Below are 115343 nucleotides of genomic sequence, written 5' to 3'. Positions count from 1 at the left end.
TCTTCGTGCTGAGCGATATCAACGCGATCGTCTCGTTCGGAGAAACGATCTGCATGAACTGCGGATTCGTCTCCAGCGCTTCGAGGCGCGGCTGAATATCGAGTACCGTTCGCCACGCTTCTTGGAGAGTCTCCAGCGCTCGGCTGAATATTTTCTCCATGATGATCGTTTCGATTTCCGTCAAGCTTCCGATTTTACCCGGCGCGCTTCCTCCGCCTCCGAGCATTCTGTCCAACATGGCGAAAGCGACATTGGGATGAACCTCTAGCACCATACGTCCTTCCAGCGGCTCGGCCTCGAAGATGTTCAGAATCGTCATCTTGGGGATCGAGCGAATGAATTCGTCGTAAGGCAATTGCTCGACCTGCACGACGCTTATTTGGACGAACGTTCGTAGCTGCGCGGAGAAATAGGTCGTTAAAAATCGTGCGAAATTCTCGTGAATCCGGGTTAAGCTTCGAATGTGATCCTTCGAAAAACGCGTCGCCCGCTTAAAGTCGTACGCGCGCACCTTTTTCTGCGTATCCTCTTTCTTTAGCTCTTCCGCATCCATTTCTCCCGACGAGAGCGCCGCCAGCAATGCGTCGATCTCATTCTGCGAAAGTACGTCTACCAAATCTCTCACCCCTTTCTAAGGCCATGATAGGGTCGAAGGTTATACGGTCATCATAATGAAATCTTTAATATTGATTTGAAGCAGCTTGCCGTCGGTCATCGCTTTGTTGATCGTGTTGATCAGCCCCGCCGTTAGCTGGTCTTTGCCTTTCGTGCCGTTCATATCGTCCGGAGTCATTACCCACAACGCGCGGTTAATGATCGGTCTGATTTTGTTTTCTTTGATTTTGTCGAACTCTTCTTTCGCCTTCTCGTCGTCGAATTCGAACGAGAAGCTGATTTGGACCACGTAATCCGTGTCCGCCAAGTTGGTTTTGATATCGGTTAATTCGGATGTCACTTTGACCAATTCATCCGCAGATCTCGGCTCAACTTGAACGTTGCTCGTCGCTTCTTTGGCTGCCTGTTCGGGATCCGCGGACTTCTTGTCCCCGAACATGTTGTTCCAGAAGTAGAACGTGACAACGACAATCAACGTGATCGCCAATAAAAGCGAAACGAGCCATGGCAACAATCTTCTCATGACGAAGCTCCCTCCGATTGCGCGTCTGCGGGCCGGGTGACGGCCGCAAGAACGCCGATACTGCGTAAGTAATGCCTGATCGACCGGATTACATCCGAAGAATTTTCGAGTACGATGTATTTCTTTCCTGTCGTAAGCGTAAGGATCGTATCCGGCGTGTCTTCCACCGTCTCGATCAGTAAAGCGTTGACGAAAAATTTGCTGCCGTTCAAACGGGTCACTTGAATCATTGCCTGGACCTCCGGAAGCCGCCGTGGGGAAGGCTATGCAGCCGCCCTCCCCAGGCAGTCATTCAATTACCGTTTCAGGTTAACGACTTCTTGCAGAATTTCGTCGGACGTCGTGATGATTCTCGAGTTCGCCTGGAAACCGCGCTGGGCGACGATCATCTCGGTGAATTCGTTCGTCAGGTCGACGTTCGACATTTCAAGCTGGCCGGACACGATCGGACCCGTGCCGGTCTCTTCGTCCGCGGCTTCGCCGATCGTAAGCTCGCCTTCCGGGTTCGCGTTCGGCGTCATCCGGTACAAGCTTCCTCCGACTTTCTCCAACCCGCCCGGGTTGACGACTTTCGCCACGCCGATTTTGAAATCGGTCGGCGTCGCCAGACCGTCTTGGTCGACGGAGACGATCGTGCCGTCCTGCGAAATCGAGAATGCCGTTATCGTTTCGTCGAGGACGATCGGAGCGCCTTCCGAAGAAAGCACGAACATGCCGTCGGAATTCACGAGTTGGCGGTTGGCGTCGAGCGTGAAATTGCCGGCGCGGGTCAAGTATTGCGGTCCGCCGTCGGCTGGACTAACGACGAAGAATCCGTCGCCGTCGATCCGAAGGTCGGTCGCGACGCTTGTCGTCATCGCGCTGCCCGGCGTGTGGATCGTATCGATCGAAGCGACCGATACGCCGAGTCCGACTTGCTTCGCGTTAACGCCGCCGGATTCTCCTTCGACCGGAGCGGTGACGCCGGACATCGATTGGCTCAAAATGTCCTTGAACATGACGCGTCCGGCTTTGAAGCCGACCGTGTTGACGTTGGCGATGTTATTGCCGATCACGTCGAGCTTCGTTTGAAAACCTCTCATGCCGGAAACGCCGGAGTACATGGAACGCAACATGTATTGCCTACCTCCAATAGTGTTTGGAATAGAGCCGCTTCAATCGGTCCGCGGCTTCGGGCTTCCTTGTGGGACCAGCCCTATTCATGCGATCAACCGACGACGACCGCGCTGTCGATTTGCGTGAAAATATGTTCCTTCATCGAACTGCCGTCCATCGCGGTGACGACGGTGCGGTTCGGCACGCTGACGATCATCGCGATATCCTTGAAGAGAACTAGCGAATCTTTGGCGCCCTTCGCGGCCGCTTGTTCGACGGCGCTCGCAATTCTTTCGACTTGCTCCGGAAGGAGCGTAATGCCTCTTTGCTGCAACCTTTGTTCCGCATGGTGGCTGAACTTCAGTTGCTGCCTGCTGAGGATTTCTCGAAAAGACGTTTGGTCCGCCGCTTGGGACCGATTGCCGACAACCGCTCGGTTGCCTTGTATCGGCGCCGTAATCCCCGTTGCCAGTTGTCCGACGAGCATCCGGTCACTCATCTCCGGACACCTCCGCCTCTTCGTTCCCGGTCGCGTCGGTGATGGACGTGAGTTGATCCATCGGCACTTCCGTATCTCCAGCCTTGACGTATTGAACGCCGTCGCGCCAGAGGATCGTATTGACGATTCCCGTTTTCTCGACCGCATTCTGCGGGTCGGTCGTATCCAACCACGTGATCTGTTTACCGATGAGTCCCGCGGACATGCCGGCGGATTGTCTCATGGACGTGAGTTCCTTGGACATGTTCATCGTCTGCTCGAGCGAGGAGAATTGCGCCATCTGCGCGATGAACTCCTTGTCTTGCATCGGTTGCATCGGGTCCTGGTTGCGAAGCTGCGTAACCAGAATTTGCAGGAATTGATCTTTGCCAAGCTCCTTGACCGGCTTTCTCGCCGCGGCTTGGACGTTCTGCGAAGAATAATAAGGCCATACGTTCGATGTTCCCAGAAGATCGGCCACTCGATTCACCTCCTCCTTATCGGAATTATGCGGTCACGTTGATGGAACCGCCTTGACCGAATTCCCTCATGAAGGACGTGCGTTCCATTTCCGCTGCGAACACCGCTTGATCCTCTGCGGAATCGCCCGAGCCGCTGCGGTTTGAACCGTTTCCGTTGCCGGAATTCGATTGGCGTTGTTGCTGCTGCATGAAGCTTGCTCCCGTGGAGGACGACGATTGTTGAACGACCTCGAGACGTTCGACGTTCAAGCCTTGACCGCTTAGGGAAGCTTTCAACTGCGACATTTGATTCTCGAGCATGTCTTTGGCCATCGCGCTCTCCGTCATGAATTGGGCGGTCACTTGACCGTTATGCATGACGATTCGAATGTCGACTTGTCCGAGATGCTCGGGCGTCAGCGACAACTTCGCTTCGGACGTTCCGTTGCCTTGCGTGAGCTGGAATTGCTTCACGAGGAACTTCTCCATCTGTTCCGCGAATTGCTGGACGGGAACCGATGCCGGCATTGCCGCCTTCTGCGTTGCGTCCGCGCCGGCCAGCGCGTCGTTCCTTAGCAGCGCCCAAGCAGGCTGCGTGTCGGAGGTGGCCGACGCCTCGGATTCGGAGACGGTCGCGACGACCGATGCTTCCCCGCTTTCCGCGTTTTTTTGCTGGTCCGCATCGTTTACGTTGAAGCGCCACACCGGTTCGCGAAGGGCGAGAATCGGCCGGCGTTGGTCGGCGTTCGCCGTAGTCGACGATCCGGCGGTTTCTTGGCCCGATGTTTGTTGCGTCGCGCCTTTATCCGCTTGTTCCTTGTCGGATCCGCGTTTGACCGGGGCGTTCGCATTGGCGGCTTGCGCCGTTGCCGGAGCGACGATCGTGTCGAGCGCTTGCTGAAGCTTGCCCACGAATCCGTTCGTTTGCGGCGGGATTTCCGCTCCGGAAGCGATGGAATCGGATAATGCCTGCAACGCCTCGCGAAGAGAAGCGACGAGTTTCCCCGGAGTCGGCTTCGTTTCTTGAGGCAACGTCGCCGTAACCGAAGTCGCGATCGCCGCTTCGCCGGACGGGCTATCGACCGGTTGCGGATTCGTTTGCCCAAGTAAGTTCTGGAGCGTCGCGAGCAAAGAAGCCAATTGGGCTTGCGCGTCGTCCGGCAACTTATCGGCGCCGTCCTGCTCGAGCTGCTGCAACTGGTCCGCTAGCTTGGCCAGCGCTTCCAACAATTGCTCCGCAGATAGCGTTCCTTCTTCTCCGCCGACCTGCGAGAATAATCCCGCCAATCCGACCGGAAGAGGTAACGTCCCGTTCGTCGGCGCCTGGTTGCCTTTGCCGTCGATCGCTTGAACGAGCGCTCCCGCGAAAGCGTTGCCCGTCGCCGAGCTTGCGGTGCTTGCCGTTCCGCCGGCAGACGATGTTTTGGCCGAAGCGACCGGCATGGAGTTAATCGCCATATTCATTTGTTTTCACCTCCTTTCAATAATAGAGGTAGTTCAAAAAGTCCGATTTTGATCACGAAGTGAATCAGGAAGCGTATTCGACATCGAATCTTGAATTCAGCCGGGACTTCCGGTTCTCACGTAGGTTTGCCTACGCTCCGATCCTCATTCCCTAGCTTCTTTCAACCTTCTCGGTGCTGAAAACCGAACTTTTTGAACACTCACTAATAGGTTATCGATCAGGAAGGAAAGCTTCGCGTCATGGCTTCGCCGGCATGAGCTTGCCGACGAGGAGCGCCGTCGTCTTCTTGTCTTGGTCCGACATCGCGGCCAGTACGCTCGACCTTGGAGAATCGTCCATCGCGCCGAGAATTCTTAATGCTTTGCTTTGGTTGCCCGTCGCCATCTGAAGCAGAAGCTGGGCGGCGCTTGCAGCCTTCATCGTCGAGAACGTGCGGTTCAGTTCGGCCGTATCGAGAAGTTCGGACGGCTGTTCCGTTTTTTGTTCCAGTTCTTTGATTCTCGCTTGCAATGCGGCGATCTCGCGATTGTCTACCGTCTCCGAATCTTTCAATTTCATCGAGACGTCGGCGGCGACTTTCGGATTCATCCGTTCCAGCACTTTGCCTCTCAGCGTTTCGGTCATGGCCCCGAGCACGAGCGCCGATTCTTCGACCGTCATGCTTTCCAAGATCGGCGCCGCTTTGCTCGGCGTCATCTTGCCGTACATGTCCGCGATCGAAGAGATTCTTGCCTTGTAAGCGTCCGTGTCGATCGTCTTCTCCGCGTTCGTTTTCGTGAGCTCGTCGAGCTTCGCCTGCAATTCCTCGAGTTGCTTCTTCTGCTGGGCCGTCAAGTCGGTCGCTTGCTTCAAGGCGGTTTCCCGATCCGTCAGCAACGCGTTTAACTGTTCGACCTTCGTCTTGGCGTTCGATACCGTTAATTCCTCGTCCGATTGCGCCACCGTCTCTGCCGGCTTGTCCGGCGAAGGCAGCATCGACTTGATGACGGGAATCTTGTTGCCGAATTCCAAGGCGGAATTGCGCCAATTCGTATTGAACATCAGTAGCAGCACGCCGAGGAGCACGGCGGTAAACAAGATCGGGGTAACGAAAAAGAGAAAACGCTCGAAGCCGCTGTAACTGCTTTTCTCCACATCCGCACTTGCCACGATCGTCCCTCCTTTCTACGGCGATACGCCGGTCGGCCTAATGCCTGCCTCTTGCCGCCGAAGCGGCTCGCACGATCGCGATTTCATCCAATTCGTTCTGTTCCTTCGCGAGTCTGTCGTTACGGAAACGTTCCAACGCGCGCTCTCTCGAGTTGAGCCATACTTTCTCGTCGACCATTTTGGCCGTCAGCAGCTTTTGGCGTTTCTGGGCAGCGAGTTCAGCCGCCTTGACGTCCTCGTGCTGCTTGCGGATTCGGGAGTCTACGACGTCGATGTACCTTTGCACCGCGATTAATTCGGAGAGAGGAACCGGTTTGGAAGATGTCGATTCCAACGCCGACTCCAGCCGTTCCCTTTCGTCATTTAGCTCGCGAAGCTGCTCTTCTTCCTGCCTGAGTTTGCCCAAGGAAGCCGCGAACGCCCATTCGGCCATCGATTTCTCGCTGCCCTTCAGGTCGACGATCTTCTGTAACGCATACCGGAAACCAGCCATCTCTTATCGGTCATCTCCTGTAGAAATCGATGATCAACCGGTCAATCGCTTCCTTGAGAGTTACTTTCTCGTTCGTTTTCTGCTGGGTAAACGTCTTGATCAAATCGTAAAATTGAATGGCCTTGTCGATTTCCGGGTTGGATCCCCTCTGATAAGCCCCGATATTGATTAAGTCCTCGGAATCCCGGTACACGGCGAGCAGCCTCTTCAGTTGCTCGGCGGCGCCTTGGTGATCCTCGGCCACGATGTCCTTCATGACGCGGCTGACGCTCGATAATACGTCTATCGCCGGAAAATGGCCTTTATTAGCCAAATTCCGATGAAGAACGATGTGCCCGTCCAGGATGCCCCTGACCGCGTCCGCGATCGGCTCGTTCATGTCGTCCCCGTCTACGAGCACCGTATAGAATGCCGTTATGGATCCCGTCGGCCCCGTCCCCGCTCTCTCGAGCAGCTTCGGCAACGCCGCGAATACGGAGGGCGTGTACCCTCTCGTCGCCGGCGGTTCGCCGATCGCGAGTCCGACTTCGCGAAGCGCCATCGCGTATCGGGTAACCGAATCCATCATGAGCATGACGTTCATGCCCCGATCGCGGAAGTATTCGGCGATCGACGTCGCGATCAACGCGCCTTTGATACGGATAAGCGCCGGCTGGTCGGACGTGGCGACGACGACGACCGACCGGGCAAGCCCTTCCGGTCCGAGGTCTTTCTCGATGAACTCGAGTACTTCTCGCCCGCGTTCGCCGACTAGCGCGATGACGTTCACGTCGGCCGACGTATTTCTCGCGATCATGCCGAGCAGCGTGCTCTTCCCGACGCCCGAACCGGCGAATATTCCGACGCGCTGGCCTTGCCCGACCGTCAGCAGCCCGTCAATGGCCCTTACGCCGACGCCTAACGGCGTTTGTACGCGAGGACGAAGCAGCGGGTTGCCCGGTACGTTGTTGGTCGAGTAATGGGGCATGCGCGGGGGAAGTCCGGTACCGTCAAGCGGATTGCCGAGGCCGTCCAGCACTTTACCGAGCAACTCGGAACCGACTTTAACGTTAAGCGGACCGCCGGTGGCGACGACGTCGCATCCCGGCCCGACCGAATGCAATTCGCCGAGCGGCATGAGCAGCACCCGATTGTTCCGGAATCCGACGACTTCCGCGAGCACGGGCTTGCCGCCCTTGTTCGGATAAATCTCGCAGACGTCCCCGATGCTGGCGTCGGGCCCTTCCGACTCGACCGTTAATCCGATGATCTGGATGACTTTGCCGTTCACCCGCACAGGATCCATTCGATCCAACGCTTCCGAGTAACGATTGACGTTAAGGAGCGACATCCCGACTTCCCTCCTCGGCGCTGTGCGCGGCCACTTTCAACAACTGCTCGCGAATCGATTCCAATTGCGTATCGATCGTGGCGTCGATACTGCCGAACGCCGAACGCACGACGCAGCCGCCTTCTCGTACCGAAGGGTCCGGCACGATCCTGAGTTCCGCTTGGGAATCGAGCGAGTTCGCCAGTTCCGACTTCGCCGCTTGAACGAACGGGAAATGGGAAGGAGCGACGCATAAGACGATGACTCCTTGCTCTTTTCTCCTCGCAAGCGCCTTCTCGTAAAGACTCATGGCCATTTCGGGCGCATCGGAAAGCTTCGAGCCGACGATTTTCTCCGCGATCCGGCAGCTCAGCTCGACGAGAAAAGCTTCGCCTTCCGCGATGACCGATTGTTTCGCTTCGTATGCCCGTTCGACGATAGAATGGGCTTGGCTAAGCCTCGAATCCCACTCGGAGGCGACGTCTTGTTCCGCCTTTCTTCTGCCTTCGCCGTATCCGTCTTCATAACCGAGCCGGCTCGCTTCTTCGCGATGCTCGGCGTCTTCGCCGCGACGCGCCTGCCACCAGCCATCCGCCTCCCGTTCGGCGTTCGCCCGAATGTTCGCGGCGTCGGCTTGAGCTTGCCGAAGAATTTCGGCCGCGGTCGCTTCGGCATCGGATATAACGCGCTCTTTCAACGATTGTGTTTCGACGTCGATCGAGCCATTTCCTTCGCCTTCTCCGTCGGCTTTTGAATTATTTCGAGGAACGGACTCGTATTTCCGAATCGCTTCCAACAGCCTTAATTCTTCCAGCGACACGACATGCGAGGATTTGATGAGATTAGACAATAATATCGTCTCCTCCGCCGCGAGCGATGATGATCTCTCCGGCTTCTTCCAATCTGCGGATCGTCGCTACGATGCGGGTTTGAGCCTCCTCCACGTCGCGCAGTCGCACAGGCCCCATGTATTCCATTTCTTCCTTGAACGTCTCCGCCATCCGCTTCGACATGTTCCTGAATATCGATTCGCGCACTTCCTCGCTGGCCACCTTGAGGGCGAGCTGCAAGTCGGCGTTCTCGATGTCTCGTATAATACGCTGAATGGAACGATTGTCCAGATTGACGATGTCCTCGAACACGAACATGCGCTTCTTGATTTCCTCCGCCAGTTCCGGGTCCTGGATTTCCAAGGAGTCGAGGATCGTTCTCTCCGTCCCGCGGTCTACGCCGTTGAGGATCTGCACGATCGCCTCGATGCCGCCTGCATTCGTGTAATCCTGCGTGACCGTCGAACTCAGCTTCTGTTCCAACACCCGCTCGACTTGGGAGATGACTTCCGGGGAAGTACTGTCCATCAAAGCGATTCTACGGGCGACTTCCGCTTGTTTCTCTTGCGGCAAGGAAGAGAGAACGGCCGACGATTGCTCCGGTTGCAGATACGAAAGCACGAGAGCGATCGTCTGAGAGTTTTCGTTCTGGATGAAGTTGAGAATTTGCGACGGTTCCGCCTTGCGGGCGAAGTCGAACGGCCGAACCTGCAACGTCGCCGTCAAGCGGTTAAGGATGTCGTGCGCCTTCTGGGAGCCGAGTGCTTTTTCCAAAATTTCTTTTGCGTAAGTAATGCCACCCTGCGTGATGTACTCCTGCGCAACGCAGATCTGATGAAATTCGCCAAGAATGGATTCCTTCTCGTGCGCGTCGACTTTGCGCACGTTCGCGATTTCGAGCGTCAGTTGCTCGATCTCTTCATCCCTCAGATGCTTGAACACTTGCGCGGACACGTCCGGTCCGAGCGTGATGAGCAGGATGGCAGCTTTCTGCCGTCCGGACAACTGTAACCCTTTTGCCATTACCGCCACCTCTATTCATCCACAAGCCAAGTCCGGAGAAGGTTGACGAACTCTTCCGGCTTGCGCTTGGCCAAGCTTTCCAATTGCTTGCGTACTTGACTCTCGTTCGTGACGTTGTCGAGATCGATCGTCGGCATTTCCGCTTTCGGCATCGCTTCGAGCTCCGCCGCCTCGCGAGCCGCTTTGCGACGGCGATAGACGAGGTACCCTCCTCCGCCCAGAAGAGCGAGCGCCAATAAGCCCGCGCCGGCCAACCAGAAGGATGATGGCGTCGTTCCGCCGCCGGATCCGTCGTCGATCGAGAACGATTGGGACAATACCGACACCCGCTGGGCGAGCGCTTCGTCCGTCAGGTCGAGTCCCGAATCGGCGAGCAGCACTCGCGCGCTGCGCACCAGGACGCCTTGGATTTCCGTCAGTCTTTCCGGCGTCATGTTCGCGGAGTCGAGACCGACGTTTATCGAAATGTCCTTCACTTTATAGGGACCGTAGTCGATATTATTAGTAATGCGGTTCACTTCGTAGTTCACGGTGCTCGATACTTTCTCCGAAGATGACGAACCGGAGGAACCGCTGGCCGGATAGTTGGACACGTCCGTCTCTCCGACGCCGGCTACGCCGCCCGATTGCGCGCCCGAACCCTCGGACGTTTCGCTCTGATTCTGCTCGCTGATCACGATGCCCTTGTTATCGTTGTTGTCAAGCGGCTTGACGATCTGTTCCGTCGACGACTTCTTGTCGAAGTTAAGCGTCGACACGACGCTCACGACCATGTTGTCCATGCCGACGATCGGATTGAGGAAGTTCGTGATGTTCCGCTTCAGCGTGTTCTCGAACTGGCTCTGGATTTCGAATTGGTTCTGATAGACGCCTCCGAGGGAAGACCCGCCCCCTCCGCCGATCGCGTCCGACGGCTGCAAGTCGCCCGTGCTGCTCGTGATCGTGATGTCTTTCACGTCTAGGTTAGGCACCGCGGATTTGACGAGGTTATAGTAGCTATCGATTTCTTCCTGTTTCGGCCTAAAACCCGGTTTAAACGTCATAACGACGGCCGCGTAGGCTTTATCTTTGTCCGAATCGTTCAGGAACACCGACTCTTCCGGCAAAGTGACGATCGCTTTGACTCTGGCGACACCTTGCTTGCTCATGAGCAATTGTTGGACTTCCCCGTTCAAGGCGTTCAAATACTTCACCTTGAACTCGTCCTCCGTCATCCCGAGCGCGGAAGAAGATTCGCTCATTTTGGCGAAGCTTCCGACCGAACCGCTCTGCACGAGCCCTTCCGATCCGATTTCCACTTTGACTTTCGAAGCCACGGCGCTCGGCACGGAAATGCTCGTTCCGGCGTCCCCCAGCTTGTACCCGATTCCGCTTCCGTCCAAATACTCCATGATCGACGCCGCGTCGGCGCTATCCAAATTCGAGAATGCCACTTCGTATTCCGTCCGGGTAAACAAATATGTCAATAAAATAATCGCAAAAAGCAACAAGGCTGCTGTTGAGGCGAGGACCCACTTTTGCGCTTTGCTGTACTGGTTCCAGAAACCTAGCATTTTTTCCCGGACCCTTGCCCACTTCTCGTTCACGATTTCACCTCACCTGCGGTTGGAGCGGAGAACGGGGCGCTTGAACGCCGCCGTTCCTCCACTTGCTTGCGATGTTGCTTTCATCCGTTGCCGTTACACTTGCATGCGCATGATTTCTTGGTATGCCTCGATGACCTTGTTGCGCACTTGAGCGGTCAGATTCAAGCTCAGCTCCGCTTGCGTGGAAGCGATAATGACTTTATTCTCGTCGACTTCGCCGACGAGGAATTTATCGTTAAGGCTATGTACGTTCTGTTGTTGGGCGGCGACGCTGTCGAGCGCGCCTTTCAGGAAGGAGGCGAAGCTTTCCGTCGCTTCCGCCGGAGTCGTCTTCGCTTGCGCGCCTTGCAATTGAGTCAGAAGACCTACAGGCGAGATCGAATTCGTTATCATGTCAACACCCCGCGATTTTTTTGTTTAATAGGCGACTAATGGCCCAGGCCCGTTAGGCTTTAACGTCCCATCTCCAATGCTTTCATGAACATCGATTTCCTGGCGTTGAGCGCCGTGATGTTCGCTTCGTAGGATCGCGATGCCTCGAGAAGATCCACTTGTTCCTTCAGCATGTCGACGTTAGGCATGTACACCATGCCGTTCTCGTCCGCGTCCGGGTGGGAGGGGTTGTATACTTGTTTGAACGGCGACGAATCTTCCTTAATGGCCGTCACTTGAACGCCTTGCGCGGCGTTCCCGTTCAATTTCTGGGCGAACACGTCCTGAAATTTCGGCTGCACGGCTTCCATGACGACCGTCTTGCGGCGGTAAGGGACGAATTTCCCATTGACGTAACCGGCGCGCGTCGTCTCGGCGTTCGCGATGTTGGCCGCGATGACGTCCATTCTCAGACGCTGGGCGGATAACGCCGACGCGCTAATGCTGAACCCTTCGAGCTTCATCCGTTACGCACTCCCCACTATTCCTATTCTCATCATTTTCGCTTCGTGGCTGACTTGTTGACTGAGTAAATTGTACCGGAGCTGGTTTTCCGCGAGCATGGCCATTTCCTTCTCGACGTCGACGTTGTTGGCGTCGTTATTGATCGTCGTCGATGAGTCCGTGACGACCTGGGGCGACGGAGAGGGGTAAGATCCGTTAATCGGAATGTGTCTCGTATCGGTCACCTTGCCCGGCAATGCCCGATTCCCTTGGGATCCGATCGCCTGCGCGAGATACTCTTCGAAAGCGACGTCGGAGCGCTTGAAATAAGGGGTGTTTACGTTCGCGATGTTATTCGACAGCACTTGCTGCCTCATCGTCGCGGCGTTAATCGCGCTTTCCAGGCGTTGAAACGATGCCCCGCCTAATACTTCCATCCGTTTTCCACTCCCCGAAAACTTAAAATTTCGACATAAAACTCGCTTTTTCGATATTTCAATCTCAACTGTATTCCACGTAAAACCGTCATTTTCCTGCTTCATGCGACAGCTAAAACCCTGTTTCTTCTAAATAATTGCAGAATGCGGCATATTAAAATTTTCTAAGAACATCATCACCGACTAGGGGTTCCGTGACAATAAGAAAAAAGCCCTAATCTTCCTTGCGGAAGAATGGGCTTTTCTGCCAATTGCTATTTGCTCTCAACCTCTGCGTTGCTCGAGCTCTTGCAAGAGTTGAACGTTCAAAATACGAATGTACGTGCCTTTCATGCCGAGCGATCGGGTCTCGATCACTCCTGCGCTCTCCAGCTTACGCAAGGCGTTCACGATGACCGATCTCGTGATGCCCGCTTTATCGGCGATCTTGGATGCGACGAGCAAACCCTCTTTGCCTTCTAGCACTTCGAAGATTTGCTCGACGGCCTCCAGTTCGCTGAACGAAAGGGAATTCACGGCAACGCTTACGATCGCCTTGCTTCTCGCTTCCGTCTCCCGTTCTTCCGCCCTTTCCCTCAAGATCTCCATGCCGATAATCGTGGACCCGTACTCGGCCAATATCAAGTCGTCTTCTCCGAAAGAGCGGTTTTCTCTCGATAGGACTAAAGTACCAAGTCTATCGCCGCCGCCGATGATCGGAACGATCGTTACGATCTCTCCGGCGAACGCCGATTCGATCGGGATTAAGATCTCCTCATCCGAAGACACGTTAGAGGCCGTCTCGGCGATGCGAAGAAGCCGGTCGTTCGTCTCCGTCGGAAACCTCGCCCCGTCGCCTTGATCCCTTCTCAACCACTCGTCCGGGAACGCCGAAGCGTGCGCCGATCCGAGTACCTTTCCCTTCCTGCTCAGCACGAACACGTTGCCTTGCATCGTTTCCCTCAGCCTCTCCGCCATTTCGCGGAAATTCAGCGGCTTGCCGGCCGCTTCCTGGAGCAGCTTATTCAGCGTCCGGGTTTTCATCAACAGCGTCATGATTGCTATCCTCCCAATGCGACGAACGACAAGCTTCCTCTTAGAGGTAGTTCAAAAAGTCCGATCGTGATCACGAAGTGGTACTGATCAATCGAACTTTTTGAACTCCATTAAATTATAAAATATACTGGCTCAAATCTTTGTTGCTCGCGATCGACGCGAGCTTCTCGCGCACGTACTCCGGCGTGATCTCCATCGTCTCGAGCTGAAGTTCCGGCGCTTCGAAGCTCAAGTCCTCGAGCAGCTTCTCAAGCAACGTGTGGAGCCTTCTCGCGCCGATGTTCTCGGTATTGTGATTAACGTCCTGAGCCATCCGGGCAAGCTCGGAGATCGCGGCTTCGGTGAACGTCACGGAAATGCCTTCCGTCTCGAGAAGCGCCGTGTATTGTTTCGTCAGGGCATTCTCGGGTTCCGTCAAAATCCGGATGAAATCGTCCGAAGACAAGCTGCTCAGCTCGACGCGGATCGGGAATCGGCCCTGCAGCTCGGGAATGAGATCGGAAGGCTTCGCGATGTGGAACGCCCCCGCGGCGATGAACAGGACGTAGTCCGTCTTGATCGGTCCGTACTTGGTCATGACCGTCGAGCCTTCGACGATCGGCAGAATGTCCCGTTGCACCCCTTCGCGGGAAACGTCCGGTCCTTGACCGCGTCCGCTTCCGGCGATCTTGTCGATCTCGTCGATAAAGATAATGCCCGATTGCTCCGCACGGCGAACCGATTCGGAGATGACGTCGTCCATGTCGATCAGCTTGTTGGCTTCTTCGACGATCAGTACCTTCCGCGCCTCCTTCACCGTCAACCGGCGTTTCTTGCGCCTCTTCGGCAGAAATTGGCCGAGCATTTCCTGCATGTTGCCTAACTGGTCTTGGCCGGGCCCTCCGAGCATGTCGAGCATGTTCGGCGAATTGTCCTCGACTTCGATCTCGATCGTCTCGTTCTCCAATTGCCCGGCGTCCAGCTTCGACTTGGCATCGCGGCGCTTATCCTGCAAGTTCGAATCGACGGGCTCCGGCTCGTCGTTAGGCGTGCCCATCCCTCCGAACAGCATCTCGAGCGGGTTCTTGCCTGTCTTCGGCTTAGACGGCGATGGCACGATCAAAGAGGCGAGCCTCTCGTTGGCGGCCCTCTCCGCCTTATCCTTGACCTTCTCCGTGCGTTCTTCCTTCACCATCCGGATCGCCGTCTCGACGAGATCGCGCACCATCGATTCGACGTCGCGACCGACGTAGCCGACTTCGGTGAATTTCGTCGCTTCCACTTTAATGAAAGGCGCGTGTACGAGCTTCGCTAGCCGTCTGGCGATTTCGGTTTTGCCGACGCCGGTCGGTCCGATCATCAGGATGTTCTTCGGAACGATCTCGTCCCGCACTTCCTCGGGCAGCCTGCTGCGGCGGTAACGGTTGCGAAGGGCGACCGCCACCGATCTCTTGGCCGGCTTCTGCCCGACGATATATTTGTCCAGCTCCGCCACGATCTGGCGGGGCGTCATCGACTCGTTCGCGGTTAATTCGGTTTTTCCTTTGTCCAATCTCATGATCCGATCTCCTCTACGACCAGATTGTTATTGGTGAAGACGCAAATCTCCGCCGCCGTCTCCAGCGCGGCGCGCGCGATCTCCTTCGCGTCCATGCCCGGCGCGTGACGCTTCAACGCCCTGGCAGCCGCAAGCGCGAAGCTGCCCCCGGAACCGATCGCCAGAATGCCGTCATCAGGTTCGATGACTTCTCCGTTGCCGGACAGCAGCAGCATCCCCGTCGCGTCCACGACGATCATCATCGCCTCTAGCCTGCGCAGCACCCTGTCGGAGCGCCAGTCTTTGGCGAGCTCCACCGCGGCGCGTTGAAGATTGCCGTGATGCTCTTCCAGTTTTCCTTCGAATTTCTCGAAAAGCGTGATCGCGTCCGCGACCGACCCGGCGAAGCCGGCAAGCACTTGATTGCGATAAAGCCTGCGCACCTTTTTCGCCGTGTTTTTCATGACCATGCTGTTGCCGAACGTCACTTGGCCGTCGCCCGCGATCGCTCCTTTGCCGTCGTGGCGGACGGCGCATATCGTCGTCGCGTGAAAGCTCATCTCCATCGGAAGTCCCTCCCCGATCTTATAAGTCGTTATAGTGGATAAAGTCGCAAAAGCAGCGGCTTATGTCTTATACGCGGCCGCTGCTAGATAGGTTACAAACCGGAAGTGCTGACAAGCTCCTCTTTGAGCGCTTCGATTCCCTCGAGAGCGCGCTCGGCGATCGCTTCGTTTTTCTCTTTCTTGCTTTTCATCCGCCGTTCGAGCGGCGGGAACAATCCGAAATTCGCGTTCATCGGCTGGAAATGCTTGAAGTCGGCCGTCGTGATGTAATGGGCCATGCTGCCCAGCGTCGTATGCTCCGGCAACGTCAGCGGCTCCAATCCGCGCGCGAGTCGTCCCGCGTTCATGCCGGACACGAGGCCGGACGCCGCGGATTCCACGTAGCCTTCGACGCCGGTCATCTGACCCGCGAAGAACAACGATTCGCGATGGAGAAACTGATAGGTCGGCTTCAGAAGCTTCGGAGAATTGATGAACGTATTGCGGTGCATGACGCCGTACCGGACGAATTCCGCGTTCTCGAGCCCCGGGATCATGGAGAATACCCGTTTCTGCTCTCCCCACTTGAGATGGGTTTGGAACCCGACGATGTTATACAGCGTTCCCGCGGCGTTGTCTTGGCGCAATTGAATGACCGCGTGGGATTTGACCCCCGTGCGCGGGTCTACGAGTCCGACGGGCTTCATCGGCCCGAATAGCATCGTCTGCTTGCCCCGCTTGGCCATGACTTCGATCGGCATGCAGCCTTCGAAATACATTTCCTTCTCGAAGTCTTTAACCGCGGCCGTCTCCGCCGTCACGAGCGCCTCGTAGAAAGCGTCGTATTCGGCTTCCGACATCGGACAATTCAAGTATGCGGCCTCGCCCTTGTCGTAACGGGAAGCGAGGAATACTTTGTCGAGGTCGATCGAATCCTTCTCGACGATCGGAGCCGCCGCGTCGAAGAAGTAGAAATATTCTTCGCCCATGAGCGCCTTGATGTCTTCGGACAATTCCGGCGACGTGAGGGGCCCGGTGGCCACGACGACGATGCCGTCGCGAGGGATGGACGTTACTTCTTCGCTGACGACCGTGATGAGCGGGTGCTCCCGCAATCGCTTCGTCACTTCGGCGGAGAAGCCTTCGCGGTCGACCGCGAGCGCTCCGCCCGCGGGTACCGAATGCTGGTCCGCGCAGGAAAGAATGAGCGAGTCCAGCCGGCGCATCTCTTCTTTCAAGACGCCGACCGCGTTCGCGAGCCCGTTCGCCCTTAAGCTGTTGCTGCAGACGAGTTCCGCGAAGTCTCCCGTATGATGCGCGGGGGTGCGCTTGACCGGGCGCATTTCGTATAAAGTGACGGGAACGCCTTGCTTGGCGATTTGCCAAGCCGCTTCGCTGCCGGCGAGGCCTGCGCCGACGACCGTCACGGAGCTTGCATGCTTCAAAACGTCTTACCTCCTAAGCGATCGGCGCGCTTCGTTCGGCGCGCCGCCTTTATTCCGCCGCTTCTTCGGCTTCTTCGGCTTGCTCCGAATGTCCGCAAACCGTGCAATTGATGTTCGTCTCGCCTTTCGAGCGCTTCTCGACCATCATGCCTCCGCAGCTCGGGCAAGGCTTAGCGACCGGCTTATCCCACGACACGAAGTCGCATTCCGGATACAAATTACAGCCGTAGAAGATGCGCCCCTTCTTGCTTCTTCTTTCCACGACGTGACCTTTAGCGCATTTAGGACATTGCACGCCCGTTTCCTTGACGATCGGCTTCGTGTTTCTGCAGTTCGGGAACCCCGAACAAGCAAGGAACTTGCCGAAGCGTCCCATCTTGTATACCATCTGGCTGCCGCATTTTTCGCAAACTTCGTCGGAAGGCTCGTCTTTGATCTCGATTTCCTTCATTTCGTCCTCCGCGACGTCGAGCCGCTTCTGGAACGATTTGTAGAAATCGCCGATGACGTTGACCCAATCCTGGGTACCTTCCTCCACGTGGTCGAGATCGCCTTCCATGTTGGCCGTGAATTCCGCGTCCAAGATTTCCGGGAAAAACTCCTCCATCAGTTGGATCACGAGGTCGCCGAGTTCCGTCGGAATGAACTTCTTCTCTTCCATCGCGACGTAATTGCGCTTCTGGATCGTCTCCAGCGTCGGCGCGTACGTGCTCGGACGGCCGATGCCGAGTTCCTCGAGCATGCGGACGAGCCTGGCCTCCGTATAACGCGGAGGCGGCTGCGTGAAGTGCTGCTTCGGCTCGATCTGGTCCGAATTCGCCGTATCTCCGGGAACGAGCGCGGGGAGCAGGCGATCTTCGTCCGTCGTTCCGTCGTCGTTGCCTTCGACGTACACTTTCATGAAGCCCGGGAATTTCAATTTCGAGCCGGTCGCGCGGAACGTAACCGGGCCGCCGTTCAGATCGACGGTCATCGTATCGAGCACCGCGGAAGACATTTGGCTCGCTACGAAACGCTCCCAGACGAGCTTATAAAGCCGGAATTGATCTTTGGAAGTGAATGCTTTGACCGACTCCGGATCTCGAAGCGCCGAAGTCGGGCGAATCGCTTCGTGCGCGTCTTGGGCGCCCGCGTTTTTCTTCAAATAAACGCGGGGAGTCTCCGGCATATAAGCTTCGCCGTACTTGCCGACGATATATTCCTTCGCTTCTTCCTGGGCGACGGGCGAGATGCGCGTAGAATCCGTACGCATGTAAGTGATAAGACCGACCGTGCCTTCTTTGCCTAGATCGACGCCTTCGTACAATTGCTGGGCTATCTGCATCGTCTTGGACGCGCGGAAGTTCAGCTTCCGGGCAGCCTCTTGCTGCAACGAACTCGTAATGAACGGAGGGGACGGATTGCGCTGGCGCTCCTTCTCCTTCACTTCGCCTACGATGAACGGGTTCTGCCCCATCAAAGCAAGCATTTCCTTCACGTCGGCTTCGCTTTTCAATTCTTTCTTCTCGCCGCCTACGGAGTGGAACTTCGCTTCGAAAGCCGATTTCCCTTTCGTCAAATGCGCGGTGATCGACCAATATTCTTCCGGGATGAACGCGTTGATCTCGTTCTCGCGGTCGTAGATAAGCTTAACCGCGACCGACTGCACGCGCCCCGCGCTCAGACCCTTTTTGACCTTCTTCCATAATAAAGGGCTGATTTTGTAACCGACGAGCCGGTCGAGAACCCGACGGGCTTGCTGGGCGTTCACGAGATCCATGTCGATCGGGCGGGGATTCTTGAAAGCGTCCTTCACCGCTTGCTTCGTGATTTCGTTGAACACGACCCGGCAATCGTCCTTCTCGTCCAGCTCCAGGTAATGGGCCAGATGCCAGGCGATCGCTTCTCCTTCGCGGTCGGGGTCAGCCGCGAGATACACTTTTTTCACTTTCTTGCTAGCGTCGCGAAGTTCTTTCAAAACGTTTCCTTTGCCGCGGATCGTAATGTATTTCGGTTGGAAGTCGTTCTCCACCTCAACGCCGATCTGGCTCTTGGGCAAATCGCGAATATGCCCCATGGACGCTTTGACGATAAATTTGCTGCCTAAATATTTGCCGATCGTCTTGGCTTTCGCCGGCGACTCGACGATTACGAGCGAATCCGCCACGTCCATTCCTCCTCTCCTACGGCCGACAAGTCCTCGTGCCTGAACTTCCTATGTCATCTTTACAGGACATGATATACGGAACCGGGTTGTTGATGAATCCGTCTTTTTATTAGTAAAGATAGCAGAACGGCGTTTAAATGTCCAAACGTCAACCCGGATTTTACCTTAAGCTCGTCTATAGAACAAGGCTGATCGAGCAAAATTTCATAGATCGAGCGTTCTTCGGGCGTAAGCGGCGGTTCCGATCGTTCGTTTGCGAGAGTGTCGTCTTCCCCGCCGACCGGGGCGGGGGGTTCGGGCAATCGATGGCTATACATTTGGAAAATATCGTTCGCGTCGATCGCCGGATGGGCACCCTTGCGGAAATACTCGAGCGCTCCCAGGCTGCGCGGGGAAGTCGCTTGTCCGGGCACGACGAATACGTCCCTGTCGTAGGCGAGCGCGAGATCGGCGGTGATCAAGGCGCCGCTCTTGCGCGCCGCTTCCACGACGACGACTCCGTACGACAACCCGGCGATGATGCGATTTCGCAACGGGAACAATCCCGGACGGAGAATCGTGTCGGGAGGGCTTTCCGATAGGATGAGGCCGAATTCCGCGATCTCCCGGTATAACGCCTTGTTTTCCGGAGGATAGCAGTAATCGACGCCACCCGCGAGCACCGCGATCGTACCGTGCGCGCCCTTCAGCGCCCCGCCGTGAGCCGCGGCGTCGATTCCCCTCGCCAGCCCGCTGACGACGGTCATGCGCTTAGAGCAGCCGCTGGCGACGTCCTCCGCCATCTTCCTGCCGTACCCCGTCGCGAGCCGTGTGCCGACGATCGCGATACACGGATGATGAACGAGGCTCCAATCGCCTCTATAATAGAGAACCCATGGAGGATCGGAGATGTGCCGGAGCAACTCCGGATATTCGTCTTCCAGGTATGTGACGACCCGCAATCCCTTCGCGGCGTGTTTGGCCAACATGAGCTCGATCGACTCCGGAAGCAGGCTCTCCGCGACCGCTCCCGCCTGTCTCGCCGACAACCCCATGTCCCGCCAATCTTGCTCTCTGTAACGATGAACGCCCGCGAGAGCGTCTTTTCCTTTGGACAAGCCGCGCAAGAACACCGTCGCGATGGAGATTCGTCCGACGCCTTCCGTCTCGTGAAGCGCGATAAGCGCCTCCCTCGTTAATCCCGTCCGTCTGGCTTCTTTTAACGTCACCGCCCTCGTATTCGCCGATTTCTTCCGCTCCTCGTTATCGCTTCCGCCGTATACACCATCGTTCGCCATTTTTACTCCCCCTTCTTCGTATGGAGCGATCCCCGGAAACGCGAAAAAGCCTCCCGCTCCCTCGTCAAAGGGGGCAGAAGGCTTCTTGCCTTGCCGTCGCGCATCGTCGAACGACTCCGCGCGGGTCGAATCTATTAAGCTAAATGTAACATTAGCCTTTGCATTTTTCCAGCATGCCTTTTTCTTCGAGCACGGCGATCAACGTCGCGCCCATGTCGGAAGGCGTCGGAGCGACGCGAATGCCGCAAGCTTCGAGCACGGAAATTTTCTCCGCCGCCGTTCCTTTGCCGCCGGAAATAATCGCGCCCGCATGTCCCATCCGTTTGCCGGCAGGCGCCGTAGCGCCGCCGATGAAGCCGACGACGGGTTTCGTCATGTTCGCTTTTACCCACTCCGCCGCTTCTTCTTCCGCCGTGCCGCCGATTTCGCCGATCATGATCACCGCGTAAGTATCCGGATCTTCGTTGAACAGCTTCAGGATATCGATGAACTCGGAGCCTTTGACCGGGTCGCCGCCGATGCCGACCGCGGACGATTGGCCGATGCCGTTCGTCGTCAATTGGTGAACCGCTTCGTACGTGAGCGTTCCCGAACGGGAAACGACGCCTACGTGGCCTTTTTTGTGGATATAGCCCGGCATGATGCCGATTTTGATCTCTCCCGGCGTGATGACGCCCGGGCAGTTCGGTCCGATCAGACGGGTTTTCTTGCCTTCCATGTAACGCGTGACTTTAACCATGTCGAGCACCGGAATGCCCTCCGTGATGCAGATGACGAGGTCAAGCTCCGCGTCTACCGCTTCCATGATGGAATCGGCCGCGAACGGAGGCGCGACATAAATAACGGATGCCGTAGCGCCCGTAGCCGCTTTCGCTTCTTTCACCGAATTGAAGATCGGCAACGTCACTTTCGAGCCGTTCTCCAAATCGAAATCGATCGTTTGGCCGCCTTTGCCCGGCGTTACGCCGCCGACCATCTGCGTGCCGTATTCCAAAGCACCTTTGGCATGAAACGCTCCCGTCGCGCCCGTAATGCCTTGGGTGATCACCTTGGTGTTCTTATCGATCAAGATACTCATGATTATACACTCCCCGGTAGGTTCTCCCTAGTCATTTCACGAGCGCTACGATTTTTTGAGCGCCGTCGGACATCGAATCGGCGGCCACGATGTTCAGGCCCGATCCGTTTAAGATTTCTTTGCCCAGCTTTACGTTGGTGCCTTCGAGACGTACGACGAGAGGCTTGTCGAGACCGAGCTCGCGAGCCGCCGCGACGACGCCTTCGGCGATGATGTCGCATTTCATGATGCCGCCGAAAATATTAACGAAAATCCCTTTGACGTTCGCGTCGGAAAGGATGATTTTGAACGCTTCGGTGACTTTCTCTTTCGTGGCGCCGCCGCCTACGTCGAGGAAGTTGGCGGGTTCGCCGCCGAAGTATTTGATGATGTCCATCGTCGCCATGGCCAGTCCGGCGCCGTTAACCATGCAACCGATGTTGCCGTCGAGGGCGATGTAGCTCAGGTCGAATTTGGACGCTTGGATTTCTTTCGCGTCTTCTTCGTCCAAGTCGCGGAGTTCGACGATGTCCTTGTGACGGAACAGCGCGTTCGAATCGAAGTTCAACTTCGCGTCTAGCGCCATGACGTCGCCGGAACCGGTCACGACGAGCGGATTGATTTCCGCGATGGAGCAATCTTTGTCTTCGAAAGCCTTGTACAAAGCCAGCATGAATTGTACCGCTTTGCCCACGAGCGGACCCGGAATTTTAATGTCGTTCGCCAGTTGGCGCGCTTGGAAAGGCAGCAAGCCTACGGCAGGATCCACGACGACTTTGATGATTTTCTCCGGAGAGTGCGCGGCGACTTCTTCGATGTCCATGCCGCCTTCTTCCGAACCCATCATGACGACGCGGCCGGTTCCCCGGTCGACGACGACGCCGATGTAGTATTCCTTCTTGATGTCGCAGCCTTCTTCGATCAGGAGGCGTTTGATTTCTTTGCCTTCCGGACCCGTTTGGTGCGTGACCAATACTTTGCCGAGCAATTCTTTCGCGTAGTTCGCGACGTCGTCCAGGCTTTTCGCGATTTTAACGCCCCCCGCTTTGCCGCGGCCGCCCGCGTGAATCTGTGCTTTTACGACGGTAACCGAGCTACCGAGTTCTTTCGCGGCGCTGACGGCTTCGTCGACGGTAAACGCCACTTTGCCGCGCGGCACGTTAACGCCATATTGCCTCAAGACTTCCTTGCCTTGATACTCATGAATGTTCATGACTTTGGCATCCTCCCGTTGTGCGCTTTAATATCGAGTGAGACCGGCCGATCCGGCGTTGCCGCCGTGCGGAGTCTTCACAGGTAAATACGGTTTAGCGATGGATACATCGCCGACGGTCGCCACATCTAATCGATATGTAACAAAACCTTCATCATTGTATCACTATTCTTTTGACGCTTCCTCACTTTTTCATCAATTTATTAGTCTAATTTGGCAATGATTTAATCTCAATCCGATATGGAAACAAGGCAAACATATATAGCTTTTGCGATTTGTATGGAACTTATTCCAGCGATCCGTTGACAATCCCAACGTCGATCGATAAGATAGAGCCAAAGAAAATCGGAGAGGAAGCACCTTTCCCGCATCGTTACATTTTGCGGAGAGAGGTGTTTTTTCGTGTACGTGAAAATATGGAGCGCGAGCGTGTTCGGCATCGAGGGACGGTTGATCGAGGTGGAAGTCGACATTAGCTCCGGCCTGCCCCAGGTGAATGTCGTCGGACTGCCCGACTCCGCCGTCAGGGAAAGCGTGGAACGCGTCAGATCCGCCATACAGAACGGCGGCATGAAGTTTCCGCTCGACCGGATCACGATCAACTTGGCGCCCGCCGACCTGCGCAAGGAAGGCAGCGCCTTCGACGTGGCGATCGCCGCCGGCATTCTGTGCGCGAGCGGCCAAGTCGATCCGGCTTTGCTGGCGGATACGATGTTCATCGGAGAGTTGTCGCTTAACGGAACGGTCAGAAGCGTCCCGGGCGTGTTGCCGATGACGGAGTTGGCGCGAGCGTCTGGCATTCGCCGGGTCGTCGTGCCCCGTTCTTCGGTCTCCGAAGCTGCGCTGATTCCGGGCATCGAAGTGTTCGGCATCGGCTCGCTCGCCGAGTGGATCAACGGATTCCTCGACGATGCGGATGAACCGTCCGGCGACTCCGGCAAGCAATCGGGTAGCGCTTCGTTACGGGGGCGGAACACGGAGGAGAACGAGAGCGATTTCGATCTTGCGGACGTCGTCGGCCAGGAAAAGGGCAAGCGAGCGCTGTTGATCGCGGCGAGCGGCATGCACAATTTGCTGTTCGTCGGACCGCCCGGAACGGGCAAAACGATGTTATGCCGTAGGTTGCCGACGCTCATGCCTCCGCTAGACGACGACGAAGCGCTATCCGTCACGAAAATCTTCAGCGTCAGCGGCAAGCTCGGCCATTCGGGCTCCGGACTCATCCGACGGCGCCCCTTTCGCGCCCCGCACCACTCGATTTCCGCGGCGGGACTGATCGGCGGGGGCTCGGTGCCGAAACCCGGCGAGGTGACGCTCGCCCATCACGGCATCCTCTTCCTCGACGAAATGCCTGAGTTTTCCCGCGTCTGCTTGGAGTCGCTGCGGCAGCCGTTGGAGGATCGCGAAGTAACGATCGGGCGAGCGCGCGGCGTCTGCCGTTTCCCGGCCAGATTTATGCTGGCCGCTTCGATGAATCCGTGTCCTTGCGGATTTCTTGGGGGTTCCGTCTCCGATCGTCCGTGCACTTGCACGCCGACCGCGATCGCCAGATATCGGTCCCGCATGTCCGGACCGCTTGCCGATCGGCTCGACCTGCAGGTCGAATTGCCCCGGCAGGCCGTTAAGACGGGCGTCGCGCCCGGCATGTCTTCGGCGGAAGCGCGGGCGATCGTGAACGAGGCCGCGATTCGGCAACAACGCCGGTATGCCAAGCACGGCTTTCATTGGAACAGCCAGCTTCAAGGCCCGCTCCTCCGCAAATACGCCAAATTGACTCCCGATGCGGAGGCGATGCTGCACAACGTGTACGAACGGCTCGGTCTTAGCTTCCGGGCGCACGATCGCATCCTGAGAATGTCGCGCACGATCGCCGACCTTGCCGGCCGCGACCGGATCGCGACGGAAGACGTCGCGGAGGCGATCAGTTACCGTTACTTGGACCAGGCGGCGGAATAAAAAAAGCAAGGAAACTAGTCGTTTCCTTGCCCGCCTTGCCCGTTATTATCGATCCATTCCAGCAACGCCGCCGGTATTTGGAACGATTCATCTTGGATGATGATCCGTTTGGCCGCGTTCGCTTCTTCCTCGCGGTCTTCTTTGATTTGCGAGATCTCGTCGTGCAGCCTTTCCATTTGCTTGTCGAGGGCCGCAGCCGAATCCGCCGCTTCCTTCAACTCTTGCAGCAGTCTCGGAGGCACGGATTCGTTGTACTTGTAAAAAATTTTATGCTCGAGACTCGCCCAGAAATCCATCGCGATCGTTCGGATTTGCACCTCGACGCACACCCGTTCTTGCCGGTCGGACATGTACACGGGCACTTCGACGATCAGGTGCAGACTCTGGTAACCGTTCGGTTTCGGCTCGCGGATGTAGTCTTTCGTCTCCACGATCGTCAAATCGGACTGGCTGAGCAGCATTTCTCGAATGCGGTAAATATCCGTCACGAACGAGCAAGTGATGCGAAGTCCGGCGATATCCTTAATATGAGTCCGGATGTTCGGAAACGAAATGTCGCACCCTTTGCGAATGATTTTGTTGAAAATGCTTTCCGGCGACTTCATCCTCGACTTCGTGTGCTCGATCGGATTGTAGTCGTGCAGGAACTGGAATTCTTCCTTCAGTATTTCGATTTTCGTCTCGAGCGAGTCGAGAGCGAATTTGTACATCATCATGAAACGGGTAATTTCGTCTTTGAATCTTTTGAACTGCTCCATCGGGAGAGGCAAATTGCTGCTCAAATCCATCATCCTTGTCTCATGCGCGTTATTTTCCCATCAGAATGCTGGCGTACGGCGAATCGATCGGCAACAGGATGACCGGCTCGTTTTCCAGCGTCGTCACGTAGCTTTGCAGCGTCCGGTAGAACTTGTAAAATTCCGCGTCCTTCCCGTAAGCTTCGTTGTAGATTCTCGCCGCTTCCTGCTCGCCTTGGGCGATGATCTTCTTGGCGTCGGCTTCTCCTTGGGCAAGCAGCTCGGTCGCGGAACGGTCCGCTTTGCTCGTGATTTTGCGGGACTCCTCGTCCCCTTCGGACAAGTAACGGGCGGCGATCGCCAGACGGTCCGAGATCATCCGGTTGTATACGCTTTGCTTGTTGCCATCCGGCAGATCGGTCCGCTTGATTCTAACGTCCACGATCTCGATGCCGTAGTTATCCCTGACGATCGCGTCCGCGACGTCCTTCGTGATCTCGTCGTTGATGTTGCCGCGCGCCGTGTTCTCGCTAATAATGTTATCATAATTGATCTCCGAAAGCTTGCGGCGCACCGAGCTGTATACCGCCTCGTCGATCCGCTGCATGCCGGCGGATACCGTTTGGGCCGTTTTGAGGAAGCTTTGCGGATTGCTGATTCTCCACACGGTATAGTTGTCGACGATGATCGGTTTCTTGTCTTTCGTCAGAATCGTCGTCGGATTGCTTTCGTACGTCATTTGATATTTCGGCAGCTTCGATACGCTTTCGACGAACGGAATTTTAAAATAAAGGCCCGGACTTCCCTCGACCCTCACCGCTTCCCCGAATTTTAGGACGACTTTGTACTCGCCTTCCTTCACGATGTAAGTCGACCCGAACAGCAGAATGATGGCGACGACGGCGACGCCTAGCCAGATGAAAGGCTTCTTGTTCATGGCGCGTTCCCTCCTTGGGTCGAGTTAGCTCCCGACGTGCCGGATGAGCCGGAAGCGCCCGATGCGCCGGCCGAGGCGGAACCGGTTGACGCGCCGGAGCTCTTGAGCAATTCGTTAAGAGGCAAGTATTTTACCGTGTCCCCGCCGGATTCCGAAATGAAAATTTTCGCGTTCGGCAATATTTTCTCCAGCGTTTCCAGAATCAAACGGCTTTCGGTGACTCCGGGGTTTTTGGCGTATTCCGCGTAGATCGCGTTAAATTGCGCCACGTCGCCTTGCGCGTTCAATATTCTCGATTTCTTCAGCCCTTCCGCGTTCTCTATCAACGCTTGGGCCTCCCCGCGGGCTTTCGGGATTTTGTCGTTCTCGTATTTGACCGCGTTGTTGATTTTCGTGTTCTTCTCTTCGCGAGCGTTCGTCACGTTGCGGAATGCTTCTTCCACCTGGCCGCTAGGCGGTTCGATGTCTTGGAATTTGATATCGATGATTTGCATCCCCGTATTGTATTTGCCTTGCAATTCGAGCAGTCTCTCCCGTACTTTGTCTTGAATTTCCGTCTTGCCGTCGGTAATCGCATAATCGAGCTTCTCCGAGCCGATGACGGAGCGGATCGACGAGCTGGCGGCATTGCGCAAAAATTGCTCCGGATCGTCGATGTTGTACAAATATTGCCGGATGTCGATAATCTTCCATTGCACGACGGCGTCGGCGGACACGATGTTCTCGTCTCCGGTAATCATGAGCGCTTCCTCTTCGACCGGCGTAATGACGTCTCCCTCTTGCCGGTAGCCGAAGTAAATGCGCTGCGTCAGCTCGGCGGGCACGACGACCACTTGCTGAATCGGATACGGCCACTTGAAATGCAATCCCGCCGTCGATTCTCCCGTGTACTTGCCGAACGTCAGAATGGCTGCCCTTTCTTGCTCCTGCACCGTATAGAACGACGAATAGCCGACGATCGCGACGAACAACGCCGCGACTCCCCAGCCGATCTTCTTGGCCAATCCCGGCGGCAAGCCGAGTCGGTTGTTGCGCTGCCTATTGATATCGATGACTTCCATTTCGTTAAACGCCCCCTGCTCGATGGAATGAAGTTCGCTTCTACTCCATTACGCGAAGCGGGCGGTTGCCGTTTCAAAATTTATCCATAGGATGGCGGAAGCGGTGCTAATTAAGGGATGATGGTGACGATGGGATAGGGGCGAAGGAACTGGGGAGATGGAGGGAAACGAGCGAGGGAAAGCAGCCCGAAGGATGGGGGAGGCGAGTTTGGGGGGCGACATCGGCATTAACGCCCTCTAGGGACGTTATTCGGTTCGGCGGGGCCATTTCAGAGAAATAATGTCCTCTCGGGACGTTATGGTACACGATTGAGCCATTTCAGTAGAAATTACGTCCTCTCGGGACGTTATTAGGTTCGGCTGAGCCTATCCGTCGATAGGACGGCAATTTAGAATGCGGCCTGCAGATGTCGGAGTTCCCGAATGGATCCATCTCGCTCGAACGTGACCGCTACGACGTCGAATCGCGCGGAACGGGGTAGATCCGGCCGGCTTTTCAAGTAGACGGCGGCAAGCTCGCGCACTTGGCGGCGTTTGCGCGGCGTGACCGACTCGACCGCCGTGCCGAACCGGGTAGGGTTCGTGCGCGAACGCACTTCGACGAAAACGAGCGCGTTGCCGTCCAGCGCGATCAGATCGATCTCGCCTGAACGGCAACGCCAATTGCGGTCGACCAGCGTATACCCTTTCGCGATCAGACTCGCGGCAGCCGCTTCTTCGCCCGCGCGTCCCGTCGCTTTCCTGCGGTCGGTCGCGCCGGAAGCCTGTTCGTTCGCATGCAAGTTATCGTTCCGGACAGAATTTTCTTCCCCCAACGTCAGCCGCCTCCTTATATTGCGTTTTCAAATAGCAAGATTCGATGTCGAATAAGCTTCTTGATTCACTTCGTGGTCAAAATCGGGCTTTTTGAACAACCTCTTATGGCGAAATCGATTAACGGCCGTCCGGCTTGGGCGCAGCCCTTCGGTCCGAACGGTAGACGAAGCTAAGCACTTCCGCGACGAGCTGGTAAAGCTCGGGCGGAATCTCTTGGTTCAAGTCCAGCTTGGACAACACTTCGACGAGCGAGGAATCCTCCTGCACGGGAATGCCGTGCTCTTGCGCGCGGCGCATAATCTCGTCCGCGATGACGCCTTGCCCTTTGGCGATGACGGAAGGAGCGGACGATTGCCCGGGGTCGTATTGGAGCGCGACCGCTTTTTTCGGTTTGCGTTTGTTCGCCTCGTTTCCGGTCATGCGCGATAGTCGACTCCCTTATATGGCTTGGCGGCGTACGGGCTGGCGACGGCTGCCGTTCTATCGCCGGACGCCCCTTGCGCCTTAGACGCTTCGGATCCGAGCTTCCACGCAGGAAGCGACGCCGCGGATAAAGAAAGCAACTGGAATCCGGCGGACGACATGCCCGCTTCCAGCTCGCCTCTGGCATTCTCGATCAATTCGCCCATGCCTGGATAATCGCTCAACAGCTTCAAGGAGACGATGCGGTCGACAACCTGAACGTCGACGACCGTATCGCCCAAGTTGCGCATGCGCAGGTCGAACAACAAGTGGCAGTTGCCGACGTCCCATTCCCCCTTGCGTCCGCGGCGGGTTTGCACGTGGACGGTCGCCGTCGTTTCGCCGTTCGCCCCCTTCATCGGCACGAACAGAGTCATGTGGCTGAAAGGCGCGGGATTGGCTTTGTCCGACGACAGAAGCAGCTGCTGTCCGGTCACTTGGTTCGCCAGCGATTGCGCTGCCTCGCGCAAAGCGGGTGGCGCTTCTTCGTGCGCCGCAAGGGCAAGCAGCGCGCCCTTGAGCGTATCCGCGGCGGCACGCCGCTCTTCGCTAACGGAGGCCGGGGCGGTTCCGTCCGCCCCGCCTCCCGCAAGCGAAGCGGCTGCGCCCGCGCCCGGCCCGGCGTCCAAGCCGCCGCCGGGCAACCGCGGCTCGGCGGCGTGCAGGAGCTGGCGCTCATGCCCGACGCCGAGCCATTGCAGGAAGCGGCCGATCCAGGCCGCTTCCTGCTTGGCGCCCGACGGCTGCGCCCCGTCGGGCCGAACCGCGTCGGCGCGGCCGTCGTCCGCCGCCGCGCCGTTTAATGCGCCCGCGCGCTCCGCGGGCGCCTGCTGCGGCGGCAACGGCGCCGCTCCGCCTCGAGCGGCGCTCGTCTGCGCGGCATTCGCGCCCTTGGCGGCCGCGTCGCCGGCCAAACCTCTCCCCCCCGCCGAACGCGCCGCGGAGGCGGTATCGGCAATCTGGCGCCCCGCCGCTCCTAACGCTTTCTCTGTCGCAGCTTCGTCCCCCGTAACCTCGGCGTTCGCGACGGTCGCCGCCGCGTTCGCTCCGGCAGCGCGCAAATCTTTCTCTCCCGGTGCACCGCCGGCAACGGCCGCCGGAACCGAGCCCTGCTGCCCGCCGGTTAACTGCTGGCCTCCCTCGGCGATAAGCGCCGCTCCTTGCGACAGCAACGATTGCAGCCGTTGTCCGAGCGCCGCCGTATCGCCTGTCGGAGGCTTGGCGCCTCCGAGCCAATGCTCGACCGCCGCCTTCAGCGATGCCAGCTCTTCATGAACGGGCTGTCCGAACAGCGCTTGCCTCAACGACGACAACGTCGTCTCCGTCGGCTTCAAGCCGCGCCGGAAAGCGACGTCCGCCGCGCTTGCCCACGATTCCGCGTCGACACCGGCAGGTTTCAGCGATAGCGCCGTTTGAAATTGCGCCGCCGCGTCTTTGCCGATCGCGTATCCGTCCCTCTTCAGTCCCCGAAGCAAATCCATCGACCATTTTTGCTCGGGCAGCCCGAACGATTTCAGCACGTCCTTCGTCAATCCGTCGTCCGCGAACGCCTCCGTCGCGTCCGGAAGCGGCTTCAACGTGACGAGCCCTCCCGCGCCGGGTTGCACTTGAAGAAGCGTCCCCTTGCCGAGCGGCATGTCCGCGTCGAGCTTCGCCTTGACGTTAACGCCGTTGATGTTCACGATCGCTTCCTGGTTGTCGAGCAACTCCATCAGAACGCCCCTGACGATTTGCCCGATTCTCAGTTCCAGCGCGCGCGCGTCCGCCGGTTGCGCTTCTCCCATCATCGCCCGGATCATCGGTCCGATGTTCATGCCCATGCCGTTTCCCTCCCGGTCGATCCTCTTACCCTATGTATCGGCGCCGCTCGCCTTCCGGTTTAACTAGTAATCGCTTAGAATAGAACCTGCTGCTCAGCGAACAGATTGCCGAGAAAGCTGCGCCGGTGCATCGGCGTCGGTCCGAGTTCGAGCAACGCCTGCCGGTGAACCTTCGTCGCGTAGCCTTTATGCCCGGCGATCCCGTAACCGGGGTACAATTGCTCCCAAGTCCCCTCGCATAACCGGTCCCTCGTCACCTTCGCCAAGATCGACGCGGCGGCGATCGACTGGCTTAAGCTGTCGCCCTTGATGATCGCGGTCTGGACGATCGGCAAATCCACCGATTCCGCATCGACGAGCAGATGCTCCGGCGCAACGGACAAGCCGAGAATCGCGTTCTTCATCGCAAGGCGGGACGCCTGCCGGATGTTGATCTCGTCGATAACGGAAGCCTCTACGCGAGCCACCGACCATGCGACCGCTTCCTCCCTGATCCGGTCGTACAGCATGTCTCTTTTTTTCTCGCTCAGCTGCTTCGAATCGTTCACTTCCTCGAGCACGAGCCCGACGGGCAAAACGACGGCCGCCGCCACGACGTCCCCGAACAAGCAACCGCGTCCGACCTCGTCGACGCCGGCGATCGCGTTCAGCCCTTGCCCCCATAACGCCGATTCGTACGCTAGCCGGTTGGTCTCGCGATCGCCGCTCTCGTTACCCTGATCGTTCTCTTTTTCCGTTTTCCGTCTGTTGGTCATTTCCCGAATCCCCCTGCCAAAAGCTAATTCGTACTATATATCAAATAGCGGAATCGAAAATATCGCAACTCCCTACAAAAACCGACCTCGAACGTCCGGCGTCGGCAGCATGCAGCTGTCTTCTCTACCGAACCATTTATATCGCCTCTTCGCGACGAAACCGTATATCGCGTCCCTCGCGAATTTCGGTACGACGATACCCGCGTACAAAAGCGGCCATCCCCCGGCCAACCTGCGCGCGATTCTTAGCGCCGCCGTCGATTTCGTGTAAAATTTCCCGTTCTCGATCAACACGAACGTATCCATCGAAGTAGAGGACAAGCCGCCTTCGCCCAGCAAGCTCTCGCCCGTGACTGACTGCAACGACGCGAACCGAAAGCGCGCTTTCGGATCCCGGGCAATGATGAATTTCGCGGCCCCGTGGCAGAAATGGCAAACACCGTCGATGAGCACGATGCTTTTACCGTCGGACCCGACGCTCCTCTCGATAACCGACTTGCTTTCGTTGTCCGGTTTCATTGCCATCGCCTCCATGCGGCTAAGAATCGTCATTCGTTTTCGCCCTTTATACGTAATCTATCACAAATCGCGTCGCCCCGACACGAAAAAAGCCGCCCCGGGAACAAACCTCCCGGCAACGGCCGCATTCTTCGCGCTACACTTACCCCGAGCTCTCCGGACTCTCCAACGTCATCCGGCCGAGCTTGCCGGATCGTAAATCCCTCAACAGCAAAGTCGCCGCCTTCTCGTAGTCGACGTGGCCGCCTCCGACGATGCAGCCCCGGCGGCGTCCGATCGCTTCGAGCACGTCCACGGCCGCTTGCATATCGGGCAGTTCGGACGGCAGGTCCGTCAATCCGTAACGGTCCGCGAGCACGCCGCCGTATTGCTCGACGAGAACCTTCAGCACGAAGCAAGCCACCTCGTCGATGTGCAGAATCTCTTCCTTGATCGCGCCCGTCGCCGCGAGGCGGAAGCCCGCGATCGGATCGTCGAACTTCGGCCATAGGATGCCGGGCGTATCGAGCAGCTCGAGATCTCCGCCGAAGCGGATCCATTGCTGGCCTTTCGTCACGCCGGGCCGATCGCCCGTAAGCGCAATGTTCCGTCCCGCGAGCCGGTTGATCAGCGTCGACTTCCCGACGTTCGGAATGCCGACGATAAGCGCGCGCAGCGGGCGCGGCTTCATGCCTTTATTGATTTGCCGTTGGATTTTCTCCTCCAGCAGTTCTTTCGCTTTGCCGGTCAGATCTTTGACTCCCGTCCCCGCGTTCGAGTCGATCGCGTGGGTCATATGCCCTTTCGAACGGAAATAACGGGCCCACTCCGCCGTTTTGTCCGGATCGGCCAAGTCGGCCTTGTTCAGCAACACGAGCCGCGGCTTCGACCCCGTCAGCTCGTCGACCATCGGATTGCGGCTCGATTGCGGAATGCGGGCGTCCAGCAGTTCGAATACGACGTCGATCAGCTTCAGCTTTTCTTCGATCTGCCTTTTCGCCCGGGTCATATGACCGGGAAACCATTGAATCGTCATTGCTAATCACCTCTCTTGCTACAAACAAGCGAGGGGCTGCCCCCTCGCTCTACGTCAATGCTTAACGAAACTGAAGTTTTTGAGCGGCCAGAAGATCAAATCCGCGCGGCCGACGATGCGGCTTTGCGGGATGTATCCGATCATCCGGCTATCTTCGCTGTTCGGCCGGTTATCGCCCATGACGAACACCGTGCCCTCGGGAACGACGCCGTCCGGGAAGCTGTCGTTAGGGAACGACCCGTCGGTGCGGTAGTTGTATTTCTCACCCTTCGCGTGCGCTTCTTCGTAGGCGCTCTTCAAGTATTTTTCCTCGATCGGCTGCCCGTTTATGTATACCGTGTCGCCGTCGACCTTCACCGTATCGCCGGGAACGCCGATGACGCGTTTAATGAAATCCCGGCCTTCGTCCGGCACGTGGAACACGATGACTTCCCCGCGTTTCGGATCCCGGATGTCGTAAATGATCTTGTTGACGATGATCCGCTCCCGGTTCCAGAAATTCGGTTGCATCGAAGGACCGTCCACGATAAACGGACTGAGCAGCAGCCAACGGATCACGAATACGAGAATGCCGGCGATGGCCAGCGCTTTGATCCATTCCGTCAGTTCGTTGCCTTGTTTTTTGACCGGCTTGCCCGGAACCGGGCCGCCCGCCGTGCCTTCGGCGATGTCGCGCGTGGACGAATCGGCCGCGGCGTCGCGTTCCTCTGGCCCGGGGGAATCGTAAGTGTGGCCGTCCTTGTTGTGCTCCATTCGTTATCGCCTCTAACTTTCGTTATGAAAATGCAAAAAGGAGGACTTGAACGTTGCCAAGCCCTCCTCTGACGCACATTATCGAATTTCTTTAATACGCGCTGCTTTACCGCGAAGGTTACGCAGGTAGTAAAGTTTCGCGCGGCGAACTTTACCGCGGCGAGCGACTTCGATTTTCTCGAGACGCGGGGAATGTACCGGGAAGGCACGTTCTACGCCGACGCCGTAAGAAATTTTGCGCACCGTGAACGTTTCGCTGATACCGCCGCCGCGACGTTTGATAACGACGCCTTCGAACAGCTGTACGCGCTCACGGGAACCCTCGACGACTTTCACGTGTACTTTAAGCGTATCGCCTGGACGGAATTTAGGAACGTCCGAGCGCAATTGCTCTTGTGTAATCGCTTGAATCAGGTTACTCATAGAGTTTTCACTCCTTCCATAACAGACGTTCGTACCCCGCTCCCCGAATGCTCTCGGCTCGGATCTTGGCGTGCAGAGGACCGTCCTACTTATGTCTCCGTCCTTGATCTTCCGAAGAAGAGGCAAGACAAACAACATCTGCAATCATAGCACAGCTAGGCGCGAAAAACAACCTTTACTTCCTATTTTCGGCCCGGTTTTCGCGTTCTATACGCGCCTTGGCCAGCCATTCCCGCTCTTTCGCCGTCAGTTCCGCCAATTCCAGCAATTCCGGACGGCGCTCCAGCGTTCGCTCCAGCGATTGCTGTCTCCGCCACTTCCCGATTTCCGCGTGATGCCCGGACAGCAAGGCGTCCGGCACCTTCCAGCCGCGGAACTCCGCGGGACGCGTATAATGCGGATATTCGAGCAAGCCGTCGCTGAACGAATCCGTCGCCGCCGACTGCTCGTTGCCGAGCGTTCCCGGCAGCAGCCGGACGACGGCGTCCACGACGACCATCGCCGGAAGCTCGCCCCCGGTAAGCACGTAGTCGCCGACCGACAGCTCGTCCGTCACGAGAAACTCCCGAATGCGCTCGTCGTAGCCTTCGTAATGTCCGCATACGAAGATCAGGTGCTCCTCGGCCGACAGCTCCCGAGCGATCTCCTGCGAGAACTTGCGCCCTTGCGGGCACATGAGAATGACGCGCGGTTTTCGCTTCGTGCCGCCTTCTTCCGTATCCGTCGCGTCGGAGCCGATCTTCACCACGTGCTCGACCGCGCCGAAGATCGGCTCGGCCTTCAGGACCATGCCGCCCCCGCCGCCGTAGGGCATGTCGTCGACGGTATTGTGCTTGTTGTTCGAGAAATCCCTGAAGTTCACCGTGTTCAGGGACACGATGCCTTTATCCCGCGCTTTGCCGAGAATGCTCGAACCGAACACGCCGTCGAACATTTCCGGGAACAGCGTCAATACGTCGATGCGCATGCTAGAGCAACCCTTCCATCAGGTGAACCTTGATTTTGCGTGCCGCGATATTCACTTCGAGCACGACGTCGTCGATGACGGGCAAGAGCAGTTCCTTGCCTTTCGCCATTTTCACGACCCAAATATCGTTCGCTCCCGGCGACAAAATATCGGATACCGTGCCCAGCGTCTCGCCTTCCTCCGTCACGACTTCGCAACCGACGATGTCCCGGACGTAATATTCGTCTTCTTCGAGCGGAACCCGTTCGTCTTCGCCGACCTTCAGTTCCCAGCCTTTGTATTTCTCGACTTCGTTAATGTTATCGAAGCCCTTGAACTTCACGACGAACATGTTTTTCTGCTCGCGGGCGGCTTCGATTTCCACCGTCAACGTCCCGCCGTTATCCGGAGAAAGCATAAGAAGCTTGTTGCCCTTCTTGAACCGGACGTCCGGAAAATCCGTTTGCGGCCATATTCTCAGCTCGCCCTTAATGCCGTGCGTGTTGACGACTTTACCGATATTCAATAAACGCTCCTCCGACATGGAAGCAGCTCCCTTCTTCCCCAAGAAAAAAAACTCCAGTACCTATAATAGCGCACCGGAGTCTGGAATCGCAAACGTCGAATTATGCCGCCTTGGCCGTTTCAAGCAAACGGACATGCCTCTTTTTCTGAACCCCGACAAGAACGAACAGCAGGAAATAATAACCCCAATAGAAGACGAACTCCTCCACGGACGGGTTTTGCGTATAACCGAGGAAGGCTTTGAAGAAAATGCCCACCTGACCGCCCACGAGCGGCTGCTCGCCGGTATCGCGAACGTATTGCGTCTCGTCGATCGGATGCTCGGGCATAATAGCCGTCAGGTTGTAGACTTCTCCGATTTCGCCGCCTGCCGTACGGTATACGGTGCCCATGACGCCGAGATCCTGCATGATGCCGATCGCCTGTACGAGCAAGCCGGCGGAGATCATCATCAGAAACACGCTCGTAATCTTGAAGAACGATTTGACCTTGATTTTCTTCGCGCCCTTAAACACGAAGTAACCGATGACGACGGCGCACGCCAGACCGGACAAAGCTCCCCAGCTTTCCAGCGCCTCCTGGATGTTGCCGCCCGTAATCGCCGCGAAGAAGAAGACTGTCTCCACGCCCTCGCGAACGACGACGAGGAAGGAATGGACGACCATATTGATCGCCCCTCCGACCGTAAGGATCGCCGCGACTTTACTCTCGACCTGACCTTGCAGGCTACGGCTTTGCCGGCTCATGAACAAAATCATGTGAGTCAGCAGTCCGCACGAGACAAGCATAATGCCGATCTTGAGCAGGTTTTGGCTGCCCATCGTCGCGAAGCCCGTCAGCACGATCTGGAACAGAAGCGCGACGCCGTAGCTTGCGACGACGGCCAGGCAGACGCCGGCCCATACCCATTTGCCCCATGCGGACTGTCCGATTCGGCCCAAATAAGTCAATATGATCCCAACGATCAATATCGCTTCCAGCGCTTCGCGAAAAGTGATCAAAAACGCTTGAACGTCCATGCCCTCGACCTCGAATCGTTAACGCAAAATGATGACTTCGTTATTGTTATAGAATACGCCGTTGCCGAACAGCTCGGCGACCGCGCGCAGCGGGATGAAAGAGCTGCCGTTGATGATGACGACCGGTTGATCGAATATCAACGTTTCGTTTAATTTGCCGTCTTGGGTAATGCGGTCGGAGCCGACGACGAGAGCCGTTTTTTTGCCGTCCTTCGTAATCGTGACCGTCTTCGTAGCCCCCGTGTATTCGATCTCGGCGTGAATCGCAGCCGCGATTAGGCGAACGGGAACGAGCGTCCTATTCGTTTTCTTATTGAGGAACGGAGCGTTTAACGCCGTTTTCGCCGTGCCGTCGACCGTATAGCCCGTGCTTCCGATCGTCAAAGACGTACCGTCGATACCGACCATCGATTTCAGCATTTGGAACAATGGACCGCGAGCCGCCTTAATGTCGGAGCGATCGACCGCTTCCGTGAACAGTTGCGCCGAAGCGTAAGCTTTCGCGTACGTTTCTTTATCGAGAAACACTTCCTGCATCGATAAGAACATATTGCCTTCCATTGCGTATCCGCGAGCGCCGGGAAGATCGCCGGCTTCGAGCTTGGCGAGCGCGTTCGCCGCGTACTCGGATACTTTGCCGATCATCGCGCGCTGCATCGCGGCTTTGATGGCCGTCGGATCGATCTTCTTCGGATCGCCGGATCCGAAAGCGTTCAGAACGAAGTTCGCGTCTTCGGCGCTGCCGCCGCGCAAATACGTGTAGATCGGCAGGAAGAAGAAGTAGCTTTCCGTCATGGCAGCCGGCTGATCGGCGGCGGATTTCCCGGCCATATTCGTCGCGTACGTGTATACCGCGAGGGCGAACGTCTTCATGATCGTTTTGTCGAGTACTTGGCGGTGAACGTTGAAATCGTTAGCGTTGCGGGCCGCCAGATCCGCTTGCAGCTGTTCGATCGTCCCTTTCAGAATGCCGACCATGTCGATTCCGTAGGAAGCATCCCGCTTGACGACAGTGCCTTGAATGGCGCCTTCATATATTTGAACGACTTTGTCGAACGCTGCGGTAGCCGCCGCGTAATCTTCCTTCGTCAGCGCTGGGCGGACGTCGTTGTTGATCAGGTCGCGAATCGCGAAGTAGAAATACCATTGCAAGCCTTTATCGATCGCTTGCTTCGCCTGTCCCGCGCTTAACGTTCCTTTGATCGCGTTGTCCAGAACGAACGAAATTTTCTCGTCGATTAGCGGATCGCCGGTTTTGATCGTCGCGTCGATCCGTTTGACGTCGGCTTGGAAGTTTTTGATATATGCGGCTTGTACGGCGGCCAAGTCCGGAGTCGCCGTGAACAGCGCCTTAATCTCGTTAAAAGCCTTGATCCGTTCGGCGATCGCGGCGTCCTCCTGGATTTTGAACTTGCTTTCGGCGCCCGCTACGGCCGCGAAAGTGAATACGGAACCTAAAACGAGCGACAGACTCAGCATGATGGATAATAATTTACGCATTGGTTTCTCTCCCTTAAATATCGAATAATTTCGATGATCGTATTTAGAACAAGCCTTTCTTGCGCGCGAACCAAACTCCTGCTGCTCCGAGAACTGCGACCCCGCCGATGACGGCAAACGTCACCCATGGGTTTGTCTTATCCGTTTGCGCCATCGGAGCATGCTCAGCCTGCGCTTCTATCGTAGCTGTCGGCGCGGCTTCCTCGGCGGTCTCCGGCGATTCGGGCGGTTGCTCGGCCTCGTTGGACGGTTCCGTCTGAGCCGTCTGCGAAGCGCTTGCGCTCGGAGACTCGCTGGCCGACGGTTCCGGGGAGACCGTCGCGCTCGCTTCCGCCGCAGGCACTTCCGGCTCCTCGCTTGGCTTCGGCGACGGGCTTGCGACCGGTTTCTCGCTCGGTTCCGGCTGCTTGCTCGGAGGGACTTCCTTGCTTGGAGCCGGCGCTTCGTACGCCAGATACGGGAATAGCGGCTTGACGGAGCTATAGATGTAGCTCACTTTTTCCTTGAACAACTCGGGATCCGCGTCTTTCTTCCCGACGCCGAACAGTCCCGGATTGCCTAGCGCGTCGAGCGCGTCCTCGAAGGCTTGCTCGGCTTCCTTCGTTCCGGTTCCGATATACGGCGCGAGCGTATCGTAGGTCGCTTTCGCTTTCGCAAGCAACAGCTTCGCGGCCGAATAATCGCTCACTTGCTTGATCGCATAGTCGAAACGGCGGTCCAGATTCATGACGAGAACGGCTTTGAAGTTCGAGACGACCAGCTTACCGTCTTTGTCCTTAAAGTTCTGGTCGAGCGTTAGAGCGACCTTACTGCCGAAGTGGGATTGGATTTCCGACCTTCTGGCTTTATAAGCATCCTCGGCGGCTTTCCAATTCGGAGATGAACCGCTTAAAGAAGACTCCACAAGCTTAAACGTTTCCGCGACGTCCTCCGTATTCGCGTCGCCGTAAGAATAGGCGGCCGCTTGAGAGGGGAACAAAATCAAGAGCAACAGGACAATTGGCAGCGTAACTTTGTTTAACTCGAATGGCAATTTTCGATTCATCTGAACACTCCCGCTATGTAATTCTATTGCCTTGGATAATGATAATCACTCTCAATACATCTGTCAATGGAATTTTCAGTCTTCTTTCAGCTAATGCGCGAACTTCTTCCAGTTTCACAATAAATCTTATCCCTTCGCGGCTCACGGCTTCCATTCATACAGCCTGATGACCGAATAGACCGGTTCGAATAAGGAATCGGACTCGAATTCGGCAAGCGGAACGGCATGCCGGCGAGCTTCCGGATTTTGCCTCGCGAAGCCTTCGAGCACGTGATCCGTCAACAGAACCCGAACTCCCGGATCCGCCGTCGCCGTTGCTCGAAAGTAGTCATACGTATAAATGCGCCTGTGGTCGTAATCGGCCTGCAACCATTGCAATACGCGCGTTTCTTCCCACGTATAGACGATAACGGGTTCTTCGAGCTTGCTGACGTAATCATGAAGCCGATAAACGGCAGGCCTCTGCTCCGCTTGCTTTCTCATCAGGCCGGCGCCGTGCGCGAGTTGAACGATCGCGATGGATGCCAACGAGAATACGATCGCAACGGAGAGCACCCGAGCCCGCCATCCGCTCGTTCGCCGGGCATCGCTCAGCGAACGAGCCGTGCGAATGGCGCTCGCGTAAAGCAGCAAGAGCATCGGCCCCGCAATCGGGGCAATATGCCGCGGCTTCTCGATGTTCTGGCCCAGTAAGGCCCATGCGGTATATAAGCCGAGACCCGCTAGCAGCCAACGGGCGGCTTGCCGATCCGAAAGAGACAAGCTCTGCGAATGCCCGACTGTGCCGACCTGCGGCAACAGTCGTTTGCCGGCCAGCAGAAGCAGTACGAGCAGCGTTAATAGTACCGCGATCACGACCGATCGTGCGAATAGGACGTCGCGGATCAGATTTTCGCCAAACAGACGCAATAACCGCTCCCCGAACGGTAACGGATAAGATGCGACGCCGCCTCCCCATTCCGAAAAATGTCCTTTAACGAATGCGATCGACAAATGCCAGAATCCAGCTATCGTGCCTTCGGACAAAGCAAGGCCGACGATCCAGATCAACTGGAATGCTGACGCGATCAGTACGGACAGCGCCAGTCGCCGAACTCTGCGGCCTCGGTCCTTCGTCATCGCGTATTGCTTCCCCCAAATCAGGAGCAATGCGGCGCCGAACGGAAAGAACGAAAGCCGGGTCCCCATCAGGAAGCCGAACATCGCCGATGCGAGCATCTGCCGGCCGAACGAACGGGGTTGCTCCAGCGCATGTCGCGCGCTCCACAAGAACCACCATAACCATGCAATGCCTGCGCATTCGGACATCGGCCTGCCTTGCATCAACCATATGTACGGGGCGGACATGATCAATGCCGCGACGGCAAAGCTCCATCGCCTGCCGACGTATGTCCGCGCCAACAAAGCGATCGGAATCGCCGAAGAAAGCGCAAGCAGCGCGTTAAGCACCTCGAGCGATCTCGCGGGATCGCCGAGCCAGCCGAGCAACAGCTGTCCGCCGACGATGAAATAAGGATACCCCGGAAAATGAGGCTGCATCGCGAGCAAGTCGAACCTGTTCAAAGCTAGCACGAAGTCCACCTCGTCCCATGTGCGGACGTATGGACTCGCGTAACGAAAACTCCAATAGCATATAGCCATCATCGTCATGATTGCGACGATCGCCGTAAGGATGTCTGCTCTGCGACGCTGCATCGACGTTCCCTCTCTATCCATTGCGCGGCTTTGCGGCGCCGCGTTTCGGCACTGGCTGCCGCATTTCTTTATAGATTGCAGGCAGCACCGCCGTGACGTATTCCTTGAATTTAATGAACGATTGCCCTTTCGTCCGCACTTGGTAGGCGATCGGCACTTCCTTGAGACGGAAACCTTGTCGAACCAAGTTCAGCGTCAGCACCTGCGCGTAGTTATAGTCGTGGATGATGCGGGCGTACTCTATCGCTTCGCGGGAAAACCCGCGCATTCCCGATTGCCCGTCACGAATCCATCTGCGCAGCAGCAAGCTCTGCAACAGCGTAAACGCATAATTGCCGAGCCTCCGATGAAGCCGCATGCCCCGGATCGTGCCCATGAATCGCGACCCGAACGTATAATCGGCTTCGCCCGCGAGGATCGGAGCGACGACGTCCGGAATTTGCTCCGGCGGATATTCGTTATCCGCATCGATCATGAGACCGACGTCGGCGCCCAGCTTGCGGCATTGGGCAAGTCCTTCGCGCACTGCGGCGCCTAGCCCCCTGTTTCGCGGTAAAGATACGACATGATCGGCCCCTGCCGCTTTCGCGACGGACGCCGTCGCATCCTTGGATCCGTCGTCGATGACGACGACTTGCACGTCGCAGTGCGGATCGAAATGTCGCGGCACGCGAGCGATGACTTCTCCGATGTTGCTTTCCTCGTTATGCGCCGGCATGAACACGACGATTTTCTTTCTATTCACGGCAAGTCGGTCCCCTTACGATAGTTCTCTAAGATGCGGTTGCAATGCTTCGACAAGTACGGGCCCCCGGCTATGGCTCGGATAAGGAGCGCCGAGCAAATACGCGAGCGTCGGCGCCATCGAGATGAGCGACGTTTTCTCGTCGACGCGGTGTCCGCGCCGGATGGCGTGGCCATGGAGGAAAAACGGCACGTAGCGCTCTCCTTCGTCGAGATGGCCATGACCGCCGATGCCGTCGGCTTGCCCATGATCGGCGCAGACGATCAGCGTCGTGTTGCTCATCATGCCGCGCTGCTCCAGCCACCCGACGAACTGTTCGACCAAGCGATCGGCTTCCTTGATTTTTTGCAAATATTCGTCGTACAGTACACCCTGGCTGTGGCCGGTTTGATCGACGCCGATCAATTGCGCGACGAGCAAATCCGGGTTCTGCTCGGACATGATTTTCTTCGCGCGTTCGATGATGTTGCGGTCCGCGACGTCGTTATGCATGACGGCCGTCACGCTCTCCACGTCGTCCCCCATCGAATCGATTAGATGGGCGATGCCGAGCAGGCGGCCCTTCTTTCCGACCTTGCGCAATGAATCGAAGATGCTTTCGACCTTTATGCCAAGCTTCCATACCATATTGGACTTAATGCCATGCTCGCGCGGATACGTCCCGGTGAACATCGATGAGAAGCAGACGACGGTTCGCGCGGGATAGACGGTTTCCATCTGCGCGTACTCGGTCCCTTCCGCCCGCAATTTCTTCAGGAACGGCGCGTCCGCTTCCTCGAACCGCTCCTTGCGCATTCCGTCGATGACGATGACGATCACTTTGTCGTTCGGCGCCTTGTCCGGCACGACCGCGTTATTCGTAGGCGGAGCGTTCTCGGCCGGCTTCCAGTCGAACAGATTGGCGTGCAAAATGAAGCTATACAACCATAAGCCGAGCGCGAACGCCCCCAGCGGCCACGCGCGGTCGGCCCAATCGCCGATGCCGTCTTCCGCGAACGACGCATAGAAATGATTCCAGACGAGCAACAGAAGAAGGAATTTCGGCATTTGCTCCTGGGCGTTGCCGCTCGTCGAGTCGCTGTTCTTCAGCACGAGCTTCCAAAATCGCTTGAAATTCCACCAGGAAGTGCCGATCCGCAAATGATAATAGAACGTGCCCCAGAAATAGACGGTGAAAAAATAAAAAAGCCCGAGCGCGAACAGGTAAAGCGCTAACGGTCCCGGCTCCCATATGAGAAGCGCAGCCACGAGCGGCAGCCATAAATAATTGCGCATGAACAGCGGAAAATCGTAGCGGTAATAAATCGCGAGCAGCGGCAGCAACAATAGCAACCCCAGCCCGGCGGAACGCCAAAAATCGATATCTCCCCACTGGTTCGCGCGGTATAGCAAAAAAGCGCCAACGACGAAAATCGGGGTGAACGGCTTCCCTTCGTTCAATAAATTCCAACATCTAGCGGCGACGATTTCGAACGATGATGCTTTTTTCATGAAGGTTTACTCTCCCCGAACGGTTGTTTTCTCCTCATCCATTCCGTCGCTTCCCGCCAGCCGACCGGCATGCGCAACACCGAATAGCAGCCCGCGGCGTATGCGAAAGCAAACTTGAACCCGTGCGACAGCAACGCCGCGGCAAACGCCGCTTCCCCGCTGACCCCAAGCGCGGAGAGCGCGCCGCTTAACGTCGTTTCGTAGGTGCCGATGCCTCCCGGAGCGATGTGGAATACTTGTCCGGCAATCGTCACGCTGTTCGCCCAGACGAGCGAAGCGGCCCCTTCGCTAAGCCCGGACATGCGGACGACGCCGTATATAACGCCGGCTTCGAGCACCCAACTGAGTCCGACCAACGCGATGACGATCAGCCCCTTGCCCGACGCGAACGTCTTGCCGAATACTTCGAGATGCTTCCCGATAAAAGGAATTCGCCGAAGCGCCTCGATGTTATGCCCGATCGCCGCGACCACGGCGATCGCCAGCAAACCTCCGACCCCTATCCAAGTCGCGGACAAACCGAGCCACATCGCGCCGGCGACTGAAATCGCGCCAAGAACAAGCATATCGAGCAGCCGCATGACGGCAACGGAGTGAAACGCGTCGTCCCACGACGCGCGGGTTCCGCGCATCATGACCCCAACGCGGACGAGGTCCCCGACCTTGACCGGCAGCAGATGGTTAACGAGCAGGCTGTACATCAAACCGTGATAATATAAACCGATGCCTCCGCCCGTTCCCGCGTACGTCCGCCAGGCGTACGCCTTAAGAACGAAGGATAGCCAATAAGCGACGAACATCGCGAATAACCAATCGGGATGACGCGCAAGCATGCCGAACTGGCGGAACAACTCGCGCGGATCGAACCATCTCCAAACAAGAAGAAGGAACAGGAGGAAAATCGCCCAGGCTAGCGCCTTGATCAGTTTTTTTGTCGTCATGCGCGGCGAATCTCGTTTCATCGTTAGAATTTCATTTCATGAGAATAATTCTCAACACAAGCATTGGAATGTATTATAACAGGTCTGCCCATCGCCCGTAAACGGTAAAAAAACGCAGTCCGGTCGTCGGCAGCGCGAATAGATGGCTATAGGAATGTTCGATCAATACGTTTGCCCTTGGCGGCGTCCGATCGCATCCATCGCTACCTAAGAATAGGGACCGCTTATGCTCAATCGCATAAGCGGTCCCTACCTCCGATTATTCCGAGACAATGTCCACGATGACGCGCTTCCGCTCCTTGACGGAGGCTGAAGAGACGACCGTACGCAGCGCTTTCGCGATACGTCCCTGCTTGCCGATGACTTTGCCGACATCGTCGGGATGAACGGAAAGCTCGTACACCAGGCCTCTCGCGTCTTCCTTGACCTGAATTTGCACGTCTTCCGGATGATCCACGAGTGCCCGGGCGATAACCCGAATCAATTGTTCCATGGCTCAACCCTCCGGTATTGGGACGATTATTTCTGGAGCTTGGATTCGTGGAATTTCTTCAAAACGCCGGCTTTGCTCAGAAGATCGCGTACGGTATCGGACGCTTGAGCGCCGTTTTGCAGCCATTTCAGAGCTTTTTCCTCGTCGATTTGCACTTGAGCCGGTTGAGCGACCGGGTTATAAACGCCGATCTCCTCGATGAAACGGCCATCGCGCGGGGAACGGGAATCGGATACGACGACGCGGTAGAAAGGAGCTTTGTGCGCGCCGATGCGTTTCAGACGGATGCGAGTTGCCATTAAAATTCACCTCCTTGGAAAAGTTGCGGTGCTAGGGAATCCGTTCGTCAGAACGGGAACTTCATGCCTTTGCCGCCGAGCATGTTTTTCATGTTCTTGAGGCCTTTCATGCCGCCCATGCCGCCTTTCGGGCCTTTCGGACCCATCATGCCGGAAAACTGCTTCATCATCTTCTTCATGTCCTCGAATTGCTTCAGAAGACGGTTGACGTCGGCGATCGTCGTTCCGCTGCCGGCGGCGATCCGCTTGCGACGGCTGTAGTTGATGATGTCGGGCTTCTGCTTCTCGTTCTTCGTCATCGACTTCGCGATCGCTTCGGTGCGCGCGATCTGTTTCTCGTCGATTTTGAAGTTCGGGTTGTTTTTGAGCTTGCCCATGCCGGGCATCATATCGAGGAGCTGCTCGATAGGTCCCAGCTTGCGAACCTGCTCCATCTGCTCCAGGAAGTCGTCGAAGGTAAAGTCGGCGGTGCGCATTTTGCGCTCCATCTCTTTGGCCTTCTCCGAGTCGATGTTCTCCTGCGCTTTCTCGATGAGCGACAGCATGTCTCCCATGCCGAGAATCCGCGAAGCCATCCGGTCCGGGTGAAACGCTTCTAGCTGATCGATCTTCTCGCCGGTGGAAGCGAATTTGATCGGGCAACCGGTGACGGCTTTGACGGAAAGCGCCGCGCCGCCGCGGGTATCGCCGTCGAGCTTCGTGAGCACGACGCCGGTAAGCGCGAGCTGCTCGTGGAAGCTCTGGGCCACGTTGACCACTTCTTGGCCTGTCATCGCGTCGACGACGAGAAGCACTTCGTCCGGATCGACCGCGATGTGAATATCCTTGATCTCCTGCATGAGCTCCGCGTCGATCTGCAAGCGACCCGCCGTATCGATCAGCACGTAGTCGTTGCCTTGCTCCTTCGCGAGCTGCACGCCTTGCTTCGCGATCTCGACGGGGCTAACCTGATCGCCGAGCGTAAATACCGGAACGCCGATCTGCTCGCCGAGCACTTGCAGCTGCTTAATCGCGGCAGGCCTGTAAATATCGCCCGCGACGAGCAACGGCTTGTGGTTCTGCGATTGCAGCAGCTTGGCCAGCTTGCCGCTCAGCGTCGTTTTGCCGGCGCCTTGCAAGCCCGCCATCAGCACGATCGTCGGCGGCTTGTTCGCCTTCGCGAGCTTCGACTGCGTGCCGCCCATCAGCTCGGTCAGTTCTTTGTTGACGATGTCGATAATGACCATCGCCGGGGTGAAGCTCTTCTGCACTTCTTGTCCGAGCGCCTTCTCCTTCACCTTGCCGATGAAGTCCTTGACGACTTTGAAGTTGACGTCCGCTTCCAACATCGCGAGGCGAACTTCGCGCATCGCGTCGTTAATATCGTCCTCGGTTACTTTGCCGCGTCCCCGCAGCTTGCCGAACACGTTCTGCAGCCGGGTAGACAATCCTTCGAAAGCCATTTGCCCATCCCTCCCTCGGAACGGTTTGTTTACGCCTTGTTCGTCGTTCTATCGGCGGGCCCGCTATAAGCGTCTCGCTAAGCTTACTCCGCGCCACGCAGCATTGCCGCCGTTTCCGTCAGCGTCCGGCGCCATTCGGCCGGAAGGCCGGCGATCTGCGTCTCCAGCAGCTCGATGCCCGCATGGAGCTTCTCGTGCCGGGTCGCCAGTCCGAGCTTCGCCTCGTATTCCTCCAGCACTTGCCCGGCGCGCTTCAGATGCTCGTACACCGCTTGCCTGCTGATCCGAAAATCGGCCGCGATCTCGCCTAAAGTATAATCATCGTGAAAGTAACATTTCAAGAACGTCTGTTGTTTGTCGGTTAACAAAGGTCCGTAGAAATCATACAACGCATTGATTCGGTTCGTCTTCTCAAGCGCGTTCTCCCCGTTCACAATGGCTGCTCCCTTCGTCGCCTCGCGTCAAGTAAAAATGCTTTACACCTCGACCGCTTCACCTATGTTACCGAATCGCCGGGCGGATGTCAAGGAGAAAACCTTAACAGGAGAACACCATTGCGAACTTAAAGTGAGACATAATAAAAATGCCCGCTCCTGACGCACTTAACAAGGTGCGAAAGGCGCGAGCCTGTTATCTGGAACGCATATCTCTGACTGCCATCTCGGCAGGAGCAAGTCTTGAACCTGCCTTCCTGACAATGGGTGCGCGTTGACGTTTGACGCCGACTTTTTGCGTAGCTTTGATAATTTCAACGGGACTTTTCGGACCTCTAGCGACACCGGGACCGATTGTTTTCAGCCGCATTACCATCTTATCGAGCTTAATATAATATCGGTGGAACACTTTGAGCGCATCGGGCAATCCTGCGTTTCTTCGTTTCAAAATATCTTCCACCACTGTTTTTTTGTAGCCGCTAGCCATCTTCTTGCGAAGGATTTCCTGCTGCGTCATAGTAGTCCCACTCCTCTCGGTAATTTTCCGAATTTACGTTTTCAAGATACTTCAGAGGATTATACTTATAATATCCCTTTAATTGTAACGTACTATTCAGTTTTTGTTCAAAGAAAGCGACTTGATCGCCCAACTGCAGCATTCTCCCAAAACCAATCAAAATCCGATTTGCTATATAATTTCCGGTTCGACTTTCTGAATTCGTCAATAATATCGCCTGTATTGTTATCGGCCATCGGGCCGCATACGATTTGAGGATGATCGTCGCCGCAACTGCAGACGCCGGGCTCGCCGCGATATCGGTGTTGCAATATAAAACTCGCCCAAGCCCTACTCTCGCCTCTGAAATCGAGCAAACCGATATTTTCGCCTAAGTAGTCATTAGGCTTGCAAGCCATAACCGCTATGGCAGGAATATCGCTATCCTCAATGATCAGATCAAGCATAAGACCCAATTCGGATTCACCGCCCGCCACTCGCTTCATATCGCCAATTAACTGTCGAATTGACTTCCGGGCCCATCGCGCATTCTCCGATTTTTCCTGCCAAACGCCGGGTAAGCGCTCAGAAACACAAAAACCATCCAAGCACATTCAATGCCTTGGATGGTTAATGAAGAATTTCTCAATTTTCCGCGTAAACGTCAAGGGCCGCTTGAAGCGCCGCCCCCGCGTCCACCTTGACGCCGTGGCGGATCAATGCCGCTTCGAGCGCGCCGAGCACGTGCAGGACGTTTTTGCGGCTGCAGCTATAGCCCATCGTGCCGATACGCCAGATTTTCCCCTTCAGCGGACCGAAAGAGCTGGCGATCTCGATGCCGAACGAGTCCAGCAGCAGGCTTCGCACCGACTCCCCGTCCACCCCTTCCGGTATGTCGACGCACGTCACGACGGGAAGCTTGCACGACTCGTCCCCGTACAACGCCAGCCCCATTGCGCGGAGCCCCGCGACGAGCGCGGCTTCCTGTCGCCGATGACGGTCGAAGCGCGCTTCCAACCCTTCCGCCAGCGCGATCCTGAGTCCTTCGCGGAGCGCGTACAGCATGGAGGTCATTTCCGTATGATGGTTCAGGCGAAGCGGGCTCCAGTAGTCTTGAAGCTGGCCAAGGTCGAAATAATTGCTTCGAACGGAACCGCCGCCGCTGCCTGGCGCCGCGCCCGGAGTTGCCAGTCCCCGCTCGACCCGCTTGCGCTTCAGCACCTTGCGCTCCGCCCGCTCGTTGTAAGTGATCGGCGCCATGCCGGAAGGGACGGACAAGCATTTCTGCGTTCCGCCGATAACCGCGTCCAGGCACCACGCGTCGGCTTCGACGGGAACGCCGCCGATCGTCGCGACCGCGTCGACGACGAGCAACGCGTCAAGCTCCCGGCAAGCGCGGCCGATATCGGCAAGCGGCTGCATCCGCCCCGTCGACGTCTCGCCGTGAACGATCGCGACGAGGTCCGGTTTCTCCCGGCGAACGGCGGCGATCACTTCTTCCGGATCGAATACCGATCCCCACGGTTTCTCCAGCACCGTCACTTCCGCTCCGCAGCGCTCGGCGATTTCTTGCAGCAAATAACCGAACCTGCCGAAGATCGGCACGAGCACTTTATCCCCCGGCTCGATCAGGCTGACGAGCACCGCCTCGATGCCCGAACGCGACGTGCCGTCGATCGGATAAGCCCAACGGTTGTCCGTTCGGAACAACGAGCGGAGCATCGCCATCGTATCGTTCATGAGCGAAGTGAATTCCGGGTCGAACTGGCCGAGAATCGGATAAGACATCGCCCGCAGCACGCGGGGATCGACCTCGACCGGTCCCGGCGTCATGATCGTGCGGGGAGAAGGATTCAGTTCCGCCCACCCGCTCATGACGCCGTCTCCTCGTAGGCGAGTTCGTACAGCAACGACGCCAACACCGATACGCCGTCCGCCAATTGCTCCGGCGACGTGTATTCGTCCGGAGAGTGGCTTATGCCTCCCCGGCTTGGCACGAAGATCATCGCCGTCGGGCAGACGGGCGCGAACAGTTGCGCGTCGTGTCCCGCTCCGCTGAACATTCTCCGGTTCGACAGGCCGATGCCCGCGCATACCCGCTCCGCTTGCTCGGTCAGTTCGAGGCTCATCGGCACCGGCGTCGTCGCGAGCCATGGCGTGATCGTCATGCCCAATCCGCGCCGATTGGCGATGTCCTCGTATTCCTGGATCAAGTAATCGCAAAACCACGATAACGTCCCTTCGTTGTCGTGGCGAATATCGAGCGTGAACTCGACCGTGCCCGGAATGACGTTCGGGATATTCGGGGCGACCTGCATTCTGCCGGTCGTCGCGACGAGAGACGCCTTCCTGGCCGCAAGCAGCTCCAGCCGGACGATCATCTCCGCGGCGCCGGCCATCGCGTCCGTTCTCATATTCATCGGCGTCGTGCCGGCATGGTTCGCTTCCCCGCGCAACGTTACGGAATACCGGCGCTGCCCGACGATGCCTTCCACGATGCCGATCTGCTTCGCCATTCTTTCCAATAGGACGCCTTGTTCGATGTGAAGCTCGACGAACGCCCCCAGGTCGTAGCGCCGGCTATCCGGCTGGTCTTCGCGGCCGAAGCCCGAAGCTTCCATCGCCGCGGCCAAGCTCGTGCCCTCCTCGTCCTTCAAGTCGCCGCCCCCGCGCCAATCGAGGGAGCCCGTCATGTTGCCGGAGCCCCAGTACGCGATCGGGAACCGGCTGCCTTCTTCCTCGCAGAACGAGACGACTTCGAGCGGACGCTCCGGCGTTCCCCGCGACTCCTTGAGCTTCTTGAGCGCCGCGATGCCGCCGAGAATGCCGTAAGCGCCGTCCAGATGGCCGCCGTGCCGCACCGTGTCGACGTGGGAGCCGGTCAAGACGACCGGCGCCTGCGGATCCCGCCCTTCCAGACGCCCGATCAGATTGCCGACCTTATCCCAGCGGACGGCAAGCCCCGCTTCCTTCATCGTTTCCGCCAGATAGTGTTGCGCTTCTTTCCAAGAATCGGTGTAGAGCAGTCTCGTGACGCCTCTATCCGATTCCCCGTCGCGATCGCTTCTCGCCGCCAGTCCGTCGATTCTTTCTCCCAACCATGCCGTGTCCCCGAATCGGATCGTCTCTCCCATCGCGAACGCCTCCTTAACTCCCTCGATATGTGCTGTACCCGGCCGGCGCGACGAGCAACGGCACGTGGTAATGGCTACCCGGATCCGCGACGCGGAAACGAATCGGAATGCGGACGAACAGCAGCGGCTCCACGCCGCGTTCGTCCTTGAAATAACGCCCCGCTTCGAATACGATCTCGTACTCGCCGGCCCGGAACGCCTCTCCGGCCAATAAAGGCGCGTCTACCCGGCCGTCCGAATTAATGATCGCGTCCGCGATCCGCTCCATCGCCCCGTCCTCGCCGGCCGCGCGCCATAACGACACCGCCATGCCCGCCGCCGGAACGCCGTGCGCCGTGTCCAGCACGTGCGTCGTGATGCGCCCTCCGGCGCCCGCTCCGCTCATGCCGATCCCGCTTCCGCCAGATCGTCGCGCGATACGGTGAAGCCTTGGAAGCCGTAAGGCGGTCGAGGCTCCGTATAGACGCCGGGCTTGCCGACGCCTTCCGGATCGACGATCGTCTCCCACGTGCGGTTGTTCGATTCGAAGAACACTTGCTCGAGCTGAGGAAACCTTTCGAGAACGCGCAAGCCGATCCGGTAGATCAAATATTGGATCGAAGGCGTATTGAATTCGTGGAAGACGTGATGCGCGATGTCGCGAACTTGCTCGGCGGCCACGTACTTGTCGCCTCCGAACGCGTCCGTCGGATCGCCGTACGTCCAATTAACGTTAAGGTAGATGAACAACGGACGGTCGAAGCTTTCCGGCAACGTCGTGTATTCGTCCCTGACGAAACCGAAGAAGGAGCTTCCGCTCACTTTGATCAATTGCAAGTCCGCCACGCCCGAACGGTGACCGACGATTCGCGCTTCTCCCCCCGCTTCCGAGCGTTCGAATTCGAGCCTCGCGTGCGCTTTCTCGTTATGGGACGGACGGTAGACGAGCTTGCTCGGTTCGAAACCGTCCGCCCCCGCCACCTGCACCCGGCTGAACGGAATGCGGGTCGCTTCGATGTCTATCGCCGTAATATGCGGATATTTTTCGAGGAATCTGTCGCTAATATAAGCGAGCAATCCTTCGGTCGTGCTTCCTTCGTACGAGGAGGCGTTCCGGAGAATGAAATTTTTCATCGAATCGGTCGCGACCACATGGGCGTTGTCGCCTTCCGTGAACGAAGTCAGCAGCGTCTCCGCGCCGACGGCGAATTTAATGTTATGGGCGAAAATCACGTTGACGTCCCCGTCGTAGGCGGATTCCGCGATCGGCCCCACCGAGAGCGGCTTCGCGTACGTCCGGTAAGTGAGCACGTCTCCCTTGCCGTAATAGAGCGTGCGTCCGCTGTTCAATTTGCGCATCGTTTCCCTCTCCCCATCCTGCGTGAACTTGGCTTTCCAACCTATTTAGCCTTCCAGCAAATCCTCCATCCGGAACGCCGCGATTTTCGCGATTTCCCCTAACGCGATTTCTCTTTCTTCCTCGACCGTATGCTCGACCCTGATCTTCATCGCGACCAGAATCTCGTTCTTCCCTTTTCCTTTCACCGCCATAATGAAAGGAAAACCGAACTTCCCGGTGTATTCGCGATTGAAGGCGGCGAACTTATCGTACTCTTCCTGCGTCAACTGGCTTAAGCCAGCCCCTTGCTGCTCCGCTACCGAATACGCGGTCATCACTTCAAGCCGGGTCGCCAAGTCCGGATGGCCGCGGAACAAAGCCGTGATCTCTTCCTCCGGCGCGGAACGGACGATGTCCATCATTTTATCGTGCAGCTGCTTGCGCGTCTTGAACGGTCGGCACTCCCAGGCTTGGCCCGCCACCCACGGCGCGTGCTCGAACACGCCGCCGAGCACTTCGGTGAATTGTTCCTTGCTCATTTTGCTCACGACGAGCATCGGAATGCCGGATTTCGTTTTCATGTCGATATCCTCCCTAACGTAACGGCCCGGCGGACGGAACGAACGATGCCGCCGTAGCCCGTGCATCTGCATAAGTTACCCGATAGCGCTTCTTCGATGTCGGCCTCGCTTGGATCCGGATTGCGGCTAAGCAACCCTTTGACGGAGACGATCATGCCCGGCGTGCAATATCCGCACTGATAGCCGCCCTCTTCGAGGAAAGCCTGCTGGATCGGGTCGATCTCCTCGCCAGCGATGCCTTCGATCGTCGTGATTCTTTTTCCTTCGCATTGATATGCCATCGTCAGGCACGAGTTGACCGGCTTGCCGTCGACGAGCACCATGCAAGCGCCGCACCTGCCGATTTCGCAAGAAACTTTCGTTCCCGTCAAGCCCAGGTCGTCCCGGAGAACGTACAACAGCCTGCGGGCGGCCGGAACGTCAAGCGTCACCGGATGTCCGTTGATCTCGCATTCGAGCCCGCGATCCGCGCGGCGTTCCGCCAAATGATTGTTGATCATCGGTCTCCACCTCCCAAGCTTGGTTTTATTCCGCCGGTTTCCCGAGAAAATCGGGTAACTCCTGCAGCAGCTCCGGATCGATCGGAAGCTTGACGATCCGTTTGCCCGTCGCCCGGAACACCGCCTCGGCGATGGCCGGCGCGATGCCGACGGAGCCGATTTCCCCCACTCCGCGGGGGCCGTGTTCGTCGCCTTCCGGCAGCTCCTCGATCGCCAGCACTTCGATGTCTTTGCCGATATCCGCCCACGTCGGGATCAAATACGTATCGAGGTTGCGGGTCAAATAAGCGCCTTGCTCCATGACCGCGTCTTCCGTCAGGGAGAATCCGACCGCCATGCCGCTTCCGCCTTCGATTTGACCGAGGAAGCCTTGCGGATTCACGACCGGCCCCGCCGCGACCGCGTGGAACTCCTTGAGCAGCTTCGTCCGTCCGGTCAGCAAGTTGACTTCGACTTGGACGGCGACGGCGGAATACGAGTACAAATAATGCGCGCCGACCCGTTTCGTCGGGGAAGCCGGGAAAGGAAAATGCGTTTGGAACCGGATTTCCTCCGACACCGAATCGGCAAGCTCTTTATACGTGAGCATCACTCGTTCTCCCGCCGCGTCTCGAATGCCGCCGACGCCTACCCTCAAGCTCTCTTCGGGAAGTCCGAGCGCTTTCGCGCCCTCCTCGAGCACTCTTTGCAAGAACGGGCCGCGAAGCCGTTGCAGCGACTTCCACATCATGCTCGTCGCCCGCGACGCGGTTGATGAGCCGCTATGGGGAACGCGATCCGTATCCCCGATGACGATGCGTAAATCGCCTTCGCCGATGCCGAACTGCTCCAACATCATGAGCTCCAACGTCGCGATCAGCCCTTGGCCGAATTCCTCGTAGCCGAAGATCGCTTCGATCTTGCCGTCGGCCGCGAGCGCCAGCATCCCGCCCGCCGGATCGGGGATGCCGAAGCCGAGCCCGGAACCGTGCATGACGAAGGCGGCTCCCGTGCCGACTCGCAGCCACGGCTTATCCGGATCCGAAAGCATGTGATCGCGGCCGAGCCAGAGCGGATGCTCCGCGAGCGCGGTCCACGTCTGCCGGACGCCGTCCGTCCGAACGATTTCCTGACCGAAAGGACCGGGATCGTCCGGTTCCCGCAAGTTCATCCGGCGGAAATCCCACGGATCGATGCCGTGCCGTTCCGCTAACCGGTCCATTTGGCCTTCCAACGCGAAGATCGCCTGATTGCCGCCGAACCCCCGGAATTCCCCCGATACTCCGTTATTCGTGTAGACCGATACGCCTTCGACGTCGACGTTCGGGAACCGGTAAGGACCGGTCACGTGCTCGATCGCGAAGTTAAGCACTTCCGCCCCCAGAGTCGCGTAAGCGCCGGTATCGGCGACGATGCGTACCCGATGGGCGAGCAGCCGGCCTTCGGCGTCGGTGCCCGTCTTCATCGTTATGCGCATCGGATGCCTCTTCAACCCGGCCCGCACCGATTCCCAGCGGGAATTGTGCATCTTGACCGGCTTGCCGCTCTTCAGCGCGAGCAGCGCGCCGTAAGGCTGGACGTTTAATTCGTCCTTGCCGCCGAACGAACCGCCGATCGGGCTCGACACGACCCGAATGTTGAATTCGGGAAGCGCCAGTACGCGGGCTAGCTGCATCCGGTCCTTGTACCCATGCTGGGTCGGGGAATATACCGTGAGCCGACCGCCTTCCTCCGGGATAAACAAGCCGCCTTCCGTCTCCATGTACGTATGCATTTGCCGCGGCGTATCGTACGTCTCTTCGACGACGTGAGCGCAGCGGGCGAACGCTTCGTCCGCGTCTCCCGAGCCGTACTGGTTGCGATGCAGCACATTGCCTCCGGGATGCAGCTTCGGCGCCCCCTTCGACATCGCGAGCTCGGGACTGTCGATAACCGTCAGCGGGATATATTCGACCTCGATCAGCGAAAGCGCCCGCTCCGCGATGTCCGCCGTCTCGGCGGCGACCGCGGCCACGGCGTCCCCGACGTAACGGACGCGATCCTCGCACAGCACCGGCTGGTCGGGATTGACGATGCCGAACCGGTTCAGACCCGGCACGTCGGCATGCGTGACGATCGCGTGGACGCCGGGCAGCCTCTTCGCCTTGTCCGTCCGTATCGACACGATGCCCGCGTGGGCGAACGGACTTCGAAGCACTCGGCCGATTAATTGGTCTTCATGCTTCATATCGGTCAAATACGCAAGCTTGCCGGTGACCTTCTCCGGTCCGTCCGGCCTGACGCGCCATCTGGCGCCGCTTGTCGTTCGGTTAAGCGCCATCTCGGTTCGCCTCCTCGCCGGCAGCCGCGGACGCGGAGCGCGACTTCCATAATTCCGTCACGACGAGATTCGCCGCCGTTTTCTTGCGGTACGCGTCCGTCGCGAACGGATCGCTTTTCGGTTTGTAACCGTTCATGACGGCTTCGTGCACGTCCCGCAGCAATTCCGCGCCGATCGGCTGGCCTTTCAGCAGCTTCTCCGCGCCGTGCAACCGATGCGGGAGCGTCTGGCCGCCTCCGGCAGCGATCGTAATGTCGGCGATGCTCCCATCCGCCTTCATGCCGCCGCCGAGGGCGACGGTGACGAGCGAGGGCGTGAACGCCTCCCGCCGGCCGACTTTATGGTACGCGCCGAAACGGCGCGGTACGAGCTCGGTAGCTTTGACGTACGGCACGATGATGCGAAGCAGCAAGTTGGACGCCTTCGGCAATTGCACTTGCAGCCGTTCCGCCCACTCGAACGCGTCTTCCGTGACGGCGCTAAGCCCGGTGCACCATTCGAACTCCGCCTTGCAGACAATGAGGGCGGGCAGCGAATCCCCGACTCTCGAGACGACGTTGCCTCCGACCGTCGCCAAGTTCCGGACGGACGCCGCGGCGATCGAGCCGATCGCGGAAGCAAGCATCGGACAACGCTCGGCGACCCTGGCATCGCGCCGGCATTCGCCGAGCGTCGTCAACGCGCCGATCGTCAAGGCGCGATCGTCCTCCTCGATGCCGCTTAAGCCGGGAATGCCGCTTAGATCAATGAAATGCTTCGGCATCGTCGCCTGCCCGGATTCCCACTGGGTACGAAGCAACGTGCCTCCCGCGACGTAAGCCGAATCGGACTCGAGCAGCCGCTTGAACGTCCACGCCTCCGTCACGTCGCGGGGATGCCATACGGAGGGCGACATCATCGTGTTTTCCGGACTGGATGCCATCGCGAACCCCTCCTACACGCTTTATTTTTAATTGCAATTTCATTTTAATCGAAGTTCAAACTTCGTGATCAAAATCGGGCTTTTTGAACAACCTCTCTCAGAATCTCTGTTCCCGAATGTAGGGTAGCCCCAACGACTCGGGCGCCCCCGACGGCTTGTTGCGGTTTCTCCAGCCTAAGTACATGAGGACGAGAATGGTGACGATGTAAGGAATCATTTTCAAGAAATACGAAGGAATGTGGCTGCCGAGCAATTGGAACCGGAACCCGATCGAATCGAGAGCGCCGAAGAAGTACGCGCATAGCATCGCCCGGATCGGATTCCATCTGGCGAAGATAATGAGCGCCACCGCGATCCAGCCTCGGCCCGACGTCATCCCTTCGGTCCAAGTCGGCGAGTAGACGAGCAGCATGTCCGCGCCCGCCAATCCGATCAGCATCGAACCGACGACGATGTAGCCGTAACGGAACGGCTTGACGCGAATGCCCATGACGTCCGCCGTCGGCGGATTGTCTCCGATCGCCCGAAGATGCAGCCCCCACGACGTACGGTGGATGAACAGGTGCATCGCGACGACGAGCAGGAAGCTGAACCACGTCAGCACGTCCAGATGGGCGAACAAATCGCCGATCAGAGGAATCGGCTCCAGCGCCGGCATGTGCAGCTTCGGCACGGAACCCGGAATCGGGTTGCCGCTGTACGGCTTGCCGAGGTACGCGCTAAGTCCGGCTCCGAATAGCGTCATGGCGAGGCCGGATACGATCTGGTTGCTGACGAGCGAGACGGTAAGCAACCCGTGAATCGCGCCGAGCGCCGCGCTGACGGCGAATACCGCTAGCAGAGTCAACGCCAAGCTGCCCGTATGCAGGTAAGTGATGCAGGCGACGACCGCCCCCATCAGCATGAGCCCTTCGGCGCCAAGCTGAACGATGCCGGAACGTTCGATCAGAATGCCCCCGAGAGTCGCGAACAGGAGAGGAGTACCCGAACCGACGGCGGCGACGATAATTTGAATGAGCATATCCATCGTGTTGGTCCCCCCTTAGCCTTGTCGCCTGATTCGGAATTTACCGAACGTGTCGCCGGCGATGAGGAAAAACAAGATCGCCCCTTGAAGCATGTTCGAGATCGAAGAAGGCAATCCGATCGTCTGAACGCTGTATCCGCCGACGATAAGCCCGCCGAACAGGAACGAAGCGACGACGAGGCCGACCGGGTTAAGCTTCGCGAGCCATGCGACGATGATCGCCGTATACCCGTAACCGGGCGAGATGCCGTACATGAGACGGTGCGTCACGCCCGACACTTCGCTCATGCCCGCGAGGCCGGCTAGTCCGCCGCTGATGAGCATAACGATAATGATGTGCTTCGAAATGCGGATGCCCGCGTTTTTCGCCGCTTCGGCGTTCGCCCCGATCAGCCTCAGCTCGTAGCCCCACCGCGTATAGCGGATCGTGAACCAATACAGGACGACGACGACGATGGCGAACGCAAGGCCCAGATGAAGCCGCGTATCTCCGAGCACCGGCAATGATTGCGCCCCGTTGAAGAGCGGCGTGCCCGGGAAGTTAAAGCCTTTCGGGTCTTTCCAAGGACCGAAAACGACGTAGTTCAGCGCGAGCAGGGCGACGTAATTCAGCATCAAGGACGTAATCAGTTCGTTGACTTGAAAATAGGTGCGCGGGAGCGCGGTTAGCAGTCCCCAGAATCCGCCGGCCGCGATGCCGAACACGACCATGAGCGGAATCGTCCAGTGCGCCGGAAGATCCGGAAAATAGATCGTGACCGCGGTAGCCGCGATCGCCCCCGCCGCGAATTGCCCTTCCGCGCCGATGTTCCATACCGAGATCCGGTAAGCGATCGATACGCCGAGGCCGCATAGCAGGAGCGGGATCGATTTGACGAGCGTTTCCGTTAAGCCGAACGCGCTTCCGAACGCTCCGGATAACAATTTCTTGTATACCGGAAAAGGATTCATGCCGTTCGCCGCGATGAAGATGCCGCAGGCGACGAGGGCGAGCAGCACGGAGCCGATCGTCACGAGCCATACGTTCGCTTTCTTGCTAGGGTCGTATTCGAGCCGGTAAGGGAACCGGAACGTCCCCGTCTTGGTCTTCATGCCGCCGTCCCGTTCGCCCAGGGACGGTTCGGCGGCGATTTTCGCGTCGCTCATACCGCTTCCTCCCCTTCGTCACGCAATCCGGCCATATATCGGCCGATTCGTTCGCGGTCCGCTTCCCCGCGTTTCAATTCGCCGATGATAGCGCCGTTGTATAGTACGAGAATGCGATCGGACAGCTGCATGACCTCGTCCAAATCTTCCGAAATGAGCAGAACCGACTTGCCGTCGTCCCGCAAGTTCGCGAGAAGCTTATGAACGCCCTCGGTCGCTCCGATATCTAGCCCTTGCGTCGGGTGAACGGCGATCATAAGCAGCGGCTGCCGATGAATCTCCCGGGCGAATAGCAGCTTCTGCTGGTTGCCGCCGGACAGTTGCTGGACCGGCGTATCGAGATCCGGCGTCTTGACGTCGAATAGCTCGACGAGCTCCTGCGACCATTGCCTGTTGCGTCCGATGCGAAGAAAGCCGAACAGCGACCGTTCCTTCGTCCGGTAGGACTTGAACAGCAAGTTGTCGACGATGCCCAAGCTGCCCGCGAGACCGCTTTTCATCCGATTCTCCGGTACGTGGGAAATGCCCGATTCGATCGCTTGCCTGACGGAAGCGGATTTCATTTCCCGGCCGTTGAACACGATCCGTCCGCGCTTCCACGGCAAGAGGCCGGAAAGCACTTCCGCGAGCTCCTTCTGGCCGTTGCCGGCGACGCCCGCGACGCCTACGATTTCTCCTTCGTGCACTTCGAGCGACAGCTGATCGAGCGCCTTGCGCCCGTGCTCCGCGTGCACGTCTAGATGTTGCACGCTAAGCAGCGACTTGCCCCGCTCTCGGGACGACATCTCGCGCGGCGGCGCCACTTCCTTGCCGACCATGATCTGCGCGAGCTCGCGTTCGCTCGTATCGCGCTTGTCGACCGTATGGATCATGCGGCCTTTGCGCATGACCGAGATACGGTCGGCGACGGCCATCACTTCCTTCAGCTTATGCGTCGTCAGAATAACGGTTTTGCCTTCCGCCTTCAACTGCTCCAACGTCGAGAAGAGCTGCGACGCCTCGCCGGGCGTCAGCACCGAAGTCGGCTCGTCGAGGATGATGTAACGGGCGCCCCGGTACAGCGTCTTGACGATTTCCACCCGTTGCTGCTCGCCGACGGACAATTGCCAGATCGGCCTGTCGACCGGGAAAGGCAGGCCGAACTTCTCGGAGATAGCGCGGATTTCGTCCTGCTTCTCCTTGATCCACTTCGGTCCGCGCCAGAACGAGGACTTTTCTCCGAGCACGATATTCTCGGCCGCCGTCAACGTCTGCACGAGCCGGAAATTTTGGAACACCATGCCGACGCCGAGCTGCGCCGCTTCTTTGGGCGACCGGATGCGCACCGGTTCGCCTTGGAGCCGGATCTCGCCGCTCGTCGGCCTGTAGACGCCGGAGAGCATGCACATCATCGTGCTCTTCCCCGCCCCGTTCTCTCCGAGTAACGCATGGATTTCTCCCGCTCCCGCGGTAAAATCGACCTGGTCGTTCGCGACCACTTTACCGAAATGCTTGCATATTCGACGCATTTCCATCGCCGGATTTCCGCTCATCGTCGTTGCCCCCTCTTTCTATCCAACCTTTCCATCTTTGGCGGGCTTCCCGCAAATCGAAAGGCGTATCGATATCGAATTCCATTTGATTCGACGGCATTTCCGCGAACGCTCCGCGGTACCTTACGGACGACAGCAGCTTGCGCGCTCCCGTGTCGCCTTCCAATTGCCCGAGCGCGCCGAACATCGAAGGCGCGAACAACACCGGCGGCAGCGCCGCGTCCATCCCTTGGCAGGCGACGTAATCGACTCCCGGATGGCGAACGTACTCGCCGATCAGCCTGCCGAATAGCTCTTTGGTTACGAAGGGCTGGTCCGCAAGCGCGACGATGACCGCGTCCGGACGGTAGCGGTACGCATCCTTCATCCCCGCGCGAAGCGAATGCGACATGCCTCGCGGCGAATCCCCGCACGGCACGATGCGAACGCCATGACCGCTCGGCGCGCCGTCTTCGGCCAGCCACCCTCCCGCGTCTGCGGGCCGAACGACGACCGAGATGTCTCCGATGCTCTCGCAGGCACGCATTTCCTTCAGCGCGATCGCGCCGAGCGGCCTACCGGGCGCAAGCTCCAAGATAAGCTTCGGCACCGACATTCTGCTGCTTTGCCCCGCCGCCAAATAAATGCCCGCGATACGCAATGGCGCTCTCTCCCCGAAGTTTTGTCCGCGCGTTTCTCGTCTGGATCAACTGCGCGACGACGCTGACCGCGATTTCTTCCGGACCGTCCGCCCCGATGTCCAAACCGACCGGAGCATGAATGCCCTCCGCGCCGTCTAGCCCGTCGAGCAGTTGCCCGACGCGGCCGCGGGAACCCATGATGCCTACGAATGGCGGCTTCAAGGGCAATAGCTTCTCCAGCATCTCCCTGTCTTTGCGAAGCTGGTGACCGCAGATCAGCACGTAGTCCGACGAAGCCAGCTTCAGCTCCCCGGCGATTTCCTCCGCCGTGCCGACCGCGAACCCCGCGCCCGGGAATCTGCGCTCCTCGCATAGCGACCTGCGCCAATCCCCGATCGCGACGCGGAAACCGGATAACGCGGCGAGCCGGGCGATCGGAACCGTGCCGTCGTCGGCGCCGAAGACGAACAAACGCGGACGAGGACGGAACAGGGTCGAGAAGAGCGGCGAACGACCGGTCTCCCTGACGGCATCTCGTCTCGGTCCGGAAGGCTCCTTGCGTCCCGTTCGTTCCCGAGCGGATGGCCTGCTATCCGAGGACAATAAGCGGAAGCCATCGTCGAACGACTTGCCCGCCGGATAACGCAGCCATTCGACCGTCGTTCCCGCCTCGACTTCCTCGTAAACCCGAGTAAGCGCTTCGAGCCGAGCCGCGCCGAGCGGCTCGAGCACGATCCGGATGATCCCTCCGCAGCCGATCGCGTCTCCCCATACGACGTCTTGCTCCGGGCGAAGATCGTACGCGACGATCTCCGCCTCTCCCGTCTCCAGCAGTTCGCCGGCTCTCGCCGACAAGTCCGCTTCCAGGCACCCGGGGCTTAAGCTGCCGATCGTCCCTCCGTCCGGAAGAAGCAGCATCGACGCCCCCGGCTTACGATAGGAATGGCCTTCCGTCTCGACGATCGTCGCCAGCACGGCCGGCTTGCCGACACGGAAGGCATAAGACAACACGTTGTAGCCGTCCATCCCGCCGCCCTCCTTCGGTTATCCGATTCTTTCGAGCAAACGCCGGAGCGTCGAGTCCGACTCCGCCAGCACGGTGCGCCGGTCGATCGTGCGTACGATTTTCCCTTGCATGACGATCTCGCCGTCGATGAGTACCGTATCCACGTCTCCCCGCGTCGCCGCGTAGACGACCCGCGAGAACCAATCCGCGTCGTAAGAAGGATAGACGTGGAAATCTTCCAAGTCGAGCAATTGCAGATCGGCCAGCTTACCGGCCTCGACGCTGCCGATCTCGCGCTCCATGCCGAGCACTTCCGCGCCGCCCATCGTCGCCATTCGCAGCACGGTCCGGGCGTCCATTTCCGTCGGTCCGTGCTTGATTTTCTGCATGAACGCTGTTAACCGCATTTCCTGGAACATGTCGAGATTATTGTTGCAGGGCGCTCCGTCAGCGCCGATACCAACCTTAATGCCTTCCCTGAGCAGCTCGGGCACTTGGGCGACGCCCGAAGCCAGCTTCAGATTGGAGCCCGGGCAATGCGTCACTTTCACGCTGCGGTCGCGAATGATTCTCTTCTCTTCGTCGTTCAGCCAGATGCTGTGCGCGAGAATAAGATTCGGCTTCGCGAGGCCGATATGGTCGAGGTATACGACGTTGCGCATGCCCCGTTCGGCTTCCACGAGCGCGATCTCGTCCTTGTTCTCCGAAGCGTGGGTATGCACCTTGACCTTGTATTGCTCGGATAGATCCCGTACGCCGACGAGCAGCTCCTCCGTGCAGGAGACGACGAACCGGGGACAGAAGGCGTATTGGATCCGTCCGTTGGCCGCGCCGTGCCATCTTTCGAGCAAGTCGACGCTTTGCTGCAGCGAATCCTCCGTCCGTTCTTGAAGCGGCAGAGGCACTTCCGTGCCGTGATCCATCATCACTTTTCCGGACAGCGCGCGCATGCCGCTTTGTTCGATCGCGCGGAACGCGGCGTCCGTATGATGGACCGTCTCCATGTCCAGAATCGTCGTCGTCCCGCTGCGGATCAACTCGCCCAGGCCCAGCATCGCCGAATAGTACACCGACTCTTCGTCGTGCGCCGCCTCGAGCGGCCATATTTTCCGGCGGAGCCAGTCGATCAACGCAAGATCGTCGGCCCTTCCGCGGAATAACGTCTGGCACAGATGAATATGGGTTTGAACGAACCCCGGAAGAAGCACTTTCCCCTCGGCTTCGATGACGACGTCCGCCTTTTCGGCGATCTCCGCCTCGATGTCTCCGACCGCCTTGATCGCGTTCCCCTCGATCAGAACGTCGCCTTTCACGATATCGTTGTTCGCGTTCATCGTCATGATGACCGCGCCCCGGATCAGTTTCGTGCCCATCGCTTCCGCCTCCTCCATTTTGCGATCGCTTTTTGCGGTTACCGCCCAGTTACCTCGCGCGTTCCGCCGTCGCCGGCTCCCTGCCGAGCAGTCTCTTGAACAGAAAAGCGAGCTTCAGTCGAAGCACGTCGTCGATCCGCTTAAAGTCGACTTCGAGCAGTTCGCCGAGCTTCTCTATGCGGTACGTTGCCGTATTGCGATGAATGAACAACCTCTTCGCTGTTTCATTCAATTGGCCATCGTTGTCCAAATAAGTCTCGAGCGTCCTCATCATTTCCTGCACGTATTCCGGGTCGCGCCCGATTAAGCCGCCCAACCATCTGTCGCAGAAGGCTTTCATTTTCTCCTTCGGCACCGATTCGAATATAAACGCCATGTCTAGCGTCTCGAACTTCAGAAGCCGGTCGTTCATCCGCCAATCCTTCGCGAGACGTAGCGTTTGCCTGCATTCGTCGAACGCCTCGAACAACTGATCGGGCTTCTTTTTGCCGGAGCTAAGCGCCGCGGTCGGCACGTCGGCCCTGTCGGACTTGCCCGAGAAGCAGGAATGTAGCGCGGACAGCACGCTTTCTCCGCCGTCGTCCGCCCGGTCCGGAAACACGGAGAGCACGCCTTCTTCCACGATGACGTGTACGCCCTTCAATTCCTGCAGCCTGGCATGGCTTAAATACTCTCTCTTGAGCACTTCCAGCTTCTCCGTCCGGACGTCGGGTTGCGACGAAGACGGGAAATCGGTCAGCGCGCATCGGTACGAAGGGCTAAACAGGTCGATTTCCCAACGATGCTCGTATTCCGCGACCGTCTCGATCGGCAACCCGTGCTTCAGGTGGCGTTTGATGAGCAACCCGAAATCCTTCTGCGCGGAATGTTCGAAATAATCCTCGTAATTAAAGTTCAAATGGTAGGAAAGCAATTCTCCGGTTTGCAAGTACAGTCCCTCTTCGACAGAGGAAAGCAGCATGCGCGTGTTGAAAAATAGAGCGTAACCCGTGCACTGGTCCTGTTTCATGAGCGGAACGCGGTACGCTTGCCAATCGTTCATCTTGATCCATTTGGCGCGGGGGGAATACTGCTTTTCGTCCGCCAAATCCCCTTCCGGGACGCCGGACGAGGCGTACACGAGCTGGCCTCGCGAGCCGATGACGGCGAACGGTTCGCCGATGACGTCGGCGATCGCTTCGAACAGCCGGTGGATCGGTTCGGCTTGGAGGGCGAAGCGCATGAGCCTCACCTGCTTGGCGAGCACTTCCTGAAGAATGCCCGTATTGCGTTTCATCTCGGCTTGGAACAAGCCGTTCATTTGATCGGAGAACGTGAATTGATAGGGAAGCTCGATCAACGGAAAACCGAGCGCGTCGGCTTGCTCGGCGAGATTGTCCGGAATCGTTTTCCAGAAACGCCCGAGCTTGATGCCGAGCCCCGCGCACCCTCTTTCATTGAGCTTGCGCAGCAGCTTCATCGCGTCTTCCGGATCGTCCTTCAGCAAATAGGCGGTCGTAAGCAGCATCTCGCCTTCCTTGATCCAATCCGTAATGTCCGGCGCGTCCATGACGTTAACTGATTTCACGACCCGATGGGAGCCGGAACGTCCCGCGATTAATTTCCCTTCGGACAGAGGATATACGGACAACGCTTGCTCGACGGTCAGAAACATCGGCGTCCCTCCTCTCGAATTGAATTTCGGCATCTATCAAACATTGGATATCGCCAAAATATGTGAAATGTATGTAAATATATATAACATATTAGAGGCAAAATTGTTCGATTGCAATAACCATGTCATGTATATTTACATGGATAATGCGTTTCTTCTGGCGCGGTAATCGATCTTCGTGCGGAACGTCGCCTCGCCAAGAAGGCGGTCGGCGGCGGCTTGGGCGGATTCCGCCAACTTCCTTTCGTCGACGCCGACGAGAGCGCCGTCCATGACGACGATTCGGCCTCCGACGATCGTCGTGTCCACCGTCTGCGACAAACCCGTCAGCACGGGGAGCGCCGCGTCGTCGAACAACGCGCCGGCGAATTCCAGCTTGCTTGCGTCGATTATGAACAAGTCGGCGGCCTTGCCCGGTTCGAGCGATCCGATCGCGTCCTCCCAACCGAGCACGCGCGCCGATCCTACGGTCGCGATCTTGAGGAAATCTTCCGCGCCGGGAGCCGTCGGACCGTCGGTTAAGCGATGGACGAGGTGGGCGATCTTCGTCTCGAGCAGCATGTTGGAGTCGTCGTTGGAAGCGGAGCCGTCGACGCCCAGTCCGACCCGCACGCCCGCTTTGAGCATTTTCGCCAGCGGCATCGTCCCGGAGCTCAGCTTCATGTTGCTGGTCGGGCAGTGCGCGATACCGCACCGGTGATGGCCGAGCCGCGCGATCTCTCCGTCGTCGAACCAGATGCCGTGCGCGAACCAGACGTCGTCTCCGATCCAGCCATGCTTTTCCATATAGTCGAGCGGCCGCAGGCCGAACCTCCCGATGCAGAACCGTTCCTCGTCTTCCGTCTCCGCCAGGTGCGTATGCATGCGCACGCCGTAACTTCTCGCGAGAGCCGCCGATTCGCGGAGCAAATCCGTCGTGACGGAGAACGGGGAGCAAGGCGCCACGCCGATGCGAAGCATCGAGAAGCGGTCGGCGTCGTGATATCGTTCGATGACCCGTCTCGTATCGGTCAGAATCGTACGTTCATCTTGGCACACCTCGTCCGGCGGCAACCCGCCGCCGGACCTGCCGAGACTCATCGAACCGCGGGTCGGATAGAAGCGGATGCCCAGCTCTTGCGCCGCCCGAATCTCTTCGTCGATCAACTCTCCGGATACGCCGTTCGGAAAACAGTAGAAATGGTCGGACGTCGTCGTGCATCCCGACTTCAGCAATTCCCCGATGCCGACCGCCGCGCTGACGTACACGTCCTCGGGCCGAAGCTGGCGCCATACCTCGTATAGCGTAAGCAGCCAATCGAACAAGCCGCATTGCTGGGCGAATGGAATGTTGCGGGTCAAGTTCTGGTATAGATGATGGTGGGTGTTAATCATGCCGGGATAGACGATCTTTCCTCCAGCGTCGATGACCGCGTCGGCCTTATCGTAAGGCAAATCGTAGCCGATGGCGACGATTCGTTGCCCTTCCGCGTAGAGGCTGCCGCCGGGATAGACGTTGCGTTCGCCGTCCATCGTAACGATGTTCCTCGCGTTCTTGATGAGTAAAGTCGACATCGGCATCCATCCTCGTTTCGAGTGCGCGTTAGCTAATTGATTCATTTTATGTAGCGAGAGGCTTTCGAATCAACGGTGTTTCGGCTTGTTTGTCAGTTTTCATAACATGGACCCCTACTTTTCGTGAAAAACGCCTTTTAAAACGCAAAAGAACCGCTTCGCGGAGAGACCGATCGGCTTCCCGCAAAGCGGTTCTTATTGTGATTAACGCTTGGTTATGTTGGCTGTGGGGCTACTTAGAGCCGTCCTCGTCTTCCGCTCCCGCGTCGGTACCGGCCATGCCGGCGAATAACGCGTGCACGAACTGGTCGGCGTCGAATTGCTGCAGATCGTCCATCTTCTCTCCGAGGCCGACGAACTTCACCGGCAGCGACAATTCGTTGCGGATCGCGATGACGATGCCGCCCTTCGCCGTGCCGTCCAACTTCGTCAGCACGAGGCCCGTCACGCCGCTTTTCTCGCCGAACAGCTTCGCTTGCTGAAGCGCGTTCTGGCCGGTCGTCGCGTCGAGCACGAGCAGCGTCTCGTGCGGCGCGCCCGGAATTTCCCGTCGGATGACCCGATGGATTTTGGCGAGCTCCTCCATCAGGTTGTTTTTGTTCTGTAACCGCCCCGCCGTGTCGCAGATCAGCACGTCCACTTTGCGTTGCTTCGCCGCCTGCACCGCGTCGAACATGACCGCCGCCGGGTCCGAACCCGACTCTTGCTTGATGACGTCGACGCCGACGCGCCCGCCCCACACTTCGAGCTGTTCGATCGCTCCCGCGCGGAACGTGTCGCCCGCTGCGAGCAGCACGTTCTTGCCTTGCTGCTTATAACGCCACGCGAGCTTGCCGATCGTCGTCGTCTTGCCGACGCCGTTGACGCCGACGAACAGGATGACGGTAATGCCGTTCGGATTTTCTTTCATGCCGACTTCGTCGCCGGTCGACTGGAGCATGCCGACGAGCTTTTCCGACAGGATCGGGCGAAGCTCCGCCGGCTCTTCGATTTTGCGCTTCTTCACTTCCGCCCGTAACTCGTCGATCAGCCCCATGACCGTATTCACGCCGACGTCCGCGCCGATCAGAATTTCCTCGAGCTCCTCGAAGAATGCCTCGTCGATTTTTTTCCGGCGGCTGAACAGCTCCTCGACTTTGCCGACGAACGCGTCCCGCGTCTTCGACAATCCGTCGCGGAACTTGCTCGTGACCGCTTCCGTCTTGGACGCGATGCTTTCTCGCAATCTTTTGAAAAAACTCATCGTGTTTCCTCCACTCCAACCTCGCGCTCGTATGCCAAGCACGTAAAATCGTGACTCCCCGCGCCATTAGCGGCGCGTGAGGACGTTATTTCGCCGAATTCGCCAACTCCCGCTCATTAGCGGTGCGTGAGGACGTTATTTCGGCGAAATCGCCCAACGCTTGCTCAATAGCGGCGCGGGAGGACCTTAATCAATCGAAGAGAGCGCCTCTCCCAAAGTTAGCGGCGGCGATCAGACGATTACGCTGTAGCCGTCATCTCTTCCGTCTCTTCCAGTCGGACTGAGACGAGCTTGGATACGCCGCCCTCTTCCATCGTGACGCCGTAGAGCACGTCCGCCTCTTCCATCGTGCCTTTGCGGTGCGTGACGACGATAAACTGCGTTGAATCCGAGAATTCTCGCATGTATCCCGCGTAACGCGCCACGTTCGCTTCGTCCAACGCGGCCTCGACTTCGTCGAGCACGCAGAACGGCACCGGCTTCACGTGCAGGATCGCGAACAGCAGCGCGATCGCCGTCAGCGCCCGCTCGCCCCCGGAGAGGAGCTGCAAGTTCGTCAGCTTCTTGCCCGGCGGCTGGGCGACGATGTCGATGCCCGTATCCAAAGGCCTGTCCGAATCGACGAGGACCAGATCCGCGCGTCCGCCGCCGAACATCCGGGAGAACACGACGACGAAGTGTTTGCGGATCTCTTCGAACGTCGTGCGGAACCGCTTCGACATTTCGTCGTCCATTTCCTTGATGATGCCGTGCAGCTTCGTCTTCGCCTCGATCAGGTCGTTCTCTTGGCTTGACAAGAAGTCGAAGCGCTCGGACACCCGCTTGTACTCCTCGATGGCGCCCAAGTTGACGTCGCCGAGCGAGGTCATCTTGCGTTTCATCTCGCGAACCTCGTTCTGCGCGGCGACGATATCTTCCAGCACGGGATAGCGGGCTTTCGCCAGCTCGAAGCCGATCTCGTATTCCTCGGTCAGCTTGCGAAGCAGATTGTCGAGCTCGACGTCCATCCGATTGACCGCGATTTCCGCTTGCCGCAACCCTTCTTCGACGTTGCGCAGCTTCGACCGTTGGTCTTTCGTCTCGCCTTCCTTGCGTTCCAGCTCGCGCTGCTTCTCCGCGCGGTCGGCGCGTTTGAATTCGATGTTCTCGGTATATTGCTTCTTCTGGATGCGAAGCTCATTCAAGCGTTCGCGCTGCTCGACGGATTCTTGCTCGGTTCGAGCCGCTTCCGCCTCGTTGTGCTCCAGCGATTCCTTGAATTGCTTGCGTTCGCCGGTAAGCCGCGCAAGCTCGGCGCGTTGCCGGGAAGATTGCTCTTCCAGCGCCGCGCGGTCCTGTTCGAGACGGGCGATCGATATTTTCAGATCGGTAAGCTCGGCCTGCAACTGCTCCTTGGCGGACGCGCTCTTGCGCCGCAGCTCCTCCGCTTCCCGGATGCGATCCTGAATGCGTTGTTCTTCCGCGGCCAGCGTCGCAAGATTGGCTTCCGCCTCTTCCTTGCTGGACAGCAAGCCGCCCGCTTCCGCATTGAACGCGGCTTTCTCTCCAGCCAACGCCGCCCGTTGCTCGGCCAGCAGCTTCTCGTCCTGCTCGAGCTGCGCGCCCTCTCCGGACACCTGCTGCTCGCGAAGCCTCTCTTGCTCCCCTTGTTCGCGTAATTGCTCGATGTTCTGGGACGCGATGGCCAGCTCTTTTTTCAGATCGTCGACTTCGGCTTTCGCCTTGTCTTTGGCTTCTTCCGCGCTTGCAATCTCGCGGTCGAGCTCTTCGAGCTGCCGCTGGCGGCCGAGCAGGCTGGACGACTTCTTCGCCACGCCGCCGCCCGTCATCGAACCGCCCGCGTTGACGACGTCTCCGTCGCGCGTCACGACGCGGTAACGGTACTGCAAGCGCGAAGCGATCCGGTTCGCTTGCTCCAACGTCTCGGAGATGAGCACGTTGCCGAGCAAGCTCCCGACGATCGCGGCGTATTTCGGCGCGAAACCGACGAGCTCGGAAGCGACGCCGACGAAACCTTCGGCGCTATCGAGCATCCTGCGGTCGCCGTCGGACAAGCTTCTCGCGCGGATGACGTCCATCGGCAGGAACGTCGCGCGTCCCGACTGCCGCTGCTTCAAGTAAGCGATCGCCGCGCGCGAGCTTTTCTCGTCTTCCATGACGATATGCTGCAACGCGCCTCCCAAAGCCGTCTCCATCGCGACCTCGAGCGGTCCCGGCACGCTGACGAGCTCCGCCACCGCGCCGTGCACGCCGTGCAGGTTGCCCCTCTTCGACCCTTTCAGCACTTCGCGAACGCCGTGCTGGAAGCCGTCGTAATCGTTCTGAAGCTCCTTGATCGTGTCCCGGCGGGAGACGAGCGCTTCCCGCTTCTGCTCGGAGCGCCGCACGTTCGCCAGCGCTTCCTCCAGCTTCCGCTGCAGCTCGCCCGATCGGGCGCCTTCCGCCACGTAACGGTCGCGAACTTCAGCGAGCGTCCGCGACACTTCGGCTAGCCGCGTTTCCAATTGCGCGCGCTTGCTCTCCAAAGCCGTCGATTGCTCGGCAAGCTTCGCCTCTTCTTCGGAGATGCGCGACATGCGGCGCTCCAGCGCCTCGCGCTGCCCGTCTCCGTAGCGAATATCGTTGCGAGCTTGCGCCATCGCGTTCAGCGTGTCGAACAGCTCGGCCTTCAGCTTCTCTTCGGCTTCCGTGCTTCCGTCCGCCAACGCTAGACGCAATTCCTCGTCCGCGAGCTTCGCCGTAAGCGCGCCCAGCTCCGTCTCCAATTGCGTGCGCTTATCGCGCGCGACGGCTTCCTCGGCCGTCGCCGCGGAGAACCGCTCTTCGGCCGAAGCGAGCGATGCCCGCAAGCCTTCGCGCGTCCGCTCCAAATGGCCGCGGCGTTCGTTCAGCAGCTCGACGTAACCTTCCGATTTCTCGGTTTCTTCGCTGCAATGGAGCAGCTCGTCCTGCAGCTTCTCGAGCAACTCCTCGAGTTGCGCGAGCGCGAACCTTTCTTCTTCGAGCAGCGCGTCATGCTTGCTAACGAACGTCGACAAGCCGAGTTGCTCCTCGCGGAGGGCTGCGAGCTTCTCGTTCGTCTGCGTCCACGACGTGTGCACGCCCTCGATCTGGTGGACGTATAGCGCGATTTCCTTGTTCTTCAGCCCGTCTTTAAGCTGCTTGTAGGCTTCCGCTTTCTCGGATTGCTCCTGGAGAGGCTCGATCTGGCCTTTGAGCTCGCTGACGAGGTCGTGAATACGCAAAAGATTGCTTTCCGTATCCTCGAGTTTCTTCTGCGCTTCTTTCTTGCGGCTCTTGTATTTCACGATGCCGGAAGCTTCTTCGAAGATGCCGCGGCGATCTTCGGAACGCGTACTCAGAATCTCCTCGATCCGGCCTTGCCCGATGATCGAATAAGCTTCGCGGCCGATGCCCGTATCCATGAACAACTCGGTAATATCCTTCAGCCGGCAAGGCTGCTTGTTGATCAAATATTCGCTTTCCCCGTTCCGGTGAACTCGGCGCGTAACCGTCACTTCGCTGAAGTCGAGCGGAAGCGCTTTGTCCATGTTGTCGAGCGTAAGCGACACTTCCCCGAAGTTGACCGCTTTGCGCGAATCGCTTCCGGCGAAAATAATGTCCTGCATGTTACCGCCGCGAAGGGACTTCGCGCTTTGTTCCCCGAGCACCCAACGGATGCCGTCGGATATGTTGCTCTTGCCGCTTCCGTTAGGCCCGACGACCGCTGTAATGCCGCGAACGAACTCCAGCTCGGTTCGGTCCGCGAACGATTTGAAGCCAGTCAGCTCGATTCTTTTCAAAAACATAAGGAATGATACTCCTCTCGAGTCGATCCGTTATCCGCGTTAGCCGGGAAAATGTTCCGCGAAAGCAGCCAGCGCGCGCGATGCCGCCTGCTGTTCCGCTTCTTTTTTCGAACGTCCCGTGCCCGTCCCCAACTGCCGGTTGCCGAGCGCCACGACCGCGACGAATTCCCTGTCGTGCGCCGGTCCCCGCTCTTCGACGATACTGTAATCGAGCGCCCCGATCGACGTCTGTTGCGCTTTCTCCTGGAGCTCCGTCTTGTAATCCTTGAGCGGCGCTTGACCGTTGTCCGGAAGCAAGCCGAACAGGTGGCGTTCAAGGAATAATCTAACCGCTTCCAATCCTTGGTCTAGATAGAGCGCGCCCAGGAACGCTTCGAAAGCGTCCGCGAGCAACGACGGCCGCGTGCGGCCTCCCGTTTGCTCCTCCCCTTTGCCGAGCAGCACGATCTGCCCGAATTCGAGCGCCTCGGCAAAACGGACAAGCGACGGTTCGCAGACGATGCTGGCGCGCAGTCGCGTCAATTCGCCTTCGGGCCGTTCCGGGTATACCCGGTACAAATATTCCGATACGGTCAGTTGCAGCACGGCGTCGCCGAGAAATTCGAGCCTCTCGTTGTCGGCGATCTTCGCGCCCCGTTGCTCGTTTACGTAAGACGTGTGCGTGAACGCTTGTTTCAGAAGAGCCGGATTGCGGAATCGGACTTGCACTTTCTCTTGCAATCGCTGAAAGCCTTCCTTCATGATCTTCACCTCGGACCGCGCCCGAAAAAGTCCCCGTAAACGACCGAACGCAGACAGCATATGCCGCCTGCGTCGACGTTCACGCGCTTATTAGGCTTCGTATTTACGTAAAATGATGGTCGCGTTATGACCGCCGAACCCGAAGGAGTTCGACAGCGCGATTTTGACGTCCGCTTCGCGGGGCACGTTCGGCACGTAGTCCAAATCGAGCTCCGGATCTTGGTCGTCCAAGTTCGCCGTCGGAGGTATGACGCCGTTCTGCAACGTTAATCCGACGATGACCGCTTCCACGCCGCCCGCGGCTCCGAGCAAATGGCCGGTCATCGATTTCGTCGAGCTGACGGCAAGCTTGTAAGCATGTTCGCCGAACACCGACTTGATCGCGGTCGTCTCGGATTTGTCGCCGACCGGGGTCGACGTGCCGTGCGCGTTGATATAATCGACTTCGCTAGGCTCGATGCCGGCGTCTTTGAGAGCCTTCTTCATCGAACGGGCCGCGCCTTGCGGATCCGGCTCGACCATGTCGTAAGCGTCGCCGCTCATGCCGTACCCGATCACTTCGGCGTAGATTCTCGCTCCGCGCGCTTTCGCGTGCTCGAGCGACTCCAGAATCATGACGCCGGAGCCTTCTCCCATGACGAATCCGTCCCGGCCCGCGTCGAACGGACGGCTGGCTTTCTCCGGCTCGTCGTTGCGCGTGCTCATCGCTCTCATCGAGCAGAAGCCCGCCATGCCGATCGGACGGATCGTCGCTTCCGCGCCGCCGCAGATCATGACGTCGGCGTCGCCGCGTTGGATCATCTTGAAGGAGTCTCCGATCGAGTGCGTTCCGGTGGCGCAAGCCGACACGGCCGCCGTGTTCGGGCCTTTCGCGCCGGTGATCATCGAGATTTGGCCGCTGGCCATGTTCGCGATCATCATCGGGATGAAGAACGGGCTGACCCGGCGAGGACCCTTGTTCATCAGGATCGTGTGCTGGTCTTCCCACGTGCCGAGACCGCCGATGCCGGAACCGACGACGACGCCTACCCGCTCGGGATCCGCGTTCACGCCGATTTCGAGCTTGGCGTCTTCGATCGCCATCTTGCTGGCCGCGACGCCGAATTGCACGAAGCGGTCCATTTTGCGGGAGTCTTTCTTGTCGATATATAGGCTAGGATCGAAATCCTTGATTTCAGCGGCGATCTTCGTTGTATATTCGGTCGTATCGAACGCTTCGATCGTGCTGATTCCGGATTTGGCGTTCATAAGGTTGTTCCAGAGCGTTGGCAAATCTGAACCGAGGGACGTCACGACTCCCATCCCCGTAACGACGACGCGTTGTGTCAAAACCCATTCACCTCTTCAGGGTATTTCAATCCCCGCGTATAGCGGGAACGGTTCCATAAATGTGCAGAAGTCCCGTCGCGATAACGGGACCCGGTCGATCATTTACGCATGAGATTGTATGTATTTAACGACTTCTCCCACCGTTGTGATCTTCTCTGCATCCTCGTCGGAAATCTCCAAGTCGAATTCGTCTTCGAGTTCCATTACGAGTTCAACCACATCGAGAGAGTCAGCGCCCAAGTCGTCTTTGAAGGATGCTTCGGCTGTTACCTCTGCCTCTTCAACACCTAGGCGTTCGATAACGATGCGTTTAACGCGTTCTTGTACATCGGACATCCGGTTCACCTCCCTTAACGTATTATACGTGAATCATAGACAAAAAGCCATACCGCCTATACGGACTACATGTACATTCCGCCGTCGATGTGAATCGTTTGGCCGGTCATGTACGAAGCCGCGTCGGACGCCAGATAGACGACCGCCGTGGCGATATCCTCCGGCCGGCCCATGCGGCCGAGCGGAATTTCGCCTAGCAGCTTCTCGCGAATGTCCGCGGGAAGCTTGTCGGTCATATCCGACTCGATGAAGCCCGGCGCCACGGCGTTCACCGTGATCCCGCGGGAGGCGAGCTCCCTGGCCGCGGATTTCGTCAAGCCGATGACGCCGGCTTTGGACGCGACGTAATTCGCTTGCCCCGCGTTGCCGAGAACGCCGACGACGGACGAAATATTGATGATACGGCCCGCGCGCTGCTTCATCATCGGGCGGCTGACCGCCTTCACGCCGTTGAACACGCCCTTCAAGTTCGTCTCGATCACTTCGTCGAATTCGGCTTCCTTCATCCGCATGATCAAGTTGTCGCGGGTAATGCCCGCGTTGTTCACGAGAATGTCCAGCTTGCCGAACGCCTCTAGCGCCGCGGCGACCATCTCGTCGAACTCGGCGGATTTGCCGACGTTCGCCTTGACGGCGATCGCCTTGCGGCCGAGCGCCTCGATAGCCTTGACCGTCTCCGCGGCCGCGGCCTCGCTGCCGGAGTAGTTCACGGCGACGTCCGCTCCCGCTTTGGCGAGCGCGATGGCGATCGCGCGGCCGATGCCGCGGGACGCGCCGGTAACGAGCGCGCTTTTTCCTTCTAAACTCCACATCGTCATGCCCCGCTCACCCTCCCGCTCCATTGTCTCAGTTTCGGTTTCATTGCGCAACCGCGGCGGCCGCCTCGGCGCTGTTCACCGAGATGACCTGCACGGTTTTGTCGATTTTCTTGATCAAGCCGGCCAACACGGAGCCGGAGCCGATCTCGACGAACGTGTCGACGCCTTCGCCGATCAGGAATTTCACCGTGTCTTCCCATTGCACGGGAGAGACGACCTGCTTCACGAGCAGATCGCGAAGCTCGTCTCCGGACTTGACCGCTCTCGCGTGCACGTTGGCGACGACGGGTACTTCCGCGTCCAGGAATTCGACTTTGGCGAGCTCCTCGGCCAGATTGTCCGCCGCGGGCTGCATGAGCGACGAATGGAACGGGCCGCTCACGTCGAGCGGGATGACCCGTTTGGCCCCGGCTTCCTTGCCCCGCTCGCCGATGGCGGCGACGCCATCGGCCGTGCCGGAGACGACGATCTGCCCCGGGCAGTTCACGTTGGCTAGCTCGACGCGTCCCGCGGTCGCGGATACATCCTCGCACAAAGCTTGAAGCGCTTCGCGCTCGGCGCCGAGAACGGCGGCCATCGCGCCCTTTCCGCTAGGAACGGCTTGCTCCATGAATTGGCCGCGCATGCGAACGAGCATCAAGGCGTCTTCGAACCCGAGGACGCCGGCCGCGACGAGCGCGCTGTACTCGCCGAGCGAATGTCCCGCCACGAAGTCGGGCTTGACGCCTTGGGCCTTGTACATTTCCAGAAGCGCGAAGCTCGTCGCCAGAAGCGCGGGCTGCGTGTTCGCCGTCTGGCGAAGCTGCTCGTCCGGTCCTTCGAACGCAAGCTTCGAGAGCGGGAATCCGAGCACCTCGTCGGCTTTGTCGAACGCCGCGCGAGCCGCCTCGTTGCTGTCGTAAGCGTCTTTCCCCATGCCTACCGCTTGCGCGCCTTGGCCGGGAAACACGAATGCGATTTTACCCAATGAGATTTCCTCCTCTGCCTATCGGACCGTTCGGACGGCCGTTACCATACCAGTACGGACGCGCCCCAAGTGAGGCCGCCGCCGAAGCCGACGAGAACGAGCTTGTCGCCTTCTTTTACCCGGCCTTGCTCGACCGCTTCGGCGAGCGCGAGCGGAATCGAAGCGGCTGACACGTTGCCGTACTTGTCCAGGTTGATCATCGCTTTGTCCACAGATAGATCCAAGCGTTCCATCGCGGATTGGATAATGCGGATGTTCGCTTGGTGAGGAATAAGAAGATCGATGTCTGCCTTCGTATAACCGGCGGTCGCTAGAGCTTCCTCCGCCGCGCTTCCCATGACGCGGACCGCGAACTTGAACACGTCGCGACCGTTCATTTCGATGAAATGCTTCCGCTCGCCCACCGACTGCTCCGTCGAAGGAAGCCTCGAACCCCCGCCGCAGATGCGAAGCAGTTCGCCGCCCGCGCCGTCGGCGCCCAGCTTGAACGATTTGAAGCCCCTGCCTTCCGGCACTTCCCCGAGAACGGCCGCTCCGGCCCCGTCTCCGAACAGGATCGCCGTGTTGCGGTCCGAGTAGTCCGTAATGCGGGATAGACACTCCGCGCCGACGACGAGAATTTTCTTGTAGACGCCCGTCGCGATGAAGCCGTTCGCGTTCGCCAAGCCGTAGATGAAGCCCGAGCAGGCGGCCGACAGGTCGAACGCCGCGGCGTTCTTGGCACCGAGCTTCTCCTGAAGAATGCAGGCCGTAGACGGGAAGAACATGTCGGGCGTAATCGTCGCCACGATGATCAGGTCAATCTCCTCGGCAGACACGCCCGCCGCCCGCAACGCTTGAACGGATGCCTCGTAAGCGAGGTCCGACGTCGCCTGTTCCGGCGCCGCGATCCTTCTTTCTCTCATCCCCGTGCGGGTGACGATCCATTCGTCGTTCGTTTCGACCATTTTCTCCAGGTCTTGGTTCGTTAAACGGCGCTCCGGAACGTATTTGCCCGTTCCGAGGATGCCGACGGAAATTCCGTTCATGCGCCTCTACTCACTTTCCTCTGATTTCTTCGGCAATCGCCGATAAGAGCCCGTTGCCGATCGCCGTGCGGGTTTGCCGGATCGCCATCTTCATGGCGTTCGCGTCGGACGAGCCGTGCGCTTTGACGACGAGCCCGTTCACGCCGAGGAGCGGCGCCCCGTTGTATTCGTTATAATCGAACAGTTTCTTTACTTTGCGAAGCTTCGGCTTCAGGATGGCCGCCGCGATCTTCGCCGGGAACGACGAGGTCATCTGTTCCCTCAGCACCTTGAACACGACGGACGCCGCGCCTTCGATCGACTTCAGCATAATATTCCCGGAGAAGCCGTCGCATACGACGACGTCGCACGGACCGTTAAGCACGTCCCGCGACTCGACGTTGCCGACGAAGTTAATCGGCGCTTGCTCGAGCAGTTCGTAGGCCGCCTTCGTCAGCTCGTTGCCTTTGGCCGCTTCCGTTCCGACGTTCAGCAAGCCGACGCGCGGATTCTGAATGCCGTGGACCTTGTGCCGGTATAAGCTTCCCAAGATCGCGTACTGAAGCAAATGTTCCGGCTTCGCGTCCATGTTGGCGCCCATATCGAGCGCCAGTATGCCGACTTGGTCGAGCGTCGGGAACATCGGCGCGAGCGCCGGACGTTCGATGCCTTTAAGCCGTCCGACGACGAGCAGTCCCGTCGCCATAAGCGCGCCGGTGTTGCCCGCGGAGATCATCGCGTCGGCTTTGCCTTCCTTCACCAGCCGTCCGGCGACGACCATCGAAGAATCGGGTTTGCGGCGCACCGCCTTGACCGGCTCGTCGTCGCTGCCGATGACTTCCAGCGCGCTTACGACCGTTATATTCGCAGGAGCGTCGGCGTCAAGAAAGGGCTTGATCGCCTCCGGATCGCCGACGAGAATGAGATGCGTATCCGGCCATTCGGCGGCCGCGGCCTTGGCGCTTTCGACTTGGGCGCGCGGCGCGTGGTCTCCGCCCATCGCGTCAATCGCTATCCGCATGGACAACACTCCTTTAAGTCCGATTTTGATCACGAAGAGTTTCTGGAAGCTATTTCGGCATCGAATCTTGAATGCTGCACGGGACTACCGGTTCTCGCTCCCGGTCTATGTTTTCGATTCTCCGGCGGATCTATAAATGATGAAGTTTCCCTGAAATACCATTTCTTCGCCGACGTAAGTGAATACTTCGACTTTCGCTTTTCCTTTTTGCTCGCCGCTCGTTCTCACGTATGCTTTGGCGATGCATTTCTCGCCCAGTCTCGCGGGCCGGATAAACCGGATGTCCGCAGAAGCGGTAAGGGCGATCTCGTCGTTGATGACCGCGACCGCCAGCGAATTCGCCTGGGCGAATACGTGGTGCCCCCTGGCGATGCCGGTACGGGAAAACACGTGCTCGTCTCTGATTTCGAACAAAGAGATGCCGCTCTTATCGAGCTGCAAATCCAGAATATCCCCGATAACCTCGTGCAATGGCAATGATTTCACGGAGTCGTAAGACCTTTCCGCCATCAGCTTGAGCCGTTCCCTCAATTCGGGAATGGCAAGCTCCAGCCGGTCCAAGCGGATCGTCTGGATGCTGACCTTCAGCAGGCGGGTCAATTCCCGGTCGGTGAGAAACGGATTCTCGTCCAATAGCCGGCTAAGCTGCTGATGACGCTGACGTTTAGGGAGCCGTTCCATGCCTACCACCGCTTTCATTCCGTTAGAGGTTGTTAAGAAAAACTTCGATCGAAGTCCCTCGAGATGAGCGACCGCGTTCAACGGAAGTTTTTCCAAGTACAGAATGTCTTCATTTGCTTTAACGCTTTAGCGAACTTAAACATTCTGCAACGTTCAAAAAGTCCGCTTAAGATCACGAAGTATTTCTGGAAGACTATTCGACGTCGAATCTTGAATTCAGCCGGGACTTCCGGTTCTCACGTAGGTTTGCTTACGCTCCGATCCTCTTTCCCTAGCTTCTTTCAACCTTCTCGGTGCTGATAACCGAACTTTTTGAACTTTCGCCATTACGATCGTAAATGGATTAGTTTCGCGTCCAGCTTGGTTAACCTTTAATACCAGGTGCCAAAATGAGTATAAAGAAAAACGCGCCGGGTTGCAACGAGAGCGCGATCGCGCATCGTGCGGCCATTAGGCAACCGATGTGCTTTCCCGTCGTCGATCCGGACGCGTCTAAGCTTTATTGCTTGATGATTTCGCGCGCTTTGTACGTACCGCACACTTTGCATACGCGGTGCGAAAGTTTCAACTCTCCGCATTGCTCGCATTTCACCATACCGGGAACTACCAACTTAAAGTGCGTCCGGCGTTTGTGTTTGCGGGCTTTCGATGTCTTCGCAAAAGGGACTGCCATTGCTGCCACCTCCTTATCAGATCCGAGTAACTTCCGGCCGCGGAGCCTTCCGTTATTCTTCCTGAGATTTAAACCAATCCTGAAGCGCAGCCATACGGGGATCGATCTTCTCCGTATTGCAACCGCACGATTGTTCGTTCAGGTTTTTTCCGCATTCCGGGCACAAGCCTTTGCAATCTTCCTTGCAGAGGGGCGCGAAAGGCAGCTGTACGACGAACTCTTCCGCCACGAAAGGCATCAGGTCGATCCGTTCCTCTTTTACGGGCACGGCTTCGTCGTCTTCGCTCTCCATAGCTTCTTCGTCGTCTACGACGCGGAAATGCTCCTCGAAAGGAACGTTCATCGCTTCGTCGAACAGTTCCAAGCAGCGGGAGCACTGCATGCGGACTTCGCAGGCGAGCTGGCCGGTCACGAGGATCCGGTTCTCCGTCGCTTGGGCGGTCAAATCGAATTCGACCGGCTTGAGCGGCTTGAACTCGGGGTTGTCCCGGAACAATTCCGTCAAGTCTAATGCGCCCGAAACGCGCAGCGGCTCTTGCCTGGCCGCAAGTTCTTGTACTTTAAGCAACAATGGGATCACTCCAAACAAACAAAATTTATTATATCGAGATGGGCGAGGCTTTGTCAACATATTCGGCGCGATTGCGCCCAATCTTCACTCCCGGGGCATTCGCGTGTTATATTGTGGCAATCAAGCCCGAACGCTTGCGGCGCCTCCGGGCGACGATGAAACTTCGCTGAGGAGGCGGCCATGTCGACCGTCGGCGTTATCGTAGAGTATAACCCATTGCACAACGGACATCTGTATCATTTGCAACAATCGAAGAAAATAACGGGAGCGGACGGCGTCGTGGCCGTCATGAGCGGCCATTTCCTGCAACGGGGAGAACCGGCGATGGCGGACAAATGGGCGCGAACCGAGATGGCGCTGCTTGCCGGATGCGATCTCGTGCTCGAGCTGCCCGTCGCCTTTAGCTCGCAGCCTGCCCAATGGTTCGCGTACGGCGCGGTCGCCGTGCTCGAAGCGACGGGCATCGTCGATTCGCTCTGCTTCGGCAGCGAAAGCGGAGACATCGCCTCCCTGCTCCAAGTATCCGCCATGCTCGCGGAAGAGCCTCCGGCGTTCGTCTCCTCGCTGGAAGCCGAATTGAAGACCGGGCTTCCTTACCCTTCCGCATTCGCGAACGCGGCGGCCGCTTATTTACGCGATGCCGGCAAGGACGATCTGTCTTTCTCCCTGAGCCAGCCGAATCATACGCTCGGCTTGCATTACCTCTTCGCGCTGCGCAAGCTGAACAGCCGAATCGTGCCGCATACCGTCCGGCGGGAGAAGTCGGACTACGGACAATCCGACATTACCGACGCGCGAATCGCCAGCGCGACCGCACTGCGTAAGCTGTTGTTCGGAGAAGCCGGTTCGCTCGACGGTCTTGCCCCGTTCGTGCCCCCGACAACGCTCGAGGTGTTAAGACGGGAAACGGACGAAGGCCGCGCCCCCGTTCATTGGGAGCATTTCGCGCGTCCGCTCTTTCACGAGCTGTTCCGCCAAAGCCCCGAACGGCTGGCCGAATACGCGGAAGTTGCGGAAGGGCTGGAACACCGCATCAAGAACGTGCTCCGCGACGTTCAGGCGTATACGGTCTCATCGCTTCTCGATGAATTAAAGACGAAGAGATACACCCGTACGAAGCTGCAACGCACGCTGCTGCGTATCCTGCTGGGCCATCGCAAAGAATTGCTGACGGCCTCCCGGTTGGCTAACGGCGTCGATTACGTTCGCGTGCTCGGCTTCACCGAACGCGGACGCGGCATGTTGAAGACGATGCGCGGCAAAGCGACGGTTCCCGTCGTCGGGTCCGCGGCCGAGCACGACTCCCCTTACTTGGAGATGGACGCGCAAGCGACAGCCGCGTACGCGCTAGCCATGCCGGCCGCCGTCGCGGGCGATGCCTACCGAGATTTCACGAAACCTCCGATCCGCGTCTGATCGGACAAGAAGGTCTATCGCCGTCCCCCGGAACGTACATTTGTAATGTATCGGATCGGGGGGCTTTTTCTGTTCAATCGCAAAGGTCGTAAACGCTCGCTGCTGTTGTCCCTCTCCACCGGAGCGACCGCTTTGGCCGTCGTGGCCGGCATCGTCGGCGCGCCCGGGGAAGCGTTCCGGGCCTCGCTCGAGGGCTTGCAAATATGGTGGCAGAACGTTTTCCCCGGCCTGCTTCCTCCGCTCCTCCTCGCCGAGCTGCTCGCGGCGTCCGGCTTGCTTCACGGCATCGCCGCATTCGCGGAGCCGCTTACCCGGGGGCTGTTCCGACTCCCCGGCGCCGCCGGCTGGGCGATCGCGTTCGGCTGGTCCGCCGGCATCCCGGCGGGAGCCAAGGAAACGGCCAGGCTGAGAGAGAACGGCCTGCTTCGGGAAAACGACGTCGATACCGCGCTGCTCGTGTCGCATATGCCCAACCCGTTCCTCGTCGTTCTCGTCATCGGCTACGGATTTTTACGCTCCCCTTCCCTCGGTTGGGCGATCGCGTTCGGTCTATGGACGGCGACGTTGCTGACCGGCTTCGCGTGGGCGCGAATCGCCAAACCGCGAGCTCCGAAAGTACCATCCATACCGTTGACGCACCCCGTCGCGCTTGTCCAAAGGGCTGTCAGGGCGACGATGGATGCCCGCGCGGACGATGGCCGGCCGCTAGGCAAGCAACTGGCCGACTCGGTGACGAACGCCGTCGGCACGTTGATGACGCTGGGCGGATTAATGATGATGAGCGCCGTCGTCGTGCGGCTCATCCAGCTGTTCGCGCCGGGCAACGATGTCTGGCTCGCATTCCCGGGTTTATACGAAATGAACCTGGGCGCGTTCGAAAGCTCCCGTTCCGCCCTGTTCTCCGCCGCGCCCGCCAGCGCCGCGGCGTTGATCGCGGCCGCGCTCGCTTGGAGCGGCTGGAGCGGCCTGCTGCAGGCGCGAGCCGCCTTCGGCAACGAATTCCCGTTCCCGTGGGCGAAAGTCGTCGCTAGCCGGCTCCTGCTTAGCGCGGTCGCCCTCTTCACGACTTACGGTATCGCCACTTTGGCTCTTTCCGAACAAGCATCGGGATTGATGACAGGATTGCTGCCCGTCTCGTCGGCGGCGACGGAAGCGTGGGCGACGGGAACCCCGCTGCCGAACGGCTGGACGCGGCTGCCGGACGGTATCGCCGTCTCCCTTGCCAGCTTCGCCGTATTTTTGCTGCTTGCGCTCGCCGCCGCCGCCATCCGACCGGGCGCGCCGAAGCCCCCCCTTAAACCGCGCGACGAACAAGCTCCCTCGGGGAAGACGCCTCCGCTATAAGCGCGAGAAAAAACCGGCGAACGATCGCCGGTTTTAATTGGAACATATTTTTACTGGAACAGCTTATTTCGCTTCGTTGCCCGGCGGCACGTACTTGCCTTGCAGCGCCGCTTCTACCGCCGGAGGCACGAGATCCTGCACGGGGCCGTTAAACTTCGCGATCTCTTTCACGATGCTGGAGCTTAAATAAGAATATTTCGGATTCGTCATCATGAACACCGTCTCGATGCCTTCGTCCAGCTGCCTGTTCGTGGACGCCATCTGCAGCTCGTATTCGAAATCGGTGACGGACCGGATGCCTCTCACGATCACTTGCGCCCGCTTGGATCTCATGTACCTGACGAGCAGGTCCCTGAAGCTGTCGATCTCGACGTTCGGCAAGTCGCGCGTCACTTCCGCGAGCAGCGCCTTGCGCTCTTCGACGCTGAAGAGAGGCGACTTCGACGTATTGTTCAGAACGGCGACGACGACCCTGTCGAACTGCTTGGCCGCCCGCCGGATAATGTCCAAATGGCCGAAAGTAACGGGATCGAAGCTTCCCGGATACACGGCTACCCGCGTCTCATGTCCGTTCCGGTTCTGATGGGGACTCATCGCGTTCCTCCTCCGTTGCCGAGGAGGAGTCGTTCTCCGCCTCTATCTGTGATCGAAACCGGTAAACCGATAACGCGATTTCGCCGTATTTCGCGTACTTGATTCTCTCGAACGAGCCGAACTCGTCGCCGTATTCGACGTCCGGATGATGCTCTACGACCGCCGTGGCGCCGTTCGCTACCAACCCTTTCGCCGCCATCTCCAGCAACAGCTCGTCGCAGTCTTTCATGGCGTAAGGAGGATCCAGAAAAACGAGATCGAACGGCTTGCCCGCCCGTTCCAGTACCTTCAGCGCCCTCTTGGCGTCGTTACGGTACACTTCCGCCTTGTCCGACAGCCGGGTCGACGCGAGATTTTTTTTCACGATGTCGACGCTTTGCGGCTGCGAATCGATGAACACGGCGCTTCCCGCGCCGCGGCTGAGCGCTTCGATGCCTAAGCCGCCCGTTCCCGCGAACAGGTCGAGCACCCGTTCCCCGTCGAAATAGGGGCCGATGATGCTGAACAACGACTCTTTTACTTTATCCGTCGTCGGACGGGTGTTGCTGCCCGGCACCGCTTTCAGCGGATGCCCCTTGGCTTGTCCTGAAATAACCCGCAAATGCTCAACCCCTGCATGCTTGAATAACAATTACAGTATGTTTTTCGACAGATGTTATGTTACCACATTCTCCCGCTCTCCGAAAGCCGGAAGAGCTCCGTTCCGGAAGCAAATGACGGGTTCGCAGATTTTTTCCAAGCCCGCGTATATTTTCCTCGAGCTAGGCCACAATGATAGTACCGGTGCCGAGAGGTGCCGGGGACAACCGCGGAGAAGACTTACGTTTCCCCATAAGCTCTTCGTCCGGTTTCTCCTCTCCCATGAAGGCCCTCGTCGTGAGACGGGGGTCGACTTTTTATGTATAAGCCCTTATTTATAAAGGGATTTGAGGCACATGTGCCTTCCCCAATTTATGTTGAAACCTTGAATTAATCACTGATTGTGCACCAATTTCTCAAAACGACGCTTTTCCTACCTAATAATAACCGTATTCCTAGCCGGCGTTCGACTTAGGTTTTTGCTCAGGAGCAATTGATGTCGACCGGACGATTATCATTTCATGATGGCGTTCCTGTTTCTAGAAGACGATAAGGTCTTGCTCGGCCAGCACCTTCAGCGCGGCGAGTATCTGTATATGGTTTCGGCTATGTTTGAAATTAATTGTAAACGATCGGAAGCAACTTACATGGTTTGTCATTAAGCATGGCTGTGCCTGGAACACTTGTTATATCTTAACTTACAAAAAAAGCCCATTAAGGGCTTGTGTAAAATAATTGTGAATTGACTATTCCTGCGACAATTTTGTCTAATTTCGGTTGTTCCGTCTTACGTATAAGGCCAGATTCAACCGCAACATATTGCCTAGAAATTAGGCTCTTTATTAATTTTCATATTCTACTAGATACTGAAGATCTTTTTCTTTTTGTAATTCCTCTTCCGATATGTCAAATGTATACATGACAATTTTAGGTCTTCCTTCTTCTTTGTCTAAATAGTATACCTTCGTTTTAAAGATCATTTCTTTCTTTAACAATCTATAAATAAGTTGATTAAACGGCCTCGGAACATAACCAATCTTATGGTTATTATTGGAACTATCGATCAAACACACTGCTGTTGTGTCATGGAGATTTGAATCATCAATTTCCGGTTTTAATTCTTGATCCTTTTTTGTAAGTTTATACTCCTCTTCTGTATGCGACCAGCCTGCAACATCGCAATTAAAAAAAAGTAAATTTTGACTTCTCGTATACGTCATGGGAGTAACAAATGAGATTGAATCTGTTGCAAGTTTCCCCTTAGTAAGACAAAGATAATCCCAAGTTGGATCTTCTGTTGATTCAAGATTATTGTCTTTTAAGAATTTTTTGAAATCAGTGCGGTTAATACTTGGCAATCTTCGTTCAAAAACGGAAAATAACTTTTCACTGTGATAGATGCTATTTCTATCATTGAAACCGATAAACAATTCAAAACCATCATTTTTTGCTTCATCTAGCATGTATTCATTATAATTAAAGGTATAACCAGTTTCTTCATTCTGAAGGATACCAACTACGTAATTTTTACCCGAAGACGATGCTTTCCAATTGACTAACAATTTTAAATTCATAATAAGAACTCCCTTAAAATAATATCACGGCGAGTCCGAAGAATCCTGCTTACGAATTCTTTTTGTACTTCTGACATAACTTCATCAGGAACATTCTGCACGATATTATTTGTATCTTCATCAGTTAGTTGCTCTAACTTTTGTATTAAATTCTTAATTTGTGGTTTTTGTTCCAATGCATGCCCAAGTAAATCAATACATGAAACTTTTTTAATATTATCGATTGAGCCAATCTTAATTAACGTTTTTGAACGCCTTATATATGAGTCAAACATTTCTTGACTGGAAAGTAACTGCTTAATTCTTTCAACAGGAAGTTCTCGCCCTAACGAAGAAGAGTTGTCATATATTGGTGCCATTCTTATTTCCTTATTTCTTTCATTCCGAATGATTCCAAAGTTATCCTGATGTCTATCGGTATTTCCTAAAATCGCATCAAGTAAAATCATTTCATGTAATTTACTTTCGAACCCGTGTTTATTGAATAATCGATTCAGTAAGTCGTAGCGATAAATTTCAGTGTTTCCCCTCAATTTCTTACGATCGTAAGTAACATCAAAATCCATTATCATATCTGCGCCTTCAATAAGCACCTCTTCGCCTTCATTCAAAAAAGACTTACAAAGTGCACCGTATATACCTGTTCCGAGAAATTCATGGCTAAGGCCATAATGCTCAAGCACCAGAGGATCGACATGCAAGTATCCAATATCTACTTGATGAGTTTCTAATCCCACAGTATTACCAACTTCTGAAGCGATTTTTTCAGCCCACATCTCTCCAGTTGATTCACCTTCAGGATTGGTACCACTCGTTAAAGATACTGGCAATTTGAAAAGTCTAAGTTGATTTTCTTCAGGTGTCCTATACCATCGTTTCTCTTTGGAACCCGAAACGAAAATATCTTCGTAGAACCATTTTGAAATATCAATGACTGGAAACATTATGATATCTCCTTGTCTTAGCGTAATCCAAGTATATCAAATTAGGTGATTGTACACCGAATAATATTTATTTTGATATTCTCCAAGACCGAACCATATTTGATTAAGCTTCTGTAATTCATCCTTAGGGATGGTATGATCATTATATCACGAACACATGTTCTTGTTCAAGAATTAAAAAGACCCGCTCATCAGAATCAGAGCAGGCCTTTTTCCTTCATCAAGGGGTACAGTAGCAATAGCTTTAGAATAGCTTCGGCTGCGTACTGTCCGCCGTCTGCCATCTTATCGTAGAGTTCGATCACGCGATGAACGATCCCGGCCGCCACGTCTCCCTGCTAGGCAATATCCGGAAGCACTGTCGCGAGCCACATCAGCTTTTCGACTACCGGCACGCCCAATTCGCATCGATCAGTTACTCCCGAGATCCCGAATCCGCTCGGCGACCGAGTAAGCTAGCTACGCAGGTGCTTGGTCCCTCCCGAGACCGGCCAGAGGATGCGTGCCTCTGGGCACGCTGAAATAAAAAACTGGCTCATCGGTGGATTGAATTATTCTTTTTATCTAAATATTTCTCACGTAATCGCTCTTCTCGTTTCTTTTCGGCGCTAATAACTCTATTGAGTTGAATTTCTACTCTTAATCTTTTTCGATTATTATAACTAATCATCCACGCAATAAACAATCCGACCAAAACCAAACAGATTAATAATGTTGCTGTACGTTCAATAATCCGCATTTTAAGAGGTATAGAATCCCCAGCAATTGAAAAGGCCTGCGCAGCAAATGTTCCAAAAAGTGATATTCCGAGACTAAAGAAACTATATGCCTTATACCCCTCGATCAACCCTTCATACTTTGCTTTCATCTTGATCAATTTAGATTTGTCTTTCATATGTTCTATTTTCATAAGTTTACCTCACAACCTTTATATACCTTCTCGAAAAATATTCCGTTCTGACGCAAACACACTTCCCTAAGGATACGCACCAAATCAGACATTCGGACGGGTTCCCTCCGTTTCCTGTCGCGAATCTCCTATAGAGATCTCCGCAGGAAACGAGGCGACAACCACCATGCCCATCACGATTCCCCGACAGCCCGATCTAGTGCTCGTCGCTTGGACGAGGAATCCGCTTGTCCCAGGCTCGAAGCGAACGATTACGGACTCGCGCGTCAGCGGCAGTTCCCGTCCTTGCACGTGCCTGCTGAAGCCGAATTTACTGCTTCGTCCCGCGGCGAACTGCTTGAAACTTAACGACTTCCGCGTCATCTCCAGCGACAAAACAACCGCCGTAAGCGGCCTCGCGCTCCTGCAGCGCTAACTCCCTTATACGTCCGTTCCGAAAAACTCACGGATCGTCTTGCTCCCCCAGCCGCCCTTGCCCGGATCGCTGACCGATCCGGCGAAGCCCGGCTTGGCCGGACGGCCCGGTATCGAGGGAGAACCCGGGGCGCCGCTCGTGCCCGGTATGGACGGCAAAGAGGCGCTGCCCGACCGCGAGAAAGCGATTATGCTTCCCGAGCGGTCTCTCAGCACCCCTTTATCCAACCAGCCGAGCGGTTGTCCCGTCAGCGAAAACACTTGATTGTCCTGATACAGCCAGCCCAGGTTGCGTCCGTTCTTGCTCACGAACCGGTCGCCGTCGGCGACGACGAACGCGGCTTGTCCGAATCTGTCGAAATACCAATCGCCCATCACGTAAACCTCCGCGTTTTTGAACCCATTATACCATGGATTTCCTCCGCGGCGTTCGCGCGTTATGCGTGCGGTAACGTCCGGTCCCCTAACAAGGCGAGCACTTCCCGCTTCAATTCCACGAACGACGGTTCCGTCCAGACGTCCGCGCGCCGCGGCCTGTCGAACGGAACGGCGATTTCCTTCAGCACCGTCGCCGGCGCCGACGACAAGACGTAAAGGCGATCCGACAGCATGAGCGCCTCCTCGATGCTGTGCGTGACGAACAGTACGGAACGCCGGTCGCTTTCCCAAAGTTCCAGCAGCCATCGCTGCATCTCCGCGCGCGTTAACGCATCGAGCGCGGCGAAAGGCTCGTCCAAGCACATGACGTTGCGCTTCATGAGCAACGCACGCAAGAACGATACCCGTTGCTGCATCCCGCCGGACAGCAGATGCGGGTAAGAACCCGCCACGTCGCCGAGATGAATGCGATTAAGCCACGATAAGGCCTGTTCCTTCGCTTCTTTCTTGGAAGAGCCGGCAGTTACGAGAGCGGTCGACACGTTATCGGCCACCGTCAGCCAAGGAAAAAGCGCGGCTTGTTGCGGCATGTAGCTGATGAGCCCGCGCCGCCCCGCCGTCTCTTCCCCCGAGATGCGGATGCTTCCCCGATCCGGCTTCTCGACGCCTCCGATCAGCCGGAACAACGTCGACTTACCGCTCCCGGAAGGACCGATGATCGACACGAACTCCCCTTCTCCGACCCGCAGCGATACGTCGTCCAACACCTGGAAGCGTTCCTTGCCTCTCTGGTATGCTTTGGACAAGCCTTGGACCTCGAGCATCGGGGAACGTCCCGCCGTATTCTCGAACCCGCTCATTCGGAGGCCCCCTTCCATTCGCCCTTCTTGCGCGGGCGCCAGCGAATGACGAGCCGTTCCGCGAAGACCGCCGCGTAGTAGAACAGGAGACTCAGCGCCACGACGCAGACGATCGAGCCGAAGACGCCGGGTTGGTCGAATCCGTTCGATTTCAGCTTCAAATAATAACCGATCCCTTTATTCGCGCCGAGCCATTCGGCGACGAGCGCCGAAGAAACGACGTACGTCGCGGCGATCCGCAAGCCGGAGAAGAAGTAAGTCAATGCGCCAGGGAATTCGAGCCGTATCAACGTTTCCCATCGCGAGGCTCCGATCATATCCAAGTATTCCCGCAGCTGCGGCTCGGATTGGCGAAGCCCGACGAGCATCGACAGCGCGACCGGGAAAAAGGACACGAGCACGAGAAGAATCAGCTTCGGCGTCCAGCCGAAGCCGAACCAAATCATGAGCAAAGGTCCGAGCGCGATCAGCGGGACGTTCTGCGACAAGACGAGCAACGGCGATAACGCATCCCTCAATACCGGAATGAAGTGCAGAAAAATAGCGATGACGATGCCGATGACGACGCCAAGCGCCAAGCCGACGAACGCCAAGTACGCCGTCGCGAGCGCGTGTTTCCATAGAATCGCCGAATCGTCGTACATGGAGACGGCGATGGCTGACGGCGCCGGCAACGTGAACGTCTTGATCTCGAACGCGGCGCAGATCGCCTGCCAGAGCCCGACGAATACGGCCAAGGCGACGACGGGAAGCAGGACGGCGCGAACGGTTTTATTGCCCATCGGGATACTTCTGCAGCAGCTTGCCCATCGACGCGCCGTCTCCGGCGTCGACGAGCAGCTTGATCTGGGACAGCACGGACGGGCTTCCCGCTTCGAACATCGCCGCGTTCATGTCCTTCACGACCCCGATCAGCTTATCGAGGTCTCCTTCCATCGTCGTCTCGAGAGGACCGACGCGGTAGGCGACGCCCGATGCTTTAATGATCGCGATCGCCTTGTCCACGTAGGGGACGACGTCTTCTCCCGGTTTGACTTTGGGCAAAATTTGAATGCTAAGCAGCGCTTGCGCCATGGCGATTCCCCCTTTCGTTCGTATTCGAGCGTTACTTCGGCAGGAATTCCGTCGTGAACATGTCGTCGTAATTCAGGTCGGCTTTCATCAATCCGTTTTGTTTCATCCAGTCTCCGTAACCGGACCACACTTCGCGTTTCTGCTCGCCCCAACGCGGCGCGTCGTCTTTGTATTTCGGGCTGAGCCACTTCTGACTGGCCTTCACGAGTTCGGCGTTGATCTCCGGCTCCGCCTTGATCAAGACGTCGGCCGCCTCTTCCGGATGCTCGATCGCGAAGTTATAGCCGTCGGCGGCGCCCGCCAGGAACGCGCGCACGACCTCCGGCTTATCCGCGATCAGCTTCTCGTTCGTGAGGAGGAGCGGCGTGTAATAGTCGAGCTGTTTGCTATAGTCCGTCAGATAAACCATATTGACCGGTTCGTTGCGAAGTTCCGCTTCGATTCCCGTCCAGCCATAGAAAATCCATTCGAAGTCGATCCCCTTCTTCACCGCGGTGAAGAAATCCGCCGTGCCCGCGCTGACGAAGTTCACTTTGCCGACGTCGGCTTTCTGTACGTTCATCATCGATTCGATGACCGCTTGCTCGGCGGGAGATCCCCAACCGCCGTAAGATTTACCTTCGAAATCTTTCGGTTCCTTGATGCCGCGATCGGCCGGAGACGCGAAGCCCGACGTATTGTGCTGGATGATCGGAGCGATCGATACGAGAGGCAATCCCTGCTCCCTCGCCAAGATCATGCTCTCCTGCGCGCCGACGCCGAACTCGGCCGTCCCGGCCGCGACGAGCGCGCTCGCGCCCGCTTCCGGCGGCTGTTCGATTTTCACTTTGAGACCGTATTTCTCCCAGTAGCCTTTATCTCTCGCGAGGTAAAGACCCGTATGGTTCGTGTTCGGCGTCCAGTCGAGCACGAGCGTCACTTCCTCTAGATTCGCGGGGCTCTCCCCGCTAGCCGGCGCGGACGCCGACGGACTCGCTTGCGGCGACCCCGAGCCCTCGTTATTGCCGCCGTTGCCGTTATTGCCGCATCCCGCCAGCAGTACCCCCGCTAACGCCGTTAACGCTAAACCTTTTCCGAACCGAAGCTTGCTTGCCATTCCGTATCTCCCTCTCTCTTGCCATGCTGTCGAGAGACGAATTCCGGCAACAAAAAACGCCCCCCGATTCCGGAGGGCGTCCATAAGATATAAACGGACAAAGCGCACGGGGAACGTTCCGCCATGCTCCCGCCTTCCTACGCTGGCATTAACCAGATCAGGTATAAGGGTCTGCATCTTCGATGGGATGCACTCTCAGCCGGCCTTGCTCCAGCTCCCCCGGGGCGTATTCGATTGTTCGAAACCCGCTACTCGCTATCCTTATTATAACAAACGCCGCCCGGATGTCTATCCTTTACGGCCGCATGGCCAAAATTCGCCTCGCTTCGGCCAAATATTCCGCGTCATAAGGTTCTTCCTCGTAGCGCTCCGCGAATACCCCCTCGACCCGTCGTAATCGAAACGCGGCTTGTCATGCGCAAGCGCGGCTCGATTCATCTGAACATCGTGTACAATTTGATTAAATGAAGCATGTTGTTCGGATCGATCTTCTGGGCGATGATGAAATTGACGAGCTGGTCCTCCTGCGTTTCCGTAAGCGTCTCGTTCAGGATTTTGGCGAATTGCTTCACCCACCTGCGCACCTTCGCCCGGTCTTGCAGATCGTATTTCGTGACGCCGTCGAGCAAATCCTTGATCCGCTCTTTCGTTGCCTGATTTTTCATCTTCAGCTTGACTCTTTCGACGAACTCCGCTTTGATGCCGAACTTTTGCCAGCTCTGGGTCAGGGTCGATCACGCTCCTTCGGCGGCTATACGGTTCATCATATGCCGTTCCGTTAAGCCCGATGACTATCTCGCTTCCCGGGCGGCGAAGCGCGACATTAATCGAGAGGCTCTTCGCGGCTGTTCGCGTCGCGCGCGAGATACTCCCTCAATCCCGCGTACACGGCGGACGACCAGAATTCCGGAAGAGCGGTCAATTGCGCCGCGTCGTCCCTCGCCAGCTCCAGCGCGTCGAAATCTTCGATCAAGCTCGCTAACCTGAATTCCGGCATGCCGCTTTGCTTCGTGCCGAAAAACTCTCCCGGACCGCGGATTTCCAGATCCCTTCGGGATATTTCGAACCCGTCGTCGGTGTCGGTCATCGCCCTCATTCTCTCTTGCCCGTTTTCCGACTTCGGATCGGCGATCAAAATGCAATACGATTGATGCTCTCCCCGGCCGACGCGGCCGCGCAGTTGATGTAACTGGGACAGGCCGAAGCGGTCGGCGTCCATGACGATCATGAGCGTCGCGTTCGGCACGTCCACGCCGACCTCGATGACGGTCGTGGAGACGAGCACGTCGGTATCCCCCGCGGCGAACGCTCCCATCGTCGCTTCCTTCTCCGCGGCCGTCATCCGGCCGTGCAGCAAGCCTACCGCGAGCTCGGGAAGAGATTGAGAAAGCTGGGCGTGCAGATCGATCGCGTTCTGCACGTCGAGCTTCTCCGATTCTTCGATGAGAGGACAGATGAAGAACGTTTGCCTGCCTTGCTGCGCCTCCTTGCGAATAAAGCCGAGCACGCGATCCATCATGTCGTGCTTGACCGAATACGTCTTAATCGGCTTTCTTCCTTTCGGCCGTTCGCGGATCGTCGAGACGTCCAAGTCTCCGAACACGGTAATGGCGAGCGTGCGCGGGATCGGCGTCGCGGTCATCGACAGCACGTCCGGATTCAATCCTTTGCGCCTCAGAATGCTTCGCTGGTTCACGCCGAACCTGTGCTGCTCGTCCGTCACGACGAGGCCGAGGCTTCTGAAGAAGACATCCTCCTGAATGAGCGCGTGCGTGCCGACCACGATGTCGAGCAGCCCCATCTGCAGCGATGCGATGACGTCCCTGCGCTTGCGGTCGGACAAGCTGCCCGTAAGCAGCCCCACTTGCATGCCGTAAGGTTCGAAAATACGGCTAAGCGATCGGACGTGCTGCTCCGCGAGAATTTCCGTCGGCACCATGAGCGCTCCTTGATGCCCCGCTTTGATCGTCGCGTACAGCCCGATGGCGGCGACGACCGTCTTGCCCGCCCCGACGTCCCCTTGCAGCAGCCGGTTCATCGCGAACGGCTGCTTCATGTCGTGAAGGATTTCGTTGACGACCTGCTTCTGCGAGTCCGTCAACTCGAACGGAAGCCGGTCGACGAACTCGCGAATGTCGGCGTTATCGACGGCGTGCGGAATGCCGTCCGTCTTCTTCGTATGTAACGCCCGGTAGGCCTGCAGCCGTAGCTGGAATAGAAAGAACTCTTCGTACACCATGCGGCGCCTGGCCTCTTGTCCCGCCTTCGTGTTCTCCGGCCGATGGATGATGGAGATCGCCTCCGCGCGCGACATCAGCCCGTGTCGCCGAAGCAGATCATCCGGCAACAGTTCCGGAATCGAATCGGCATATTGGGTCAGCGCCTTGTCGATCAGCTTGCGGATCAGCGTCTGCGTGACGTTCCCGCCGACGGAGTAGACCGGTTGCAGCGTCCCCGTCTTCAACGTTCCGCGATCGGGAAATTCGGAATCGGCAACGGTCATGTATTTGCGGCGTTGATCCCATTTGCCGGTCAGCGTAATTTCCCGTCCGACGACGAGCTGGTCTTTCAGGAACGGCCTGTTGAACCAGACGGCGGTCACGAGAGTCGCCCCAATCGTTACCCGGCACGACAGCCGGGATTTGCCGCCGTAGCGCTGGACGACGGGCAACGACGCGATTGTGCCCTGGACGGTAATTTTCTCCCCGTCCTTCGCTTCCGACAACTCCCGTATCCGGTAATCCTCGTAGCGGAAAGGATAGTATTCGATGAGGGCTCCGACGGTGGAAATGCCCAAGGCGTGGAGCTCCTCCGCTTTCTGAGGGCCCACGCCTTGAAGTTTCGAGATTGGCATATGGAATAGCGATAACGCCATCAGTCCGACCTCAGAGGAAAGACGAACAACCCGATCGTGCCGGGTCCGGCGTGCGCGCCGATGACCGGCCCGATGTCCGTCTCCTTGAATTCGCGGACGTCGAGCGCCCGCTTCAGCATGTCCGTCAACTCCGCCGCGCCTTCCGTATGCCCGGGCGTCGTGGCGACCGTCAGGTTGACGGGCCGTCCGCCGACGTCGGAAGCCAGCACTTCGACGATTCTGGCGAACGCGCGCTTCTGGCCTCTCGCCTTGTCGAACGGGTAGACGACGCCTTCTTTATCGATGGATAAGATCGGTTTGATATTAAGCAAGGACCCGAGAACGGCGGATGCCTTCCCGATCCGTCCCCCTTTTTGCAAGTATTCGAGCGTGCCCACGACGAAATACAATTTGAGCTCGTCTCGGAGACGGCGAACTTCGGCGACGATCGCCTCTTTCGAAGCGCCGTCCCGCGCCATTTCCGCAGCGGTGACGACTAGCTGACCGTAACCGAAGGATGCGGATTTGGAATCGATCACGGTAACGTCCGCGTCGTCGTCCAGCATCGATCTTGCGATCGTCGCGGACTGGTACGTTCCGCTCATCGCGCCCGACAGATGGATCGAGACGATGGATTTGCCTTCCGCGAGCAACCGTTCGAACACTTCGAGATAATCCGCCGGAGAAGGCTGCGACGTTGTCGGCAACCCGCCGAACTTCGGCAACCTCTCGTAAAATTCGGCCGGCTGGAGCGTAATGTTGTCCAGATAACTTTCGCTTCCGAACAACACCTTGAGAGGAACCATCGAAATGCCGAGTTCAGTTCTCGTCCCGAGCGGAATGTCCGCCGTACTATCCGTCACGACCGCGACAGATGCCATATCGAGTAACCTCCATCAATTGGAAAATGATTTCGTTTCGTCAAGGCTCGACCGCGAAAAGGTATGGGTACAGCGGTTGCCCGCCTTCGTGCACTTCGACTTCGGCGTCCGGATACGTCTCCGCGAGCCATTGTTCGAGCGCTTCCGTCTCTTCCTCTTCGGAGCCTTCCCCGGTCAACACCGTTAAGATTTCCCCGCCCGTGACGAGCAAAGAGGCCAATAGAGCTTTGCACGATTCGAAGCGCGTGGACGTCGAAGCGACGATCGTCTTGTCTTTGATGCCGATATAGTCGCCTTGGCGAATGTTCACGCCGTCCATTTCCGTGTCGCGGACCGCTTGCGTCACCTGGCCGGTAATGACGCGCTCGTACGCCTTCGTCATCCGTTCGACGTTCGCTGCTTCCCCGTCGTCCTCCTGGAAGGCGAGCATCGCCGCCATGCCTTGCGGCAGCGTACGCGTCGGCAGCACCGTAACGGGACGTTCAGCGAGTTCCGCCGCTTGTTTGGCCGCCATGACGATGTTCGGATTGTTCGGAAGGACGAATACATGATGGGCCGACAAGGAAGAGATCGCACCGATCAAGTCCTCCGTGCTCGGATTCATGCTTTGGCCGCCCGAAAGGACGATGTCGACGCCTAAGCTCCGGAACAGCTCCGCGTTGCCTTCGCCGACGCTCACGGCGACGATGCCGTAATCGGCCATCTCGTGCACGTCCGGATTCGGCTCGCTTTCCGGCGAAGCCGTTATCGCCGGCAAGTTCACGACCCCCGGCAACGCGTAATCGACGTTGCCCGCCGGAGGCGGGCTCGGTGGAGACGGCATAAGCGCCGGAACCGGTTCGTGAGCGGCCGGCGCGCGCGACAGAAGCTCGCGGTGCTGCTCCTGCATATTCAGAATGTGAATGTGAGTGATCGCGCCGTGCGTCAAAGCGTGGTTCATGACGTCTCCGGGACGCCGGGAATGGACGTGAACCTTCACGATGTCGCCGTCTTCGATCAAAATGATCGAATCGCCGTCCCTTTCCAGCGCTTGCCGGAACGAACGCTCCGGGAACGGCGCGGACGAGGACGCGCGTTGAATGAAGAACTCCATATCGTAAGGGAAAGCGATGCTTTCCGTCGTAATCTTCGATTGGGCGGTCGCATGCGCGGCGACCGAAGGAACGGGCGGTTTCGCCGGCGTCGGCGCCGCGAACTGCGCCGCTGGACGCGTCGCGGAGCGTCCGTCGTCGTTCCCGAAGCTTCCCGCGTTCAAATAAGCGGCGAAGCCTTCGTAGATATATACGAGTCCTTGCCCGCCGGAATCGACGACGCCGACCTGCTTGAGCACCGGAAGCATTTCCTGCGTCCGCGCGAGCGTCTCCTGCGCCTTGGCCAATACATCGGCCATCCATTCCGGTAATTCCGTTAGGCGACGGGATACGGTGACGCCATGGCGCGCCGCTTCCCTCGCCACGGTCAATATCGTGCCTTCGACCGGTTTGACGACCGCTTTGTAAGCGGTATCAACTCCCTGTTGGAGAGCAGCGGCGAATAAAGGGACCGTTATGTCTCTTTGTCCGGCGACCGCGCGGGAGAATCCGCGGAACAGCTGCGACAAAATAACCCCCGAGTTGCCCCGCGCGCCCATCAGAAGCCCCTTGGAGAGCACTTCGGCCGCGCGGCCTACTTCCTCCGACGGTTTATTCGTTAATTCGGCCACGCCGGCCGTCATCGTTAAATTCATGTTCGTTCCCGTATCGCCGTCCGGCACGGGAAATACGTTCAGGGCGTTGACCCTGTCCACGTTGCCGGACAAACGCTCGGCGCCGGCCAAAACCATGGCCGACCATTCCGTACCGTTCAAGAAGCGCTTACTCAATGATGCTTTCCCCTTCCTAGATAAGCTACTTCAACACTCGCACTCCTTGAACATTCACGTTCACGACGTCGACCCGCAATCCGACGACTTCTTCCAGCACGTATTTCACTTTGGATTGGATGTTATGGGCGACCTCGGAAATTTTCGTTCCGTAGCTTACGATGACGTAAAGATCCAAGTGGACCGTTTCGCCTTCATGGCGAACTTCGACGCCCCGGGAAAGGTTCTCGCGACCTAACAGTTCCGCGATGCCGTCCTTCAGCCCTTTGCGGGAGGCCATGCCCACCAGTCCATAACAATCGAGCGCCGCCGAGCCGGCGATCACCGCGATGACTTGATCCGCGACATCAATCTTTCCGTTCTCCGAGACAAGCTGCAGAGGCATGGAAATTCACTCCTTTATGCCTGTATTATGGACCATACCTCATTGTACTATAAAAAAACGGGAGAATGAAGCCGTTTTCTGGTTAAATGGCGCGATTACCGGCATCTGTCGCGTAACCGCGACTTTTTCCGTTGCATCCGCAAACCGCCTGTGCTAATATAGTGAAGTATTTGTATGGACGTGGCAGGGAGGTGTATTTTAGTGGCTCGTAAATGTTATATCACAGGGAAAAAGCCAGGTTCCGGCAATAACAAATCTCACGCGAATAACACTACCCGCCGTTCTTGGGGGGTTAACGTACAAAAGGTGCGCATTCTGGTGAACGGCAAGCCGAAGCGCGTGTACGTCAGCGCTCGCGCATTGCGTTCCGGTCTGGTTACCCGCGTATAAGGGACGTCGCATAACACCATGAAGAAAAACCGTCAGGATGCCCTGACGGTTCTTTTTTTCGCGTCGTTGCCCAGAAGGCGTCAATTTTTGTGGAACGTATTGAGAATCGCTTTGACGAAGCCACCCAAAAACTTCGGCAGCTTGATGGTGTAAAACTTCATTTTCCCATCCCCCCTCCGCAGGCTGAACCATTGCCGGCTCCTACCGCCTGAGCCCGCTAATGATTCATATGTATGCGCCCGCGGATTTGTCCTATGCCATAACAAGCAAGGGAAGGGTACGGAAAAACCGTTTACACGCCGCGTCTCTATCGAAGCGAGGCGATCGCGGCCGCGCGGTCCTCGTGGCCGAACACGTACGTTCCGGCGACTAGCGAATTCGCGCCCGCTTCCTTGACCTGCTTGGCCGTATCGGCATTAATGCCGCCGTCCACTTGAATGAAGATATCGTTCCGGCCGCGACGCTCCAGCATCGCCCTTAAGTCCCGCAGCTTCGGCAGCATCGCCGGCAAGAAGGACTGTCCGCCGAAGCCCGGATTGATCGTCATGATGAGCACGAGATCGATCTCGTCCAGCACGTATTCCAGTACCGACAACGGCGTATGCGGATTCAGCGCCACGCCGGCTTTAATGCCTCTCGAGCGAATGTCGGTTAACGTCCGGTGAAGATGCGTGCACGCTTCCGGATGCACGGTGATTCGGTCCACGCCGGCATCGGCCAGCGCCGGGAACAGAGACTGCGGGTTCTCGACCATCAGATGCGCGTCGAACAACAGCTTCGTTACCGGCCGGATCATCCCGACGATCGGGGGACCGAAAGTCAAATTCGGAACGAAATGATTATCCATAATGTCGATATGTACCCAGTCCGCTCCCGCGGCTTCGATACTGCGAACTTCGTCTCCCAGAAATGCGAAGTTCGCGGCCAGAATAGACGGTGCGATGATCGTCATGTCAGTACCTCCGCTTCGTTTCTTTCCACTCCGTCATGAAAGCGACGTAATTGTCGTACCGGCTTTGCGCGACTTGCCCTTGCTCTTTCGCCTGTATGACCGCGCAATGCGGTTCGTGCGTGTGCGTGCAGCCGCGGAATTTGCACGAGCCCGACAGCTCCCGGAATTCCCGGAAGCAACTGCCGATCTCGTCGATGCCGAGCTCCGCGAAATCGAGCTGGCTAAACCCAGGCGTATCCGCCATGTATCCGCCGCCCGGCACGGCGACGAGCTCGACGTGCCGGGTCGTATGTTTTCCTCGGCCGAGCTTGTCGCTGATCTCGTTCGTTTCGAGCTTCAGTCCCGGAACGAGCGCGTTAACGAGCGAGGACTTGCCGACCCCGGATTGACCCGCCAGCATATGGATATGCCCCGCAAGCTCCGTCCGCAACCGATCGAGCCCTTGGCCCTCGTGCGCGCTCGTCGGCAATACCCGGTAGCCGATCGAGGTATACAAGTTCGTCGCTTCTTCCACCGTACGGCGAATGCGCTCCCCTTCTTTCCCGTCCGGAATCCGGTCCATCTTCGTGAGCACGATTAGCGCGTCCATACGGGCATGCTCCACATGCACGAGAAATTTGTCCAACAGAACGAAGCTCAGCTCCGGCCTTACGACGGAGAAGACAAGGACGGCCAAGTCCGCGTTCGCGACCGGAGGCCGGATCAATTCGGAAGAGCGCGGCAATATTCGCTCGACCGTGCCCTCTCCGTTCTCCGTTTCGGTATAGACGACGCGGTCGCCGACGAGCGGCGATTCGCCCCGTTTCTTGAAAATCCCCCTGCCGCGGCATTGCACGGGCTCGCCGCCGGCATCGTCTTGCACGTAGTAATATCCGCTTAACGCTTTAACGATCAAGCCTTCGGGCATAAAGTTTGCTCCTTACGGGTTCGCGACTTCCCCGTCGCCTGGGTCCGCTCCGCCGTCGCCGTCTTGAGGCAGGGCGGGATCTCCGCCGTTGCCCGGATCCGCCGGATCGGGTTCAGTCGACGACGGAACGACCAAGTAAGGAACGGTTTCCGTTTGCAAGTACTGGCCGTCGCGGTAAATCATGATTTTGCCGTCCTTCGCAGGAGACAGGATCAACGTGAGCGGGAACGAGGTCATTTTCGTGATCGTCTCGGTCGGACCATGGATATCGTCGCCCGTCGCGTCGGAATAAACAATTTCTATTTTGCTCGACTTGCCTTCGACGGCCGGGGACACGGTCACGTTAAGCGGCTGCGACCTCGAATCTTCCGGATAGCCGCTGCTGACCCAGATCGTTACTTCCGTATCGTTCGTAACCATTTCGCCCTTCTCCGCCGGGAATTGCTTAAAGACTTCTCCCTTAGGCGAATAGCTAGGCTCCCGGACGATTTTCTTCGCGTCGAACTTCAAGTTGTTTTTCTCGATGATCGCGATCGCTTCGGCTTCCTTCTTGCCGACCAGTTCCGGCATCGGGAACGCTTCCTCGCCTTTGCTGACCGTCAAGTTGACGACGGCCGTCTCCGGATCGATCAGTTCCTCCGGCTTCGGCACTTGGTTAAGCACCGTTCCCGGCTCGCTTTCGTCGTAGATCGGGTTCGTGCCGATGTTTTCCTTCTTGACCCCGAGATCCGTCAGCATTTGCGTCGCTTCTTCGAGCGTCTTGTTGGACACGTCCGGCATCTCGGACTTCGCCTTGCCCGTGCTGACCGTCAGCTCGATCGGGGAACCTTCCTTGACGTCCACTTCGCTTTTCGATTGCTCCAGAACGATGCCCGCTTCCACGTCCGCGCTCGCTTCTTCCTTGACGGGATCGACGATCGTCAAGCCCGCGGCGACCAGCTCCGCTTTCGCTTCCTCCAACTTCTTGCCTACGACGGACGGCACGTGCACGTCCTCAGGGCTGAATTCGTGCTTCAACGCCGATACCGCCCACAGCAGAACGCCGATCAGTATGACCGCGAGCACGCCGAGTACCGTCGGGACGACCCACTTGCGCTTACGCTCCGCCAGCCCGTCCGAATTCCAGCGATCCTCGACGCTCGACGCTTTGATCGCCGGCGCCTCGATCGTATTCGCGTTGCGCATGTCCGGCCGAATGGCGGGAATGACCTTCGTCATGTCCTCTTCGTTCTCTTGATCGCTGTCGTAGAACAACGGAGCTTCGTTAAGACGGTTCGGCTGCAGGCACGTCTCCAGATCGGCCAGCATTTCCTTCGCCGATTGGTAACGTTCCTGCGGGTTTTTGCGCATCGCGCGGAGAATGATGTTCTCGACGCTTTGCGGAATATGCGGATTCACTTTGCGCGGCTGCTCGAACGGCTCCTGCAGATGCTTCAGCGCGACGCTGATCGGGCTTTCCCCGAGGAACGGCAATCGCCCCGTCATCATCTGGTACAGCACGATGCCGAGCGAATACAAATCCGACTTCTCTCCCGTCGCGACGCCTTTGGCGTGCTCTGGCGAGAAATAGTGGACCGACCCGATGACGGAACCCGTCTGCGTGATCGTCGAAGACGTCACCGCGCGAGCGATGCCGAAGTCGGTCACTTTCACCCGTCCGTTGTTGCCGATCAAAATATTGTGCGGCTTGATATCCCGATGGATGATCTGGTTATGATGGGCATGCTCGAGCGCGTCGCAGATCTGGGAAGCGACTCTGACCGCTTCCGCCGGCTGCAACGGCGCACGGTCGCGGATGATTTCGTTCAAGTTCGAGCCGTCGATGAATTCCATGACGATATAATGGGTATCTTCAACATGTCCGACGTCGTAAATACTGACGATATTCGGATGCGACAACGACGCGGCCGCTTGGGCCTCGCGGCGGAACCGCTTGACGAAGTCGTCGTCGTGCGTGAATTGCTGCCGCAGCACCTTGACCGCGACGTAACGGTTTAACAATAAGTCCTTAGCCTTGTATACGAGCGCCATGCCGCCGCCGCCGACCCGGGCCAGCAGTTCGTAACGTCCGCCGAGCGTATGTCCGATCATGCCGTTTCTCCTCCCGCGGCGCTCTGCCTGCCGTCGTCGTTCGTCACGAGAACGACGGTTATGTTATCGTCTCCGCCCGCCGCCATGGCGAGATCGACGAGCCGCTGCGCGCGATGCTCCAGCTGCCCTCCCGGTTCGCCGAGCGCCGCGGACACGTCCGCCGGCTCGACCAAGCCGCTTAGGCCGTCGCTGCACAGCAGCAGCGTGTCGCCGGCATGCCAATCGATCGAGCCGATGTCCGCCTCGACTTCCCGGTCCGTGCCGAGCGCCCTCGTCAACACGTTGCGTCTCGGATGCCTCGCCGCTTCTTCCGCGCTGATCTGCCCCGATTTCGTCAACTCGTTGACGAGCGTATGGTCTTCCGTAAGCTGTTCGAGCCGTCCCGCCCTCAGCCGGTAGGCTCTGCTGTCGCCGATATGCGCGATGATCCCGGTATTTCCGTCAAGGAGCGCGACGACGACCGTCGTGCCCATGTTATGGTACTGATCGTTCAAGGAAGCGGTATCGTAGATCGTGCGATTCGCCTCGCTAACCATTTCCCGCAGCGCCTCGGCGCCGTTCGCGATCGTCAGCTTCGCGCCGGCCGCTTGCAGCGATTGGACGAGGCTGTCCACGGCCATCGCGCTGGCGACGTCGCCGGCGCGATGGCCGCCCATGCCGTCCGCCACGATGGCGACCGTCAACCCTCCGGCCAACCGTCCGCTCCACGCCTTATCCTCGTTTACCTGCCTCACCTTGCCCACATGACTACGCAATACCGTTTTCAAACCGATCACCCCGTCGTGGTCTCCATATGCTTCGCCCGCAGCTGGCCGCAGGCGGCGGCGATATCATGGCCTTGCTCCCTGCGAATCGTGACATTTACGTTCTTCTTCTGCAAGACGCGCTGGAATTCGAAAATGTCGTCCCGCGGCGTCCTGACGTAATTGCGTTCCGGCACGTAGTTGACCGGAATCAGGTTGACGTGGCATAACATCCCCTGCAGCACGTCCCCGAGCTCTTCCGCGTGTTCCGGGCGATCGTTGACGCCGCCGATCAGGGCGTATTCGAACGTGATCCGGCGTCCCGTCTTCTCGATATAATACTTGCATGCGTTCATGACGTCGACGAAAGGAAAACGCCGGTTGACCGGCATCAGCTTCGAGCGGAGAGCGTCGTTCGGCGCGTGGATCGAGATCGCCAAGTTGATCTGCGTGTCTTCGTCGGCGAACTTGATCATGCTCGGCACGATGCCGCTCGTAGACACCGTAATATGGCGCGCCCCGATGTTCAGCCCTTTCGGGTGGATCATCGTTCGCAGGAATTGCATCGTCGCGTCGTAATTCTCGAAAGGTTCGCCGATGCCCATGATGACGATGCTCGACACCCGCTCGTTAAGCGGATCGAGAATTTTCTGCGATTGGACGACTTGCGCGATGATCTCGCCGGCCGTTAAGCTTCTCTTCAAGCCGCCGAGCGTGGACGCGCAGAACGTGCAGCCGACGCGGCAGCCGACCTGCGTCGTCACGCATACGCTGTTCCCGTAATTGTGGCGCATGATGACCGTCTCGATCGCGTGGTTGTCTTGGAGCTGGAACAGGAATTTAACCGTTCCGTCCTTCGACTCGAACTTCGCGATCTCGGTCAGCGTCACGAACCGGAAGCTCGCGATCAGTTTATCCCGAAGAGGCTTCGGCAAGTTCGACATCTCCTCGAAGGAGGAGACGCGCTTGACGTATAGCCAGTCGAATATTTGACCCGCGCGGAAAGCGGGCTCGTTTTGCTCTTTGATCCATTGTTGGATGTCTTCGAGGGAATAGTCGTAAATGAAAGGGGGCAAATCGGCGTCAGGCTGTTTGTCCGCCTTCGGTACCCGCTGCGCTTTCGTCTCGGTCGATTGCACCGAATGCACCGATTGCACCGATTGCGCCTGTTGTTGCGTTACTTCCGTTTGTTCATTTGTCATTGAAGTTCACCGCCATTCTTGCTATTTTACCATAAGTTTAAGCCGATTGCCTCCGCATTCGCGCGATGAAAAAGCCGTCGCTGCCGAACATGTGGGGCAATAGCTGAAGCATGCCCGAGAAACCGTCCGGCAAATACCCGCTTTCCCGCAGCGTCTCCAGCACTTCCGGCGGCCACGACGCGTCCAGCTCGAACTCCGGATGGCGGGACAAAAACGTCCGCACTGCTTGTTCGTTCTCTTCCTTGGCGATCGTGCAGGTGCTGTAGACGAGCGTGCCTCCCGGCTTGACGAGGAATCCCGACGCATCCAGCAGCTTCTCCTGCAGCGCCGCCAAGCTGGCAATGTCGTCCGGCGTTTTGTTCCATTTGATTTCCGGCTTCCGCCGAATGACGCCGAGACCGGAGCAAGGCGCGTCGAGCAGCACGACGTCGAATGATTGCCCGCCCAGCTTGGCGGGAAGCTCCAGCGCGTCCGCGGCCATCGTCCGAACGCAGCTGAGACCGAGCCTGTCCGCCTGTTGGCGGACGAGCGCTTCCTTATGGGGATGGACGTCGTTCGCGACGAGCGTTCCCTCGTCGTTCATCCGTTCGGCCAGATGCGTCGATTTGCCGCCCGGCGCGGCGCAGCAATCGAGCACCCGCATCCCCGGTTTGGGATCGGCGATCGCGGCCACGAGCATGGAGCTCTCGTCCTGCACCGTCATCCGGCCTTCTTTGTAGAGCGCGGTATGAACGAGATTGCCGGCCTTCTCGGCAACGACTCCGTCCGCGGACAGCGCCGACGGAGAAGCTTCCGCGCCTTCGGATCGCAGCGCTGCCACGATTTCTTCCCGGGTCGCTTTCATGCGGTTCGCTCTCGCGGACGCATGGGGAGGGGTATTGTTCGCTTCGCAGATCCGCTCCGCCGTCTCTTCGCCGTATTCGGCGATCCAGCGCGTGACGAGCCATTCGGGATGGCTCTGCTCGAGCGAAATCCGCTTCGCCGCCGTCAAACCTGTGGGCAATTCCCTGGCAAAGCCGTCGCGCAGCAAGCCGCGGAGCACCCCGTTCACGAGGCCGCCGATGCCGGCGTGGCCTCGTTTCTTGGCGATGCGCACCGCTTCGTCCACGGCCGCGTGCGCCGGCACCCGCGTCAGCCAGCGCAGCTGGTAATAGCTAAGCCGGAGCAGGCTTCTGACCCAGGGCTCGACTTTGCCCGGCCACCCTTTCACCCTGCGCGATAGCTCGTCGTCGATCGTGTTCAGCCTTTGGATCGTGCCGTACACGAGCTCGGTCGCGAGAGCGGCATCGGGCCTGGACAGGCCGGAAGCCTGCAGCGCCTGATTCAGCTCGAGCCCGCTATAGGCTCCTCTCGTCTCTACCCCGTGCAGCACGCCGAGAGCGACTTCTCGCGCCCCTTGTGGCTTGCCGCCGGGTAATCGGTTCGGTTTGTTCATCGTTCGCATCCTTATCCGTCTTTACTCGTATTATGAGGCTGTTCAAAAAGTCCGATTTTGATCAATATTTTCCGTCCGTTTCAATAAAAAAGCCCGGGTTCGTTACCCGAGCCTTGTTTCCGTCGTTAGTCTCGCGCCTTTCGCGAACTCGGCCGCGGCCAGCGCCTTCTTGCCGGCCGGCTGCACTTCCGTCAGCACGAGGCTGCCGTCGCCGGTGCGAACGCGAATGCCGTTCGCGCCCGATTCGAGCACCGTCCCGGGCGGCAACGCCGCCGAAGCGGCGCTCAGCTTGGCGTCGTCCGCCGTCGGGACTCGGGCGCCCCATATTTTGAATACTTCTCCATTCAGCGTCGTGAAGCCGCCGGCCATCGGATTCAAGCCTCTGACCCGGTCGAACAGCCGTCTGGACGGTTCGTTCCAATCGAGCCGCTCGTCGTCCCGCGACAAGTTCGGCGCGTACGTCGCTTCATCTCCGTTTTGCGGCGTCCTGCCGGCGGAACCGTCGAGTATGCGCGGCAGCCACTCGACGAGCAGCGCAGCCCCCGCCTCGCTGAGCTTCCCGAACATCGAGCCCGCCGTGTCCTCGTTCTCGATCGGCACTTCGACTTTCGAGATCATGTCGCCGGTATCGAGGCCTTCGGCCATGTACATGAGCGTGACGCCCGTCTTCTTCTCGCCGTCGATGATCGAACGCTGGATCGGCGCGCCTCCGCGATAACGCGGAAGCAGCGAGCCATGCACGTTAATGCAGCCGAACCGCGGCAATTCCAATACCGACTTCGGCAATATTTGCCCGTAAGCCGCGGTCACGATCAAATCCGGCGACAGCGCCGTAACCGCGGCCACGCCTTCCGGCGCCCGCAGCTTCTCCGGCTGGAGCACGGGAAGCCCGCGCTCCAATGCGTAAGCTTTCACCGGCGTCGGCGCCAGCTCCCTCTTGCGGCCCTTCGGGCGGTCCGGCTGGGTAACGACGCCGACGACGTCGTAACCGCGGTCCAGCAACGCTTCGAGCGAGAACACCGCGAATTCCGGCGTCCCCATGAACACTATTTTCACGCTATTCATTGCGATTCCCCATCCTGCTCTTGCTCTTCGTTTCTTTTCGCTTCGTACACCGATTCCGCGGAATCGATATAGAGCACCCCGTTCAGGTGATCCACTTCGTGCTGGAACGCCCTGGACAGGAATTCCGTGCTTTCGTATTCGATCGGATTGCCGTTGCGATCTTGCCCCCGGATCACGATGCGGTTGTACCTGCGAACGTCCCCCTGCAAGCCGGGAATGCTCAGGCAGCCTTCCGGCCCGAGCTGTTCGCCTTCCGCGACGACGATAACCGGATTCACCAGCTCGATAAGCTCATGCTCGTCCCCGACGTCCACGACGATGACGCGTTTCAAAATGCCGATCTGAGGCGCGGCGAGCCCGACGCCGTCGGCATCGTACATCGTGTCGGCCATATCGTCCAGCAGCTTGTGCAGGTTGGCGTTAAACTTCGTTACCTCCTGCGCGCGTTCCCGAAGCACGGGATCGGGGTGTTTCACGATCAACCGAATGGTCATAACGGCAACCTTCCTTCATAACATCATTTGCGGATCGACGTCGACGCTCACTTGCACGCCGCCCTTCTTCACGGCGTCGGCCATGCCGGCCAGCGCGCGGGAAACGACTTGACTGGCGTCGACTTCTCCCCGATATTTTACCATACATTGAAAACGGTAGCGATCCTTCAGCCTCGCGATCGGCGAAGAAACCGGCCCCAGCACCTCAAGCGCGTCCCCTCCCGCTCCGTCGAATGACCGCCCAACACCCATGCCGGACGCCGTCTCCCTGGCCGCGGAAGCGAATCTCTCGCCGACCGACAGCAGCATCGGCACCGACTCGTGGGAAAAGGTCACGCAAATGAGCCTGCCGTAGGGCGGATACCCGAGCTGGTTGCGAAGCAGCAGCGCCCGCTCGACGAAACCGTCGTAGTCGTGGCCCTGGACGGACGTAATCGCTTCGTGATCCGGTTCGTACGCTTGAATGATGACCTCGCCCGGCAATTCATGCCGGCCGGCCCGGCCCGCGACCTGCGTCAGCAGTTGGAACGTCCGTTCCGCGGCGCGGAAATCGGGAAGTCGGAGCGCGGCGTCCGCGGCAAGCACGCCGACGAGCGTGACGTAAGGGAAATCGAGCCCTTTCGCCACCATCTGCGTGCCGAGCAGCACGTCCGCGCGGCGCTCGCGGAATTCGGTCAGCCAACGCTCGTGGGAGCCCTTCTCCGTCGTCGTATCGACGTCCATCCGGATAACCCGGATGCCGGGAAACGCGGCGGCCAGCGCCTCTTCGACCTTCTGCGTGCCGGTGCCGAAGAAGCGGATGTGCGGGCTCTCGCAGCTCGGGCACGTCTTCGGTTCGGCTTCGGAGTAGCCGCAGTAATGGCACCGCAAATTCGCGGAGCCACGATGGTACGTAAGCGAGATTTCGCAGTGCGGGCATGCGGCCGTATAGCCGCACGAACGGCACATGACGAAGGTAGCGTAGCCCCTTCTGTTCAGCAGCAGCACCATTTGCTCCTGCTTCTCCAGCCGGTCGCGGATCGCGTCGGCGAGCGGCCTGCTGAACATGGCGCGATTGCCCATCTTCAGCTCCTCGCGCATGTCGACGATGCTCACGCCGGGCAACGGCCGGTTCGCGACGCGTTCGGGCATGGCGATATAGCCGATGTCGCCGAGTCCGGACCGGCGCCCGCCGCGGGCATGCTTCGCCGCCTCGTACGTCTCCAGCGACGGCGTCGCCGATCCGAGCACGACGGCGGCGCCGTGCTGGCGCGCCCTCTCGATCGAGACGTCGCGGGCGTGGTATTTCGGACTTTCCTCTTGTTTATAGGACGTTTCGTGTTCTTCGTCGATAACGATCAGGCCGATGCTCGCGAACGGCGCGAATATCGCGGATCTGGCACCGACCGCGACCTGCGCCCTGCCCTCGCGGATTTTGCGCCATTCGTCGTAACGCTCCCCGTTGGAGAGACGGCTATGCAGCACGGCTACCTTCGAGCCGAAGCGGCTCTTGAACCGCTCGACCATCTGCGGCGTCAGCGAGATTTCCGGAACGAGCACGATCGCTTCGCGCCCTTGCTCGAGACAACGCTGGATCGCCTGCAAATACACTTCCGTCTTGCCGCTGCCCGTCACCCCGTGCAACAGGAACGCGCCGGCTTCCCTCGCGTCGATCGCCGCTTGGATCGGGGCGAGCGCGGCAGCCTGCTTCGGCGTAAGCGTCATCGGCGATGACGCCGGGAAATCGCGGTCCGCGTAAGGGTCTCGGTCTTCCGTCACCGGACGGATCTCTACGAGTCCCTTCTCTTCCAACGCCCTGACGGTCGACAGAGCGACCGCCGCTTCCTCGGTCAGTCTGGCGACGGCGACCGGCTCCGCGCCGCGAACGGCAAGGAACCGAAGCAACTCGCGCTGCTTGCTTGCTCTGGCCGGCATATTCTCCGCCGCCTGCAGCAGCTTCTCCGGCGGCCCGGGAAAGACGGTCAGCACGGACTTGCCCGCCGACTTGTCTTCCACCTGCTGCTTCTCTTCCAGCCGCCCTTGCCGAATCCAGCGCTTCAACGTCGGTCCCTGCTCGGGATATTGCCGAAGCAGCGCGTCCAGCTTGAGCGGCTTGCCCTTGCCGAGCGCAAGCAGGAGACCGCCGCTATCGGCGATCTCCCCATCGGTCCACTGGACGCCGGCGGCCGGCGATACGTATTTCTCCGAACGGCCTTTCAGCGCGGCCGGCAACATCGCCTGGAGGGCTACCGTCAGCGGGCATAGCCATCTGCGGCTCATCCACTCGCCCAATTCGACGAGCTCCGCCGATAACGGCGGCAACGCGTCGAGAACGTCCTCCAGCGGCTTCAGCTTCGCAAGGTCCACGTCCGCGTCGGCGTCTTCGGCGAGCGCGGTCACGATGCCTTGAAGCTTGCGCGGTCCGAACGGCACGGCCACGCGGCTGCCGACTTCCACCCAATCTTTGAGCCGTTCGGGAATGGCGTAATCGAACGGCCGGTCCGTATCCCGGCTCGGCACGTCCACGATGACTCTGGCGACGGTCATTGTCCGGCACCGCCCGAAGAAGGGCCGGAAGCCCGTAGTCCGTCTTGAGCCAGGTCAAGGATTCGGCCCGCGACGTCTTTCTTCGACAGAAGCGGCAGACTGGCGACGAGCCCGTTCGGGCCGTAGACGCTAACGACGTTCGTATCGGTGCCGAAGCCGGCGCCTTCCGCCGTCACGTCGTTGGCGACGATCAGGTCGCTCTTCTTGCGCCGGAGCTTGTCCGTCGCGTGTTTCTCGACGTCCGTCGTCTCGGCCGCGAAGCCGATGACGAACGGCTTGCGCGCGCCATCTTCCCTAGACGCTTTCCACTCGCCGATTTCTTGCAGGATATCGGGATTCGGTACGAGCTCCAGCGTCAACGCTTCGGCCGATTTCTTTATCTTCTCCGCCCTTGGCCGCGCGGGACGGTAATCCGCGACCGCCGCCGCCTTCACGACGATGTCGCTATCCGGCAACCGGCACATGACCGCGTCCCGCATCTCCGCGGCCGAACGGACCGCGACGACTTCAACGCCATTCGGCGGCGAGACGTCCGCTTTGCCGACGACGAGCGTCACCTTCGCGCCGCGGTCTCTCGCCGCTTCCGCGATGGCGAAGCCCATTTTTCCCGATGAGTCGTTCGTGATGTAGCGCACGGGATCGATTCTTTCTACCGTTCCGCCAGCCGTCACGAGCACCCGCTTGCCGTCCAGCGGTTTCGGTCCGGTCAGCATGGCGACGATCGCGCCGACGATTTCGTCGGGCTCGGCGAGCCGCCCTTTGCCGACGTAGCCGCAGGCGAGCTGTCCCGTCCCCGGCTCGACGAACGTCGCGCCCCGCGACGCGAGCTTATTGACGTTGTCGACGACCGCGGGATGTTCCCACATGTGCACGTTCATCGCCGGCGCGATCAGGAGCGGCGCGGTGACGGCGAGCAGCGTCGTGCTCACCATATCGTCCGCGAGTCCGTTCGCGAGCTTCGACAGCATGTTCGCCGTCGCAGGCGCGACGACCGCGAGATCGGCGGAATCCGCCCAGTCGATATGCTGAACGATCTCGGCGTCCCGTTCGTCGAACACGTCGGTCGCGACCGGGTGGCGAGTAAGAGTCTGAAGCGTAAGAGGCGTAATGAATTGCGTCGCCCCTTTCGTCATCATGACGCGAACGCTCGCGCCGAGTCCGACGAGCCGGCTGCATAACGTCGCGGATTTATAAGCGGCGATGCCCCCGGTCACGCCGAGCAGTATCGTTTTGCCGTGTAACGGCTTAGTCATGGGTTCCCCTCCCCGTTGCTTGCCACTTGCCGGACTAGAAAAAAAACAACCGCTGCGGGTTGTCCTTCCTTCTTGGAATATCAGGTTTAATAAGCCTGTGTAATCCGCTTCTATTCAACTGATACCTCCGCAAAGCTTCTCCGGCGTCTAGGACGCCGATGGCGTTTTTGCTTGCCTTATGAGATTGTTTGGCCTTACGCGTTCGGAGTCAATTGCTCGACTTTGATCGCGTCTTGGTAAATCTCCTCGAGAGCGACGCCGACTTGCTTGTGGGACTTCGGTTGGCCGATGTTGACCATCGCGCCTTCTCTCAGGTTGCGCGCGCGCTTGGAAGCGGCGACGACTAGCGTATATTTGCTGTCTACTTTTCTGACCAATTCATCGATGGATGGATATAGCATGGTTTTTCACCTCTTTCAGACGTTGTCCGCGGCTTTGACGGTTTCGAGCTGTTCGAACAATTCTCCGAGAAATCTTTCCCGTTTGCAATGCTCCGCGGTAATGATGGAGCTGATCCGTTCGCACGCCAATTCGATTTGGTCGTTCACGACCGCGTAATCGTAATGGTGCAGCAGGTTCATCTCTTCCACCGCCACGGAGAGCCGGTGATCGATCGTCGCCTGGGTTTCGGTTCCGCGTCCGACGATCCGTTGCTTCAGTTCGTTAAGGGACGGAGGCATCAAGAAAATGAACACGCCTTCGGAAAATTTCTCCCGGACTTTAAGCGCGCCTTGAACCTCGATCTCGAGAATGATGTCTTTGCCTTCGGACAGCGTCTTCTCCACGAAATCGCGCGGAGTGCCGTAATAATTGCCCACGTATTCCGCATGCTCGAGCAACGCGTCTTCGTCGATCATCCGCAAAAATTGCTCGCGGGACTTGAAAAAGTAATTAACCCCGTCCTGTTCGCCTTCGCGCGGAGAGCGCGTCGTCGCCGAGACCGAATACACAAGCTCCGGAAGCCGGCGGCGAAGAAGCGTGCACACCGTGCCTTTGCCGACGCCGGACGGGCCGGATAATACGAATAAAATGCCTCTTTTCATGGTGCTCCCCAATTCATTCATCGTGTTCGTCGTCTTTGGTGGACAACCGGTGCGCCACCGTCTCCGGTTGAACCGCGGAAAGGATGACGTGGTCGCTGTCGGTAATGATTACCGCGCGGGTACGGCGGCCGTAAGTCGCGTCGATGAGCATGTGGCGGTCGCGCGCTTCTTGGATGATGCGCTTGATCGGCGCCGATTCCGGACTAATGATCGAAATGATCCGGTTCGCCGATACGATGTTGCCGAATCCGATGTTAATCAGCTTGATCGCCATGGTTTGCACTTTCCCTCCGGCACATCTGCCAAACAGCTGGATGACGGCAACCGAACTTCGCTTCCATTGTTGCCGAAAGCGGTTGGCCGCATACTGCAGGCTCGACAATGCCTAAACTGTACGTCTATCGATTTATTGCTTTATTGTACTTCAAATCCCCAAGAGGGACAAGAGGATTGAAGCACGTTAGTTGGCTGATGTCAACCGCGCGCTTCTGCTCCTGACGTATTCCGTGAGCGAGACGGTCATCTCGTAAGCCATGAACGGCGTCATCAGATAGATGCCGTTGAAGCGCGCCATCGCGACGTCGAGCAGTTCTTCGGCGATCTTGACGCCTTCCGCCCGGCCGGCCGCTCCTTCGAGTCCGCCCATTCTCGCCCGGACTTCGTCGGACAATTGTATGCCGGGAACCTCGTTGTGCAAATACTCGGCGTTGCGCCCGCTCGCGAGCGGGAAAATGCCGAGGAAAATCGGGATCGGCAAATGCTTCGTCATGTCCGCGATGCGCACGATCAGCTCGGGATCGTAGACGGGCTGCGTCATGATATAATCCGCGCCGGCAGCGATTTTGCGCTCCAGGCGCTGCACCGCCTTGTCGAGATGTTTGACGTTCGGGTTAAACGCCGCGCCGACGATAAACTTCGCTTTCTGCTTCAGGGGTTTGCCGGAAAAGGCGACACCCTCGTTCAATTGCTTGATCATTCGGATAATCTCGAACGACGTTAAATCGTATACGGAACTCGAGCCCGGCAAGTCGCCGAATTTCGCCGGGTCGCCGGTCACCGCGAGCACGTGGTCGATGCCAAGAGCGTCGAAGCCCATCATATGCGTCTGCGTCCCGATCAGATTCCGGTCCCGGCAAGCGATATGCGCGAGCGGCCGGATGCCGACCCGCTCCTTGAGCAGCGCCGCGAGCGCCATGTTGCTCATGCGGGTGACGGCGAGCGAGTTGTCCGCCATCGTCAGCGCGTCCGCTTTCGCTTCCCTGAGCGCCTGGGCGCCCGCCATGAATTTCGTGATGTCGAGGTCGCGAGGCGGATCGAGCTCGACGATGACCGTATGCCTTTCGCGCACGAGATCGACGATGCTCGGTTCGCCGGCTTCAGGAGGCTCGGAGGACACGGGCGCTTCCGCGACGACTTCCACCGCCGCTGCAGAAGCGGAAGTTCCGCCGCCGGCGGTCGGCGAGTATGCCTTCAACGCGCCGGCGATCGCCGCGATGTGTTCCGGCGTCGTACCGCAGCAGCCGCCGATGAGCCGCGCCCCCGCGTCCGCGAAGCGGATCGCCGAAGAAGCGAAATATTCCGGCGTCGCGGAATAGACGACTTGCCCGTCGACGTAATCGGGGATGCCCGCGTTCGGAAAGACGCTCAGCGGCACGCCGATGTCGCGAGGAATCGTCTCCAGCGCGCGCAGAATGCCGTTCGGACCGCTTCGGCAGTTAAAGCCGATGACGTCCGCGCCTTCGCCCTTCAGCCTGCGGAAAGCTTCCGGCAACGGAATGCCGTCGCTCGTCCGATGCGCGTCTTCGACGGCGAATTGGCAGATGACGCTAATATCGCTTTGCTTGCGAATGACGGACAGAGCCAGGGAAAGCTCCTCCAGATCGAAGAACGTTTCCAGCAGCAAGCCGTCCACGCCCGCGCCGAGCAGCGCGCCGATCTGTTCCTCGAAGTCTCTCTTTACCGTCGCGGTGCGGACGTTCTTGCCTTTGCCGCCCCGCACCGCGCCGATCGAACCGACGACGTAAGCGGCGTCGCCGACCGCTTTGCGGGCGATCGCCACGCCGGCCGCGTTGATTTTCTCCGTCTTTTTCTCCAAGCCGTATTTGGACAGCTTGTGATGTTGCGCGGAGTACGTGTTCGTCTCTATGATTTCCGCTCCCGCAGCCGCGTACCGGCGGTGAACGTCTGCGATGACGTCCGGCTTGAGCAGGTTGAACTCTTCGAAAGAAACGCCGACGGGCAACCCGAGTTGATATAAGTAAGTGGCCATCGCGCCGTCGCCGACCATCGGCTTCAGCGACAACGCCGTTCGCAAATCCGGTTTCATGATCCGTCTTCCCCATCCCATCCATGCATAAAGTAATTACTAATGTAGCATAATTTTGCCCCCGCGAAAATGGAAATGAGACGGGGAGCGCGTCACGCGACTATTTACAAACGGTTCTTAACATGATATCTTTTATTTCGATACATATAGAAATATGCGCCGAAGCCGCGAAAGGATGACGATGATGGCCGAATTCAACCCGGATGTCCAACAAGCGGTGAAAGTGTACAAAGCGCTCGGCGAACCGACAAGGCTCAAAATCGCCATGCTGCTGACGGAAGAAACGACGCTTTGTTGTTCCGATATCGGAAGCAAGCTCGAGTCCGTCGCCGGCTCCACTCTGTCCCACCATCTGAAGCAGCTAACCGACTGCGGATTGCTGAATCTTCGCAAGGACGGCACGTACGTTTACTATAGCGTGAACCGCGAAATGGCGACGAAATTCGCGCCCTATTTGTTAGAGTAATTTTTTTTCGCGAATATTTCGATGTATCTAGAAATATAGAATATTGGAGCGGAGAAGGGAGAGAAAAAAAGCATGACGAATTCTTGGAAAATTTACATGCTGGCCATCGTCAGTTTTCTCGTCGGCACGTCGGAGTTTATTATCGCGGGTATTCTGGATCGGGTCGCGGAGGACATCGGCGTATCGGTATCCGCCGCGGGGCAGCTTATTACGGTGTTCTCGCTCGCGTACGCGTTCGGAACGCCGATCCTCATGGCTTTAACCGCCCGCGTCGATAGAAGAAACCTCATGCTCGCCGCATTATCGCTGTTCGTCGTCGGCAATCTGGTCTCTTTCTTGTTCGCGGGCTACGCGTCGCTCATGGGCGCGAGAGTCCTGCTCGCGCTGAGCACGGGCACTTTCGTCGTCGTCGCGCTGACGGTCGCCGCCAAAATGGCGCCGGAAGGCAAGCAAGGAAGCGCGATCGCCACGCTCGTCATGGGATTCAGCACGGCGCTGATCGTCGGCGTCCCGATCGGACGCGTCATCGCCTCCCAATATGATTGGAAGCTCATTTTCGCGGGGATCGGATTGCTCGGCCTGCTCGCCATGTTCGCGATCTGGAAGACGATTCCACGATCCGGAGGAGAAGAAGCCGTTCCCCTGCGCCGTCAAGTCTCACTCTTGCGCAGCCCCCGCATCGCGCTCGCGCTCGCCGTCACGTTTTTCTGGATATTCGGTTACTCCGTTCTTTATACGTACATTTCCCCTTTCTTGCTCGAAGTGACCGGCATGGGCGAACGCACGGTGAGCATCGCCTTATTCGCCTTCGGCATCGCGAGCTTGTTCGGTTCCAAGCTCGGAGGTTACAGCACGGATCGCTGGGGCGTCGGCCGCACGTTATTTACAGGCATGACGCTGCACGCCGGCGTACTGGCGCTGCTTTCCGTCCTTTCCCAATCGCCGGCGCTCGTATTCCCGTTGCTCATGCTGTGGGCGTTCACCGCCTGGTCGTCCGGTCCGACGCAACAGTATTACTTGATCACTCTCGCTCCGGAGTCGTCGGGCATCATGCTCAGCCTGAATACGTCCGTCCTTCAACTGGCCATGGCTGCCGGCGCCGGCATCGGCGGCGTCGCGGTGGACGCGATCTCGTTGTCGTCCGTCGGCTGGATCGGCTTTGTTCTCGTCGCCGTCGCCGCCGGCTTGACCGCCGTGTCGCTGGGCGTATCGGCGAGCTACGCGAAGAAACTCGCGTTGCGGCGGGCTAGATTGGCGGATGCCTCGGCAGCGGCGTCGGATCTCGAGGCGTCGTCGGTATGAGGCTAGGTTGTCTGGGTGCAAGTTGAAGGCGGTGAAAGCCCAACGACTTCGGCGTCCGCCGGCACGATCGTCATGCTTTATTTCGGACCATGCGACCTTAAGTAATTCGGCATGCGGGTTGCCCGAAATCGGAGAATCGAATATACTCGTCCTAAGACGAAGAACGTCCTTTTCCAACGACCGTTGGGGGAGGGCGTTTATTTATTTTCGGGAGGATATCGAATGGAATTCGCTAATGCATTTGCCGATCTTATGCAATCGCATGTCGACAAAAGGAACGGCGAAAGAAAAGGACGTCTCTTGACCCTCAATTTCCATGGCGAGAAGCTTTTCGCGGAACAAGTATGGTGGCCGCTAAAAGGAAATCTGGACGATCTGCACCCTGAGTTTGAAATAACGGATTGGCGCGGACGTTCCTATTACGCCGATTTCGCATGGCTGCCACCCGGCCGGTTGAAGCTGCTCATCGAAATCAAAGGCTTCAATTCCCATGTGCGGGACATGGATCGGCAAGGCTACTGCAACGAGCTCAACCGCGAGCTGTTTCTGCAAGGCGTACGCTATCGCATCGTCTCCCTCGCTTATGACGACGTGGAAAAGCGACCCGAACTGTGTGTCACTTTGCTTCGCTTCTTCCTGAGTCATTACGAGTCCGCAAGCCGTCCGACGACGCTCGCCGTACTAGCGGAGACGGAAATCGTCCGATTCGCGTTTTCCCTCTCCCGCCCTCTCCGTCCGATCGATGTCGCCGTTCATCTCGACATCGACCACCGCACCGCCGTTCGCTACTTAACCAATCTTGCGAACAAAGGCTGGCTAATGCCGTATCGCACCGGCAAAGGACAGAGGATCGGCAGTTATCGGCTGGCGCAGAACGCCATCCAATATTTCGATTAGCCGATTGGCGCAGATGGCATTCCTACCCACAATAGTTTCCGGATAAGCAGAACAGTCACTCACGATCGAGACGGTAGAAGAGCTCCGGGCTGAAGTAACTGATCTTCATGGAAATATACATGAATTTCCGATGTTTTGCCTGAAGACAACATCCTTAATGGAAAAGTCCATTTAATTTAACACTTTTGGGCGAGAATCAGCCAAAACGCTGTGATTTAATGGAGAAATCCAATAACTAATGCTTCCAAACGTTAAGCAGCCCCAAATTAATGGAGTTTTCCATTAAGTAGGCCGAGTGACAGGTCGGTAAAAGGTTGCTGGGGTGC

116 protein-coding genes and 1 riboswitch (1 of these 117 only partly in view) are annotated in these 115343 nt (G+C 58.0%); of the genes, 8 read left to right on the top strand and 108 right to left on the bottom strand.

Features of this window, described 5'->3' with window-relative positions; genetic code table 11:
• From fliM to sucC, 24 genes are all read right to left on the bottom strand, one after another.
• On the bottom strand, positions 1–616 hold the 5' portion of the coding sequence (fliM, locus tag ACFPPD_RS25405) for a flagellar motor switch protein FliM (protein WP_209746868.1). It extends 386 nt beyond the left edge of the window; only the first 616 of its 1002 coding nucleotides appear in the window; its start codon is at positions 614–616; its stop codon lies off the left edge, out of view.
• Positions 617–655: 39 nt separating this feature from the next.
• Entirely contained in the window at positions 656–1138 is a 483-nt protein-coding gene (locus ACFPPD_RS25400) for a flagellar basal body-associated FliL family protein (protein WP_209746870.1), read from the bottom strand.
• Entirely contained in the window at positions 1135–1368 is a 234-nt protein-coding gene (locus tag ACFPPD_RS25395; protein ID WP_209746872.1) for a flagellar FlbD family protein, read from the bottom strand. The genes ACFPPD_RS25400 and ACFPPD_RS25395 overlap by 4 nt, the downstream gene beginning before the upstream one ends.
• A gap of 66 nt (positions 1369–1434) precedes the next feature.
• Entirely contained in the window at positions 1435–2253 is an 819-nt protein-coding gene (gene flgG / locus ACFPPD_RS25390; protein WP_209746874.1) for a flagellar basal body rod protein FlgG, read from the bottom strand.
• 92 nt (positions 2254–2345) lie between these two features.
• Complete coding sequence (locus tag ACFPPD_RS25385) at positions 2346–2732, bottom strand: TIGR02530 family flagellar biosynthesis protein (RefSeq protein ID WP_209746876.1); 387 nt, start codon at positions 2730–2732, stop codon at positions 2346–2348.
• Positions 2725–3192, bottom strand: a complete 468-nt coding sequence (locus ACFPPD_RS25380; RefSeq protein ID WP_209746878.1) for a flagellar hook capping FlgD N-terminal domain-containing protein — start codon at positions 3190–3192, stop codon at positions 2725–2727. Before ACFPPD_RS25380 ends, ACFPPD_RS25385 begins: the two co-directional genes overlap by 8 nt.
• A gap of 25 nt (positions 3193–3217) precedes the next feature.
• Positions 3218–4636, bottom strand: coding sequence for a flagellar hook-length control protein FliK (locus tag ACFPPD_RS25375; protein WP_209746880.1), 1419 nt, complete (start codon positions 4634–4636; stop codon positions 3218–3220).
• Positions 4637–4874: 238 nt separating this feature from the next.
• A complete protein-coding gene (locus tag ACFPPD_RS25370; protein ID WP_209746882.1) occupies positions 4875–5786 on the bottom strand; it encodes a MotE family protein in 912 nt (303 codons plus the stop codon).
• A 37-nt stretch (positions 5787–5823) separates the two neighbouring features.
• Positions 5824–6279: a flagellar export protein FliJ gene (gene fliJ, locus ACFPPD_RS25365; protein ID WP_209746884.1), complete on the bottom strand. Its 456-nt coding sequence runs from the start codon at positions 6277–6279 to the stop codon at positions 5824–5826.
• A gap of 10 nt (positions 6280–6289) precedes the next feature.
• Positions 6290–7609: a flagellar protein export ATPase FliI gene (gene fliI, locus ACFPPD_RS25360; RefSeq protein WP_209746886.1), complete on the bottom strand. Its 1320-nt coding sequence runs from the start codon at positions 7607–7609 to the stop codon at positions 6290–6292.
• Entirely contained in the window at positions 7596–8438 is an 843-nt protein-coding gene (gene fliH, locus ACFPPD_RS25355; RefSeq protein ID WP_209746888.1) for a flagellar assembly protein FliH, read from the bottom strand. The genes fliI and fliH overlap by 14 nt, the downstream gene beginning before the upstream one ends.
• The gene (gene fliG, locus ACFPPD_RS25350) at positions 8431–9441 is read right to left on the bottom strand and encodes a flagellar motor switch protein FliG (RefSeq protein ID WP_209746890.1); all 1011 of its coding nucleotides are present in this window, start codon (positions 9439–9441) and stop codon (positions 8431–8433) included. The genes fliH and fliG overlap by 8 nt, the downstream gene beginning before the upstream one ends.
• A gap of 11 nt (positions 9442–9452) precedes the next feature.
• Positions 9453–11027: a flagellar basal-body MS-ring/collar protein FliF gene (fliF, locus tag ACFPPD_RS25345; protein ID WP_209746892.1), complete on the bottom strand. Its 1575-nt coding sequence runs from the start codon at positions 11025–11027 to the stop codon at positions 9453–9455.
• Between the two features lie 93 nt (positions 11028–11120).
• Complete coding sequence (fliE, locus tag ACFPPD_RS25340) at positions 11121–11420, bottom strand: flagellar hook-basal body complex protein FliE (RefSeq protein WP_209746894.1); 300 nt, start codon at positions 11418–11420, stop codon at positions 11121–11123.
• Positions 11421–11479: 59 nt separating this feature from the next.
• Entirely contained in the window at positions 11480–11923 is a 444-nt protein-coding gene (gene flgC, locus ACFPPD_RS25335; protein WP_209746896.1) for a flagellar basal body rod protein FlgC, read from the bottom strand.
• A 3-nt stretch (positions 11924–11926) separates the two neighbouring features.
• Positions 11927–12340: a flagellar basal body rod protein FlgB gene (gene flgB, locus ACFPPD_RS25330; protein ID WP_209746898.1), complete on the bottom strand. Its 414-nt coding sequence runs from the start codon at positions 12338–12340 to the stop codon at positions 11927–11929.
• Positions 12341–12604: 264 nt separating this feature from the next.
• Positions 12605–13375, bottom strand: a complete 771-nt coding sequence (gene codY, locus ACFPPD_RS25325; RefSeq protein WP_209746900.1) for a GTP-sensing pleiotropic transcriptional regulator CodY — start codon at positions 13373–13375, stop codon at positions 12605–12607.
• A 115-nt stretch (positions 13376–13490) separates the two neighbouring features.
• Positions 13491–14912: an ATP-dependent protease ATPase subunit HslU gene (hslU, locus tag ACFPPD_RS25320; RefSeq protein ID WP_378083804.1), complete on the bottom strand. Its 1422-nt coding sequence runs from the start codon at positions 14910–14912 to the stop codon at positions 13491–13493.
• A complete protein-coding gene (gene hslV / locus ACFPPD_RS25315) occupies positions 14909–15457 on the bottom strand; it encodes an ATP-dependent protease subunit HslV (RefSeq protein WP_209746902.1) in 549 nt (182 codons plus the stop codon). The genes hslU and hslV overlap by 4 nt, the downstream gene beginning before the upstream one ends.
• 92 nt (positions 15458–15549) lie before the next feature.
• Positions 15550–16881, bottom strand: coding sequence for an FADH(2)-oxidizing methylenetetrahydrofolate--tRNA-(uracil(54)-C(5))-methyltransferase TrmFO (gene trmFO, locus ACFPPD_RS25310; protein ID WP_209746904.1), 1332 nt, complete (start codon positions 16879–16881; stop codon positions 15550–15552).
• A gap of 49 nt (positions 16882–16930) precedes the next feature.
• The gene (gene topA, locus ACFPPD_RS25305) at positions 16931–19027 is read right to left on the bottom strand and encodes a type I DNA topoisomerase (RefSeq protein ID WP_209746906.1); all 2097 of its coding nucleotides are present in this window, start codon (positions 19025–19027) and stop codon (positions 16931–16933) included.
• A gap of 59 nt (positions 19028–19086) precedes the next feature.
• Positions 19087–20304: a DNA-processing protein DprA gene (gene dprA / locus ACFPPD_RS25300; protein WP_209746908.1), complete on the bottom strand. Its 1218-nt coding sequence runs from the start codon at positions 20302–20304 to the stop codon at positions 19087–19089.
• Between the two features lie 151 nt (positions 20305–20455).
• Entirely contained in the window at positions 20456–21382 is a 927-nt protein-coding gene (gene sucD / locus ACFPPD_RS25295) for a succinate--CoA ligase subunit alpha (RefSeq protein WP_209746910.1), read from the bottom strand.
• A 31-nt stretch (positions 21383–21413) separates the two neighbouring features.
• Positions 21414–22574, bottom strand: coding sequence for an ADP-forming succinate--CoA ligase subunit beta (sucC, locus tag ACFPPD_RS25290; protein WP_209746913.1), 1161 nt, complete (start codon positions 22572–22574; stop codon positions 21414–21416).
• A 402-nt stretch (positions 22575–22976) separates the two neighbouring features.
• Between sucC and ACFPPD_RS25285 the strand changes: the two genes are divergently transcribed.
• Positions 22977–24530 (top strand): YifB family Mg chelatase-like AAA ATPase, encoded by a 1554-nt coding sequence (locus ACFPPD_RS25285; protein WP_209746915.1) that lies wholly within the window; start codon positions 22977–22979, stop codon positions 24528–24530.
• Positions 24531–24544: 14 nt separating this feature from the next.
• Here ACFPPD_RS25285 and ACFPPD_RS25280 read toward each other — a convergent pair whose 3' ends face one another.
• The 54 genes from ACFPPD_RS25280 to ACFPPD_RS25015 form a co-directional block, all read right to left on the bottom strand.
• Positions 24545–25288 carry a GTP pyrophosphokinase gene (locus ACFPPD_RS25280; protein WP_378083868.1) on the bottom strand — a complete coding sequence of 248 codons (744 nt, stop codon included), beginning with the start codon at positions 25286–25288 and terminating at the stop codon, positions 24545–24547.
• A gap of 49 nt (positions 25289–25337) precedes the next feature.
• Complete coding sequence (gene hflC / locus ACFPPD_RS25275; protein ID WP_209746919.1) at positions 25338–26204, bottom strand: protease modulator HflC; 867 nt, start codon at positions 26202–26204, stop codon at positions 25338–25340.
• Positions 26201–27265 (bottom strand): FtsH protease activity modulator HflK, encoded by a 1065-nt coding sequence (gene hflK, locus ACFPPD_RS25270; RefSeq protein ID WP_209746921.1) that lies wholly within the window; start codon positions 27263–27265, stop codon positions 26201–26203. The genes hflC and hflK overlap by 4 nt, the downstream gene beginning before the upstream one ends.
• A gap of 389 nt (positions 27266–27654) precedes the next feature.
• A complete protein-coding gene (locus tag ACFPPD_RS25265; protein ID WP_378083798.1) occupies positions 27655–28080 on the bottom strand; it encodes a YraN family protein in 426 nt (141 codons plus the stop codon).
• A 118-nt stretch (positions 28081–28198) separates the two neighbouring features.
• Positions 28199–28501 (bottom strand): EscU/YscU/HrcU family type III secretion system export apparatus switch protein, encoded by a 303-nt coding sequence (locus tag ACFPPD_RS25260; protein WP_209746923.1) that lies wholly within the window; start codon positions 28499–28501, stop codon positions 28199–28201.
• Positions 28498–30363 carry a hypothetical protein gene (locus ACFPPD_RS25255; RefSeq protein WP_209746925.1) on the bottom strand — a complete coding sequence of 622 codons (1866 nt, stop codon included), beginning with the start codon at positions 30361–30363 and terminating at the stop codon, positions 28498–28500. The genes ACFPPD_RS25260 and ACFPPD_RS25255 overlap by 4 nt, the downstream gene beginning before the upstream one ends.
• Before the next feature lie 74 nt (positions 30364–30437).
• Positions 30438–31118: a ribonuclease HII gene (locus ACFPPD_RS25250; RefSeq protein WP_209746927.1), complete on the bottom strand. Its 681-nt coding sequence runs from the start codon at positions 31116–31118 to the stop codon at positions 30438–30440.
• 72 nt (positions 31119–31190) lie between these two features.
• Complete coding sequence (locus tag ACFPPD_RS25245) at positions 31191–31637, bottom strand: thiol-disulfide oxidoreductase DCC family protein (RefSeq protein WP_209746929.1); 447 nt, start codon at positions 31635–31637, stop codon at positions 31191–31193.
• A 142-nt stretch (positions 31638–31779) separates the two neighbouring features.
• Positions 31780–32652 (bottom strand): ribosome biogenesis GTPase YlqF, encoded by an 873-nt coding sequence (ylqF, locus tag ACFPPD_RS25240; RefSeq protein ID WP_209746932.1) that lies wholly within the window; start codon positions 32650–32652, stop codon positions 31780–31782.
• Positions 32653–32706: 54 nt separating this feature from the next.
• Positions 32707–33405, bottom strand: coding sequence for a signal peptidase I (gene lepB / locus ACFPPD_RS25235; RefSeq protein ID WP_209746935.1), 699 nt, complete (start codon positions 33403–33405; stop codon positions 32707–32709).
• A gap of 78 nt (positions 33406–33483) precedes the next feature.
• Positions 33484–33828 (bottom strand): 50S ribosomal protein L19, encoded by a 345-nt coding sequence (rplS, locus tag ACFPPD_RS25230; protein ID WP_209746937.1) that lies wholly within the window; start codon positions 33826–33828, stop codon positions 33484–33486.
• Between the two features lie 175 nt (positions 33829–34003).
• Positions 34004–34795 (bottom strand): tRNA (guanosine(37)-N1)-methyltransferase TrmD, encoded by a 792-nt coding sequence (gene trmD / locus ACFPPD_RS25225; protein ID WP_209746939.1) that lies wholly within the window; start codon positions 34793–34795, stop codon positions 34004–34006.
• A 1-nt stretch (position 34796) separates the two neighbouring features.
• On the bottom strand, positions 34797–35318 hold the full coding sequence (gene rimM, locus ACFPPD_RS25220; RefSeq protein WP_209746941.1) for a ribosome maturation factor RimM: 522 nt from the start codon (positions 35316–35318) through the stop codon (positions 34797–34799).
• Between the two features lie 82 nt (positions 35319–35400).
• Complete coding sequence (locus ACFPPD_RS25215) at positions 35401–36318, bottom strand: FTR1 family iron permease (protein ID WP_209746943.1); 918 nt, start codon at positions 36316–36318, stop codon at positions 35401–35403.
• Between the two features lie 18 nt (positions 36319–36336).
• Positions 36337–37818 carry a copper amine oxidase N-terminal domain-containing protein gene (locus ACFPPD_RS25210; protein WP_209746945.1) on the bottom strand — a complete coding sequence of 494 codons (1482 nt, stop codon included), beginning with the start codon at positions 37816–37818 and terminating at the stop codon, positions 36337–36339.
• 43 nt (positions 37819–37861) lie between these two features.
• Entirely contained in the window at positions 37862–38863 is a 1002-nt protein-coding gene (locus ACFPPD_RS25205; RefSeq protein ID WP_209746947.1) for a hypothetical protein, read from the bottom strand.
• Between the two features lie 141 nt (positions 38864–39004).
• On the bottom strand, positions 39005–40558 hold the full coding sequence (locus ACFPPD_RS25200) for a hypothetical protein (protein WP_209746949.1): 1554 nt from the start codon (positions 40556–40558) through the stop codon (positions 39005–39007).
• Between the two features lie 13 nt (positions 40559–40571).
• Complete coding sequence (locus ACFPPD_RS25195) at positions 40572–41276, bottom strand: glycosyltransferase family 2 protein (RefSeq protein ID WP_378083866.1); 705 nt, start codon at positions 41274–41276, stop codon at positions 40572–40574.
• A 42-nt stretch (positions 41277–41318) separates the two neighbouring features.
• Entirely contained in the window at positions 41319–42794 is a 1476-nt protein-coding gene (locus tag ACFPPD_RS25190) for an alkaline phosphatase family protein (RefSeq protein ID WP_209746954.1), read from the bottom strand.
• Entirely contained in the window at positions 42791–43735 is a 945-nt protein-coding gene (locus tag ACFPPD_RS25185) for a lysylphosphatidylglycerol synthase transmembrane domain-containing protein (protein ID WP_209746955.1), read from the bottom strand. Before ACFPPD_RS25185 ends, ACFPPD_RS25190 begins: the two co-directional genes overlap by 4 nt.
• Positions 43736–43994: 259 nt before the next feature.
• Entirely contained in the window at positions 43995–44228 is a 234-nt protein-coding gene (locus ACFPPD_RS25180) for a KH domain-containing protein (RefSeq protein ID WP_209746958.1), read from the bottom strand.
• A gap of 26 nt (positions 44229–44254) precedes the next feature.
• The gene (gene rpsP, locus ACFPPD_RS25175; protein WP_209746960.1) at positions 44255–44527 is read right to left on the bottom strand and encodes a 30S ribosomal protein S16; all 273 of its coding nucleotides are present in this window, start codon (positions 44525–44527) and stop codon (positions 44255–44257) included.
• A 47-nt stretch (positions 44528–44574) separates the two neighbouring features.
• Positions 44575–45969 carry a signal recognition particle protein gene (ffh, locus tag ACFPPD_RS25170; RefSeq protein ID WP_209746962.1) on the bottom strand — a complete coding sequence of 465 codons (1395 nt, stop codon included), beginning with the start codon at positions 45967–45969 and terminating at the stop codon, positions 44575–44577.
• 83 nt (positions 45970–46052) lie between these two features.
• Positions 46053–46403, bottom strand: a complete 351-nt coding sequence (ylxM, locus tag ACFPPD_RS25165; protein ID WP_209746964.1) for a YlxM family DNA-binding protein — start codon at positions 46401–46403, stop codon at positions 46053–46055.
• A gap of 196 nt (positions 46404–46599) precedes the next feature.
• Positions 46600–46920, bottom strand: a complete 321-nt coding sequence (locus ACFPPD_RS25160) for a hypothetical protein (protein WP_209746967.1) — start codon at positions 46918–46920, stop codon at positions 46600–46602.
• A 107-nt stretch (positions 46921–47027) separates the two neighbouring features.
• Complete coding sequence (locus tag ACFPPD_RS25155; protein ID WP_209746969.1) at positions 47028–47513, bottom strand: hypothetical protein; 486 nt, start codon at positions 47511–47513, stop codon at positions 47028–47030.
• 31 nt (positions 47514–47544) lie between these two features.
• A complete protein-coding gene (locus tag ACFPPD_RS25150) occupies positions 47545–48774 on the bottom strand; it encodes a pyridoxal-phosphate-dependent aminotransferase family protein (protein ID WP_209746971.1) in 1230 nt (409 codons plus the stop codon).
• Positions 48771–50033: a Zn-dependent hydrolase gene (locus tag ACFPPD_RS25145; protein WP_209746973.1), complete on the bottom strand. Its 1263-nt coding sequence runs from the start codon at positions 50031–50033 to the stop codon at positions 48771–48773. Before ACFPPD_RS25145 ends, ACFPPD_RS25150 begins: the two co-directional genes overlap by 4 nt.
• A gap of 13 nt (positions 50034–50046) precedes the next feature.
• The gene (uraH, locus tag ACFPPD_RS25140; protein ID WP_209746975.1) at positions 50047–50418 is read right to left on the bottom strand and encodes a hydroxyisourate hydrolase; all 372 of its coding nucleotides are present in this window, start codon (positions 50416–50418) and stop codon (positions 50047–50049) included.
• Complete coding sequence (pucL, locus tag ACFPPD_RS25135; RefSeq protein WP_378083785.1) at positions 50415–51371, bottom strand: factor-independent urate hydroxylase; 957 nt, start codon at positions 51369–51371, stop codon at positions 50415–50417. The genes uraH and pucL overlap by 4 nt, the downstream gene beginning before the upstream one ends.
• 45 nt (positions 51372–51416) lie before the next feature.
• Positions 51417–51932: a 2-oxo-4-hydroxy-4-carboxy-5-ureidoimidazoline decarboxylase gene (gene uraD / locus ACFPPD_RS25130; RefSeq protein ID WP_378083782.1), complete on the bottom strand. Its 516-nt coding sequence runs from the start codon at positions 51930–51932 to the stop codon at positions 51417–51419.
• On the bottom strand, positions 51929–52432 hold the full coding sequence (locus ACFPPD_RS25125; protein WP_209746977.1) for a (2Fe-2S)-binding protein: 504 nt from the start codon (positions 52430–52432) through the stop codon (positions 51929–51931). The genes uraD and ACFPPD_RS25125 overlap by 4 nt, the downstream gene beginning before the upstream one ends.
• Positions 52433–52457: 25 nt before the next feature.
• Positions 52458–54731, bottom strand: a complete 2274-nt coding sequence (gene pucD, locus ACFPPD_RS25120; RefSeq protein ID WP_209746979.1) for a xanthine dehydrogenase subunit D — start codon at positions 54729–54731, stop codon at positions 52458–52460.
• A complete protein-coding gene (locus ACFPPD_RS25115; RefSeq protein WP_209746980.1) occupies positions 54721–55653 on the bottom strand; it encodes an FAD binding domain-containing protein in 933 nt (310 codons plus the stop codon). Before ACFPPD_RS25115 ends, pucD begins: the two co-directional genes overlap by 11 nt.
• 97 nt (positions 55654–55750) lie before the next feature.
• Complete coding sequence (locus tag ACFPPD_RS25110; RefSeq protein WP_209746983.1) at positions 55751–56680, bottom strand: ABC transporter permease; 930 nt, start codon at positions 56678–56680, stop codon at positions 55751–55753.
• A 15-nt stretch (positions 56681–56695) separates the two neighbouring features.
• Positions 56696–57772 (bottom strand): ABC transporter permease, encoded by a 1077-nt coding sequence (locus ACFPPD_RS25105; protein WP_378083863.1) that lies wholly within the window; start codon positions 57770–57772, stop codon positions 56696–56698.
• A gap of 50 nt (positions 57773–57822) precedes the next feature.
• The gene (locus ACFPPD_RS25100) at positions 57823–59358 is read right to left on the bottom strand and encodes an ABC transporter ATP-binding protein (RefSeq protein WP_209746986.1); all 1536 of its coding nucleotides are present in this window, start codon (positions 59356–59358) and stop codon (positions 57823–57825) included.
• Positions 59306–59998 (bottom strand): nucleotidyltransferase family protein, encoded by a 693-nt coding sequence (locus tag ACFPPD_RS25095; RefSeq protein ID WP_209746988.1) that lies wholly within the window; start codon positions 59996–59998, stop codon positions 59306–59308. The genes ACFPPD_RS25100 and ACFPPD_RS25095 overlap by 53 nt, the downstream gene beginning before the upstream one ends.
• Positions 59913–61004: an XdhC family protein gene (locus ACFPPD_RS25090; protein WP_209746990.1), complete on the bottom strand. Its 1092-nt coding sequence runs from the start codon at positions 61002–61004 to the stop codon at positions 59913–59915. The genes ACFPPD_RS25095 and ACFPPD_RS25090 overlap by 86 nt, the downstream gene beginning before the upstream one ends.
• A gap of 18 nt (positions 61005–61022) precedes the next feature.
• Positions 61023–62357 carry a 5'-deoxyadenosine deaminase gene (locus tag ACFPPD_RS25085; protein WP_209746992.1) on the bottom strand — a complete coding sequence of 445 codons (1335 nt, stop codon included), beginning with the start codon at positions 62355–62357 and terminating at the stop codon, positions 61023–61025.
• 49 nt (positions 62358–62406) lie between these two features.
• Positions 62407–64011: a PucR family transcriptional regulator gene (locus ACFPPD_RS25080; RefSeq protein WP_209746995.1), complete on the bottom strand. Its 1605-nt coding sequence runs from the start codon at positions 64009–64011 to the stop codon at positions 62407–62409.
• Positions 64012–64146: 135 nt separating this feature from the next.
• Positions 64147–65565, bottom strand: a complete 1419-nt coding sequence (locus ACFPPD_RS25075; protein WP_209746998.1) for an 8-oxoguanine deaminase — start codon at positions 65563–65565, stop codon at positions 64147–64149.
• Between the two features lie 232 nt (positions 65566–65797).
• Complete coding sequence (gene ftsY / locus ACFPPD_RS25070) at positions 65798–66808, bottom strand: signal recognition particle-docking protein FtsY (protein ID WP_209746999.1); 1011 nt, start codon at positions 66806–66808, stop codon at positions 65798–65800.
• 239 nt (positions 66809–67047) lie between these two features.
• Positions 67048–70617 carry a chromosome segregation protein SMC gene (gene smc, locus ACFPPD_RS25065; protein ID WP_209747001.1) on the bottom strand — a complete coding sequence of 1190 codons (3570 nt, stop codon included), beginning with the start codon at positions 70615–70617 and terminating at the stop codon, positions 67048–67050.
• 39 nt (positions 70618–70656) lie between these two features.
• Positions 70657–71358 carry a ribonuclease III gene (gene rnc, locus ACFPPD_RS25060; RefSeq protein ID WP_209747003.1) on the bottom strand — a complete coding sequence of 234 codons (702 nt, stop codon included), beginning with the start codon at positions 71356–71358 and terminating at the stop codon, positions 70657–70659.
• 90 nt (positions 71359–71448) lie between these two features.
• Positions 71449–72687, bottom strand: a complete 1239-nt coding sequence (gene fabF, locus ACFPPD_RS25055) for a beta-ketoacyl-ACP synthase II (RefSeq protein WP_209747005.1) — start codon at positions 72685–72687, stop codon at positions 71449–71451.
• Between the two features lie 102 nt (positions 72688–72789).
• Positions 72790–73023 (bottom strand): acyl carrier protein, encoded by a 234-nt coding sequence (gene acpP / locus ACFPPD_RS25050; protein ID WP_115990925.1) that lies wholly within the window; start codon positions 73021–73023, stop codon positions 72790–72792.
• Positions 73024–73088: 65 nt separating this feature from the next.
• Entirely contained in the window at positions 73089–73835 is a 747-nt protein-coding gene (fabG, locus tag ACFPPD_RS25045) for a 3-oxoacyl-[acyl-carrier-protein] reductase (RefSeq protein WP_209747096.1), read from the bottom strand.
• A 46-nt stretch (positions 73836–73881) separates the two neighbouring features.
• The gene (gene fabD / locus ACFPPD_RS25040) at positions 73882–74808 is read right to left on the bottom strand and encodes an ACP S-malonyltransferase (RefSeq protein ID WP_209747007.1); all 927 of its coding nucleotides are present in this window, start codon (positions 74806–74808) and stop codon (positions 73882–73884) included.
• 41 nt (positions 74809–74849) lie between these two features.
• On the bottom strand, positions 74850–75836 hold the full coding sequence (locus tag ACFPPD_RS25035; protein ID WP_378083773.1) for a beta-ketoacyl-ACP synthase III: 987 nt from the start codon (positions 75834–75836) through the stop codon (positions 74850–74852).
• Between the two features lie 10 nt (positions 75837–75846).
• Complete coding sequence (plsX, locus tag ACFPPD_RS25030) at positions 75847–76836, bottom strand: phosphate acyltransferase PlsX (RefSeq protein WP_209747009.1); 990 nt, start codon at positions 76834–76836, stop codon at positions 75847–75849.
• Positions 76837–76941: 105 nt separating this feature from the next.
• Complete coding sequence (fapR, locus tag ACFPPD_RS25025) at positions 76942–77517, bottom strand: transcription factor FapR (protein ID WP_209747100.1); 576 nt, start codon at positions 77515–77517, stop codon at positions 76942–76944.
• A 499-nt stretch (positions 77518–78016) separates the two neighbouring features.
• A complete protein-coding gene (gene rpmF / locus ACFPPD_RS25020; protein ID WP_209747011.1) occupies positions 78017–78190 on the bottom strand; it encodes a 50S ribosomal protein L32 in 174 nt (57 codons plus the stop codon).
• 52 nt (positions 78191–78242) lie between these two features.
• A complete protein-coding gene (locus tag ACFPPD_RS25015; protein WP_209747013.1) occupies positions 78243–78761 on the bottom strand; it encodes a YceD family protein in 519 nt (172 codons plus the stop codon).
• Positions 78762–78941: 180 nt separating this feature from the next.
• Between ACFPPD_RS25015 and ACFPPD_RS25010 the strand changes: the two genes are divergently transcribed.
• Both ACFPPD_RS25010 and ACFPPD_RS25005 read left to right on the top strand, forming a co-directional pair.
• Positions 78942–80177: a nucleotidyltransferase gene (locus ACFPPD_RS25010; RefSeq protein WP_209747015.1), complete on the top strand. Its 1236-nt coding sequence runs from the start codon at positions 78942–78944 to the stop codon at positions 80175–80177.
• Positions 80178–80222: 45 nt separating this feature from the next.
• The gene (locus ACFPPD_RS25005) at positions 80223–81521 is read left to right on the top strand and encodes a hypothetical protein (RefSeq protein WP_209747017.1); all 1299 of its coding nucleotides are present in this window, start codon (positions 80223–80225) and stop codon (positions 81519–81521) included.
• 63 nt (positions 81522–81584) lie between these two features.
• Here the strand turns inward: ACFPPD_RS25005 and coaD are convergent, their stop codons facing one another.
• The 5 genes from coaD to ACFPPD_RS24980 all read right to left on the bottom strand — a co-directional run bounded on the left by coaD (position 81585) and on the right by ACFPPD_RS24980 (position 86122).
• Positions 81585–82115 carry a pantetheine-phosphate adenylyltransferase gene (coaD, locus tag ACFPPD_RS25000; protein ID WP_209747019.1) on the bottom strand — a complete coding sequence of 177 codons (531 nt, stop codon included), beginning with the start codon at positions 82113–82115 and terminating at the stop codon, positions 81585–81587.
• The gene (gene rsmD / locus ACFPPD_RS24995; protein WP_378083767.1) at positions 82084–82716 is read right to left on the bottom strand and encodes a 16S rRNA (guanine(966)-N(2))-methyltransferase RsmD; all 633 of its coding nucleotides are present in this window, start codon (positions 82714–82716) and stop codon (positions 82084–82086) included. Before rsmD ends, coaD begins: the two co-directional genes overlap by 32 nt.
• A gap of 820 nt (positions 82717–83536) precedes the next feature.
• Positions 83537–84268, bottom strand: a complete 732-nt coding sequence (locus tag ACFPPD_RS24990; RefSeq protein ID WP_209747024.1) for an HIRAN domain-containing protein — start codon at positions 84266–84268, stop codon at positions 83537–83539.
• The gene (locus ACFPPD_RS24985) at positions 84265–85212 is read right to left on the bottom strand and encodes a HipA domain-containing protein (protein WP_209747026.1); all 948 of its coding nucleotides are present in this window, start codon (positions 85210–85212) and stop codon (positions 84265–84267) included. The genes ACFPPD_RS24990 and ACFPPD_RS24985 overlap by 4 nt, the downstream gene beginning before the upstream one ends.
• Positions 85213–85747: 535 nt before the next feature.
• On the bottom strand, positions 85748–86122 hold the full coding sequence (locus tag ACFPPD_RS24980; protein WP_209747028.1) for a hypothetical protein: 375 nt from the start codon (positions 86120–86122) through the stop codon (positions 85748–85750).
• A 166-nt stretch (positions 86123–86288) separates the two neighbouring features.
• On the opposite strand from ACFPPD_RS24980, the gene ACFPPD_RS24975 reads away from it, so the two are divergent.
• Positions 86289–86537 carry a hypothetical protein gene (locus tag ACFPPD_RS24975; RefSeq protein ID WP_209747030.1) on the top strand — a complete coding sequence of 83 codons (249 nt, stop codon included), beginning with the start codon at positions 86289–86291 and terminating at the stop codon, positions 86535–86537.
• Between the two features lie 5 nt (positions 86538–86542).
• On the opposite strand, the gene ACFPPD_RS24970 is transcribed toward ACFPPD_RS24975, so the two are convergent.
• The 10 genes from ACFPPD_RS24970 to ACFPPD_RS24925 all read right to left on the bottom strand — a co-directional run bounded on the left by ACFPPD_RS24970 (position 86543) and on the right by ACFPPD_RS24925 (position 95925).
• Complete coding sequence (locus ACFPPD_RS24970) at positions 86543–86911, bottom strand: 4-fold beta flower protein (protein WP_209747032.1); 369 nt, start codon at positions 86909–86911, stop codon at positions 86543–86545.
• Between the two features lie 62 nt (positions 86912–86973).
• A complete protein-coding gene (locus ACFPPD_RS24965) occupies positions 86974–87774 on the bottom strand; it encodes an ABC transporter ATP-binding protein (RefSeq protein WP_209747034.1) in 801 nt (266 codons plus the stop codon).
• Positions 87771–88556 (bottom strand): ABC transporter permease, encoded by a 786-nt coding sequence (locus tag ACFPPD_RS24960; RefSeq protein WP_209747036.1) that lies wholly within the window; start codon positions 88554–88556, stop codon positions 87771–87773. Before ACFPPD_RS24960 ends, ACFPPD_RS24965 begins: the two co-directional genes overlap by 4 nt.
• A complete protein-coding gene (locus ACFPPD_RS24955; protein ID WP_209747038.1) occupies positions 88546–88848 on the bottom strand; it encodes a thiamine-binding protein in 303 nt (100 codons plus the stop codon). The genes ACFPPD_RS24960 and ACFPPD_RS24955 overlap by 11 nt, the downstream gene beginning before the upstream one ends.
• 31 nt (positions 88849–88879) lie before the next feature.
• Positions 88880–89944, bottom strand: coding sequence for an ABC transporter substrate-binding protein (locus ACFPPD_RS24950; RefSeq protein WP_209747040.1), 1065 nt, complete (start codon positions 89942–89944; stop codon positions 88880–88882).
• A gap of 117 nt (positions 89945–90061) precedes the next feature.
• Positions 90062–90175, bottom strand: a riboswitch (TPP riboswitch).
• A gap of 203 nt (positions 90176–90378) precedes the next feature.
• On the bottom strand, positions 90379–90672 hold the full coding sequence (locus ACFPPD_RS24945) for a stage VI sporulation protein F (RefSeq protein ID WP_378083861.1): 294 nt from the start codon (positions 90670–90672) through the stop codon (positions 90379–90381).
• 95 nt (positions 90673–90767) lie between these two features.
• Positions 90768–92819 (bottom strand): ATP-dependent DNA helicase RecG, encoded by a 2052-nt coding sequence (gene recG, locus ACFPPD_RS24940; RefSeq protein ID WP_209747044.1) that lies wholly within the window; start codon positions 92817–92819, stop codon positions 90768–90770.
• Complete coding sequence (locus tag ACFPPD_RS24935; protein WP_209747046.1) at positions 92819–93679, bottom strand: DegV family protein; 861 nt, start codon at positions 93677–93679, stop codon at positions 92819–92821. Before ACFPPD_RS24935 ends, recG begins: the two co-directional genes overlap by 1 nt.
• 40 nt (positions 93680–93719) lie before the next feature.
• Complete coding sequence (locus ACFPPD_RS24930) at positions 93720–95540, bottom strand: DAK2 domain-containing protein (RefSeq protein ID WP_209747047.1); 1821 nt, start codon at positions 95538–95540, stop codon at positions 93720–93722.
• Positions 95541–95565: 25 nt separating this feature from the next.
• A complete protein-coding gene (locus ACFPPD_RS24925; protein WP_209747049.1) occupies positions 95566–95925 on the bottom strand; it encodes an Asp23/Gls24 family envelope stress response protein in 360 nt (119 codons plus the stop codon).
• Positions 95926–96126: 201 nt separating this feature from the next.
• On the opposite strand from ACFPPD_RS24925, the gene rpmB reads away from it, so the two are divergent.
• Positions 96127–96315, top strand: a complete 189-nt coding sequence (gene rpmB / locus ACFPPD_RS24920; protein ID WP_209747051.1) for a 50S ribosomal protein L28 — start codon at positions 96127–96129, stop codon at positions 96313–96315.
• Between the two features lie 80 nt (positions 96316–96395).
• Here rpmB and spoVM read toward each other — a convergent pair whose 3' ends face one another.
• The 15 genes from spoVM to ACFPPD_RS24845 form a co-directional block, all read right to left on the bottom strand.
• Positions 96396–96476, bottom strand: coding sequence for a stage V sporulation protein SpoVM (gene spoVM, locus ACFPPD_RS24915; protein ID WP_041064529.1), 81 nt, complete (start codon positions 96474–96476; stop codon positions 96396–96398).
• A gap of 146 nt (positions 96477–96622) precedes the next feature.
• Positions 96623–97267 carry a ribulose-phosphate 3-epimerase gene (gene rpe / locus ACFPPD_RS24910; protein ID WP_209747053.1) on the bottom strand — a complete coding sequence of 215 codons (645 nt, stop codon included), beginning with the start codon at positions 97265–97267 and terminating at the stop codon, positions 96623–96625.
• A gap of 1 nt (position 97268) precedes the next feature.
• Complete coding sequence (gene rsgA / locus ACFPPD_RS24905; RefSeq protein WP_209747055.1) at positions 97269–98174, bottom strand: ribosome small subunit-dependent GTPase A; 906 nt, start codon at positions 98172–98174, stop codon at positions 97269–97271.
• A gap of 12 nt (positions 98175–98186) precedes the next feature.
• Positions 98187–100265 (bottom strand): Stk1 family PASTA domain-containing Ser/Thr kinase, encoded by a 2079-nt coding sequence (gene pknB, locus ACFPPD_RS24900; RefSeq protein ID WP_209747057.1) that lies wholly within the window; start codon positions 100263–100265, stop codon positions 98187–98189.
• Positions 100262–101032 carry a Stp1/IreP family PP2C-type Ser/Thr phosphatase gene (locus ACFPPD_RS24895; RefSeq protein WP_209747101.1) on the bottom strand — a complete coding sequence of 257 codons (771 nt, stop codon included), beginning with the start codon at positions 101030–101032 and terminating at the stop codon, positions 100262–100264. The genes pknB and ACFPPD_RS24895 overlap by 4 nt, the downstream gene beginning before the upstream one ends.
• A gap of 5 nt (positions 101033–101037) precedes the next feature.
• Positions 101038–102084, bottom strand: a complete 1047-nt coding sequence (gene rlmN / locus ACFPPD_RS24890) for a dual-specificity RNA methyltransferase RlmN (RefSeq protein WP_209747103.1) — start codon at positions 102082–102084, stop codon at positions 101038–101040.
• 163 nt (positions 102085–102247) lie between these two features.
• Complete coding sequence (gene rsmB, locus ACFPPD_RS24885) at positions 102248–103645, bottom strand: 16S rRNA (cytosine(967)-C(5))-methyltransferase RsmB (RefSeq protein ID WP_209747059.1); 1398 nt, start codon at positions 103643–103645, stop codon at positions 102248–102250.
• A 102-nt stretch (positions 103646–103747) separates the two neighbouring features.
• Positions 103748–104710, bottom strand: coding sequence for a methionyl-tRNA formyltransferase (gene fmt / locus ACFPPD_RS24880; RefSeq protein ID WP_209747061.1), 963 nt, complete (start codon positions 104708–104710; stop codon positions 103748–103750).
• Positions 104707–105204 (bottom strand): peptide deformylase, encoded by a 498-nt coding sequence (gene def / locus ACFPPD_RS24875; protein ID WP_209747063.1) that lies wholly within the window; start codon positions 105202–105204, stop codon positions 104707–104709. Before def ends, fmt begins: the two co-directional genes overlap by 4 nt.
• Before the next feature lie 15 nt (positions 105205–105219).
• The gene (gene priA / locus ACFPPD_RS24870) at positions 105220–107730 is read right to left on the bottom strand and encodes a primosomal protein N' (RefSeq protein ID WP_209747065.1); all 2511 of its coding nucleotides are present in this window, start codon (positions 107728–107730) and stop codon (positions 105220–105222) included.
• The gene (coaBC, locus tag ACFPPD_RS24865) at positions 107727–108983 is read right to left on the bottom strand and encodes a bifunctional phosphopantothenoylcysteine decarboxylase/phosphopantothenate--cysteine ligase CoaBC (RefSeq protein ID WP_209747068.1); all 1257 of its coding nucleotides are present in this window, start codon (positions 108981–108983) and stop codon (positions 107727–107729) included. The genes priA and coaBC overlap by 4 nt, the downstream gene beginning before the upstream one ends.
• A 194-nt stretch (positions 108984–109177) precedes the next feature.
• Positions 109178–109384, bottom strand: coding sequence for a DNA-directed RNA polymerase subunit omega (rpoZ, locus tag ACFPPD_RS24860; RefSeq protein ID WP_209747070.1), 207 nt, complete (start codon positions 109382–109384; stop codon positions 109178–109180).
• Between the two features lie 15 nt (positions 109385–109399).
• Entirely contained in the window at positions 109400–110026 is a 627-nt protein-coding gene (gene gmk, locus ACFPPD_RS24855) for a guanylate kinase (protein WP_209747072.1), read from the bottom strand.
• Between the two features lie 13 nt (positions 110027–110039).
• On the bottom strand, positions 110040–110300 hold the full coding sequence (gene remA, locus ACFPPD_RS24850) for an extracellular matrix/biofilm regulator RemA (protein ID WP_209747074.1): 261 nt from the start codon (positions 110298–110300) through the stop codon (positions 110040–110042).
• Between the two features lie 186 nt (positions 110301–110486).
• Positions 110487–112352, bottom strand: a complete 1866-nt coding sequence (locus ACFPPD_RS24845) for a bifunctional homocysteine S-methyltransferase/methylenetetrahydrofolate reductase (RefSeq protein ID WP_209747076.1) — start codon at positions 112350–112352, stop codon at positions 110487–110489.
• 184 nt (positions 112353–112536) lie between these two features.
• Between ACFPPD_RS24845 and ACFPPD_RS24840 the strand changes: the two genes are divergently transcribed.
• From ACFPPD_RS24840 to ACFPPD_RS24830, 3 genes are all read left to right on the top strand, one after another.
• On the top strand, positions 112537–112818 hold the full coding sequence (locus tag ACFPPD_RS24840; protein ID WP_209747078.1) for an ArsR/SmtB family transcription factor: 282 nt from the start codon (positions 112537–112539) through the stop codon (positions 112816–112818).
• A gap of 72 nt (positions 112819–112890) precedes the next feature.
• Positions 112891–114120, top strand: a complete 1230-nt coding sequence (locus ACFPPD_RS24835; protein WP_209747080.1) for an MFS transporter — start codon at positions 112891–112893, stop codon at positions 114118–114120.
• Positions 114121–114342: 222 nt separating this feature from the next.
• Entirely contained in the window at positions 114343–115017 is a 675-nt protein-coding gene (locus ACFPPD_RS24830) for a hypothetical protein (RefSeq protein WP_209747082.1), read from the top strand.
• Positions 115018–115343 lie beyond the last annotated feature (326 nt).

The sequence above is a fragment of the Cohnella suwonensis genome (genome assembly GCF_042655365.1).
GTDB lineage: Bacteria > Bacillota > Bacilli > Paenibacillales > Paenibacillaceae > Cohnella > Cohnella suwonensis.
The sequence above is the reverse complement of the archived record's forward strand: the minus strand, read 5'-3'. Positions and strand labels throughout refer to the sequence as shown.

Bases quoted from the DNA above. Each gene is read 5' to 3' on its own strand.
- ACFPPD_RS25375 (WP_209746880.1), bottom strand. From the start codon at position 4,636: ATGAATATGGCGATTAACTCCATGCCGGTCGCTTCGGCCAAAACATCG.
- hslV (WP_209746902.1), bottom strand. From the start codon at position 15,457: ATGGAGATGAGCTTTCACGCGACGACGATATGCGCCGTCCGCCACGAC.
- ACFPPD_RS24980 (WP_209747028.1), bottom strand. From the start codon at position 86,122: ATGAAAATAGAACATATGAAAGACAAATCTAAATTGATCAAGATGAAA.
- ACFPPD_RS25155 (WP_209746969.1), bottom strand. From the start codon at position 47,513: ATGTGCTTGGATGGTTTTTGTGTTTCTGAGCGCTTACCCGGCGTTTGG.
- hflC (WP_209746919.1), bottom strand. From the start codon at position 26,204: ATGAACAAGAAGCCTTTCATCTGGCTAGGCGTCGCCGTCGTCGCCATC.
- ACFPPD_RS25200 (WP_209746949.1), bottom strand. From the start codon at position 40,558: ATGCAGCGTCGCAGAGCAGACATCCTTACGGCGATCGTCGCAATCATG.
- hslU (WP_378083804.1), bottom strand. From the start codon at position 14,912: ATGAGATTGGACAAAGGAAAAACCGAATTAACCGCGAACGAGTCGATG.
- ACFPPD_RS25255 (WP_209746925.1), bottom strand. From the start codon at position 30,363: ATGGGCATGAACATCGGACCGATGATCCGGGCGATGATGGGAGAAGCG.
- ylqF (WP_209746932.1), bottom strand. From the start codon at position 32,652: ATGACGATTCAATGGTTTCCCGGTCATATGACCCGGGCGAAAAGGCAG.
- ACFPPD_RS24975 (WP_209747030.1), top strand. From the start codon at position 86,289: ATGCCCATCACGATTCCCCGACAGCCCGATCTAGTGCTCGTCGCTTGG.
- ACFPPD_RS25105 (WP_378083863.1), bottom strand. From the start codon at position 57,772: ATGAAGACCAAGACGGGGACGTTCCGGTTCCCTTACCGGCTCGAATAC.
- dprA (WP_209746908.1), bottom strand. From the start codon at position 20,304: ATGGCGAACGATGGTGTATACGGCGGAAGCGATAACGAGGAGCGGAAG.
- ACFPPD_RS24960 (WP_209747036.1), bottom strand. From the start codon at position 88,556: ATGGGCAATAAAACCGTTCGCGCCGTCCTGCTTCCCGTCGTCGCCTTG.
- plsX (WP_209747009.1), bottom strand. From the start codon at position 76,836: ATGCGGATAGCGATTGACGCGATGGGCGGAGACCACGCGCCGCGCGCC.
- ACFPPD_RS24840 (WP_209747078.1), top strand. From the start codon at position 112,537: ATGGCCGAATTCAACCCGGATGTCCAACAAGCGGTGAAAGTGTACAAA.
- rpmF (WP_209747011.1), bottom strand. From the start codon at position 78,190: ATGGCAGTCCCTTTTGCGAAGACATCGAAAGCCCGCAAACACAAACGC.
- fliG (WP_209746890.1), bottom strand. From the start codon at position 9,441: ATGGCAAAAGGGTTACAGTTGTCCGGACGGCAGAAAGCTGCCATCCTG.
- ffh (WP_209746962.1), bottom strand. From the start codon at position 45,969: ATGGCTTTCGAAGGATTGTCTACCCGGCTGCAGAACGTGTTCGGCAAG.
- rsgA (WP_209747055.1), bottom strand. From the start codon at position 98,174: ATGCCCGAAGGCTTGATCGTTAAAGCGTTAAGCGGATATTACTACGTG.
- ACFPPD_RS25005 (WP_209747017.1), top strand. From the start codon at position 80,223: ATGTATCGGATCGGGGGGCTTTTTCTGTTCAATCGCAAAGGTCGTAAA.
- ACFPPD_RS25160 (WP_209746967.1), bottom strand. From the start codon at position 46,920: ATGACGCAGCAGGAAATCCTTCGCAAGAAGATGGCTAGCGGCTACAAA.
- gmk (WP_209747072.1), bottom strand. From the start codon at position 110,026: ATGAAAAGAGGCATTTTATTCGTATTATCCGGCCCGTCCGGCGTCGGC.
- ACFPPD_RS24830 (WP_209747082.1), top strand. From the start codon at position 114,343: ATGGAATTCGCTAATGCATTTGCCGATCTTATGCAATCGCATGTCGAC.
- rsmB (WP_209747059.1), bottom strand. From the start codon at position 103,645: ATGAACAAACCGAACCGATTACCCGGCGGCAAGCCACAAGGGGCGCGA.
- ACFPPD_RS25280 (WP_378083868.1), bottom strand. From the start codon at position 25,288: ATGGAGCAGTTCAAAAGATTCAAAGACGAAATTACCCGTTTCATGATG.
- priA (WP_209747065.1), bottom strand. From the start codon at position 107,730: ATGACCGTCGCCAGAGTCATCGTGGACGTGCCGAGCCGGGATACGGAC.
- rpe (WP_209747053.1), bottom strand. From the start codon at position 97,267: ATGACGATCATCGCACCGTCTATTCTGGCCGCGAACTTCGCATTTCTG.
- ACFPPD_RS25250 (WP_209746927.1), bottom strand. From the start codon at position 31,118: ATGACCAACAGACGGAAAACGGAAAAAGAGAACGATCAGGGTAACGAG.
- ACFPPD_RS25205 (WP_209746947.1), bottom strand. From the start codon at position 38,863: ATGAATCGAAAATTGCCATTCGAGTTAAACAAAGTTACGCTGCCAATT.
- ACFPPD_RS25190 (WP_209746954.1), bottom strand. From the start codon at position 42,794: ATGAAAAAAGCATCATCGTTCGAAATCGTCGCCGCTAGATGTTGGAAT.
- ACFPPD_RS25010 (WP_209747015.1), top strand. From the start codon at position 78,942: ATGTCGACCGTCGGCGTTATCGTAGAGTATAACCCATTGCACAACGGA.
- rplS (WP_209746937.1), bottom strand. From the start codon at position 33,828: ATGAGTAACCTGATTCAAGCGATTACACAAGAGCAATTGCGCTCGGAC.
- fmt (WP_209747061.1), bottom strand. From the start codon at position 104,710: ATGAATAGCGTGAAAATAGTGTTCATGGGGACGCCGGAATTCGCGGTG.
- ACFPPD_RS24950 (WP_209747040.1), bottom strand. From the start codon at position 89,944: ATGGCAAGCAAGCTTCGGTTCGGAAAAGGTTTAGCGTTAACGGCGTTA.
- ACFPPD_RS24970 (WP_209747032.1), bottom strand. From the start codon at position 86,911: ATGGGCGATTGGTATTTCGACAGATTCGGACAAGCCGCGTTCGTCGTC.
- rpsP (WP_209746960.1), bottom strand. From the start codon at position 44,527: ATGGCAACTCGCATCCGTCTGAAACGCATCGGCGCGCACAAAGCTCCT.
- ACFPPD_RS24845 (WP_209747076.1), bottom strand. From the start codon at position 112,352: ATGAAACCGGATTTGCGAACGGCGTTGTCGCTGAAGCCGATGGTCGGC.
- def (WP_209747063.1), bottom strand. From the start codon at position 105,204: ATGACCATTCGGTTGATCGTGAAACACCCCGATCCCGTGCTTCGGGAA.
- recG (WP_209747044.1), bottom strand. From the start codon at position 92,819: ATGGCGTTATCGCTATTCCATATGCCAATCTCGAAACTTCAAGGCGTG.
- fliE (WP_209746894.1), bottom strand. From the start codon at position 11,420: ATGATAACGAATTCGATCTCGCCTGTAGGTCTTCTGACTCAATTGCAA.
- ACFPPD_RS24990 (WP_209747024.1), bottom strand. From the start codon at position 84,268: ATGAATTTAAAATTGTTAGTCAATTGGAAAGCATCGTCTTCGGGTAAA.
- uraD (WP_378083782.1), bottom strand. From the start codon at position 51,932: ATGAAAACGAAATCCGGCATTCCGATGCTCGTCGTGAGCAAAATGAGC.
- ACFPPD_RS25085 (WP_209746992.1), bottom strand. From the start codon at position 62,357: ATGGGCACGAAACTGATCCGGGGCGCGGTCATCATGACGATGAACGCG.
- ACFPPD_RS25385 (WP_209746876.1), bottom strand. From the start codon at position 2,732: ATGAGTGACCGGATGCTCGTCGGACAACTGGCAACGGGGATTACGGCG.
- rimM (WP_209746941.1), bottom strand. From the start codon at position 35,318: ATGTCGGAGGAGCGTTTATTGAATATCGGTAAAGTCGTCAACACGCAC.
- lepB (WP_209746935.1), bottom strand. From the start codon at position 33,405: ATGGAGCACAACAAGGACGGCCACACTTACGATTCCCCCGGGCCAGAG.
- ACFPPD_RS25075 (WP_209746998.1), bottom strand. From the start codon at position 65,565: ATGTCGACTTTACTCATCAAGAACGCGAGGAACATCGTTACGATGGAC.
- flgB (WP_209746898.1), bottom strand. From the start codon at position 12,340: ATGGAAGTATTAGGCGGGGCATCGTTTCAACGCCTGGAAAGCGCGATT.
- ftsY (WP_209746999.1), bottom strand. From the start codon at position 66,808: ATGAGTTTTTTCAAAAGATTGCGAGAAAGCATCGCGTCCAAGACGGAA.
- ACFPPD_RS25090 (WP_209746990.1), bottom strand. From the start codon at position 61,004: ATGGACGGCTACAACGTGTTGTCTTATGCCTTCCGTGTCGGCAAGCCG.
- ACFPPD_RS25035 (WP_378083773.1), bottom strand. From the start codon at position 75,836: ATGAACGGAATTTCCGTCGGCATCCTCGGAACGGGCAAATACGTTCCG.
- ACFPPD_RS25110 (WP_209746983.1), bottom strand. From the start codon at position 56,680: ATGGATATGCTCATTCAAATTATCGTCGCCGCCGTCGGTTCGGGTACT.
- fapR (WP_209747100.1), bottom strand. From the start codon at position 77,517: ATGGAACGGCTCCCTAAACGTCAGCGTCATCAGCAGCTTAGCCGGCTA.
- pucD (WP_209746979.1), bottom strand. From the start codon at position 54,731: ATGGCGCTTAACCGAACGACAAGCGGCGCCAGATGGCGCGTCAGGCCG.
- smc (WP_209747001.1), bottom strand. From the start codon at position 70,617: ATGTTTTTGAAAAGAATCGAGCTGACTGGCTTCAAATCGTTCGCGGAC.
- pucL (WP_378083785.1), bottom strand. From the start codon at position 51,371: ATGCGCAAATTGAACAGCGGACGCACGCTCTATTACGGCAAGGGAGAC.
- ACFPPD_RS24835 (WP_209747080.1), top strand. From the start codon at position 112,891: ATGACGAATTCTTGGAAAATTTACATGCTGGCCATCGTCAGTTTTCTC.
- fliJ (WP_209746884.1), bottom strand. From the start codon at position 6,279: ATGGCTGGTTTCCGGTATGCGTTACAGAAGATCGTCGACCTGAAGGGC.
- ACFPPD_RS25115 (WP_209746980.1), bottom strand. From the start codon at position 55,653: ATGGCATCCAGTCCGGAAAACACGATGATGTCGCCCTCCGTATGGCAT.
- ACFPPD_RS24985 (WP_209747026.1), bottom strand. From the start codon at position 85,212: ATGTTTCCAGTCATTGATATTTCAAAATGGTTCTACGAAGATATTTTC.
- trmD (WP_209746939.1), bottom strand. From the start codon at position 34,795: ATGCGCATCGACGTATTGACGCTGTTCCCGGAAATGTTCGACGGCGTG.
- pknB (WP_209747057.1), bottom strand. From the start codon at position 100,265: ATGATCGGACATACGCTCGGCGGACGTTACGAACTGCTGGCCCGGGTC.
- flgG (WP_209746874.1), bottom strand. From the start codon at position 2,253: ATGTTGCGTTCCATGTACTCCGGCGTTTCCGGCATGAGAGGTTTTCAA.
- hflK (WP_209746921.1), bottom strand. From the start codon at position 27,265: ATGGAAGTCATCGATATCAATAGGCAGCGCAACAACCGACTCGGCTTG.
- fliI (WP_209746886.1), bottom strand. From the start codon at position 7,609: ATGTCGCTCCTTAACGTCAATCGTTACTCGGAAGCGTTGGATCGAATG.
- codY (WP_209746900.1), bottom strand. From the start codon at position 13,375: ATGACGCTGTTGATGAAAACCCGGACGCTGAATAAGCTGCTCCAGGAA.
- sucC (WP_209746913.1), bottom strand. From the start codon at position 22,574: ATGAACATTCATGAGTATCAAGGCAAGGAAGTCTTGAGGCAATATGGC.
- ACFPPD_RS25185 (WP_209746955.1), bottom strand. From the start codon at position 43,735: ATGACGACAAAAAAACTGATCAAGGCGCTAGCCTGGGCGATTTTCCTC.
- coaD (WP_209747019.1), bottom strand. From the start codon at position 82,115: ATGAGTCCCCATCAGAACCGGAACGGACATGAGACGCGGGTAGCCGTG.
- ACFPPD_RS25100 (WP_209746986.1), bottom strand. From the start codon at position 59,358: ATGAGCGGAAATCCGGCGATGGAAATGCGTCGAATATGCAAGCATTTC.
- ACFPPD_RS25125 (WP_209746977.1), bottom strand. From the start codon at position 52,432: ATGATCAACAATCATTTGGCGGAACGCCGCGCGGATCGCGGGCTCGAA.
- ACFPPD_RS25245 (WP_209746929.1), bottom strand. From the start codon at position 31,637: ATGAAACCGGACAACGAAAGCAAGTCGGTTATCGAGAGGAGCGTCGGG.
- ACFPPD_RS24955 (WP_209747038.1), bottom strand. From the start codon at position 88,848: ATGGCGCAAGCGCTGCTTAGCATTCAAATTTTGCCCAAAGTCAAACCG.
- ACFPPD_RS25080 (WP_209746995.1), bottom strand. From the start codon at position 64,011: ATGTTTCTGACCGTCGAGCAAGCGTTGTCCGTATATCCTCTGTCCGAA.
- ACFPPD_RS25210 (WP_209746945.1), bottom strand. From the start codon at position 37,818: ATGCGTAAATTATTATCCATCATGCTGAGTCTGTCGCTCGTTTTAGGT.
- ACFPPD_RS24925 (WP_209747049.1), bottom strand. From the start codon at position 95,925: ATGCCTCTGCAGCTTGTCTCGGAGAACGGAAAGATTGATGTCGCGGAT.
- ACFPPD_RS25180 (WP_209746958.1), bottom strand. From the start codon at position 44,228: ATGGAACAATTGATTCGGGTTATCGCCCGGGCACTCGTGGATCATCCG.
- spoVM (WP_041064529.1), bottom strand. From the start codon at position 96,476: ATGAAGTTTTACACCATCAAGCTGCCGAAGTTTTTGGGTGGCTTCGTC.
- fabG (WP_209747096.1), bottom strand. From the start codon at position 73,835: ATGTGGAGTTTAGAAGGAAAAAGCGCGCTCGTTACCGGCGCGTCCCGC.
- coaBC (WP_209747068.1), bottom strand. From the start codon at position 108,983: ATGACTAAGCCGTTACACGGCAAAACGATACTGCTCGGCGTGACCGGG.
- rpoZ (WP_209747070.1), bottom strand. From the start codon at position 109,384: ATGCTATATCCATCCATCGATGAATTGGTCAGAAAAGTAGACAGCAAA.
- ACFPPD_RS25260 (WP_209746923.1), bottom strand. From the start codon at position 28,501: ATGACCGGAAACGAGGCGAACAAACGCAAACCGAAAAAAGCGGTCGCG.
- ACFPPD_RS25215 (WP_209746943.1), bottom strand. From the start codon at position 36,318: ATGGACGTTCAAGCGTTTTTGATCACTTTTCGCGAAGCGCTGGAAGCG.
- remA (WP_209747074.1), bottom strand. From the start codon at position 110,300: ATGGCGATCAAGCTGATTAACATCGGATTCGGCAACATCGTATCGGCG.
- rnc (WP_209747003.1), bottom strand. From the start codon at position 71,358: ATGAAGGAAGGCTTTCAGCGATTGCAAGAGAAAGTGCAAGTCCGATTC.
- uraH (WP_209746975.1), bottom strand. From the start codon at position 50,418: ATGAGCGGAGCGGGCGCCGGAGGGCGCATCACGACGCACGTGCTGGAC.
- ACFPPD_RS25150 (WP_209746971.1), bottom strand. From the start codon at position 48,774: ATGAGCGGGTGGGCGGAACTGAATCCTTCTCCCCGCACGATCATGACG.
- ACFPPD_RS24935 (WP_209747046.1), bottom strand. From the start codon at position 93,679: ATGGCATCTGTCGCGGTCGTGACGGATAGTACGGCGGACATTCCGCTC.
- ACFPPD_RS25145 (WP_209746973.1), bottom strand. From the start codon at position 50,033: ATGGGAGAGACGATCCGATTCGGGGACACGGCATGGTTGGGAGAAAGA.
- acpP (WP_115990925.1), bottom strand. From the start codon at position 73,023: ATGTCCGATGTACAAGAACGCGTTAAACGCATCGTTATCGAACGCCTA.
- flgC (WP_209746896.1), bottom strand. From the start codon at position 11,923: ATGAAGCTCGAAGGGTTCAGCATTAGCGCGTCGGCGTTATCCGCCCAG.
- ACFPPD_RS25400 (WP_209746870.1), bottom strand. From the start codon at position 1,138: ATGAGAAGATTGTTGCCATGGCTCGTTTCGCTTTTATTGGCGATCACG.
- ACFPPD_RS25395 (WP_209746872.1), bottom strand. From the start codon at position 1,368: ATGATTCAAGTGACCCGTTTGAACGGCAGCAAATTTTTCGTCAACGCT.
- ACFPPD_RS24965 (WP_209747034.1), bottom strand. From the start codon at position 87,774: ATGAGCGGGTTCGAGAATACGGCGGGACGTTCCCCGATGCTCGAGGTC.
- ACFPPD_RS25195 (WP_378083866.1), bottom strand. From the start codon at position 41,276: ATGCCGGCGCATAACGAGGAAAGCAACATCGGAGAAGTCATCGCTCGC.
- sucD (WP_209746910.1), bottom strand. From the start codon at position 21,382: ATGAGTATCTTGATCGATAAGAACACCAAGGTGATCACCCAAGGCATT.